The 114,856-nt window shown below is 73.7% G+C and carries 93 protein-coding genes and 2 pseudogenes (2 of these 95 cut by a window edge); 43 read left to right on the plus strand and 52 right to left on the minus strand.

Going from position 1 to position 114,856, the window contains the following annotated elements; all coding sequences use genetic code 11:
* The 5 genes from HCN08_RS07725 to HCN08_RS07745 all read right to left on the minus strand — a co-directional run.
* Positions 1-216, minus strand: partial view of a GTP-binding protein gene (locus HCN08_RS07725; RefSeq protein ID WP_167982159.1) — the 5' portion only. The gene continues 372 nt to the left of window position 1, outside the view; 216 of the gene's 588 nt are visible here — the first part of the coding sequence; it begins with the start codon at positions 214-216; the stop codon falls past the left edge of the window.
* Positions 197-541: a DUF742 domain-containing protein gene (locus HCN08_RS07730; protein WP_322974297.1), complete on the minus strand. Its 345-nt coding sequence runs from the start codon at positions 539-541 to the stop codon at positions 197-199. The genes HCN08_RS07725 and HCN08_RS07730 overlap by 20 nt, the downstream gene beginning before the upstream one ends.
* A 40-nt stretch (positions 542-581) precedes the next feature.
* Complete coding sequence (locus HCN08_RS07735) at positions 582-1,019, minus strand: roadblock/LC7 domain-containing protein (RefSeq protein ID WP_167982161.1); 438 nt, start codon at positions 1,017-1,019, stop codon at positions 582-584.
* Positions 1,016-3,337 (minus strand): sensor histidine kinase, encoded by a 2,322-nt coding sequence (locus HCN08_RS07740; protein ID WP_167982162.1) that lies wholly within the window; start codon positions 3,335-3,337, stop codon positions 1,016-1,018. Before HCN08_RS07740 ends, HCN08_RS07735 begins: the two co-directional genes overlap by 4 nt.
* A 363-nt stretch (positions 3,338-3,700) precedes the next feature.
* Positions 3,701-4,702 carry an AraC-like ligand-binding domain-containing protein gene (locus HCN08_RS07745; RefSeq protein ID WP_167982163.1) on the minus strand — a complete coding sequence of 334 codons (1,002 nt, stop codon included), beginning with the start codon at positions 4,700-4,702 and terminating at the stop codon, positions 3,701-3,703.
* Positions 4,703-4,899: 197 nt separating this feature from the next.
* Here HCN08_RS07745 and HCN08_RS07750 point away from each other — a divergent pair, with 197 nt between their 5' ends.
* The gene (locus HCN08_RS07750) at positions 4,900-6,276 is read left to right on the plus strand and encodes an NAD(P)/FAD-dependent oxidoreductase (protein ID WP_167982164.1); all 1,377 of its coding nucleotides are present in this window, start codon (positions 4,900-4,902) and stop codon (positions 6,274-6,276) included.
* Between the two features lie 27 nt (positions 6,277-6,303).
* Here the strand turns inward: HCN08_RS07750 and HCN08_RS07755 are convergent, their stop codons facing one another.
* Complete coding sequence (locus HCN08_RS07755; protein WP_206318515.1) at positions 6,304-6,822, minus strand: winged helix-turn-helix transcriptional regulator; 519 nt, start codon at positions 6,820-6,822, stop codon at positions 6,304-6,306.
* Between the two features lie 105 nt (positions 6,823-6,927).
* On the opposite strand from HCN08_RS07755, the gene HCN08_RS07760 reads away from it, so the two are divergent.
* Complete coding sequence (locus HCN08_RS07760) at positions 6,928-7,710, plus strand: SDR family oxidoreductase (protein WP_167982165.1); 783 nt, start codon at positions 6,928-6,930, stop codon at positions 7,708-7,710.
* 45 nt (positions 7,711-7,755) lie between these two features.
* Positions 7,756-8,112, plus strand: coding sequence for a nuclear transport factor 2 family protein (locus HCN08_RS07765; RefSeq protein ID WP_167982166.1), 357 nt, complete (start codon positions 7,756-7,758; stop codon positions 8,110-8,112).
* Here the strand turns inward: HCN08_RS07765 and HCN08_RS07770 are convergent.
* Positions 8,099-8,770, minus strand: a complete 672-nt coding sequence (locus HCN08_RS07770; protein WP_167982167.1) for an alpha/beta fold hydrolase — start codon at positions 8,768-8,770, stop codon at positions 8,099-8,101. The two genes, HCN08_RS07765 and HCN08_RS07770, sit on opposite strands and share 14 nt — an antisense overlap.
* A gap of 191 nt (positions 8,771-8,961) precedes the next feature.
* Here HCN08_RS07770 and HCN08_RS07775 point away from each other — a divergent pair, with 191 nt between their 5' ends.
* Complete coding sequence (locus tag HCN08_RS07775; protein ID WP_322974299.1) at positions 8,962-9,711, plus strand: helix-turn-helix transcriptional regulator; 750 nt, start codon at positions 8,962-8,964, stop codon at positions 9,709-9,711.
* A gap of 168 nt (positions 9,712-9,879) precedes the next feature.
* Here the strand turns inward: HCN08_RS07775 and HCN08_RS07780 are convergent, their stop codons facing one another.
* Positions 9,880-10,428, minus strand: coding sequence for a hypothetical protein (locus HCN08_RS07780; protein ID WP_167982169.1), 549 nt, complete (start codon positions 10,426-10,428; stop codon positions 9,880-9,882).
* Between the two features lie 140 nt (positions 10,429-10,568).
* On the opposite strand from HCN08_RS07780, the gene HCN08_RS07785 reads away from it, so the two are divergent.
* Positions 10,569-11,198 (plus strand): HAD-IA family hydrolase, encoded by a 630-nt coding sequence (locus tag HCN08_RS07785; RefSeq protein WP_167982170.1) that lies wholly within the window; start codon positions 10,569-10,571, stop codon positions 11,196-11,198.
* A gap of 56 nt (positions 11,199-11,254) precedes the next feature.
* On the opposite strand, the gene HCN08_RS07790 is transcribed toward HCN08_RS07785, so the two are convergent.
* Positions 11,255-11,818, minus strand: coding sequence for a CGNR zinc finger domain-containing protein (locus tag HCN08_RS07790; protein WP_167982171.1), 564 nt, complete (start codon positions 11,816-11,818; stop codon positions 11,255-11,257).
* Positions 11,819-12,133: 315 nt separating this feature from the next.
* Here HCN08_RS07790 and HCN08_RS07795 point away from each other — a divergent pair, with 315 nt between their 5' ends.
* Complete coding sequence (locus tag HCN08_RS07795) at positions 12,134-13,765, plus strand: DUF6351 family protein (RefSeq protein ID WP_167982172.1); 1,632 nt, start codon at positions 12,134-12,136, stop codon at positions 13,763-13,765.
* 51 nt (positions 13,766-13,816) lie between these two features.
* Here HCN08_RS07795 and HCN08_RS07800 read toward each other — a convergent pair.
* From HCN08_RS07800 to HCN08_RS07815, 4 genes and pseudogenes are all read right to left on the minus strand, one after another.
* Positions 13,817-14,874 (minus strand): annotated as a pseudogene (locus HCN08_RS07800) (alpha/beta fold hydrolase).
* A gap of 256 nt (positions 14,875-15,130) precedes the next feature.
* On the minus strand, positions 15,131-17,146 hold the full coding sequence (locus HCN08_RS07805; protein ID WP_167982173.1) for a phosphocholine-specific phospholipase C: 2,016 nt from the start codon (positions 17,144-17,146) through the stop codon (positions 15,131-15,133).
* A 50-nt stretch (positions 17,147-17,196) separates the two neighbouring features.
* On the minus strand, positions 17,197-18,942 hold the full coding sequence (locus tag HCN08_RS07810; protein WP_167982174.1) for an endonuclease/exonuclease/phosphatase family protein: 1,746 nt from the start codon (positions 18,940-18,942) through the stop codon (positions 17,197-17,199).
* Between the two features lie 258 nt (positions 18,943-19,200).
* The gene (locus HCN08_RS07815) at positions 19,201-19,764 is read right to left on the minus strand and encodes a TetR/AcrR family transcriptional regulator (RefSeq protein ID WP_167982175.1); all 564 of its coding nucleotides are present in this window, start codon (positions 19,762-19,764) and stop codon (positions 19,201-19,203) included.
* A gap of 190 nt (positions 19,765-19,954) precedes the next feature.
* Here HCN08_RS07815 and HCN08_RS07820 point away from each other — a divergent pair, with 190 nt between their 5' ends.
* Positions 19,955-20,971 carry an NAD-dependent epimerase/dehydratase family protein gene (locus tag HCN08_RS07820; protein WP_167982176.1) on the plus strand — a complete coding sequence of 339 codons (1,017 nt, stop codon included), beginning with the start codon at positions 19,955-19,957 and terminating at the stop codon, positions 20,969-20,971.
* A gap of 18 nt (positions 20,972-20,989) precedes the next feature.
* Here HCN08_RS07820 and HCN08_RS07825 read toward each other — a convergent pair whose 3' ends face one another.
* The 6 genes from HCN08_RS07825 to HCN08_RS07850 form a co-directional block, all read right to left on the minus strand.
* The gene (locus HCN08_RS07825; protein WP_167982177.1) at positions 20,990-21,310 is read right to left on the minus strand and encodes a DMT family transporter; all 321 of its coding nucleotides are present in this window, start codon (positions 21,308-21,310) and stop codon (positions 20,990-20,992) included.
* A 38-nt stretch (positions 21,311-21,348) separates the two neighbouring features.
* Complete coding sequence (locus tag HCN08_RS07830; RefSeq protein WP_322974301.1) at positions 21,349-22,032, minus strand: HAD family hydrolase; 684 nt, start codon at positions 22,030-22,032, stop codon at positions 21,349-21,351.
* 144 nt (positions 22,033-22,176) lie between these two features.
* Positions 22,177-23,283 (minus strand): ABC transporter ATP-binding protein, encoded by a 1,107-nt coding sequence (locus tag HCN08_RS07835; RefSeq protein WP_167982178.1) that lies wholly within the window; start codon positions 23,281-23,283, stop codon positions 22,177-22,179.
* Positions 23,280-24,077 (minus strand): ABC transporter permease, encoded by a 798-nt coding sequence (locus HCN08_RS07840; RefSeq protein WP_240969900.1) that lies wholly within the window; start codon positions 24,075-24,077, stop codon positions 23,280-23,282. Before HCN08_RS07840 ends, HCN08_RS07835 begins: the two co-directional genes overlap by 4 nt.
* A 128-nt stretch (positions 24,078-24,205) precedes the next feature.
* Positions 24,206-25,183 (minus strand): ABC transporter permease, encoded by a 978-nt coding sequence (locus HCN08_RS07845; protein ID WP_167982180.1) that lies wholly within the window; start codon positions 25,181-25,183, stop codon positions 24,206-24,208.
* Positions 25,184-25,191: 8 nt separating this feature from the next.
* The gene (locus HCN08_RS07850; RefSeq protein ID WP_167982181.1) at positions 25,192-26,349 is read right to left on the minus strand and encodes an ABC transporter substrate-binding protein; all 1,158 of its coding nucleotides are present in this window, start codon (positions 26,347-26,349) and stop codon (positions 25,192-25,194) included.
* A 293-nt stretch (positions 26,350-26,642) separates the two neighbouring features.
* Between HCN08_RS07850 and HCN08_RS07855 the strand changes: the two genes are divergently transcribed.
* On the plus strand, positions 26,643-27,404 hold the full coding sequence (locus HCN08_RS07855) for a GntR family transcriptional regulator (protein ID WP_322974302.1): 762 nt from the start codon (positions 26,643-26,645) through the stop codon (positions 27,402-27,404).
* Positions 27,405-27,477: 73 nt separating this feature from the next.
* Here the strand turns inward: HCN08_RS07855 and tmpA are convergent, their stop codons facing one another.
* A complete protein-coding gene (gene tmpA, locus HCN08_RS07860) occupies positions 27,478-29,136 on the minus strand; it encodes a 2-trimethylaminoethylphosphonate dioxygenase (RefSeq protein ID WP_167982183.1) in 1,659 nt (552 codons plus the stop codon).
* A 159-nt stretch (positions 29,137-29,295) separates the two neighbouring features.
* Entirely contained in the window at positions 29,296-30,069 is a 774-nt protein-coding gene (locus HCN08_RS07865; RefSeq protein WP_167982184.1) for a DUF4232 domain-containing protein, read from the minus strand.
* Between the two features lie 175 nt (positions 30,070-30,244).
* Here HCN08_RS07865 and HCN08_RS07870 point away from each other — a divergent pair, with 175 nt between their 5' ends.
* Entirely contained in the window at positions 30,245-31,669 is a 1,425-nt protein-coding gene (locus HCN08_RS07870; RefSeq protein ID WP_167982185.1) for a helix-turn-helix domain-containing protein, read from the plus strand.
* A 59-nt stretch (positions 31,670-31,728) separates the two neighbouring features.
* Here HCN08_RS07870 and HCN08_RS07875 read toward each other — a convergent pair whose 3' ends face one another.
* Positions 31,729-32,088, minus strand: a complete 360-nt coding sequence (locus tag HCN08_RS07875) for an STAS domain-containing protein (RefSeq protein ID WP_322974303.1) — start codon at positions 32,086-32,088, stop codon at positions 31,729-31,731.
* A 163-nt stretch (positions 32,089-32,251) separates the two neighbouring features.
* Between HCN08_RS07875 and HCN08_RS07880 the strand changes: the two genes are divergently transcribed.
* Together HCN08_RS07880 and HCN08_RS07885 are read left to right on the plus strand one after the other, a co-directional pair.
* A complete protein-coding gene (locus HCN08_RS07880; protein WP_167982187.1) occupies positions 32,252-32,494 on the plus strand; it encodes a hypothetical protein in 243 nt (80 codons plus the stop codon).
* A gap of 141 nt (positions 32,495-32,635) precedes the next feature.
* Positions 32,636-33,355, plus strand: coding sequence for an alpha/beta fold hydrolase (locus HCN08_RS07885; RefSeq protein ID WP_167982188.1), 720 nt, complete (start codon positions 32,636-32,638; stop codon positions 33,353-33,355).
* Between the two features lie 80 nt (positions 33,356-33,435).
* On the opposite strand, the gene HCN08_RS07890 is transcribed toward HCN08_RS07885, so the two are convergent.
* The gene (locus HCN08_RS07890; RefSeq protein ID WP_167982189.1) at positions 33,436-34,359 is read right to left on the minus strand and encodes an AraC family transcriptional regulator; all 924 of its coding nucleotides are present in this window, start codon (positions 34,357-34,359) and stop codon (positions 33,436-33,438) included.
* A 106-nt stretch (positions 34,360-34,465) separates the two neighbouring features.
* Here HCN08_RS07890 and HCN08_RS07895 point away from each other — a divergent pair, with 106 nt between their 5' ends.
* The 4 genes from HCN08_RS07895 (at position 34,466) to HCN08_RS36460 (ending at position 38,631) form a co-directional block, all read left to right on the plus strand.
* Complete coding sequence (locus tag HCN08_RS07895; protein ID WP_167982190.1) at positions 34,466-35,380, plus strand: MBL fold metallo-hydrolase; 915 nt, start codon at positions 34,466-34,468, stop codon at positions 35,378-35,380.
* A gap of 195 nt (positions 35,381-35,575) precedes the next feature.
* The gene (locus tag HCN08_RS07900; protein ID WP_167982191.1) at positions 35,576-35,947 is read left to right on the plus strand and encodes a DoxX family protein; all 372 of its coding nucleotides are present in this window, start codon (positions 35,576-35,578) and stop codon (positions 35,945-35,947) included.
* A gap of 141 nt (positions 35,948-36,088) precedes the next feature.
* Positions 36,089-37,342 carry a PP2C family protein-serine/threonine phosphatase gene (locus HCN08_RS07905; protein ID WP_167982192.1) on the plus strand — a complete coding sequence of 418 codons (1,254 nt, stop codon included), beginning with the start codon at positions 36,089-36,091 and terminating at the stop codon, positions 37,340-37,342.
* Between the two features lie 170 nt (positions 37,343-37,512).
* Entirely contained in the window at positions 37,513-38,631 is a 1,119-nt protein-coding gene (locus tag HCN08_RS36460; RefSeq protein WP_322974304.1) for a glycoside hydrolase domain-containing protein, read from the plus strand.
* Between the two features lie 12 nt (positions 38,632-38,643).
* Here the strand turns inward: HCN08_RS36460 and HCN08_RS07915 are convergent, their stop codons facing one another.
* A complete protein-coding gene (locus HCN08_RS07915) occupies positions 38,644-40,029 on the minus strand; it encodes an SMI1/KNR4 family protein (RefSeq protein WP_167982193.1) in 1,386 nt (461 codons plus the stop codon).
* A gap of 194 nt (positions 40,030-40,223) precedes the next feature.
* Between HCN08_RS07915 and HCN08_RS07920 the strand changes: the two genes are divergently transcribed.
* The 3 genes from HCN08_RS07920 (at position 40,224) to HCN08_RS07930 (ending at position 42,973) form a co-directional block, all read left to right on the plus strand.
* Complete coding sequence (locus HCN08_RS07920; protein ID WP_322974305.1) at positions 40,224-41,219, plus strand: helix-turn-helix domain-containing protein; 996 nt, start codon at positions 40,224-40,226, stop codon at positions 41,217-41,219.
* Positions 41,220-41,337: 118 nt separating this feature from the next.
* Positions 41,338-42,336, plus strand: coding sequence for a methyltransferase (locus HCN08_RS07925; RefSeq protein ID WP_167982194.1), 999 nt, complete (start codon positions 41,338-41,340; stop codon positions 42,334-42,336).
* 103 nt (positions 42,337-42,439) lie between these two features.
* The gene (locus HCN08_RS07930) at positions 42,440-42,973 is read left to right on the plus strand and encodes a YceI family protein (RefSeq protein ID WP_167982195.1); all 534 of its coding nucleotides are present in this window, start codon (positions 42,440-42,442) and stop codon (positions 42,971-42,973) included.
* 57 nt (positions 42,974-43,030) lie between these two features.
* Here the strand turns inward: HCN08_RS07930 and pcaB are convergent, their stop codons facing one another.
* From pcaB to HCN08_RS07965, 7 genes are read right to left on the minus strand one after another with little or no spacing between them, the layout of a single operon-like run.
* The gene (gene pcaB / locus HCN08_RS07935) at positions 43,031-44,488 is read right to left on the minus strand and encodes a nitrosuccinate lyase (RefSeq protein ID WP_240969879.1); all 1,458 of its coding nucleotides are present in this window, start codon (positions 44,486-44,488) and stop codon (positions 43,031-43,033) included.
* Positions 44,485-46,473 (minus strand): FAD/NAD(P)-binding protein, encoded by a 1,989-nt coding sequence (locus tag HCN08_RS07940; RefSeq protein ID WP_167982196.1) that lies wholly within the window; start codon positions 46,471-46,473, stop codon positions 44,485-44,487. Before HCN08_RS07940 ends, pcaB begins: the two co-directional genes overlap by 4 nt.
* Before the next feature lie 16 nt (positions 46,474-46,489).
* Positions 46,490-47,638 carry a DegT/DnrJ/EryC1/StrS family aminotransferase gene (locus tag HCN08_RS07945; RefSeq protein ID WP_167982197.1) on the minus strand — a complete coding sequence of 383 codons (1,149 nt, stop codon included), beginning with the start codon at positions 47,636-47,638 and terminating at the stop codon, positions 46,490-46,492.
* Positions 47,639-48,205, minus strand: a complete 567-nt coding sequence (locus tag HCN08_RS07950) for a cupin domain-containing protein (RefSeq protein WP_167982198.1) — start codon at positions 48,203-48,205, stop codon at positions 47,639-47,641.
* Positions 48,202-49,314 carry a type III polyketide synthase gene (locus tag HCN08_RS07955; protein ID WP_167982199.1) on the minus strand — a complete coding sequence of 371 codons (1,113 nt, stop codon included), beginning with the start codon at positions 49,312-49,314 and terminating at the stop codon, positions 48,202-48,204. Before HCN08_RS07955 ends, HCN08_RS07950 begins: the two co-directional genes overlap by 4 nt.
* The gene (locus HCN08_RS07960) at positions 49,314-50,387 is read right to left on the minus strand and encodes a methyltransferase (protein ID WP_240969880.1); all 1,074 of its coding nucleotides are present in this window, start codon (positions 50,385-50,387) and stop codon (positions 49,314-49,316) included. Before HCN08_RS07960 ends, HCN08_RS07955 begins: the two co-directional genes overlap by 1 nt.
* Positions 50,384-52,000, minus strand: a complete 1,617-nt coding sequence (locus tag HCN08_RS07965) for a class I adenylate-forming enzyme family protein (protein ID WP_167982200.1) — start codon at positions 51,998-52,000, stop codon at positions 50,384-50,386. Before HCN08_RS07965 ends, HCN08_RS07960 begins: the two co-directional genes overlap by 4 nt.
* Before the next feature lie 445 nt (positions 52,001-52,445).
* Here HCN08_RS07965 and HCN08_RS07970 point away from each other — a divergent pair, with 445 nt between their 5' ends.
* Together HCN08_RS07970 and HCN08_RS07975 are read left to right on the plus strand one after the other, a co-directional pair.
* Positions 52,446-52,643 (plus strand): hypothetical protein, encoded by a 198-nt coding sequence (locus HCN08_RS07970; protein WP_167982201.1) that lies wholly within the window; start codon positions 52,446-52,448, stop codon positions 52,641-52,643.
* Between the two features lie 151 nt (positions 52,644-52,794).
* On the plus strand, positions 52,795-54,969 hold the full coding sequence (locus HCN08_RS07975; RefSeq protein ID WP_167982202.1) for a BTAD domain-containing putative transcriptional regulator: 2,175 nt from the start codon (positions 52,795-52,797) through the stop codon (positions 54,967-54,969).
* Between the two features lie 102 nt (positions 54,970-55,071).
* Here HCN08_RS07975 and HCN08_RS07980 read toward each other — a convergent pair whose 3' ends face one another.
* Complete coding sequence (locus HCN08_RS07980; RefSeq protein ID WP_167982203.1) at positions 55,072-56,412, minus strand: LamG-like jellyroll fold domain-containing protein; 1,341 nt, start codon at positions 56,410-56,412, stop codon at positions 55,072-55,074.
* A 9-nt stretch (positions 56,413-56,421) separates the two neighbouring features.
* On the opposite strand from HCN08_RS07980, the gene HCN08_RS07985 reads away from it, so the two are divergent.
* Both HCN08_RS07985 and HCN08_RS07990 read left to right on the plus strand, forming a co-directional pair.
* Positions 56,422-57,522 carry a polymorphic toxin-type HINT domain-containing protein gene (locus tag HCN08_RS07985; RefSeq protein WP_167982204.1) on the plus strand — a complete coding sequence of 367 codons (1,101 nt, stop codon included), beginning with the start codon at positions 56,422-56,424 and terminating at the stop codon, positions 57,520-57,522.
* A gap of 3 nt (positions 57,523-57,525) precedes the next feature.
* Complete coding sequence (locus HCN08_RS07990; RefSeq protein WP_167982205.1) at positions 57,526-58,098, plus strand: suppressor of fused domain protein; 573 nt, start codon at positions 57,526-57,528, stop codon at positions 58,096-58,098.
* Positions 58,099-58,477: 379 nt separating this feature from the next.
* On the opposite strand, the gene HCN08_RS07995 is transcribed toward HCN08_RS07990, so the two are convergent.
* Positions 58,478-59,473 (minus strand): acetylxylan esterase, encoded by a 996-nt coding sequence (locus HCN08_RS07995; protein ID WP_167982206.1) that lies wholly within the window; start codon positions 59,471-59,473, stop codon positions 58,478-58,480.
* A 43-nt stretch (positions 59,474-59,516) separates the two neighbouring features.
* A complete protein-coding gene (locus tag HCN08_RS08000) occupies positions 59,517-60,692 on the minus strand; it encodes a LacI family DNA-binding transcriptional regulator (RefSeq protein ID WP_167982207.1) in 1,176 nt (391 codons plus the stop codon).
* Between the two features lie 315 nt (positions 60,693-61,007).
* On the opposite strand from HCN08_RS08000, the gene HCN08_RS08005 reads away from it, so the two are divergent.
* From HCN08_RS08005 to HCN08_RS08030, 6 genes are all read left to right on the plus strand, one after another.
* On the plus strand, positions 61,008-62,015 hold the full coding sequence (locus HCN08_RS08005) for an ABC transporter permease (protein WP_167982208.1): 1,008 nt from the start codon (positions 61,008-61,010) through the stop codon (positions 62,013-62,015).
* Positions 62,016-62,017: 2 nt separating this feature from the next.
* Complete coding sequence (locus HCN08_RS08010; protein WP_206318539.1) at positions 62,018-62,938, plus strand: carbohydrate ABC transporter permease; 921 nt, start codon at positions 62,018-62,020, stop codon at positions 62,936-62,938.
* Positions 62,939-63,019: 81 nt separating this feature from the next.
* A complete protein-coding gene (locus HCN08_RS08015) occupies positions 63,020-64,693 on the plus strand; it encodes an ABC transporter substrate-binding protein (RefSeq protein WP_167982209.1) in 1,674 nt (557 codons plus the stop codon).
* 85 nt (positions 64,694-64,778) lie between these two features.
* Positions 64,779-66,446 carry a GH39 family glycosyl hydrolase gene (locus HCN08_RS08020; RefSeq protein WP_167982210.1) on the plus strand — a complete coding sequence of 556 codons (1,668 nt, stop codon included), beginning with the start codon at positions 64,779-64,781 and terminating at the stop codon, positions 66,444-66,446.
* Positions 66,443-67,132 (plus strand): hypothetical protein, encoded by a 690-nt coding sequence (locus HCN08_RS08025; RefSeq protein WP_167982211.1) that lies wholly within the window; start codon positions 66,443-66,445, stop codon positions 67,130-67,132. The genes HCN08_RS08020 and HCN08_RS08025 overlap by 4 nt, the downstream gene beginning before the upstream one ends.
* A complete protein-coding gene (locus HCN08_RS08030; RefSeq protein WP_167982212.1) occupies positions 67,129-69,153 on the plus strand; it encodes a beta-galactosidase in 2,025 nt (674 codons plus the stop codon). The genes HCN08_RS08025 and HCN08_RS08030 overlap by 4 nt, the downstream gene beginning before the upstream one ends.
* A gap of 68 nt (positions 69,154-69,221) precedes the next feature.
* Here HCN08_RS08030 and HCN08_RS08035 read toward each other — a convergent pair whose 3' ends face one another.
* The 3 genes and pseudogenes from HCN08_RS08035 to HCN08_RS08040 form a co-directional block, all read right to left on the minus strand.
* Positions 69,222-71,270: an alpha-glucuronidase gene (locus tag HCN08_RS08035; RefSeq protein ID WP_167982330.1), complete on the minus strand. Its 2,049-nt coding sequence runs from the start codon at positions 71,268-71,270 to the stop codon at positions 69,222-69,224.
* 1,084 nt (positions 71,271-72,354) lie between these two features.
* A pseudogene (locus tag HCN08_RS35140) lies at positions 72,355-73,239 on the minus strand (hypothetical protein); the annotation flags it as partial.
* Between the two features lie 155 nt (positions 73,240-73,394).
* Positions 73,395-74,159 carry a class I SAM-dependent methyltransferase gene (locus tag HCN08_RS08040; protein WP_167982213.1) on the minus strand — a complete coding sequence of 255 codons (765 nt, stop codon included), beginning with the start codon at positions 74,157-74,159 and terminating at the stop codon, positions 73,395-73,397.
* 204 nt (positions 74,160-74,363) lie between these two features.
* Between HCN08_RS08040 and HCN08_RS08045 the strand changes: the two genes are divergently transcribed.
* On the plus strand, positions 74,364-74,750 hold the full coding sequence (locus HCN08_RS08045; protein ID WP_167982214.1) for a hypothetical protein: 387 nt from the start codon (positions 74,364-74,366) through the stop codon (positions 74,748-74,750).
* A gap of 45 nt (positions 74,751-74,795) precedes the next feature.
* Here the strand turns inward: HCN08_RS08045 and HCN08_RS08050 are convergent, their stop codons facing one another.
* A complete protein-coding gene (locus HCN08_RS08050; protein ID WP_206318555.1) occupies positions 74,796-75,050 on the minus strand; it encodes a hypothetical protein in 255 nt (84 codons plus the stop codon).
* A 72-nt stretch (positions 75,051-75,122) separates the two neighbouring features.
* The gene (locus HCN08_RS08055) at positions 75,123-75,749 is read right to left on the minus strand and encodes a TetR/AcrR family transcriptional regulator (protein WP_167982215.1); all 627 of its coding nucleotides are present in this window, start codon (positions 75,747-75,749) and stop codon (positions 75,123-75,125) included.
* 175 nt (positions 75,750-75,924) lie between these two features.
* Here HCN08_RS08055 and HCN08_RS08060 point away from each other — a divergent pair, with 175 nt between their 5' ends.
* Positions 75,925-76,725, plus strand: a complete 801-nt coding sequence (locus tag HCN08_RS08060; RefSeq protein ID WP_167982216.1) for an SDR family oxidoreductase — start codon at positions 75,925-75,927, stop codon at positions 76,723-76,725.
* A gap of 14 nt (positions 76,726-76,739) precedes the next feature.
* Here HCN08_RS08060 and HCN08_RS08065 read toward each other — a convergent pair whose 3' ends face one another.
* The 3 genes from HCN08_RS08065 to HCN08_RS36875 all read right to left on the minus strand — a co-directional run bounded on the left by HCN08_RS08065 (position 76,740) and on the right by HCN08_RS36875 (position 78,746).
* The gene (locus tag HCN08_RS08065) at positions 76,740-77,252 is read right to left on the minus strand and encodes a winged helix-turn-helix transcriptional regulator (RefSeq protein WP_167982217.1); all 513 of its coding nucleotides are present in this window, start codon (positions 77,250-77,252) and stop codon (positions 76,740-76,742) included.
* Positions 77,253-77,303: 51 nt separating this feature from the next.
* On the minus strand, positions 77,304-78,389 hold the full coding sequence (locus tag HCN08_RS08070) for an LLM class flavin-dependent oxidoreductase (protein WP_167982218.1): 1,086 nt from the start codon (positions 78,387-78,389) through the stop codon (positions 77,304-77,306).
* Positions 78,390-78,680: 291 nt separating this feature from the next.
* Positions 78,681-78,746, minus strand: a complete 66-nt coding sequence (locus HCN08_RS36875) for a putative leader peptide (RefSeq protein WP_407648710.1) — start codon at positions 78,744-78,746, stop codon at positions 78,681-78,683.
* A 286-nt stretch (positions 78,747-79,032) separates the two neighbouring features.
* On the opposite strand from HCN08_RS36875, the gene HCN08_RS08075 reads away from it, so the two are divergent.
* Positions 79,033-79,737 (plus strand): TNT domain-containing protein, encoded by a 705-nt coding sequence (locus HCN08_RS08075; protein WP_167982219.1) that lies wholly within the window; start codon positions 79,033-79,035, stop codon positions 79,735-79,737.
* A gap of 64 nt (positions 79,738-79,801) precedes the next feature.
* Here the strand turns inward: HCN08_RS08075 and HCN08_RS08080 are convergent, their stop codons facing one another.
* The 5 genes from HCN08_RS08080 to HCN08_RS08100 all read right to left on the minus strand — a co-directional run bounded on the left by HCN08_RS08080 (position 79,802) and on the right by HCN08_RS08100 (position 88,983).
* Positions 79,802-81,475: a DUF4139 domain-containing protein gene (locus HCN08_RS08080; protein WP_322974307.1), complete on the minus strand. Its 1,674-nt coding sequence runs from the start codon at positions 81,473-81,475 to the stop codon at positions 79,802-79,804.
* 2 nt (positions 81,476-81,477) lie between these two features.
* Positions 81,478-83,676: a DUF4139 domain-containing protein gene (locus HCN08_RS08085; protein ID WP_322974308.1), complete on the minus strand. Its 2,199-nt coding sequence runs from the start codon at positions 83,674-83,676 to the stop codon at positions 81,478-81,480.
* A gap of 122 nt (positions 83,677-83,798) precedes the next feature.
* Entirely contained in the window at positions 83,799-85,376 is a 1,578-nt protein-coding gene (locus HCN08_RS08090; protein ID WP_322974309.1) for a type 1 periplasmic-binding domain-containing protein, read from the minus strand.
* 94 nt (positions 85,377-85,470) lie between these two features.
* Positions 85,471-87,546: an ATP-binding protein gene (locus tag HCN08_RS08095; protein WP_167982220.1), complete on the minus strand. Its 2,076-nt coding sequence runs from the start codon at positions 87,544-87,546 to the stop codon at positions 85,471-85,473.
* Between the two features lie 132 nt (positions 87,547-87,678).
* Entirely contained in the window at positions 87,679-88,983 is a 1,305-nt protein-coding gene (locus HCN08_RS08100; protein ID WP_167982221.1) for an extracellular solute-binding protein, read from the minus strand.
* A gap of 163 nt (positions 88,984-89,146) precedes the next feature.
* Here HCN08_RS08100 and HCN08_RS08105 point away from each other — a divergent pair, with 163 nt between their 5' ends.
* From HCN08_RS08105 to HCN08_RS08115, 3 genes are all read left to right on the plus strand, one after another.
* Positions 89,147-90,373 carry a LacI family DNA-binding transcriptional regulator gene (locus tag HCN08_RS08105; protein WP_167982222.1) on the plus strand — a complete coding sequence of 409 codons (1,227 nt, stop codon included), beginning with the start codon at positions 89,147-89,149 and terminating at the stop codon, positions 90,371-90,373.
* A 109-nt stretch (positions 90,374-90,482) separates the two neighbouring features.
* Positions 90,483-91,118, plus strand: a complete 636-nt coding sequence (locus tag HCN08_RS08110; RefSeq protein ID WP_167982223.1) for an RNA polymerase sigma factor — start codon at positions 90,483-90,485, stop codon at positions 91,116-91,118.
* Positions 91,115-91,885, plus strand: coding sequence for a hypothetical protein (locus tag HCN08_RS08115; RefSeq protein ID WP_167982224.1), 771 nt, complete (start codon positions 91,115-91,117; stop codon positions 91,883-91,885). The genes HCN08_RS08110 and HCN08_RS08115 overlap by 4 nt, the downstream gene beginning before the upstream one ends.
* 209 nt (positions 91,886-92,094) lie before the next feature.
* Here HCN08_RS08115 and HCN08_RS08120 read toward each other — a convergent pair whose 3' ends face one another.
* Together HCN08_RS08120 and HCN08_RS08125 are read right to left on the minus strand one after the other, a co-directional pair.
* On the minus strand, positions 92,095-93,630 hold the full coding sequence (locus HCN08_RS08120; RefSeq protein ID WP_322974310.1) for a sensor histidine kinase: 1,536 nt from the start codon (positions 93,628-93,630) through the stop codon (positions 92,095-92,097).
* Entirely contained in the window at positions 93,627-94,373 is a 747-nt protein-coding gene (locus HCN08_RS08125) for a response regulator transcription factor (RefSeq protein WP_167982225.1), read from the minus strand. Before HCN08_RS08125 ends, HCN08_RS08120 begins: the two co-directional genes overlap by 4 nt.
* A 201-nt stretch (positions 94,374-94,574) precedes the next feature.
* Between HCN08_RS08125 and HCN08_RS08130 the strand changes: the two genes are divergently transcribed.
* The 7 genes from HCN08_RS08130 to HCN08_RS08160 all read left to right on the plus strand — a co-directional run bounded on the left by HCN08_RS08130 (position 94,575) and on the right by HCN08_RS08160 (position 109,294).
* A complete protein-coding gene (locus HCN08_RS08130; RefSeq protein WP_167982226.1) occupies positions 94,575-94,850 on the plus strand; it encodes a hypothetical protein in 276 nt (91 codons plus the stop codon).
* Between the two features lie 124 nt (positions 94,851-94,974).
* The gene (locus tag HCN08_RS08135) at positions 94,975-95,715 is read left to right on the plus strand and encodes an FAD:protein FMN transferase (protein ID WP_167982227.1); all 741 of its coding nucleotides are present in this window, start codon (positions 94,975-94,977) and stop codon (positions 95,713-95,715) included.
* Between the two features lie 725 nt (positions 95,716-96,440).
* Positions 96,441-99,134, plus strand: a complete 2,694-nt coding sequence (locus HCN08_RS08140) for a tetratricopeptide repeat protein (protein WP_167982228.1) — start codon at positions 96,441-96,443, stop codon at positions 99,132-99,134.
* Positions 99,135-99,224: 90 nt separating this feature from the next.
* The gene (locus HCN08_RS08145; protein ID WP_167982229.1) at positions 99,225-99,761 is read left to right on the plus strand and encodes a hypothetical protein; all 537 of its coding nucleotides are present in this window, start codon (positions 99,225-99,227) and stop codon (positions 99,759-99,761) included.
* Between the two features lie 191 nt (positions 99,762-99,952).
* Complete coding sequence (locus HCN08_RS08150; protein ID WP_167982230.1) at positions 99,953-102,523, plus strand: hypothetical protein; 2,571 nt, start codon at positions 99,953-99,955, stop codon at positions 102,521-102,523.
* Positions 102,524-102,846: 323 nt separating this feature from the next.
* Positions 102,847-106,149, plus strand: coding sequence for a tetratricopeptide repeat protein (locus HCN08_RS08155; protein ID WP_167982231.1), 3,303 nt, complete (start codon positions 102,847-102,849; stop codon positions 106,147-106,149).
* A 37-nt stretch (positions 106,150-106,186) separates the two neighbouring features.
* A complete protein-coding gene (locus tag HCN08_RS08160) occupies positions 106,187-109,294 on the plus strand; it encodes a hypothetical protein (RefSeq protein ID WP_167982232.1) in 3,108 nt (1,035 codons plus the stop codon).
* Between the two features lie 167 nt (positions 109,295-109,461).
* Here the strand turns inward: HCN08_RS08160 and HCN08_RS08165 are convergent, their stop codons facing one another.
* Entirely contained in the window at positions 109,462-109,995 is a 534-nt protein-coding gene (locus HCN08_RS08165; protein ID WP_167982233.1) for a hypothetical protein, read from the minus strand.
* Between the two features lie 471 nt (positions 109,996-110,466).
* Here HCN08_RS08165 and HCN08_RS08170 point away from each other — a divergent pair, with 471 nt between their 5' ends.
* A complete protein-coding gene (locus HCN08_RS08170) occupies positions 110,467-113,631 on the plus strand; it encodes a tetratricopeptide repeat protein (RefSeq protein WP_167982234.1) in 3,165 nt (1,054 codons plus the stop codon).
* A gap of 3 nt (positions 113,632-113,634) precedes the next feature.
* Here HCN08_RS08170 and HCN08_RS08175 read toward each other — a convergent pair whose 3' ends face one another.
* Positions 113,635-113,856, minus strand: a complete 222-nt coding sequence (locus HCN08_RS08175; protein WP_167982235.1) for a DUF397 domain-containing protein — start codon at positions 113,854-113,856, stop codon at positions 113,635-113,637.
* Positions 113,853-114,647 (minus strand): helix-turn-helix domain-containing protein, encoded by a 795-nt coding sequence (locus HCN08_RS08180; protein ID WP_167982236.1) that lies wholly within the window; start codon positions 114,645-114,647, stop codon positions 113,853-113,855. The genes HCN08_RS08175 and HCN08_RS08180 overlap by 4 nt, the downstream gene beginning before the upstream one ends.
* A 112-nt stretch (positions 114,648-114,759) precedes the next feature.
* On the opposite strand from HCN08_RS08180, the gene HCN08_RS08185 reads away from it, so the two are divergent.
* Positions 114,760-114,856 carry the beginning of a hypothetical protein gene (locus HCN08_RS08185; protein ID WP_167982080.1) on the plus strand. It continues 179 nt past the right edge of the window, so the window shows 97 of its 276 coding nt (coding positions 1-97); its start codon is at positions 114,760-114,762; its stop codon lies beyond the right edge, outside the window.

Genomic DNA, 114,856 nt, shown 5'->3' on the forward strand with positions numbered 1-114,856 from the left:
GAAGTCCATGGCGACGGTCGTGGTGGTCTTGGCCGCGACGCCGGTGAGGTCGTCCACGCCCTCGCTGGTCGCCGTGATCACCTCCTCCGTCTGGAGCGGGGCGATCTCGCTGACGGTGCCGACCATCGTGGTCTTGCCGACGCCGAAGCCGCCGGCGATGAGGATCTTGACCCCCGTCGGCAGGGCGCCGGGACCGTCAGAGCTTGCGAATTCCATCGAGTACCGCCTGAAGGAGGTGGATTTCCGGGGCCTCCGCGAGCGCGATCGGTGCGCGCGTGTGGACGGCCCCCATGTCGAGTAGGTCACCGAGGAGGACCTTGGTCACGGTCACGGGCAGGTCCAGCCGGGCCGAGATCTCGGCGACGGACAGCGGGGCGCCCGTGCACATCCGCAGGATCACCAGGTGCTCGGGTTCGAGCCCGCGGGGCACGCCGTCGGTGGGCACGGCGATGATCAGCGTGATCAGGTTGAACTCGTCGCGGCTGGGCCGGGTCCGCCCGCCCGTCCTCGCGAACGGGCGCACGATGGGCCCCGCGTCCACGTCCCACCACGACTCCTCCGGTCCGGGCACGGCCCCCGCCTCAGAACGGCGGCGGCGGGACCGCCGCCGGGACCGCTGCCGCCTGGCGGGGCGCCGCGGCGAGGAAGTCACCGACCCGCCTGACGATGAGGTTCATCTCGTACGCCACCAGGCCCACGTCGATGTCGGCCTCGCCGAGCAGCGCCAGGCACGCGCCCTGTCCCGCGCCGGTCACGAACAGGAAGCAGCTCTCCAGCTCGACGATGGTCTGCCGCACCGGCCCGCCGCCGAAGCGCCGGCCGACACCGCCGGCCAGGCTCTGGAATCCCGAGGCGACCGCCGACAGGTGCTCGGCGTCCTCCCGGCCGAGATCGCGCGAGTGGGCGATCACCAGCCCGTCGGCCGACAGCACCAGGACGTGCCTGGTCCTGGGGACGCGTCGGACGAGGTCGTCCAGCATCCAGTCGAGGTCGGTCACCGGCTTCGGCGTCTGCGTCATCGTGGGTCCCACTGTCCCTCTCCGGTCGGCCTGGTGCCGGCCGTGTCCTGGTGTCCGCCGTCGTGCTCGTGCTTGTGTTCGTGTTCGTGGCTGTGCTGGTGGCCGTGCACGTGCTCGCGTTCGGCGTCGGTACGGCCGCGGTACGACTGGCGCTGGTACGCCGACATCAGCCGGCGGGCCTCCTCGGGCGACCGCTCCGCGGGTGCCGCCTCGGGTGCCGGGGCCGCGGGGTGCAGCAACTGCGGCTGCATGCTGGCCTGTCGGACCCGCCGCGGCAGCTGCCTGGGCCCGCGCTGTGCGCCCTCGCGTACGGGCGGCTCCTGGCGGGGAGTTGCCGCCCGGGGGCGCAGCGGCGTGGGCTCCGGGCCTACCGGGGGCGGCACTTGGCGTACGGGCTCGCGGCGTACTGGCTCGTGGCGTACGGGCTCCTGGAACGTGGGCTCCTGGCCTGGCGGCTGCTCGCGCATGTGCTCCCCGGCCACCTCGATGACATGCGGCGGTGCCAGCACGATCGCCGACGTGCCCCCGTACGGCGACGGCCGCAGGGTCACCGTGATCTTGTGGCGGGCCGCCAGCCGCGCCACGACGAAGACGCCGAGCCGGGTGTCCTGCGTGAAGCCCATGACGTTGAACTCCGGTGCCGCGGCGAGCAGCCGGTTGGCCTCGTCGCGGGCCTCCGGCGTCATGCCGATGCCGCGGTCCTCGATCTCGATGCCGAGGCCCTTGGCCACCACCTCCGCCCGTACCTCCACGCTGGTGTGCGGCGGGGCGAAATGCGTCGCGTTCTCCAGCAGTTCGGACAGCAGGTGCATGATGTCGCCCGCCACCGGGCCGGCGATCCGCACATCGGGGATGCCGGCGAGCTTGACCCGCGAGTAGTCCTCGGTCTGCGAGGCCGCGCCGCGCAGGATCTCGCTCAGCTGCACCGACTGGCGCCAGCGCCGGGCCGGCATCGCGCCGCCGAGGATGGACAGGTTCTCCGAGTTGCGCCGCATCCGGGTGGCCAGGTGGTCCACCCGGAAGAGGTCGGCGAGCAGGTCCGGGTTCTCGCTCTCGCGCTCCAGCGAGTCCAGCAGCACGAGTTGCCGGTGCACGAGGCCCTGGCTGCGCCCGGCGAGGTTGAGGAACACCCGGCTGATGCCCTCGCGCGTCTCGGCCTGCTCGATCGCCGCCCGCACCGCGATGCGCTGGGCCGTGGCGAACGCCCCCGCCACCTGGCCGATCTCGTCCGGGCCCTGGCCGACGTCGGGCACGGCCTCGTCCGGGTCGACCTTGTCGCCCCGCTCCAACCGGGCCATGAGCTGCGGGAGTTGCTCCTCCGCCAGCCGCAGCGTCGCTCCGCGCAGATGCTGGAGCCGGCGGATCAGGGCGCGGGAGATCAGCACCGAGATCACCACGGCCGCCGCGATGGCCAGCAGGGCGCCCACGCTGGTCGCGATCACCGAGGTCATCAGCGAGTCCACCCGGCCGTTGGCGTAGCCGACGGCGAACGACACCTGGTCCAGGGTGAGTTGCTGGAGCTCACCGCTCACGGTGAGCATCGAGGTCTGCCAGCTCGGGAAATCCGTCGGGATGCGGCCGGACTTCACGGCCGACTGCTCCGCGGCCACCATCGCCGCCCACTGCGGGCTCGCGGTGATCGCCTTGTAGCGCGCGGCCTGCGCCCCGCGCAGGGCCGGCGTCACGACCCTCCACTGCTCCTGCTGCGCACCGACGAGCTGGTCGAACTGCCGCTGCTGCGCGGCCGACAACATCCCCTTGGGCGAGGTCAGTCCCGCGGAGAGCACCGCGTCCTCCCGGGACAGGCCCTCCAGCGCGCGGAAGAGGTCCGCGGCCAGGGTGCCCTCGACGAGCGCGCTGGAGTCGTTGGTCAGCCGGGCCTCGGCGGCGAAGTACGTCATGCCGGTGCTCAGGGCGCCGGTGTAGAAGTCGTACGCGGCGCCGTAGTCGACCTTGCGCGCGTCGATCTGCTGCCGGAAGCCCGGCAGTGCCGACAGGCCCGTGCTGATCTGCGCGAAGATCTGCTGCAGGGCGGGCGGGTTGCTCGTGACGACCGGGCCGGCGGCCTCCCGCATCGCTGCCAACTTGAGGTCGGTGTCGGCTCGTTGCCGCATCAGCGGACCGGGGTCCGTACCGGGGTGGGCCAGTTGGACCATCGACAGCCGGCGCTCCTCCTGGAGCGCCACCATCGCCGTCTCGCTCTTGACCCCGACCCGCTGCACGTCCCGCACGGTCTGCCGCAGGTCCAGGGCCTGGCGGAACCCCTTGGCGGTGTAGACGCCCCACAGCGCGGTCAGCGACAGGCTCGGGATCAGCACGAGCACGAGGATCCGGGTCCTGATGGACCGCGGGCCCCAAAGACCCCGCGAGGAGCGGGAGTCGCGCCGCGGGGCGGTGGCCCGCCGGCGGCCCCGTCCGCCGCGCCTGCCGGTGGTGGGGCGGCGGGTCTCGGCCCCCGGCGACGGGGGTTGCGGGGGCGGACCCGAGGCACGGTCTGCCTCGGCGGCCTGGGGCGATCGGGACGGCACGTCGTGGAATCCCCTGCTCGGCGGAACCGGAACACCCGTCCCCTGACGCATCGTGAGGACGGCGACGCCAAGCGTGCCGGTGGCCGGGGCGGGGATATCGACGATTCGCGCACACGAAATCGTCGATTGCCGTAGCGAACCCCGGAGTTCGTGTTAAGGGAGTACGCCCCGCCCCTTTGGGCCGCCGGTCTGCGACTGCCGGTATTCGCGTGGGGTGATGTCGTGGAATTGGCGGAACATACGGGTGAAGACGGTGGGGCTCTCAATTCCGACAGACCGGGCGATCGCGGCGACCGGGCGCTGCCGCTGCCGCGGGTCCGCCAGGATTCTGCGGGCCTTCTCCATTCGGGCCTCGCGAATGTGCCGGGCCGGCGAGGTGCCGCTTTCCCGGAAGACGATCTCGACGTAGCGCGCCGAGACGCCGAAGGCCGCGGCCACCGTCCGGGCGGACAGGTCCGGCTCCGCGAGGTGGCGCTGCACGAAGTCCCGCATGCGCAGCAGCTGCGCCCGATGGCCGAGCAGGGCGTTCGTGCCGGCCTGGTCGGCGGGCTCGTGGGAGCGCAGCACGGAGAAGACCAACTCACGCAAGGTGTGGCCGAGTTCGGGCAGCAGTTGCGGGTCGAACCGGTCCTCACCGGCGTATATCTCGGCGATCGCGGCCCGGAGGACCGCCAGCACCGGGTTGTCCGCGCCGATCCGGCGCCCCACCCGCTCCCGGGCCTCGGGCATGACGCGGGTCAGGTCCGCGCGCGGCAGCGTGAGCACGAGGTGGTGGGCGAAGCCGTCGGCCCGCAACTGGAAGGGGACGGTGCTGTCGAGCAGGATCGCGTCCCGGCGGTGCAGCCGGAAGCGCCGGTTTTCCTGGCTCGCATAACTGACTTCCTGCGCGATCGACAGCATGAAGAAGTCGTCCTGGTTTCCGGCCAGCATCCGCGGGGTGCGCACGACCCGCACCGGGTGCGAACCGACGTCCGTCAAGGTGAGGTATCCCAGGTCGAGTTGGTGGGCCCAGCCGGTGTAATCCGCACGGCCCCCGGTGTCGCCTATCGGGATCGCGTCGAGTTCGACTAATGCCTCGCGCAAAGCGCCACGCCAGGCGTCGACATCGCCCACCCCGCCCCGGAGGGGACGCGGGGACTCGGGGGACACGCTCATTGCATGGTCCTTCCGTCATGGACGGCGTACGAATCGCGTGAGGCGCAAATGTACAGAGCGGGTGCGCGGATCGTCGGTTCGGGACCGGACCGGAGGCCCACGATGTTCTGCGCCGCTCCCGTCCGGGGGCGGCGGCAGCGGAAGCGGCGGCAGCGGCGCGAGCGGCGGACCGCGGGCAGCCGCAGACGGGAGGTCATATGCGCAGGGCCGTCGTACTCGGAGGCAGCATCGCGGGGTTGCTGGCCGCCCGGGTGCTCAGTGGCCACGCCGAGGAGGTGCTGGTCGTCGAGCGGGACGACATCGCGGCCTCGGGCGCGTTCGGGGGTGCGCGGGACCCGCGGCCCGGGGTTCCGCAAGGCACGCAGATGCACGCCCTGTTGGAGGCGGGGCGGCGGCTGCTCGACAACTGGTTCCCCGGCTTCACCGCCGAACTCGTCGCGGGCGGCGCCACGTCGGCCGACACCGGCCGGGGGGTGCACAGTTACCTGGAGGGCCGGCGCAGAGTGCTGGTCGGCGGGGTGGAGATGGTCAGCGCGACCCGCCCCTTCCTGGAGGCGCACCTGCGCCGCAGGGTGCTGGCGCTGGACAACGTCCGGCTCGTCAACGGCCGGGTGTGCGGGCTCCGTTACGCCGGCGGCCGGGTCGACGGCGTACGGTACGCGCGCCCTGACGCGGACGCGGACGCGGACCCGGGTTCGGGCTCGGCCCCCGGCTCCGGCGCGGAGGACGTCCTGGACAGCGACCTGACGGTCGACGCGACCGGCCGCGCGAGCCGGCTCGGCACCTGGCTGCGGGAGGGCGGCTGGCCCGAGCCCGCGCTGCGCCGCATGCACGTCGACCTCGGCTACGCCACCGCGCTGTTCCGCCGCCCCGAGGGCGGGCACGACGCGATGCTGGCGCAGTCCCTGACCACCCTCCCGGACGGCAGGCTGCGCCTGAGCACCCTGGGCCGAGTCGAGGGCGACCGGTGGATCGCCCTGACGGCCGGCTACGCCGACGACCGCCCGGGCCGCGGCACGGAGGAGTTCCTGCTGCGCTGCAAGCAGGACCCGGCGGCGGCGTTCCGCCGGCTGGCCGAGGACGCCGAGCCGATCGGGGAGCCGGTCGGCTACCGCCACCCCGACAACCGAAGACGCGACTTCCACCTGCTGGACCGCTTCCCCGCCGGGCTCGTCGCGGCCGGCGACTCGCTCGCCTCCTTCAACCCCGTCTACGGCCAGGGCATGTCGTCGGCCGCGATGCACGCCGCGTGCCTGGCGGCCTACCTCGACACCAGGCCGTCACCGCGGGACCCGGCGTGGCCGTACTTCAAGCGCACCCGGCGCGTCGTGGACGACGCGTGGCAGACGTCCGCCCTCAACGACCTGAAGCTCCCGCACGTCACCGGCCCGCGCCCGCCCGGCTTCACCCTCGCCTCCCGGCTCGGCGACCTCGTGGTCCGCGCCTCCGTGACCGACCCGGTGGTCCACCGGCGCTTCCTCGACGTGATGCACATGCTCGCCCCGGCCCGCACCCTGATGCGCCCCGGGACGCTGCTGCGCGCCGCAGCGGCGGTCCGCAGGCAAGGCGCCTGACACGCGCCGGCGCCGAAAGGGGAGCCGCTACCCGGCCGGCGGCTCCTCGCGGGCGGTCCGCCCCAGCGCGGTGTAGCGGGCGCGCATGGCCGGGCCGGCCGCGGGCCCCGCGGTGAAGGTGAAGGCGGCGCTGTCGTGGAGGCTGCGGCCGGTGCGGGCGTCCACCACGACCGGCTCGACCTCCTCGCCGCTGGCGGCGTCGACCAGGATCATCGACCGCTGCCCGGGCGGCAGGTGCTGGTTCCCCCAGGCGGCCAGCGCGACGATCACCGGCCGCAGGGACCGGCCGCGCTCGGTGAGGACGTACTCATGGCGCGGCGGGTGGGCCTGGTAGAGCCGGCGCTCCAGCAGGCCGTCGGCCACCAGCGTCTTCAGCCGGGCGGTGAGCATGCTCGTGGAGATGCCGAGGCTCTGCTGGAACTGGTCGAAGCGCGTGTAGCCGTCGAAGGCGTCGTGGAGCAGCAGCAGTGTCCACCACTCGCCCACGTGCTGCACGGTGGTCGACAGCGGGCACTCCCGGTCTTCCAGCCTGATCCGGCTCGCCATGACGACACACCCTCCTGGGTTACTGCTAAAGTGAAAGTCACTAGGTGCTATTTTAGCAGTTACTGGGGCGTGCCCTCAGGCGCGCCCGGAAACGGATCCTCCGCCATGCCCCACACCATCAGCCCCGCCCTCGAAGGACGCCGCGCCCTGGTCACCGGCGGCAGCCGGGGCACCGGGGCGGCCATCGCCGCCCGCCTGCGCGAGGACGGTGCGAAAGTGCTGGTCACCGCCCGCTCCCGCGGCCCGCGGACAACGGACGAGGAGTTCGTCGCCGCCGACCTGGCCACGCCCGAAGGCGCCGGGCACGTCGCGGGCGAGACGCTGCGGCGGCTGGGCGGCCTGGACATCCTCGTCCACACCCTCGGCGGCTCCGGCGCACCCGCCGGCGGCTTCGAGACGCTCACCGAGGACGCCTGGCAGCGCGAGCTCGACCAGAACCTGCTCGCCGCGGTCCGGCTGGACCGGGCGCTCGTCCCCGGCATGCTCGCGCAGGGCCGCGGGGCCGTGGTCCACGTCTCGTCCATCCAGCGCCGTATGCCCCTGTGGGACGGGACGCTCGGTTACGCGGCGGCGAAGGCGGCGCTGACCACGTACAGCAAGGGCCTGGCCAACCAGGTCGCCCCGCACGGCGTACGCGTCAACACCGTCTCGCCCGGCTTCATCCGGACCGAGGCGGCCGACGCGCTCATCGACCGCATCGCCGAGCGGACCGGCGACCGCGAGTCCGCGCTGACCTCCCTCATGGACGCCCTCGGCGGCATCCCGCTCGGCCGGCCCAACCGGCCCGAGGAGGTCGCCGAACTCGTCGCGTTCCTGGTCTCCGACCGCGCCTCGGCCATCGTCGGCGCCGACCACGTCATCGACGGCGGCACCGTACCCACCGTCTGAACCCGTACGGGAACCCTCCCGGCCCGGCACGAAAGCGAGCCCCCCATGACCGACCTCCCCACCCCCGTCGAGCGCGGCGACCTGCCCCGCCCGGTCCTGCGCTACCTGGACGCGCACAACGCCGGGGACGCCGCCGCCTGCGCTGCGCTCATGGCGCCCGACGTGCAGGTCACCGACGACGGGCGCACGTACGACGGCCCCGCCGCCGTCGAGGCGTGGCTCGGGCGCGCCACCTCGGAGTACACCTACACGACCCGCTACCTCGGGGCCGTCCGGGACGGGCCGGACCGGTGGACCGTCACCCAGCGGCTCGACGGCGACTTCCCCGGCAACACCGTGGACCTGCGGTACGCCTTCACGCTCGCCGGGGACCTGGTCCGCCGGCTGGTCATCGCTCCGTGAGGAGCAGGGCCGCGACCGCCTCCGGTGCCTCCAGCATCGCGTTGTGGCCGGTAGGCAGGTCGTGGACCTGCCACGCCGGGTCGGCGAGGAGGCGGGCACGCTGGGCGGCGAAGGGGGTCTCGGACTCCCAGCCGGCGCAGTAGACGAACTCGCGGCGGGGGATCTTCGCGGCGGCGCCGGTCAGCCGGGCCGGCTGGAAGAAGGCGGCCAGCGGGTGGGGGCGGCGGCGGGGGTCGCCGGGGCCCGGGGGCCGGACGGAGTAGCCGGTGGCGGCGGCGCCGGCGGTGAAGAGGGCGCGGAAGTGGTCGTTGGTCGCCGACCAGCACGACTCGCCGTCGCGCGGCACGAACGCGTCGAGGTGCACCAGCCGGGCGATCCGGCCCGCCGCGCGGTCGGCCGCCGCGGCGATCACCATGCCGCCGTAGCTGTGGCCGACCAGCGTCACATCGCGCAGGTCGTGGCCGTCCAGCAGCCGCAGCACGTCGCCGGCGTGCGTGTCGAGGTTGGCGGTCGCGACCGTCGCCGCGTCGTCGCCCGGGCGCAGCCCGGTCGGCGTCAGGGCGTGCACGGTGTGGCCGGCGCGCTCCAGCAGCGGGGTCACGGTCTCGTACGCCCAGCCGCCCTTCCAGCCGCCGGGCACGAGCACGTACGTCGTCATGGGGTGCCTCTCCTTGTCCGCGGGCTCCGTGGGAATCCACACCGGCAAGTCTCGGCGCGCCGGCCCATGGCTCACCACCGCTAAAATGCCAACCGATGCCCGTTCCCCGCCAACCCGTTCCCCGCCAACCCGCTCGCCACCAACCCGCTTCCCGCCAGGCCCGGAAGGCGCCCCCCGGCGTCACCTCCCACGTGTGGCCGTCCGGTGGCCGCCACCTGTGGCCGTCGGGCGAGATCAGCCCGCCGCAGGTGCACGACCGCGGGCACCTCGTGTACGCGGCCGGCGGCGTCCTGGCCGTCCACACCGCGCGCGGCACCTCGATCGTGCCCGCCAACCGGGTCGCCTGGACGCCGGCCGGCTTCACCCACCGGCACCGCGCCCACGGCGACACCGACATGCGGATCGTCTTCCTCGCGCCTTCCCTCGCCCGGCTCGTCCCCGACCGCCCCGCGGTCTTCCTCGCCTCCGGCCTCGCCCGCGAGGTGCTGCTCACCCTCACCGGCCCGCGCAACTACGACGGCACGGCCCCCGGCCACACCCGCGCCGCGCGCTCCCGCCTGCTGCGCGTCCTGGTCGACGAGCTCCGCGAGGCCGACGAGCAGCCGCTGCACCTGCCCGAGCCGCACGACGACCGGCTGCGCGCCCTCGCCCGGATGCTGTACGAGAACCCGGCCGACACCGCCACCCTCGCCGAACTCGGCCGGCGCACCGGCGCCAGCACCCGCACCCTCAGCCGGCTCTTCCGCGCCGAGCTCGGCATGACCTTCTACGAGTGGCGCACCCAGCTGCGCATCCACCACGCCCTCGTCCTGCTCGCCGAGGGCCATGACACGACCCGCACCGCGTACGCCTGCGGATGGGCCAACCCCAGCGGCTTCATCGCGGCCTTCACCGACGTGATCGGCACGACCCCGGGCCGCTACCGCGCCGGCCACCGCTGACCCGTCGTCCGACCCGCCGCACCCGTGCGGCCACTTACGCGTGGCCGCCGACACGGTCGTCGACACGCTCCTGCACGGCATCGGAGGCGGTACGGCGGCCTGCGCGGGCCGGTTCGTGTGCGCGTACGTGTGCCTGTGCGCGTACGTGTGCGGGCGGTGACACATGTGTCAGGCGTCGCCCTCGCCCTCGCCGGGCAGCTCGTACATCACCGACCGCTGCTGCTTGTGCCGCCGGACCCGGCCCTTGGCCACCAGCGCCTCCAGCGTGTTGCGCACCACCTGCGGTGTCGGCGTCCGCTCCGGGTGGCGCTCCAGCAGCTCGTCGCGCAGCTCCTTCGCCAGCCGGGGCTCGCGGTGCTCGCGCAGCAGGTCGACGAAGAGGTCCCCGAGCAGCGGCTGCCGCCCCTCCGCCCTCGCCCCCGCCTTCGCCCCGCCTCTCGCCACGCCCTCGGGCCCGGCCTTCCGTCCCGCCCCGGTCGAGGACCCGGCCGTACGGGGCTGCGGTTCGGCGGCCCCCGGGGTTGCGTGCGCGGTGCCGGGCGGGCCGGGGAAGCGCTCGGCGAGGGCCAGGATGTCGACCAGCAGCGCCTCCTCCTGCTGCAGCACCGCGAGCTGCTCGGTCAGCTCCTGCTGCCTGCGGCGGTTGTCCTGGAGGTCGGCGGCGGCCTGCTCGGCGTACCGCGAGCGGACCGTGGCGGCGGCCGGCTGGTCGGGCACGGGCGTTCACCCCTTCGTAGGCCGGTGTGTGTGCGCATGCTATCCACGCCGCCGGTGTGCCCCTAACGCGCGAGCCCGCGCAGCCCCCCCCGGCCGACCCGGCACATGTGTCCGCGCCGGCCACGGCTAGGGTGTGCGCCATGAACGACTTCCGGGGCCTGCTGCTCGACTTCGGCGGGGTGCTCACGACACCGCTGCTGCCCGCCGTGCTCGCCTTCGAGCAACGCGAGGGGCTGGCCGAGGGCGCCGCGATCACCGCGCTCTACCTCGACGAGGAGGCCACCCGCCGCACCCACGCCCTGGAGCGCGGCGCCCTGACGCAGACCGAGTGGAACACCGCGGCGGCCCGCAGCCTCGGGGTCGCGCCCGGCAACCTCATGGGCCGTATCTTCGCCGACCTGCGCCCCGAGCCCGCGCTGATCGGCGCGGCGCAGGCGGCCCGCCGGGCGGGGGTGAAGGTCGGCATCCTGTCGAACTCCGTCGGCGCCGACCCGTGGGATCTCTACGCCGGGTACGAACTCGACCTGCGCTACGACGCCGTGGTGATCTCCGAGCGGCACGGCCTGCGCAAGCCGCAGCTGGAGATCTTCCAGCTCGCCCTCGACCGGCTCGAACTGGCCGCCGAGGAGTGCGTGTTCGTCGACGACACCGAGCAGTACCTGGTGGCCGCCGCGGAGCTGGGCTTCACGACCGTGCACGCGCGCGAGCCGCGGGCGACCGTCGCCCGGATCGAGGAGCTGCTGGGACTCCCGCTGTCCGAGCCGGCCTGACGGCGGTCAACGCAGCCGGCCCCGCAAACCGCCGCAGACCGCCGCCGTCAACCCTGTCAGTGCGCCGGAGCGGCCGGCGCGGTCTTCTTGCGGGCGCGGTAGGCCGCGGCCTTGATCCGGTTGCCGCAGGACTCCATGCCGCACCACTGCCGCCGCATGCCGCGTGAGCGGTCGATGTAGACCCGGGTGCACTCCGGGTTGCCGCACTCCTTGAGCAGCGGCACGTCCGGCCCGCTCAGCAGCTCGACGGCCAGCCGCGCCACCCCCGCGAGCGCCTCCTCGGGGCTCGCCGACGTCCAGCGCCCGGACGGCGTGAGCTGCGGCGCGGCCGGCGCGATCCTGGCCGCGGCGTTCAGTACGTCCAGGGCGCCGCCCGGGTACTGCTCGCCGAGCCGGCGCGCGGTGACCAGCGCGTACACGGCCTCCCGGACGGTCGTCGCGCGGGCGACGTCGGCGGGGCCGCTCGGCGCGACGGCGTCGACGATGCCGGACTCCAGATACCAGGCGTCCAGCCGGTCCGGGCTCGCGAACATCTCGAACCGCGCGGAGCGGCGCGCCCGCAGCGTCGCCGCGAAGTCGAGCGCGGGGTTGCCGCAGACGAAGACGTGGTTCAGGTCCATGTCACCATCCTGACAGGTGACGAACCCGGCGGCAAGGCCGGCGTCATCCTCCGCCGGCAATGCTCCGACCCCGTCACCCGTCACCTCCTTGACGGGTGACGAACGCGTATGACACGCTCATCACCGCTTCGACCGGTGACGCAACCGATGGTCACATGTGTCTCGCCGCCCGACCGCCAGGTGACCGATGTGCCGGACGCCGGCGCCGGGTCACAGTGAGGTGTGCCGGACGACGGCCGCCCGGTCGTCGCGAAGTGTTCCGGCCACATGTGTCCGCCGCCACCGGCGGGCACCCACCCCTTCGACGGGAATGCCATGAGACGACTCCTGACCGTCCTCGCCGCCGCCGTGCCCCTGGCCGCGGCGGTCTGCCTGCCGGCCGGCGCCGCCGCGCACACCGGCCCCGGCACGCCCGGCGCCGCCGCCTTCCGGTGTGCCACCACGTCCGTGCACGCCCCACCCGGCGCCCGGATCGAGTCCGGGACGGCGCGCAGCCGGCCCGGCGGCACCGTGCACGTGGACATCACCCCGACCGGTCCGGTGGACGTCCCCGACGTCCCCGCCTACTGCGAGGTCACCTACACGCTCACCCACCCGGGTGCCGGCGACCACGAGAAGGTCACCGTCTGGCTGCCCCGTACCGGCTGGACCGGCCGGCTCCAGACCGTGGGCGGCAGCGCGTACGCCGCCGGCGACTACGGACAGGGCCTGGCCGCCGCGATCAAGGCCGGCTACGCCGCCGTGACGACCGACGCGGGCGTCGGCGGCTACGTCGACACCGACTGGGCACTGGACGCCCAGGGCCACGTCGACCAGCCTCTGCTGGAGGACTTCGCCTCGCGCGCCGAGCACGACACCGCCGTGGTGGGCAAGGAGGTCGTCGGCGCGGTCTACGGCAGGCCCGCCGCCTACGCGTACTTCAACGGCTGCTCGACCGGCGGCCGGCAGGGCTACATGGAGGCGCAGCGTCACCCCGGCGACTACGACGGCATCCTCGCCGACGCGCCCGCGATCAACTGGGACGAGTTCGAGGTCGCCACGCTGTGGCCGCAGGTGGTCATGAACAACGAGCACACCTATCCCAGCCAGTGCGAGTTCAACGCCTTCACCGCCGCCGCGGTCGCGGCCTGCGACAAGCTCGACGGCAACCCCGACGGCCTGATCGGCGACCCGGGGGACTGCCACTGGGACCCGCGCCGGCTCGTCGGCACGACGATCGACTGCGAGGGCAGGCCGGTCACCATCACCGCCGCCGACGCCGTCGTCGTCCGCAGGATCTGGGACGGCCCGCGCACCGCGTCCGGCACGCGGCTGTGGCCCGGCCTGCCGGTCGGCGCGAGCTTTGACCTGGCCGACACGCAGACCGCCGACGACGGCACGGTCAGCGGCAAGCCCTTCCCCGTACCGGCGCAGTGGGTCGCCGACTTCGTGGCCAAGCAGCCCGCACTCGACCTCACCACCCTCACCTACGACCGGTTCACCCGGCTCTTCCGGCAGTCCGAGGCCGAGTACGACCAGGTCATCGGCACCGACGACCCGGACCTCGGCGCCTTCCGCGACAGCGGCGGCAAGCTGCTGACCTGGCAGGGCCAGGCCGACCAGTACATCCCCGCGCAGGGCACGGTGGCCTACCGGCAGCAGGTCGACCGGCTGCTGGGCGGCACGCAGCGGGTGGACGACTTCTACCGCCTCTTCCTGGCCCCGGGCGTCAGCCACTGCGCCGGCACCCCGGCCCCCGGCCCCGTACCCACCGACGCGCTCGGCGCCCTGACCGACTGGGTCGAGCACGGCAAGGCCCCCCGCACCCTGCCCGCCGCGACCACCCTCCCCTCCGGCCAGGCCGTCACCCGCGACCTGTGCCGCTACCCCGAGGTCTCCCGCTACGCCGGCCACGGCGACCCGGCCGCCTCGACCAGCTACCGCTGCACCACCCCGCCCCGCCACTGACCCCCGCCCCGCCCCCGTGGAAAGACACTCGCGGGGGCGGGATGGGTGGGGTCAGAAGTGGTCGGCGTCCACGACGGCCTGGGCGAAGGCGGTCGGGGCCTCCTGGGGGAGGTTGTGGCCGATGCCCTTGAGCAGGCGGTACGCGTACGGGCCGGTGAAGCGGTCGCGGTAGGAGATGTCGCTGCCCGCGGTGAAGGGTCCAGCTCGGCGTCCAGGACGACGGTCGGGGCCGCGATCGGCGGGCGGGCGGTCAGCCGCTGCTCCAGGTGGTCGTAGCGGCGCTCGCCCGCGGCCAGGCTCAGCCGCCAGCGGTAGTTGTGCAGGACGATCGCGGCGTAGTCGGGGTTGCCGAAGGCCGCGGCGGTGCGCTCGAAGGTGGCGTCGTCGAAGTCCCAGCCCGGCGAGACGGTGTCCCACACCAGGCGGCACAGGTCGTGCCGCTTGACGGCGTCGTCCATGGCCTTCGCGCCGCGCTCGGTGGCGAAGTAGTACTGATACCACCAGGCGTGCTCGGCCTTCGGGTCGGTCGGCTGCAGCTGGGCGGCCAGGTCGGTGACGAGGTAACCGCTCACCGCCACCAGCGCCTTGACCCGCTGCGGCCACAGGGCGGCGACGATGTCGGCGGTCCTGGTGCCCCAGTCGAAGCCGGCCAGCACGGCCCGGTCGATCCGCAGCGCGTCCATCAGCGCGATGACGTCGAGCGCGATCGCCGACTGCTGCGCGTTGCGGAAGGTCCGCGCGGACAGGAAGCGCGTGGTGCCGTGCCCGCGCAGGTAGGGCACGACGACCCGGTAGCCCTGCGCGGCCAGCAGCGGGGCGACGTCCACGTAGCTGTGGATGTCGTACGGCCATCCGTGCAAGCAGATCACGGCCGGGCCGTGGGCGGGGCCGGCCTCGGCGTAGCCGATCTCCAGCTCGCCGGCCGTGACCTTCCTCAGCCGGGCGAACGTGGTGTGGGTGCCGGGCGCGACGACCGGCACGACCGGTACCGCCCCGGCCGCGGTGCCGTGCGGCGCGGTCGCCGACGCGGTCCGCAGGCCCGCCAGCGAGGCGGCTGCCGTACCCGTGCCCAGCCCCACCGCGCGGCCGAAGGTGCGCCTGTCGATCATGGGAAAGCCTCCTGTGCTCTCGTCGGGGTGCCGCGCCCGGGGGCCCGGCGGTCACCACTGTCGTCCCGTGAGGACACAGGCGCATCAGTCAGTTGACGGTCGGACCACCGGGGCCTTGCCGAGGGCGTCGCGCAGGGCGGCGCGCGGGCCGGCAGCCCCGAGGCGCGCAGCTCCGCGTCCCCCGCGGCGGGGTGGGCCGCGCGGGCGGCGGCCCACCCCCGGCGTACAGGCGGCCCACCCCGGGCCGCAACAGCGGTCAGAGCTGGTGCACGATGCCGGCGTAGCGGCGGACGAAGCGGGTGCCGGTGGCGGCCGTGACGGTGACGTCGTAGCGGCCGTCCGTCGTCTGCCACGTCAGCTTCCTGCGCGAGCGCGGCCCCACCTGCACGGTGTGCGACGCGTCCGAGTAGTCGTTCGCGACGACGGCGAAGGTCACCTCGGTGTCGCCGTCGTTGACCAGTCGCAGGTCCAGGGCGGCGTGCTCGGGACGGCCGCCCGGGCGCAGCTCGGCGTCGGCGGAGGGCAGCGCCACGTCCGTCTGCCCCTCGGGCACGACCGTGCCGGAAAAGCGGCTGACGAACCCGTCCGCGCCGTGGACGGAGAAGTCGTAGCGCCCGTCGGTCCCTGCGGTGTCCCACACGTAGGTGCGGTGCGCGCGGGGCTGGACCAGGAACGGCGTGCCGGTGAAGGGGTGCGCGATGTTCGGCAGCACCGTGAAGACGTACGCCGCCGTGCCCTCGTTGGACAGCGTGCAGGTGACCTTGCCGGTGCGCCGGTCGACGGTGACGTCCGCGAACGGCCGGTAGGGCAGGTTGCGGCGGGGCCGCTCGCCCGGCTCCTGCGCCGGCATGCGCTGCGTGCCGTCCGCCGGGGCCTGCACCGACGGCAGGCTGTGCTGCGCGGTCGCCCGGGCCTTGAGCTCGTCGGTGTCCGGCAGCTTCGGGATGCTGAAGTCGGGGCGGCTGAAGTCGAAGCAGGTGGTGAGGTCGCCGCACACGGCCCGCCGCCACGCGGAGATGTTGGGCTCGTGCACCCCGGTCACCCGCTCCAGGAAGCGCAGCACCGACGTGTGGTCGAACACCTGGGAGTTGACCCACCCGCCGCGCGACCACGGCGAGCACACCCACATCGGCACCCTGCTGCCCAGCCCGATCGGCTGGCCGTCCACGAACTCGTCCTTCGTGCCCGGCTCGGGGTACGGCGGCACGACGTGGTCGAAGAAGCCGTCGTTCTCGTCGTACATCACCAGGAAGACGGTGCTCTTCCACACCTCCGGGTTCGCCATCAGCGACTGGAGCGCCTCGTTGACCCACCACGCGCCCCAGTCCGGGCCGGCGCTCGGGTGCTCGCAGTAGTTGAAGGGCGCGACCAGCCAGGAGACGGTGGGCAGCGTGCCGTTGCGGCAGTCGGCGTCGAAGGCCGTGAGGTCGTGCTTCGTCATGGCGTTGACGAACAGCGGCGAGTCCTTCGGGGCCTTCGCGAACTGCTGGAAGTAGGACAGGGCGTTGTCGTCGTAGTCGCCGTGCTCGTTGTCCGAGCCGTCCGGGTTGTGGTAGACACGCCAGCTCACACCGGCCTGCTGGAGGCGTTCGGCGTACGTCGTCCAGTCGCCGATCGGGTTCTCGGTGACGATCGAGTTGTCGGTGAAGGGGCCCGTCGTGCCGTCGGTGCCGGGGCCGGGCGTACCGGTCCACAGGTAGAGGCGGTTGGGGTCGGTCGGGCCGTTGAGCGAGGTGAAGTACCCGTCGCAGACGGTGAAGGCGTCCGCCATCGCGTACTGGAACGGGATGTCCTCGCGGGTGAAGTAGCCCATGGTGTAGCGGCCCTTGGCGGCGACCCAGCCGTTCTCCGCGCCGTTGTTGACGGCCTGGTGGCCGGAGGACCAGCCGTGGTCCAGGCCGCCGAAGTCCTGCGCCTTGAAGGCGGTGGTGTCGAAGCGGAAGGGCAGCGAGTAGCCCTCGGCCCGGCCGGGATCGGGCTGCTGGAAGACGGAGTTGCCGTTGGGGAAGACCACGCCCTGCTTGTCGTCGAAGCCGCGGACGCCGCCGAGGGCGCCGAGGTAGTGGTCGAAGCTGCGGTTCTCCTGCATCAGGACGACGACGTGCTTGACGTCGCCGATGCTGCCGTGGCCGCTGCCATGGCCGCTGCCGTGGTGGGGCGCGGACGCCTCGGCGGCCGGGGTCACGCCGGGCAGGCCGGCCGCGGCGGTCGCGCCGGCCGCGGCGGCGGCACCGGCGGCGCCCACGAAGGTACGGCGGCTTATCGGGGTCATCGTGAGTCCTTCGGTGAAGGGGGGAAGGTGGGCGGGGGGCGCGGGCGCGGTCAGTGGGCCGGGCGCAGCGCGAAGGTCACGACGGCGGCGGCGTGGTCCGAGGGCCAGCCGTTGCCGGCGGTGCCGGGCACCGGCCGCGGCCGGCCCGTGACGAGGGAGTGCGCCTCGACGACCTTCAGGCCGCCCGCGTACTGCACCTGGTCGATACGGTCCTGCGGCTCCGCGCCGCCGCCGTCGTGCGCCGGCCGCACCGGCGACCAGGTGGTGCCCGGGTCCTTGGCCGGGTTGGGGCGGGCCTTGCGGAAGGCGTCGGTCAGGCCGGCCTTCTCCAGCGCCTCGGTGACCGGCCAGGCCACCGCGCCTACCCCGCCGTGCGCGGCGGAGGTCTGCCGCGTCCAGTCCAGGTGCGAGGGGGAGGCCAGGCCCGCGGCGAGGACCACCGGGGTGTGCGCGGCGAGGTCGTGCCGCATCGCGGCGACCAGGGCGCGGGCCTGCTGGTAGCGCACGGTCCGCTGCTCGGCGGCGACCAGCTGCGCCGCGGTGGTGTGCGGGCCGGCCGCGTAGGGCCCGTAGTCCGCCTCGTCGAGCTGCGCGACCCACAGCCGTACGGTCGTCCGGCCGGGCAGCTGGAGGGTGGCCGACAGGGCGGGCAGCGCGGCGGTGGGCTCGGTGGCGCCGGTGAGCGGGAAGCGGCTCACCACGCCGAGACCGGCGGCGCTCTGGTGGGCGTACCAGCCGAGCGCGTCACCGAGCGCCTTGGCCCCGCCGGCGCCGGTCTCCTGGAGCGCCACGACGTCGAGGCCCTGGGTGAGGACCACCCGGGCCTGCTTCTCCAGCGGGCCCTCGACATGCGCGCCGGCGTCCCACAGGTTGAGCGAGGCGACCTTGAGGCGGAGGTCGTCGCGGGCGGCGCGCACCGGGACCTGCACCGTCACGGTGTCCTTGCCGCCCGCGCTGTCCTGCACGCCGACGACGATCCGGCCCGGGTCGCGCGGCGCCCGCGCGGGCACCTTGGCGGTGACGGTGCCGTCGCCGGCGACGACCAGCCAGGAGTCGCCGGAGATCCGGCGGTAGGCCGGGGCGCCGGGCTTGTTGCCCTCGGGGCGGATCCACAGGTTGCCGAGCGGGACCCGTACGGTGTCGCCCTCGGTCGCCGGGAAGGTGACCGCGTCCACCGCCTCGTGCGGCGGCTGGACGGGCGTGAAGGAGAACGGGGCGGTGCGCGCCAGCACCGGGTAGAGGTCGTCGTAGAGCAGGTAGGCGGTGTAGGGGCCGCCGGTGAGGCCGGAGGTGTCCAGCGTCAGGGTGCCGGCGGCGGCGCCCGCGTAGGCCCACACGAGGGAGGCGCCGGTGCCGGGCTGCCGGTCGCCGTCGTAGATCCCGATCCAGTTCTTGGCGTTCGGCGTGGCGGTGGTCCAGCTGAAGGTGAGCTTCTCGCCCTCGTGCGGGGCGGGGCTGCTCGCCGCCAGGGTGTCGCCGGGGCTCGCGAAGGTCACCGGCGCGGCCTGGGCGAGGATCTGGTTGCCGTCGTCGTGGAGCAGATACGCCTGGTACGGGCCGCCGGCCAGGGCGTGGGTGTCCACGGTGGTGGTGCCGGACGCCGCGTCGGCGACATAGCTCCACACCCAGGAGTTGCCGTTGCCGGGCGAGCTGGCGGGCCCGTACAGCCCGATCCAGTTCTTGCCGCTGGGCTTGTCGGTGGTCCAGGCGAAGGTCAGCTTGTCGCCCACGTGCGGTGCGGCGGGCGAGGCCAGGACGAGGCTGCTGGTGGCAGCGTCGGCGGGCTGGGGTGGCATGGGTGGCGAAGTCCTCTCGGTACGTCGCACGTCCCGGCCGGGACCCCCGTACGGCCGGCGTGCGCGCCAGTTGGCTATACAACTTCGCCCCAGTAAGCGGCCCGCCGGGAAATGCCCCGTGAACCCGGCATGGCGGATGGCCGGTCGCCGGCCGAAAAGTCACCCCGCGGACGCCCCCGGCCACCCAGTGCGCCGCCCCCGCCGCAGGCGTCCCGCCGGCGGCCGTGCGGTCGGCCGGCGGGCCGTGCGCCGTGCGGCTCAGGGGCGCGTGCGCAGGCCGTCGAGGATGAGGGTGAGGACGCGGGCGGTGCGGGCCGGGGCGTCGGGGGCCGGCGGGATCCGCCACAGGACGCTGAGCTGCAGCAGGACGTCCTGCGGGTCGATGCCGGGCTTGAGGTCACCGGACGCGGCGCCGGCGTCGAGGAGGGCGGCGATGGCGCCGAGGAAGGGCTCGTAGTTCCGGTCGTCGAGCCCGCCGTTGGTCGCGGCGTGGATGACCTCGGAGACGCCGTATTTGAGCTTCCCGTAGCGCGCGACCTCCTCGAACCACCGGCGCAGCGCCTCCAGCGGCGGCAGTTGCGCGGCGAGCGTGTGGGCGAGGTCGATGACCTTGGCGATCTCCTGGTGGTAGAGCTCCACGATCAGCGCCTCGCGGGTGGGGAAGTGCCGGTAGAGCGTGCCCACGCCGACCCCCGCCTGCTTGGCGATCGCCGTCATCGAGGCGCCCGAGGACGCGGCGAACGCCTCGCCGGCGACGGCGAGGATGCGGGCCCGGTTGGTCTGCGCGTCGGTGCGGGTGGCGCGGCGGGGCGGCGGGGTCATGGCGGGTCCCATCGGTGCTCGGTGCTCGGTGCTCGGTGCTCGGTGCTCGGGGCTGGGGTGTGCTCGGGGTGCTCGGTGGTCTCGGTCGCGGCCTCAGGCCGTTTGCAAAGCGGAAGGGCTTCCGTTACGTTCGGCGGAGGCATACCGGAAGGGCTTCCGGTTCATTGTGGCACACCCTGGGAGGACAGCCATGCCCGAAACGGTCCTGGTCACCGGAGGCACCGGCTACGTCGCCGGCTGGTGCGTCGTCGAGCTGCTGCGGCGCGGCCACCGCGTCCGTACGACCGTGCGCGGCCACGGGCGGGAGCAGGCGGTGCGCGACGCCGTGGCGGGCGAGGTGGAGCCGGGCGGCCGGCTGGAGTTCGCGGTCGCCGACCTCACCGCTGACGACGGCTGGGCCGCGGCCGTCGAGGGCGTGGACCGCGTCCTGCACGTCGCCTCCCCGCTGGGCGGCAGCGGCGGGCCCGAGGCGCTGATCGCGCCCGCGCGGGACGGGGCGCTGCGGGTGCTGCGGGCCGCGGCGGCGGCGGGCGTCAGGCGGGTGGTCATGACGTCCGCGGCGAACACCGCGAGCCCGTCGTCGTACGCCGAGGAGGGCGTCACCGACGAGACGCTGTGGACCGACCCCGACGACCCGACGCTCATCCCCTACCGCCGCTCCAAGACCCTCGCCGAGCGCGCCGCCTGGGACTTCATGGCCGGCTACGACGGCCCCACCGAGCTGACCACGATCCTCCCCGGCGCCGTCTTCGGGCCGATCCTCGCGACGGACACGATCGGCTCGGTCGGCATCGTGCAGCGCATGCTCACCGGCGCGATGAGCGGGGTGCCGCGGATCGGCCTGGAGGTCGTGGACGTCCGAGACGTCGCCGACATCCACCTGCGGGCCATGACCGCGCCCGAGGCCGCCGGCGAACGCTTCCTCGCCACCGGCGAGTTCCTGTGGATGCGGGACATGGCGCGGGTGCTGCGCGCGGAGCTGGGGGAGCAGGCGAGCCGGGTCGCGACCCGGCAGGTGCCCGATGTGGCGGTACGGCTCGCGGCCCGCTTCCGCGACCCGTCGCTGCGGGACATCACCCCGGCGCTGGGGCGGCGCAACCGGCACAGCACGGCGAAGGCCCGGCGGCTGCTGGGCTGGCAGCCGCGGCCGGCGCGCGAGGCCGTCGTGGACTGCGCCCGCAGCCTGCTGGCGCACGGCGCGGTCTGAGGACCGGCGGCCGTAGGGTCAGTGCGCGCCGCGCAGGTTGAGGACCACGACACCCGCGACGATCAGGGCGATGCCCGCCCACTGGAGCCGGCCCAGGTGCTCGCCGAAGGCCGTCGCGCCGATCGCGGCGACCGCGGCGGTGCCCACACCGGACCAGACCGCGTAGGCCAGCGAGACCGGGATGCGGGTGAGGGCGCGGCCGAGGAAGACGAAGGAGAGGACGTAGCCGACCGCGACCGCGACGGTGGGCCACAGCCGGGTGTAGCCGTCGGTGAGCTTCAGGCAGCTGGTGGCGCACACCTCGCAGCCGATGGCGAGGGCGAGCAGCACGAAGGGCACGGGGGCGACTCCTTTACGGGCCCGGGTGGTTGCGGGGCTCAGATCCGGGCGGCGGCGAGGGCGGACAGCAGGACCAGGTCGACGTCCTCCAGGCTGCCGAGCACCGTGACGCCCGGCTCGTCGGGGATCGGCACGGTGGAGGGCACGGCGACCGCGCGGCAGCCGGCCGCGAGCGCGGCGGCCAGGCCCACGGGGCTGTCCTCCACGACCACGCAGTCCGCCGGCGCCACGCCGAGCCGGCCTGCCGCGCGCAGATACGGGTCGGGCGCGGGCTTGGTCCGTACGGTGTCCTCGGCGGCCACGGTGAGCGCGAACCAGTCCGCCCCGAGGGTACGCAGCACGACGTCCACGACCCGGCGCGGGGAGGCGGTCACGAGCGCCACGGGCACGCCGGCGGCCCGCAGTTCGGCGAGCAGCCGCAGCGCGCCGGGCCGGGGCCGTACCTCCTGGGCGACCAACGCGGCGAAGGCGGCGTCGAGTTCGCCCGCGAGCCGCTGCTGGGCGACCTCCGTCGCCGTCCCCGTCATGTGCAGCAGGTGCCGGGCGGTGTGCCCGGCCGGCCGGCCCAGCACCTCCGGCAGGTCGGCGTCGGTCGGCCGGTACCCCATCCGCCGGGCGGCGCCCTCGACGGCCCGCCACCACAGGTGCTCGGTGTCGACGAGGGTGCCGTCCATGTCGAACAGGACGGCGGCGGGCAGGGCGGGAGCGGTGGGCGAAGGCACGGGGTGGTGTTCCTAGGGGATCGGAGGGAGCGTCGCCGCCCGGGCGCGCACACCCGGGCGGCGACGGTACGCGCGCGGCCCCGGCGGCAGGGCACGCACCGCGCGCGGTGCGCGCCCGGACGCCGGGCGGGGCGGGCCGGGGTGTCAGGACGGGCGGCGGTGGTCGAGGAGGACCGGGCGGTCGGGGAGGGTCAGGGTGGCCGGGGAGCCGACCGGGAGGGCGGCGGCGGCCTCGGTGGGGAGGTCGGCCTTGGCCTCGGCGCCGTCCGGGAGGCGTACGGTCAGCCGGGTGATCGCGCCGAGGAAGGACGCGGCCACCACCGTGGCGGCGCCTTGCGGGTCCGCGGCCACCTGCACCGCCTCCGGCCGTACCAGCGCGTCGAGTTCGCCCTGCGCGGGCACCTCGCCGGCCGCCGGCAGCCGCCGGCCCAGCACCTCGACGAGGCCGTCCGCCGCCCGCACCGCCGGTATCCGGCTCATCGTGCCGACGAACTCCGCGACGAACGCCGTCGCCGGCCGGGCGTACAACTCCGCGGGCTCGGCGACCTGTTCGAGCCGCCCGGCGCGCAGCACCGCGACCCGGTCGGCCATGGACAGCGCCTCCTCCTGGTCGTGCGTGACGAACAGCGTGGTGATCCCGAGATCCTGCTGGAGCCGGCGGATCTCCTCGCGCAGCGTCAGCCGCACCTTCGCGTCCAGCGCCGACAGCGGCTCGTCCAGCAGCAGGACCCGCGGCTGGAGGGCCAACGCCCGGGCGAGCGCGACGCGTTGCTGCTGCCCGCCGGACATCTCGTGCGGGAAGCGCCCTGCCAGCTGCCCGAGCCCCACCAGCTCCAGCAACTCCGCGGCCCTGCGCTGCCGTTCACCGCGCCCGGTGCCGCGCATCCGCAGCCCGAAGGCGACGTTCTCCGCGGCCGTCAGATGCGGGAAGAGGCTGTAGGACTGGAACACCATGCCGGTGCCGCGCCGGTGGGCCGGCACCTTCGTGATGTCCGCCCCGTCCACCAGGACTTCACCGGCGTCGGGGTGCTCGAACCCGGCGAGCATCCGCAGCGCCGTGGTCTTGCCGCAGCCCGACGGGCCCAGCAGCGCGAGCAGTTCGCCGGGCCGGGCGGCCAGGTCCAGGCCCTCCAGCGCGACCGTCGCGCCGAACCGGCGGTGCAGGCCGCGGAATTCGACGGTCGCGCCGGCGTCCGCGGCGAGCGGGGGCGGCGGCGGGGTCGGGGTGCGGTCGGTGGTCGTCGCGGTCACGGCTTCTCCAGGGCGGCGTCGGTCGGTGCCGCGGCGGCGCGGCGGTTCGGGCGGGCGGTGCGCTGCGAGCGCCCGCGTCCTGCGGCGGCGAGCAGCAGCAACAGCACCCAGGTGAGCACCAGGCTGAGCACCGAGACGGACACCGAGACCTGGGCGTTGCTGCCGCCGAGCGAGACGATCCAGACGGCGAACGGCTGGTAGCCGAGGATCGAGGCGACGGTGTACTCGCCGAGCACCAGCGCCAGCGTCAGGAAAGCGGTGTTGAGCAGCGCGCCGCGCAGGTTCGGCAGCACCACGTGCACGACCGTGCGCGGCCAGCCCGCCCCGCAGTTGCGGGACGCCTCCACCAGCGTCTCCAGGTCCAGCGCCCGCAGCCCCGCGTCCAGCGTCCGGTAGGCCAGCGGCAGCGCCATCAGCACGTACGCGAGCAGCAGCACCACCGGGAAGCCCGGGTTCTGGATGGCGTTGAAGGTCTGGAACAGCGGGGTGCCGGCGAAGTCGTCCGGGCCCCAGCGCAGCACCGAGCTGATGCCGGCCGTGAGCGCGACGGCCGGCACCACCAGCGGCAGCGAGCACAGCACCTCCACCAGCACCCGCAGCCGCGGCGCGGTCAGCCGTACCGCGATCAGCGCGGGCACGAGCAGCAGCATGGTCGCCGCGATGGTCGCCGCGGCCAGCTCCAGCGTCAGCCGCAGGCTGCTCCAGAAGCCCTCGGCGCCGAAGATGCCGCTGTACGAGCTGAGGGTGAAGCCCTCGTTCGGCACGTCCACGGTGAAGAGCACCGAGGCGGCCATCGGCCCGAGGAAGTACACCACGGCGACCAGGCCGACCAGCCCGCGCCACAGCCGGGGCCGGCCCCGGCGCCGCACCGGAGCCGCGGTCGGGCTCGGCGTCGGGGTCGAAGGTCCGGTCGCGGGCGGGGTCAGCGCAGCCATCGGGCGCTCCTTCGCTGCAACGGGAGGTAGACGGCCATCACCAGGCCGGCGATCACGATCATGTCCAGGCTCAGCGCGAGCGCCACATTGCCCTGCCCCGCGAGCACGTTGCCGGACAGCGCGTTGGCGATCTGCAGCGTGATCAGCGGCACGGAGCTGCCGACGATCGCGGCGGCGGTCGCGTACGCGGCGAACGCGCTGCCGAACAGCAGCACGAACCCGCCGGCCAGGGACGGCGCGAGGATCGGCAGCGCCACATGCGTCCAGTACTGCCGGGTGGTCGCGCCGCTGTTCTGCGCCGCCTCGCGCCACTGGACCCGCAGGCCCTCCAGCGCGGGCGTGATGGTGAGCACCATCAGCGGCACCAGGAAGTAGAGGTAGACCACCGTCAGGCCGGAGAAGGAGTACAGGCTCCAGCCGTGCCTGGTCAGGTCCAGGCCGCGGGTCAGCTCGCCGGAGTTGCCGAGGGTGGCGACGAAGGCGAAGGCCAGCGGCACCCCGCCGAAGTTGGCGAGCACCCCGGAAGCGGCCAGCACCGCCTCGCGCAGCGCCCGGAAGCGCGAGGTGACGACCGCGTGGGCCAGCGGCAGCCCGAGCAGCACGCCGAGCGCGGCGGTCAGCGCGGACAGCTTGACGCTGCCCCACAGCGCGGTGAGGTAGGCGCCCTGCACGGACTGGCTGACGTTGCCGGTCGTCCAGTGCACGCCCTCGGGCGCGCCGGGCGCGGTCTTGAACGCCCCCGTGACGATCGCGAAGGCCGGCAGCCCGAAGACGACCGCCACGAACACGATCAGCGGCGCGACGGCGAGCCAGCCGGCGGCACGCGGCCGGCGGCGTACGGCCCCGGCACGTACGGGGGAAGCGGGAGCGGGAGCGGGAGCGGATGCGGCAGCCGGGCCGCCGCCGGCCCCCTCGGGGGAGGGGCCGGCGGCGGGCGGCGGCGTCGCGGCGCGAGCCGTGGTCATCTGCGGTGTCAGCTCACGGCCTTGGACCAGCCGGCGAGCACGGCCTTCTGGGCCGCGTCGACCTGGGCCGAGGTCGGGAAGGTCGGGCTGCCGGTCACCGCGGGGAGCAGGGCGGCGGCGGCCTGGTCGATCGTGCCCTTCTGCGCCATCGCCGGCATCTCGGCGGGGCGTGAGAAGCCCTGGAGCCACAGGTTCTGGCCCTCGGCGCTGTAGAGGAACTCCTCCCACAGCCGGGCGGCGGCCGGGTGCGGCGCGTACTTGTTGATGGCCTGGCTGTAGTACTGCGCGTACTGGCCGTCGGCGGGCACCGCGACCTTCCAGTCCAGGCCCTTGGCCGCGAACTCCTTGGCGTAGCCGGCGTTCAGGTAGTCCCAGTCGATGCTGATCGGCGTCTCACCCTTCTCGACGGTCGCCGGGGTGGACTCGACCGGGTTGAAGTTGCCGTTCGCCTTGAGCTTGTGGAAGAAGTCCAGGCCGGGCTGGATGTCGTCCAGGGAGCCGCCGCCCGCGAGCGCCGCGGCGAACACGCCGCCGAAGGCCGAGCCGGACTTGGTCGGGTCGCCGTTGAGCGCGACCTGGCCCTTGTAGTCCGGCTTGAGCAGGTCGGCGAAGGTGGTCGGGCACACCTTGACGTGCTTGGCGTCGCAGCCGATGGAGACGTAGCCGCCGTAGTCGTCGTAGCGCAGCCCGGTCGCGTCCTTCTGGGCGGCCGGGATGTCGTCCCAGGTGGCGACCTTGTAGGGGGCGAGGATGCCCTGGGCGGCGGCGCTGAGGGCGAAGGAGTTGCCGAGGTCCACCACGTCGGGGGCGCGGCCCTGGCCCTTGCGGGAGGTGATGGCGTTGATCTCGTCCTGGCTGGCGCCGTCGGGGTTCTCGTCCTGGACCTTGATGCCGTACTTCTTCTCGAAGGCGGCGATGACGGCACCGTAGTTCGCCCAGTCCGGCGGCAGGGCGATCGCGTTGAGGGTGCCTTCCTTCTTCGCGGCGGCGACGAGCGCGTCCATGCCGCCGAAGTCCGCGGCGGACGTGGCGCTCGCCGCGCTCTTGCCTGCGCCGGCACCGGAATCCGCGGTGCCGGAGGAGGAGGATCCGCAGGCGGCCAGGGCGAGGGCCGCGGCGGCGGAGAGTCCGGCGGCCACGGCGGCGCGGACACGGGGGGCAGTCACGGGAGGTTCCTCCTGGGGAAACGGCGGTCGGGCAGCGGGGACGCACCCGGCCGCCGGCTTGTGCCGAGGTTGGCTGTACAACTTCGGTCAGTACGTCGGACGCCGGTGGCCGGAAGGTGAACGGCGGCACTCGCGCCGGTGCATGCGGCGGGAATGTCGCCGTCCGGTTGTCACCGGTCCGCCACCGGATGACATCTGATGTCCGTGGGCGGGTAGGGTCCAGCGGGGCGTCCGTGCGTCACCGCGTCGTGTCGGCCGAGGAGGGACCTTTGCAGGGTGGGAGTACGGAGCCGGTGAAGGGCACCCTGTACCGCAAGGTCGCCGCCGACCTGCGCGAGGCCATCGCGGCCGGCGCGTACGGCTCGGGCGGCCGGCTGCCCGCCGAGGCCGAACTCGCCGAGCGCTACGGCGTCTCGCGCGGCACGATCCGGCAGGCGCTGGGTGCGCTGCGGGCCGACGGCCTGGTCACCTCCCGGCGCGGCACCCGGCGCGTCGTGCTCGGCACCACCCCTGTGCAGAGCTTCGCCGAACTGGTCAGCTTCACCAGCTGGGCCCGCTCGCTGGGCGAGGAGCCCGGCGGGCGGGTGGAGCGGGTGGAGCGGCGGCCGGCCGACCCGCGCGAGTGCGAGAAGCTGCGGCTCGACCCGGGCGCCGAGGTCGTGCTCGTGCTGCGGGTGCGCACGCTGTCCGGCCGGGCGGTCATGGTCGAGCGGTCGGTCTACCCGCTGTGGATCGGCGAGCTCGTCGCCCGTATCCCGGCCGACGCCGTCTCGCACACCGAACTGCTCCAGGAGCAGGGCGTGGTCTTCGCCGACGCCGACCACACCATCGACCTCACCGCCGCCGACGCCGACGACGCGCGGCTGCTGGGCTGCGAGCCCGGTGACGCGCTGCTGCGCGAGCGCCGCCGCAGTACGGACCCGGGCGGGACGCCGGTGGAATGGTCGGAGGACCGCTATCTGCCCGGCACGGTCGCCTTCACCGTGCACAACTCGCTGGCCACGTCGGCGCTCGCCCGCCGGCACCGCCGGCCGCCCCGGGCGGAGGGCGCCTGAGCGCTCCTGGCGCCCTCCGCCGGGGGGCTCTTGGGGGCTTTCGGGGTTCCGAGGCCGCGCAGGTGCGGCGGGCTCAGCCCCGCAGCAGGGCCGTGAGCAGCGGCAGGAAGTGCGCGAAGGTCCGGCCGTCCGCCGACGGCTGCTTCGCCGCCTCGTCCCAGCGGCGTACGGCCACCGCGTCCCGCGCGTACGGCAGGCGCGCGAAGGCCGCCGCCTCCTGCTCACCCATCGGACCTCCCTGCACCTGGAGGGTGTACTCCGAGGCCGCCGACAGCCGCTCGCGGTAGCCGGGCTCGACCGCGCACAGATACCGCTTGGCCGCCACGTGCAGCCGTACCGGCTCGGTGACCTCGGGCCCGAACCAGCGCGCCAGCAGGTCCGCGCCGGTGTGGCTGTGCCGGTTGTCGCTGCCCGCCATCAGCTCCTTGCCCGTCACGTGCGCGCCGTCGAAGTGGCCCACGTCGTGCAGCAGCGCGGCGGCCACCAGGTGCGGTGCCGCGCCCTCGGCCTCGGCGAGCGCGCCGGCCTGGAGCATGTGCTCGGCCACCGTCACCTCCTCGCCCAGGTACTCCGCGGCGCCCGGGCCCGCGAAGAGCTCCGCCAGCGGGTCGAGGGTGTCGGCGCGGCGCAGTACGGCGAGCGCGCTCGCCACCGCGTCCAGGTCGGCGTAACAGCCCTGCAGGTGCCGGGCGGCGCTGTGCTCGAAGGCGGTGCGGGCGTGCAGCAGGCGGGTGTTGTCGAAGAGCAGGCAGTCGCCGGGGGCGAGCCGGAAGTCCAGCTGCAGGCCGGGTCGCAGCAGCAGCTCGCCGAAGGCGCGGTAGGCGGCGTAGAAGGCGTCCAGCTCGGCGGCGGGCAGCCGCAGGGTGCCGATGGAGCGGTTGTTGAACCGCACCTCGCGGATCCGCCCGAGGCCGTCCGCGGTGATCAGCGGGCGGTCGGCGCGCAGCTCGGCCCGGTCGTCGCGGAAGACGAACGGCACGGGCGTGCGGGTGAGGACGTCGAAGGCGGCCGGGTCCTCGGCGCGCAGCAGCGCGGCGGCGGCGAAGCCGTCCACCAGGCCGGAGTCGCCGCCCTCGCCGGCGTTCTCCAGGCAGTGCAGCAGCTGCACGGTGGGGACGGGGTCGCGGTACGGGTTGTCGGTGTGCGGGCTGATCCGGGCGGAGGTGAAGGCCAGGTTGTTCGGGTCGGGCTCGACGCGGACGTCGAAGAGCCGGCCGTAGTTGGTCTCCCGGACGAAGCCGAAGGTCTCCGCGACCGCCAGCACCTGGCCGTCGCGCCGCGGCACATTGTGCAGCAGCGCGAAGCCGAGCCGCTGCACGGCGGCGAGCAGCCGGGCCCGCTCGGCGGGTACGGCGAGGTAGGTGTCCCAGTCCGCGGCCGGGACGCGGCCGGTGAGGTCGGCCGCGCGCCACAGCTCCTTGCCCGCCTCGGTGCGGTGGTCCGAGGTGCCGGCGGGCGGCGCCGGGCGGTGGGCGTGCAGCCAGGCCGCGGGGTAGCGGGAGCGGTGGCCGTCCGGGGCCCACTCGACCTCGACGGTGCCGCTGGCGTCGGGGCCGTGGGCGGTGCGCAGGGCGAGGTGGGCGGGGAGGTCGGTGATCTGGAGCAGCTTCTGGCCCGAGAGCGGGTCGCGGCAGTCCGCGCAGGGGCAGTTGTCCCGCAGCCAGGCCGCGGGGAGGGCGGTGACCGCGGGGAGGGGAGTGGCGGGGGGCTGGGGCCCCGGGTGTGCCGTCATCGTGCTCTTCCTTGTGTGCGCAAAGTTGTCTAGCCAACTTTGCGGGGTCGGGTGAGCGCGTGGTGGTCCGGGAGCCATCCGCCGGTGACGGGCGGGTGAAGAGGGGGGTGAAGAGGGGGGGAGAGGGGGGCCCGGCGGGCGGGCGGCCCCCTCCCGGCGTCAGGACTGGTAGTCGGCGGTGCGCATCGAGCTGACGGCGTCGCCGACGTTGCTGCGGTAGAGGCCGAGCTTGGGCTTGAGGACGAGGGCGCCGTCGCCGAGCGGGAAGTTCAGCGTCGCGGCGTCGGGCATGTGGTCGCCGTCGGCCAGGACGTTCAGCTCGTCGACGCCGGGGACGGTGCCGGTGGTCGCGCCGCTCGGGTCAAGGTCGATGACCGCGTAGGCGGTGTGGCCGGAGTAGACCGGGTACGCCGGGGCGCCGCCGAGGCCGCTCGGGATGATCGGGCGCACGGTGTGGCCGCCGCCGGCCTTCGCGCTGTCGAGGGAGACCAGCGGGTAGTAGCTCAGGCCGCAGGAGCGGGAGCCGTTGTTGCGTACGGAGATCACGCGCTGCGAGGGCGCGCCGGAGATGCGGGTGACGCGCACGGTGAGCTGCTGCGCCGCGCAGGGGTGCGTGAAGGCGTAGCTGTCGCTGGTGGCCTCGCTCTTGGGGGCGGGGGCCTTGGACGCCGGGGCCTTGGGCTTGGCGGCGGCTGCGGCCGGCTTGCCGCTCGTCCGGGGGGCGCCGGCCGCGGTCGTAGCGGCGGAGGACGCGGTGGCGGAGGGCGCGATGTCGGTGGCGGAGGGCGCGGTCGAAGCCGCCGGGTCCGAGGCGGCGGTGGACGAGGCGGGGCCGGCGCCGGCCGCCCCCGTGCCGTCCGACTGGCAGGCGGTGAGGGCGAGAGCGCCGAGGGCGAGGGCGAGGGCGGAGGTGAGGGCGGACTTCGTCGACATGGTGGCTGACCTTCGGTGTGATCATCGGGCTGGGCTTGCCTCACCACCGTCGGGCGCGGGGCGTCCCGCACGCCACAGTTTCGCGACAGTACGGGACGCCGGGACGTTCCATCCCCTCTGAGCAGGGATGATGGTCCTTCCTGGGACGCCGGTCCGGGACGGGGAGGGGCAGGGCATGACCACGCACGTCGAGGATTTCGCAGCGAGGCTGCGCGAGCTGAAGGAACGCTCGGGCCGCAGCTACGGCCAACTCGCCCCCCGGCTCCACGTCAGCACCTCCACCCTGCACCGCTACTGCACGGGCGCGGCCGTCCCCCCGGAGTACGCCCCGGTCGAACGCCTCGCCCGCCTGTGCGGCGCCACCCCCGAGGACCTCCTCACCCTCCACCGCACCTGGCTCCTCGCCACCACCACCCGCCGCCCGACGCCTGTGGCCCCGGCTGCCGCCGAGCCGCAGCCCGCGCCGGGCCAGGCGCCGCAGGCCGCGGCCGGAGGTGCGGCGGAGCCGGCTGCGGCTGACGCCACCGGGTCGCCGGCGGCCCCGGCAGACGATGCCGACCATGCGGGTGCCGCCGAGGGGTTCGCGGAGCCGGTGCCGGAGGCGGCTCTTGCCGCCGCGGAGCTGCCGGCGGCGCCTGCGCCGGGTGCGGACCGGGCCGGGGCGGGGGCCCAAGGCGCTGGGCGGCGAGGGGCGTGGTGGGGGCGGCGGGGGGCGTTGGTGGCCGGGGCCGTGGTGGCGGTCGGGGTTGCCGGGGTGCTGCCCGTGGCGTTGCAGGGCGGCGGCGGGTCGCACGGCGGCAGCCCCGCGGCGGGGGCGGCGCGGGCCGGGGGCGGCGCCGCCGTGCCGAGCGGGCCGGCCGGCCGGGTCGCGGCGCCGGCGACCACCGCGGGCCCGACGCGCGGCGTCGGCGCGCCGCCGGCCACCTCGGCCCCGGCGCGCAGCGCCGACCCGTCCCCCGAGCCCAGCGGCAGCGACCTCGCTCCGTTCCGGCTCAACGTCCTGGACGACAACTGGGACACCCAGTGCGGCCAGTGGTTCCTGATGCCGCAGCGGCCCGGGAAAGTGCCGCCCCCGCCGTCGCTGGAGCAGACCGGCGCGTGGGCGGAGGCGCTCGGCGGGGTCGCGGCCGGGCATCTGCGGCTCCAGGTCACCGCGCAGACCGCGCAGGCGCAGCCGGTCGTGCTGCACAACCTGTACGTCCACGTCGTGAGCAGCAAGCCCGCGCCGAAGGGCAACGTGTACACCCCCGGCGCCGGGTGCGGCGGCGGCCTTGACCCCGCGTCCTTCGCCGTGGACCTCGACGCGACGACGCCCCGCACCAAACCGGTCGCCGGCTTCGCGGACGACGGCCGGACGCGTACCCGCACCGACTTCCCGTACAAGATCTCCACCAGCGACCCCCAGGTGCTGGACGTCGACGCGAGCACCGCGGACCGGGACGTCAGCTGGTACCTGGAGCTGACCTGGAGCTGCGGCGACCGCTCCGGCAGGGTCACCGTCGACGACCACGGCCGCCCGTTCCGTACCGTCGGCCTGCACGGCGACACCGCGTACTTCTACAACGGCACCGCCTGGGCCCCCACCACCGCCGAGGACTGAGCGCGCGGGCGCCGCGGCCGTGAGAAGCCCGCAGCCGCCCGCAGCCGCCCCAGCCGCCCTCAGCTGCCGGTGTCGGTGAGCGACGCCACCGCCGTGCCGACGTCGGCGTAGACGGCGAAGACCGCGTCCGCGCCGGTGAGCGCGAGCAGGCGGGCTATCTGGACCGGCGGGGCGACCAGCGCGAGCCGCCCGCCGGCCTCCACGACCCGGCGGCGCAGCCGCAGCAGGACGTTGAAGCCGGAGGAGTCGCAGAAGGTCACGCCGGACAGGTCCAGCACGAGCCGGGGCCGCTCGCCGAGCAGCTCGGCGGCCCGTACGTACGCCTCCGGGCCGGTGGACAGGTCGAGTTCGCCGGTCATGGTCGCCACCGTGGGCCGCCCCTGCTGCTCCGCCACGGCTACCTCGAGTTCGCTGCGCACGGCTGACCGCTCCCTCCCCGCCCCCAGCCGGACCCGCCGCCGTGGGCGGCCCGGCGGCATCGACCGCCTACCCGCCCCCCGGCGCTCCAGTCCCCCGCCCGGCGCCCTGTTTCGCCCCCGGGATGCGGGGCACAGGGGCAGATGATCCGCCGGGGAGGCCGCGATGGAGATGTTCGAGGACGGGACGGGCAGCCCGCCGACCGGAAAGCTGCCCATCGTCGACTACAACCACCTGGCCGGGAGGACCGCCGAGTCCTATTTCCCCCGCCTGGGCGAGGACGAGCTGAAGGACCTGCTGCGCTACGAGCGCGCCCACCGCAACCGGCTGCCCGTCATCCGCTCCCTGACCGCCCATCTGCGCCGGCTGCGGCACGGCACCGGGAAGGGCACCTCGGCGAAGCCCTGACGGCGGCCGGCGGCATGTGCCGGTCCGGCTTGCGTGCGGGCGGCCGGGGCGCTCTCATCGAAGCAGGACCCGCGCCCGCCCACCGGGGGCCGCGGTGTCCGCGGCGACCCGCCACCGGCACCCTCTCAAGGAGACAGTCCCATGCCCGCACCGTCCGCACCCACCGTCGTCCTCGTGCACGGCGCCTTCGCCGACGCGTCCGGCTACGCCGGCGTCCTCAGGGAACTGGCCGCCTCCGGCGTACGGGCGGTGGCGGCGCCGAACCCGCTGCGCGGCCTGGCGCACGACGCGGACGCCGTCCGCGCGGTGGTGTCCGCGGTCGAGGGGCCCGTCGTCCTGGTCGGGCACTCCTACGGCGGGGCCGTCATCGGCCAGGCGTCCGCCGGGCTCGGCAATGTCGCCGCCCTGGTCCACCTCGCGGCGTTCAGCCTCGACGTGGGGGAGAGCTGCGCCTCGGTCCAGGCGCCCTTCCCGGCCTCGCTGCTGGCCGAGACCGCACGGCCGACGCCGTACGACGCCCCGGGCGCGGCGGGCGGCCCGGACCTCTACATCGCCGGCGACCGCTTCCGGGAGACCTTCTGCGCGGACGTGCCGGCGGATGTCGCGGAGGTCATGCGCGTCTCCCAACGGCCGCTGGCCGCCGCGGCGTTCACCGAGAACGCGACGGCCGCCGGGTGGAAGGACATCCCCTGCTGGTACCAGGTGGCGCGGCAGGACAACGCGATCAACCCCGAGGTGCAGCGCGCGGTCGCCGAGCGGATGGGCGCGACGGTCGAGGAAGTGGACGGCTCGCACACGGCGTTCATCGCCCAGCCGGTCCGCGCCGCCGGCCTCGTCCGGCAGGCGCTCGCAAAGCTCTGACGGCCCCGCGGCCCCAACAGCCCCGCAACCCCCGGGCCTTACACCACCGCGGCCTCAACAGCCCGTGCCGCCCCGTGCGTTCAGGCGTCGCCCGGCGCGGGCTCCTCGCGGTAGCGGCCCGGCGTCGTGCCGAACTCGCGCTTGAACGCGTGCGAGAGGGCGTACGGCGTGCCGTAGCCGACGTCGTGCGCGATCGCGGTGAGCGGGTCGGCGGTGGCGCGCAGCCGGGTCGCCGCCAGCGTCAGCCGCCACCAGGTCAGATACGCCATCGGTGAGCGGCCGACGAGGGCGCCGAAGCGGCGGGCGAGGGTGGGGCGCGAGACGCCGGCCGCGGCGGCCAGCCGGTCCAGCGTCCAGGGGGCGGCCGGGGCGGCGTGCAGGGCGCGCAGCGCGGCGGCGGTCACCGGGTCGTCCAGCACGGCCGGCCACGCGCCGCCGCCCTCCTCGGTCACCCACGAGCGCACCATGTACACCAGCAGCAGATCCAGCAGGCTCGGCACGGCGACGCCCGAGCCGGGCCGGCGGGCGGTCAGCTCGCGGCCCAACAGGTCGATGGCGGCGCGCAGTTCGGGGTACGCGCCGACCCGGTTGCGCAGATGCACGACCGGCGGCAGCTCCGTCAGCAGCGGGTGCAGCCGGCTGCGGTCGAGCCGGTATTTGCCGCACAGCAGCTCCACCGCGCCGGCCGCCGGCGGCTCCGCGGCGGGGCGCCCGGCGGCCTGCCACCGCTCGAACGGGACCGCCCGCGCCACAGTCGCCGGGCCGGCGGGGGAGTCGGCGATGACGTGCCCGGTGCCGTGCGGCAGCAGTACCGCGTCGCCGGAGCCGAGCGCGACCGGCTCGCCGCCGTCGGGCAGCAGCCAGCAGCCGCCCTCGATGACGACATGGAAGCCCGCGCCGCCGTACGGGGCGAGCCGCGCGCACCACCGGCCGCCGACCCGGACCCGGTCGGAGGAGGGCCGCCCGGCGCGCACCGCCGCGATCGCGTCGCTCACCACGTCCATGCGGCCCAGCCTATCCGCACGGCGGACCATGCGTGAGCCGGCCGCGTATCGGATCGAGCGATCGGCGCATTGAGCGGCTCATCGCGGCGAACCTAGCCTCGTCCGTATGATCACCGAGAACGTACAGAGCATCGTGCTGGGCGACGTCGAGGTCGTCCGGGTCGTCGAGTGGAGCGGGCCCTTCGCGCCCGCCGCGTACCTCGTCCCGCAGGCCGGCGAGCAGACCTGGGCGGACAACGAGGAGTGGCTGGCGCCGCACCACTTCGCGCCGGACACCGGCATGGCGAACGCCGCCCTGCAGACCTGGGTCCTGCGCAGCGGCGGCCGGACGGTGCTGGTGGACACCGGTGTCGGCGCCGGGCGGGAGCGGCCGGACACCCCGCACTTCCACATGCGGAAGGGCGACCTGCCGGCCCGGCTCGCGGCGGTCGGGGTGCGCCCGCAGGACGTGGACGTCGTGGTCGTCACGCATGTGCACGCCGACCACGTCGGCTGGAACACCACCGGCGTGGACGGCGGATGGGTGCCGACCTTCCCGAACGCCCGCTATCTGCTGCCGGCCGCGGACGACGCCTACTTCGGCCCGGGCAACGCGTACGGCGGCGGCGCGCGGCGCGACGACCAACTGGTGTACGAGGACAGCGTCGCGCCGGTGCACCGGGCCGGGCAGGTGGACCTGTGGGAGGGCACGCGCCGCATCGACGCGAACCTGACGCTGGAGGCGGCGCCCGGCCACACGCCCGGCTCGGCGGTGCTGCGGCTCGACTCGGGCGGTGAGCGGGCGGTGTTCGTCGGCGATCTGCTGCACAGCCCCGTGCAGTTGCTGCGGCCCGCGCGCAGCAGCTGCTTCTGCCTCGACCCGCGGCAGGCGGCGGCGACCCGGCACCGCATCCTCGAACGGGCCGCGGACGCGCGGGAGTTGCTGGTGCCGGCGCACTTCGCCGGAGCCGGGGCGCTGGAAGTGCGCCGGGAGGGTACGGGGTTCGGTGTGGAGCGGTGGGCGCCCTTCGCCGCGGTGTAGCCGCAGCGGGCGTGGCGTGGCGTGGCGAGGGCGTGCGCGGGGGCGTGGTCGGGCGAGGGGAGGAGCCGGGGGCGGCGCCGCTGTGATATTACCGACGGGTAGCCGCTCGCCCCCTGCCCCGCGCCCTGCCCGGTCCCGCCGCTCCCCGCCCCTGCCCCGTCGCCCTTTTCCGTCCCGTCCCTCCCGGAGGCCACGGTGTCCGCTCGCCCCGCCCAGCTGCTCGCCGGACTGCTCGCCACCGCCGGCGTCACGCACTTCGCCGCGCCGAAGCCGTACGACGCGCTCATCCCCGAGGCGCTGCCCGGCCGCCCCCGCACCTGGACGCAGGCCAGCGGCGCCGTCGAGCTCGCGCTCGCCGCCACCCTGCTCGTCCCCGCCACCCGCCGCACCGGCGCGCTGCTGACCGCCGGGCTCTTCGTGGCCGTCTTCCCGGCGAACGTGAAGATGGCCTACGACTGGCGGCACCGCCGCCCCGCGCTGCGCGCCATCGCGTACGGCCGGCTGCCCGTGCAGGTGCCGCTGGTCGGCTGGGCGCTGAAGGTCGCCCGGGAGGCGCCCGGCCGCTGAGGTGTGCCGCGGGCCGAGGGGCGCACAATGGGTGGAAGGAGGAGGACGGTGCTCGCGCTCGGCGGCCCCGGATCCGGTGCCGCGGTGTCGCTGCCCGTCTGCCGTGCGTGTGCGCCAGCGGAGTGGGTGTGATCGGGGACGATGAAGTGGCAATGGTCCCGGCCCCGTGCCGACCGTGACGAGACCGACTGGTCCTGGCAGACGAACCGGGGCCTGGTCGCGGTACCCATCGCCCTCATCGTGGTCATCACCGTCGCCGACGTGCTCGCGCCGCAGGAGGTCCACCTCGGTCCGCTGCTGGTCGTGGCGCCGGCGCTCACCGCGTCCTTCGGCAGCTCACGGCTGACCGCGCTCGTCGGGCTGCTCGCGACCGGCGCGCTCTTCACGATCTCCGCGGTGCGCAACAGCATCTTCACCTCCAACCACGAGAGCCAGCTCGTCGCGCTCATCGTGATCTCCGCCTTCACCGTCTTCTTCTGCCGGCTGCGCGAGAAGCACGGCGCCGAGCTCAGACAGGTGCGCTCCGTCGCGGAGGCCGCACAGCAGGTGGTGCTCCAGCCGCTCCCGGAGCGGATCGGCCCGCTGTCGGTCGCCTTCCGCTACGAGGCCGCGGCCGACCAGGCGCGGATCGGCGGCGACCTCTACGCGGCGGTCCGCACCGCGCACGGCACCCGGCTGCTCATCGGGGACGTCCGCGGCAAGGGGCTGACGGCGGTCGACGACGCCGACCTGCTCCTGGGCGCCTTCCGCAGCGCCGCCCACCGCGAGCTGCCGCTGCCCGCGCTGCACACCGAGCTGGAGGCCATCGTCGCCTGGGGGCTGACCCAGCCCAACCGGCACGGGCCCGAGGCGGCGGAGTCCTTCATCACCGCCGCGCTCATCGACATCCCCGACGACGAGCCGCGCATCAGCATCCTCAACAGCGGCCACCCGGCGCCGCTGCGGCTGCACAGGGGCGGCGTGACGACGCTCTCGCCGCGCCAGTTCGCGCCCCCGATCGGCGTCCTCCAGGACTCCGGCGCGGCCCCCGACGTCTTCCCCTTCGAGCCCGGCGACACGCTGCTGCTCTACACCGACGGCGTCACCGAGGCCCGCGACGACACCGGCCGCTTCTACCCGCTCGCCGACCGCCTCGGCGGCATCGTCCACACCGAGGTCCACCCCGTCGACCTGCTCGCGCTGCTCCGCGAGGACCTTCTGGACCACACCTCGGGCACCCTCGACGACGACGCGGCCGTGGTCGCCGTGCGCCGCGACTACCTCGGCGACCGCCCCACCGCCGAGCGCCCCGCCCCCTCCCCGCGCCGGCCGCACGGCCAGCCCCCGGCCCACACGCCGCCGGGCACCCGCACCCGCCGCCCCACCCTCGCCGACCACCGGCCCCCGCCGGTGTAGTCGCCGCCGGGCAGGTCCCTGCGGGACAGCGGGCGGGGCATCCGGGGGAGGGGCGTACGGGGACCGGCGGGCGCATGGCATCATTCGGAGGCCGGGGCCGGGGGAGGCCCCTGGGGGCGGGGGGTTCGCCGTTCCCTCATGCCGGAACGTCGAGCTCCAGAGGACTTCACGTGTCGAAGCGCCGTGCGCCCAAGCCTGCCTGGCACCGCTACGCCTGGATCGCCGCGGCGGTCGTCCTGGTCGGCGGCGGAGGTGCCGTCGCCGCGGGCGCCGTGGGCGGCGGCGGGAAGAACGCCGGGGCGGACGCGCGGGACGTGGCCGCGGGCGGGGCGTCGCCCTCGGCCGGGGCAGCCGGGAGCGCGGCACCCGGCGCGTCGGCGACGCCCTCGGCGAAGGCGTCCGCGTCCGCCTCGGGGACGGCGACGGCCTCCGCGACCGCCACGCCCACCGCGTCCGGCACGGCCACGGCCACCCCGAAAACCGGCGCCTCCGGCGGGGGCGCGGCCGGGGACGGCGGCGGCGACGCGACCGGCGGAGCCGAGCCCGCCACCGTCGCGGGCCCCGCGCACCCCGCCTCGGCCGAGGTCTTCACGGGCCTGGCCTTCGACACCTGCACCGCGCCCGGCGCGAGCAAGATGAGCGCCTGGAAGGCGAGCAGCCCGTACGGCGCCGCCGCCGTCTACATCGGCGGCCGGAACCGCGGCTGCGCCCAGCCCAACCTCACCTCCTCCTGGGTCGGCACGGTCGGCGCCGCCGGCTGGAAGCTCATACCGATCTACGTCGGCGCCCAGCCGCCCTGCCAGACCAGCGGCAGCAAGGAGCGGATCAGCGCCGCCGACGCCGCCTCCCTCGGCGCCTCGGACGGCGCGGACGCCGTCGCCAGGGCCAAGGCCCTCGGCATGCGCGCGAGCAGCGCCCTCTACCTCGACATGGAGGCGTTCGACGACAGCGACGCCGCGTGCGTCGGCTCCGTCCTGACCTACGTCCAGGCGTGGGACAAGGCGCTGCACGCCCGCGGCTACTGGGCCGGCTTCTACGGCTTCACCTCCTCCAGCGCCGCCGTCGTCGCGCAGGCCAAGCCCACGACCCCGGACATGCCGGACGTGCTCTGGTACGCGAAATACGACGGCAACGACAGCACCACCACCGGCTTCCCTTTCTCCTCCGGCCTGTGGACCGGGCACCGGCGCGGGCATCAGTACCAGGTGAACTCCAAGGAGAGCTACGGCGGCGCCTCGATCACCGTCGACCGGGACGCCTGGGACGCCCCGGTCGCGATCACCGGCTGACGGCCCGCGCCCTCAGCCGCGCGGGGTCGCCAGCAGCGCGCGGGCCCGCTCCGGGGTGAGCAGCCGCGCCAGCACCGGATCGGCCAGCAGGGATATCGGGGCGATATGGTCCGCGCAGACCGGCCGCCACAGCGGCACCGCCGCGAGCAGCGCCGGCCACGCCTGCGCCAGCAGCGCGGCCCTGGCCTCCGCGGGGGAGGGGGCCGCGGCGGCGGCAGCCACCGGACCGCCCGACGTCATGACGGCGGTCAGGTGCCGGACCACCACCGGCTCGTCGCGGGCCGGCCGCACCGGGTCCGCCGCGTCCGCGAAGGCGGGGTGCGCGGCGAGCGGATCGACCACCGCGTGCACGGCCGCGTCGAACTCGGCGTTGCCGAAGGAGAGCCGGAAGCCGGGCGCGGCGGCCCGCGCCTCGTACTCCTCGATCAGCTCCTTGACGGCCGCCGGTCCGTGCTCCTTCAGCCGGGGCAGCGGGCGCAGGTCGTGCCGGGCGGCGAGCCGGTCGTGCCGCACCAGCAGCGGCAGCAGCTCGGCGGCGAACAGCGGCCCGTCGAGCAGGTCCTCGACCCGGTCGGCGTTCCAGAGCAGGTTCGCGACATGGCGCTGCCACTCGCCGAGCAGCGCCCGCAGCTGCGTCGCCAGCACCTCCGCCCGGGACCGGCCGAACGCCTGCGCCTCGTCGAGAAGCGCCAGCGGTGCCTCGATCCCGCCGGCCAGCGCCTCGCCGCGGGCCCGCTCGACCACGCCGTCCCAGTGGTCGCGGGTCGCGCCCGGCGGGCGGCGCAGCGCGTGGAAGGAGCGCCACTGCTTGCGCATGAGGTCGGCGAACGAGTCGAACCGCTCGGGGCCCTCGCCGGACCAGGAGGCGAGCCAGTACGCCGCCCACTCGCCGTCCTCGCCCACGTCGTCCGGGTCGAGCAGCATCACCGCGGCGTCGCCCTCCAGCGACAGCCGCAGCGACCGCGCCAGGACCCGGGCCTCCTGGACCTCGAACGGCACGTCGTCGTCCTCGTCAGCGTCCCCGGCGTCCCCGGCGCCGTCCGCCTCGGAGGAGTCCAGTGCCTCCTCGGCCAGCTCCTCGTACACCTCGATCCACGTCCGGTCCTCGGTGTCCCGCAGCCACGCCAGCTCCGCCGTGCCGGCCATGCGGTAGACGAAGCAGCCCGCGTCCCGCCAGCCGTCCGTCACGAGCAGGAACTCCCGCAGCGAGGGCGGCAGTCGGCGGCCCAGCCGCTGTTCGGCCGCCGCGACCGCGGCCTCGCTCGCCGGCGCGAAGCCGAGCCACCCGTCCCGTACGACCTCCGGGTCGAGCGGCGGGGCCTCGGCCGGGTCGTGCCCGACGATCCACTCCGCGCTCCACTGCTCCAGGAACGGCCGCCACGCCGTACGCTCCCCCATCGTGCTGCCCTCCGCCGGCGAGTGATCTCCATGTCCGGTTCCACTTCAGCACAGGGGTACGACATCGCCCTCGGCCGGCCGGGAACCGTCCCACCGCATCCGCGTCTCACATGTGGCGTGGGGGCGCGTGGCGCCCGCCGCGGCCGTGCGGTTCACTCGGGCCGGACGGGACGGGACGAGGGGGTGATCCGGGCGTGCTGAACGAGACGGAGTTCCGTACCGAGGACCTACCGGCCGGCGAGCGCTTCGAGGCGTGGGAGGAACTGCTCAGCCACGCGCACGCGCCGATGCACCAGACCACCGAGTTCGCGGCGGACTTCCGGGCGCACGTCCGGCTGATCGAACTGGGCGAGGTCGTCGTGTGGCCCGCGCAGTGGCCGCATCTGACCTTCCACCGCACCCCGCGGCTGATCCGCCAATCGGACCCGGAGCACTGCCACCTGTCGCTGTGCATGAGCGGCAACGCGGTGGCGCAGTGGCAGCGCAGCGAGGCGGCCTACCACGCGTACGACTTCCACGTCACCGACACCTCGATCCCGTACGACATCATGACCGACCCGCGCACGCCCATCACCATGATCGGCGTCGAGGTGCCCAAGACGCTGCTGGGCCTGCCGTGGGGGCGGGCGCAGCAGATCGTCGGGCGGGGGCTTTCGGGGCGGGAGGGCGTGGGCGCGCTGCTCGCGCAGTTCCTGACCGGCGTGACCGGTGACACGTCCGTCTACAGGCCCGCCGACGGGCAGCGGCTCGCGTGGGTGCTCAGCGACCTGGTCACCGCGCTGTTCGCGCAGGCGCTGGAGGCCGAGGGGGAGCTCGCCCCGGAGGCCCGCACCCGCACCCTGGCGCTGGAGGTCAAGTCCTTCATCCGGCGGAATCTGCGGGACGCCGACCTGACCCCGAGCAGCGTGGCCGCCGCCCGGAACATCTCCCGCGGACATCTGCACCGGCTCTTCCAGGCCGAGGGCACCACGGTGGCGGCCTTCATCCGCGACCAGCGGCTGGAGGCCGCCCGGCGCGACCTCACCGACCCCGGCCAGTCGGGCACGCCCATCCACGCCATCGCGGCCCGCTGGGGCTTCCGCGACCACGCGACCTTCACCCGCACCTTCCGCTCCGCCTACGGCGTCACGCCGCGCGACTACCGGCACGCGCCCGTGCTCGCGGGGCCGGCCGCCGCCCCGGCCGAGTAGCGGACGCCAAGCCGGCGCCAACCCGTCGCCAAGGGCGCGCACAGTGGCAGCCAAGTCCGGTGGCCGATGCTCAAGTGCACCGTGCGGTCGACACTGCCAGCACTCGGGGAGACGCAGTATGACGAGCAATCAGCCGACGCCGGAGCGGATCATGCAGCTCGCCAACGGCTATTGGGCGACCGGCATCCTCGGCGCGGCGGCCAGCCACGCGCTCTTCACCCACCTCGACGCCGGCGCGGACACGCCCGAACGGCTCGCGGAGAAGGCGGGGATCTCGCAGCGCGGTGTGCAGGCGCTGCTGGACGGCCTGGTGAGCCTCGGCCTGGTGGAGCTGCACGACGGTTCGTACCGCAACTCCGACGAGGCGTCGCTGTTCCTGGTGGAGGGCCGGCCCACCTGCCTGAGCAGCTTCGCCAAGCTCAAGCTCGCGCACATGGCGTCCACGGTCGTGCTGCCCGAGGTCGTCGCGGCCGGCGGCCCGATCGCCGACGTGACGACCGAGGTCGCGGACAACCCGCACTGGGAGGAGCTCGTCCCGGCGATCGCGGCGCAGTCCGTGCCGGTCGCGCTGATCGCGGCGGAGAAGCTGCGGATCGCGCAGGCCGGGCCGATCTCGATCCTCGACATCGGCGGCGGCTCCGGCATCTACTCGGCGATCTGGCTGGAGGCCAACCCGCAAGCCCGCTCGACCCAGTTGGACTGGGCGCCGATCAACGCGATCGCCCGCCGGCTGGTCGGCGAGCGCGGCGCCGCGGACCGTTTCGGCACCGTCGACGGCGACTTCCACACCGCGGACTTCGGGACGGCCGCGCACGACATCGCGATCTACTCGCACATCGCCCACCAGGAGGGCGAGGAGGACAACGTCGCGGTCTTCGCCAAGATCCGCGGTGCGCTCAAGCCCGGTGGCACGCTGGTGATCTGCGATTTCGTGGTGGACGACGACCGCAGCGGGCCGCCTTTCCCGCTGATGTTCGCCTCGGAAATGCTGCTGAAGAGCAAACAGGGCGGCACATGGCGCCGCGCGGACTACCGCGCCTGGCTGAACAAGGCGGGATTCGAGGACATTTCGTTCCAGCCGACGATGTCGCCGGCCACTTTGGTCTTCGCCCGCTGAAAACCTTTCGGCGCCGATATCCTGCACGCGACTGTTCGACCACGGCAGCAAGTCCGGGGGCCTGCTGTTCACGTTCTATCCATTGCGAGGAGCGCTCAGCATCATGTCCACGCAGGTCACTGTTCCGGGTTACGCCGCCGGCACTTGGCTGATCGACCCGGCCCGTTCCGTCGTCTCCTTCCAGACGAAGATGCTCGGCTTCCTCACCGCCCGGGGGACGTTCGACGATTTCGAGGGCAAGATCGTGCTCGCCGAGAGCCCGCTGGAATCGACCGTGAAAGCGGTCGTGCGGACCGCTTCGGTGAACACCAAGAACGCGCGCCGGGACACCGACCTGCGCAAAGAGGGCTACTTGAGCGTCGACACGCACCCGACGATGACGTTCGCCTCGACCGCGGTGCGCGCCGAGGGGGATTCCTTCGTCGTCGAGGGCGACCTGTCGGTGCTCGCGGTGACCAAGCACCTCACGCTGAACCTGGTCCCGCAGGGCTTCGACGGCACCGGCGGCCGGGACACCGTGCACTTCACGGCGACGACGGTGCTCAGCAACAAGGAGGTCGGCGTGACCAAGGGCGCGGCCTTCATCAGTGACCGCACCCAGGTCACCTTGGACATCGTCGCGACGAAGCAGAGCTGAGCGCCTTCCGCTCGCCCGGGCGCCCGGTCCTCCTCGGGGGGCCGGGCGCCCGTGTGCTCAGCGTTCCAGCGCCCGGTCCACCAGCGGGCCCGCGGCCCCGGTGTAGGCGGCCGGGTCCAGCAGCTCGGCCAGCTCCTCGCGGCTGAACAGCCCCTTGAGCCGCGGCAGTTCGGCCAGCACATCGGCGAGCGCCCGCCCGGACCCGGCGGCGAGCAGCGACGCCTCGCCCAGCAGCTCCTTCGCCGCGACCTTCCCCAACCGCGGTGCCAGCACCGCCGATATGCGCTCGGAGGCGATCTGCCCGCCGGTCGCGTCGAGGTTGGCGCGCATACGTTCCGGGTGCACGGTCAGCCCGCGCACCAGCTCCACCGCGGTGTGCGCGGCCCCGCCGGTCAGCCGCAGGGCCTCCCGCAGCGGCTGCCACTCGGTGTGCCACACGCCCGCCGAGCGCTCGTCCTCGGTGACCAGGCACTGCGTCACCACCATGGACAGCGCCGGGACTTGCAGGGCGGCCGACCGGATGAGGGTGGCCAGCACCGGGTTGCGCTTGTGCGGCATCGCCGAGGACGCCCCGCGCCCCGCCCCGCCGGGCTCGGCGGCCTCGCCGACCTCGGTCCTGGCCAGCACGAGCACGTCCGCGGCGATCTTGCCGAGCGCGCCCGCGGTGTGCGCGAGGACCGCGGCGAGGTCGGCGAGCGGGGTGCGCAGCGCGTGCCAGGGCAGCACGGGCACCGCGAGCCCGGTCTCGGCGGCGAACGCCTCGACCAGGTCCAGCACGGCGGCCGGCGGCGCGCCCTCGCCGGCGTACTGGTGGTAGCCGGCGAGCGTGCCCGCGGCGCCGCCGAGGGAGACCGGCAGCCCGTGCTCGGCGACCGCGTCGACGCGTTCGGCGGCCTCCAGCACCAACTGCCGCCAGCCCGCGGCCTTCAGGCCGAAGGTGGTGGGCACGGCGTGCAGCGCGAGGGTGCGGCCGGCCATGACGGTGTCCCGGTGGCCGGCGGCGAGTTCGGCCAGGGCGTCGGCGACGGCCCGCAGGTCCGCGCGGACGATCCGCAGCGCCCGGGCGGCCACCAGCATCTCGCCGGTGTCGAGGATGTCCTGGCTGGTGGAGCCGCGGTGCACGAACTCCGCGGCCTCCGGCGCCTGTTGCGCGACCACCGCGGTGAGCGCCTTGACCAGCCCCACCACCGGGTTCGCGGTCTCCCGGGCGGCGAGCGCGAGCGCCCGTACGTCCAGGTGCTCCGCGCGCGCGGCTGCGGTGATCGCCTCGGCGGCCGAGGCCGGCACCGTCCCGCAGCGGACCTGGGCCCGTACGAGAGCGGCCTCGGCGTCCAGCATGGCCTGGAGCCACGCGAGGTCGCCGACCGCCGCCTCGACCGGGGTGCCCACCCGCACCGGCGACAGCAGCCCGGTGTCGGCGTAGGCCGACGCCCCCGGGCCGGCCGTGTGCGTGCCGTCCGCGCTGTCCGCGCCGCTCGTGCCGCTCGTGCCCTCGGCGTACCCCATCGTCGTCATCCCTTCACTCCCGCGCTCCTGGCCCTGCCGGTGGGCCGCCCCTGCGGCAGCGGCGGTGCGGGCAGCGCCAGCACCGCCGCCGCGATGTCGTCGGAGTCCTCCAGCGTCACCGAGCCGACCCCCGGGCGGATGCCGGCCGCCGTCACCCAGTGCACGGACTCGGTGGGCACACCGTAGGCGAAGCGCCGCGGGTGCGGCGTGCCGTGGGCGTCCAGCAGGTGGTAGGGGCGGCGGGAGACGGCGAGGCCGCCGGTCTCGTAGTCCGCGCCGTCCGAGCCGGGCACCCGGTAGGGGCGGCACTGCCCGGTGCGCAGCAGGTGGCCCATCAGCGGGTCGGCGGTGCGGCGCAGGTCGATGTCCGGCAGCCGGGCCTCGATCAGCGTGGTCGCCGCCACCCGCACGTCCGGGATCTCGGTGGACGTCGCGACGAAGCACGGCTGCTCGCCGCCGGTGCCGATCCGCATGCCCGGGCCGGTCACGTCCAGCACGCCCGCGTCGATGAGCGCGGCCATCTCCTCGATGCGGGAGGCGGGCGGCCCGATCGACAGGTAGGCGTTGAGCGGGGTGTACCAGCCGTCCAGCTCGTCGCGGTGCGAGGCGGCGTCCAGGCCGCCGTGGTCGACCGCGAGCCGCACCTCGTTGCGCAGGTCGCGCAGGATGTCCAGGGCGGCCTTGAACGGCCCGTCCACGTTGCCCTCGTGGGCCTTGCGGACGTCCTCGTCGAGGTAGCCGCGCAGCCACTGCCGGAAGGCGGCCAGATCGTGCAGCGCGTGCGTGTCGTACGGGCGGGCCACCCGCTCCCAGTCCCAGCGCTCGGCCGGGTCGATACCGGCCTCGTCCAGCAGCTTCTGCTCGTCCGGCCCGGGCGCGGCGCGCAGGTAGCGGGCGGCGAAGTCCGCGGCGGCGGCGGGGGTTTCCCGGCGGGCCAGCAGCGTCTCGTAGTAGACGCACTGCACTTCCATCGCGATCAGCGCCCACAGCCCGGTCCCGAAGCGGATCGGCTCGCGCGCGGTCGAGGGCGTGCGCAGCGCCGCGACGTATTCGGCGGTCAGCAGCCGGGGCGCGTAACGGCCGTGCGGGCCCTTCTGGTTCTCGCCGCGCGCCTGGTAGGGCACCCCGCGCCGGGAGCCGGCGAAGAGGTGCGGCTCGCGGCCCGAGCGGTGGTAGACCAGCCGCCCGCCGGTGCGTTCGAAGACGCCGCCGCGGCCGTGCGTGAACAGCGCCATGTAGTCGAAGAAGTTGAGGCCGAGCCCGCGCAACAGCACGTTCTCGCCCGGCCGTACGCCGCTCAGGTCCACGTCGGCGGGGTTGGCCGGGGCGATGTACGTCAGCCCGTGCGCGGCGGCGTAACCGGCCAACTCCCGCTCCTGCGCGCTCGGCAGGACCGGTACGTGCCCCTGCGCGAGCAGCACCGCGCCCAGGCCGGTCAGCCGGGTGCCGTCGGCCAGCAGCACCGCCTGCGGCCCGTGCGGGCCCAGCCGCGTGTCGGCGTCGTCCAGCGCGACCGCCCGGGAGGCGTGCACCCGTACCCGTACGTGCAGCGGCGCGTCGGCGGCGACGTGCCGGAAGGCCCATGTCAGGTACTGGCCGTACAGCGCGCGGGTCGGGTAGGTGTCGGGGCCGAGCGCGCGGGCCTCGCACAGCGCCGGGTCGTCGGGGGCGCTGCTGCCGGACGCCTCGGCGATGTCGACCAGCGCCTTCGCCCACGCGTACAGGCTCGGGCCTGCCGCCAGCGGCCCGGCGATCCGCACGCTCGGGTCGGTGAACACCGTCACCTGGGAGGCGACGGTGTTCATCAGCAGGTGCCGGGACTGCGACAGGCGCCACACCCGGCCCGCGCCCGGCGGGTCGGGGTCGACGACGTGCACGGTCAGCCGGTTCCAGCGCGGGGCGACCCGCTCGCGCGCCACCAGCCGCTCCAGCAGCGACAGGCCGCGCGGCCCCGCGCCGACCAGGCACACCTCCAGGGCGCTCTTGCCGCTCACGCCGCCGCCCCCGTCCTCACGCGGCGGGGCGCGCGTGCCGGCGCAGCGCGGCCCGTACCGCCTCGGCGACCCTCTCGACCTGCGGCCCGGTCAGCTCGGCGTGCATGGGGATGGCGAGCTGGCGGGAGAACAGGTCGGCCGACACCGGGCAGGTCTGCTTGCTGTCGTAGACCGGCTGGACGTGGCAGGCCCAGGTGCCGTGCCCGCAGCCGATGCCCTGCCCGCGCAGCTCCGCGGCGACCGCCGAGCGGTCCACCCGCGGGTCCAGCGTGAGCAGGTAGGACTGCCAGGCGTGCGTGCGGTCCGCCGGCACGTACGGCACCGCGGCCAGCTCCTCGTCCGCGAACAGCTCGCCGTAGCGGGCGGCCACGGTGTTGCGGCGCGCCAGGAGCTCACCGACCCGGCCGAGCTGCACCTGGAGGATCGCGGCGGCGATGTCGGAGAGCTTGTAGTTGTAGCCGGCCTCGGTGAACACCGGGATCGGCAGCCCGACGACCTTCGCCTGGTCGAAGATCGGCTCGATGCCGAAGGACGACATCAGCCGGGCGCTCGCGGCCAGCGCCGGGTCGGCGGTCAGCAGCGCGCCGCCCTCGCCGCTGGTGGCGCCCTTGCGGCCGTGGAAGGACAGGCAGCCCACCGGCGCCAGCGCGCCGGCCTCCTTGCCCTGGTAGGTCGCGCCGACCGCGCAGGCGGCGTCCTCGACCAGGAACAGCCCGTGCCGGCCGGTGATCTGGAGCAGTTCGGTGTAGTCGGCGGGCATCCCGAGGGTGTCCACCGCGATCACGCCGACCGTGCGCGGCCCGATGAGGTCCAGCACGGCCTGCGGGTCGACGGTGCCGGTGTCGGCGCGCACGTCGGCGAAGACCGGGACGGCGCCGACGTACTTCACGGCGTGTGCGGGCGCGGGGAAGGTGTAGTCGGCGACGATGACCTCGTCGCCGGGCTGCACGCCGAGCGCGAGCAGCGCCAGGTGCAGCGCGGCACCGCAGTTGGTGACGGCGACCGCGCCGCCGACGCCGTACCGCCCGGCGAGCTGCTGCTCCAGCGCCTTGCCGCGCGGGCCCTGCCCGGCGGGCCAGCCGGAGGCGAACACCTCGGCGACAGCGGCCAGTTCCGCCTCGCCGAGGCTGGGGTACACCAGCGGGATGGGTTCCTGGGTGGTCATCTACGCCTCACCGTCGGCGGCTTGGGGGGAGGTGGCCCCGGCGGGCGGGGCCGGGGGAGTGAAGGTGAGCGGGGTGATCTGCCGGACGTCGTAGCGGTCGCGCAGCTTCTGCACGGCCCCGGAGTCGACGGTGGTGCCGGCGCCGAAGATCTCGCAGATCTCCTCGAAGTAGCGCTCGTGGTCCGGCGGCGGGGACGCCTGGAAGAGCATCCTGGCCGGGGTGTCGGTGGGGTTGGTGAAGGCGTGCGGGGTGTTGCTCGGCACGAACATGCAGCTGCCCGCGCCCGCCCGCAGCGGCCGGTCGCCCTCCGGTGACTTCCACTGCCGCCAGTCGTCGCCCTCGCGCTCGACCGGCTCGAAGGCGAACAGCTCCAGCTCGCCCTCCAGGACGTAGAAGAACTCCGTGGAGTGCTCATGCAGATGGGCCCCGACGTTGAAGCCCGGCGGCACGATCACCTCGAAGGTCGAGGCGAAACCGCCGTCCGCGCCGGTGACCTTGAAGGTGACGTCCTGCGCCTTGGTCAGCAGCCGCTTGCCCGCGCCCGGCGGCACGATGAGGCCCCTCATGCCACCGCCCTCTCGGCCGCGCGCTCGGCGGACCGTACGAAGTCCCGCTCGAAGGCGGTGCCTTCGTGGGTCCAGGTGCCGACCGCCATCTCCGCGGTGATGCCCGGGCCGAAGCCGGCGATCAGGCCGGTCGCGCCGGGCAGCGGCACGCCCTCCTCGATGAGCCGGCGCAGCGCGTCGAAGACGACGGCGCTGGCGATGTTGCCGTACTCGGTGAGGGTGGCCCAGCTGTGCCGGAACATCTTGCTGTCCACGCCGAGGAACTTGCTGAGGTCGGCCAGGATGCGCGGGCCGCCGGCGTGCACGATGTAGTAGTCGAGATCGGCCACGTCCCAGCCGTGCTCGGTGACCAGTTCGCGCAGGACCGGCGCCAGCGGCTCCATGGTGCCCGGCACCCGGCGGTCGAGCTGGAAGTGGAAGCCGCTCGCGCGCACCGCGTAGGAGATCCAGTCCTCGGTGTGCGGGATGAGGTAGGAGGCGTTGCGCTCCAGCCGGATGCCGCTGCCGCCGCTGCCGCGCACCACCGCGGCGGCGACCGCGTCGCCGAACAGGCCGTCCGACAGCAGCGATCCGACGTTGTCGTCGACCGGCTGGTAGCACAGCGAGCACAGCTCGCACGAGACGATCAGCACGTTGGAGTCGGGGTAGGCCCGGCAGAAGTCGTGGGCCCGGTTGATGGCCGCCGCCCCTGCCGCGCAGCCCAGTTGGGCGATCGGGATCTGCCGGGTGCTGGCGCGGAAGCCCAGTTCGTTGATCAGCCACGCGGTCAGCGACGGCATCAGGAAGCCGGTGCAGGAGACGTAGATGATCGCGTCGACGTCGGCCGCGGTGAGCCCGGCGTTGCCGAGCGCGTCCTGGATGACGGCCGGGGTGCGCTTCTTGGACTCCGCCTCGTAGATGCGGTTGCGCTCCTCCAGGCCCGGGTGGCCCAGGGTGTCCTCGATGGGCTGCACGATGTGTCGCTTGCGCACCCCGGTGTTCTGGATCAGCCGTAGCGCGAGCGGAAGTTGGGGCTTGCCGGCGTGGACGCGGGCGGCGAAGTCCAGCGTCTGCTCCATGGTGATGACATGCTCGGGCACGCTCACCGACGGCTTGCACAGCGTGGCCATCAGCCGGCCTTCCTCGCGGACAGCACGGCCTGGACGGGGATGGCGTCCGGCGGCAGCTCCGAGGGGTCCTTGGTGACCGCCTGGGTGACCTTGAAGCCCGCCTCCTCCAGCCAGCTGACGTACACCGACTGCTTCTGCGGGCCGCCCTGGCCCATGGTGCAGCCGATGAAGAAGCTCGGGAAGAAGTCGACGTTGTAGTTGTCGCGGTCCTTGATGTTCTCCGGGTAGACCGGCACCAGGATGTGCAGCTGCCCGCCGGGCCGGAGGGCCGCGTGCGCACCGCGCAGGATCGTCAGCACCTCGGCCTTGTCCCACATGTCGAGGAAGTGCTTGATGAGGACGACGTCGTAGCCCTGCGGGATGCCGTCGAAGACGTCGCCGCCGATGAAGGAGCAGTGCTCGGCGACGCCGTGGGCGCGGAAGTTCTCCAGCGCCTCCTCCTCCTTCTCCGGCAGGTCGAAGGTCGTCACGTGCAGGCCGGGCGACTTCTTCAGCTCGTAGGTGTGGATCGCGCCGAGCCCGGTGTTGCCGGCGACGTCCAGCACCTGCGCGCCGGCGGGCACGTCGATGGTGCCGAAGAACCACGGGTCGATACGGGCGGTGACGTTGTCCATCAGCGTCGCCCACGACTCGCGCAGGTCCTTGTGCTCGGCGACGGCGCCGTAGAGCGTGCCGTCGTAGCCGTAGAGGGTGGACAGGCCCGCGAGCTTGCCGGTGCGGGCGCTCTCGGTGAGGTAGAAGACCTGCCGCAGCGCCACCACCTTGATCATGTTCATGTAGGTCAGCGCACGCTTGAGGTCGGACTCGGGCACGTCGGCGAGCGCGTCCAGCGTGTAGCGGCCGGTGCTCTCGTCGAGCGCGACGAAGTCCTCCTTGACCAGCAGGTGCAGCAACTGCTCCACGGTGTCCGGCTTGGTGCCGGCGGCGGCGCCCAGGTCGGCGGCGGTCAGGCCGGGGGTGGCGCGCAGCTGGTCGATCAGGCCGAGTTCGAAGCAGGACAGCAGGTTCATGAAGCGCGCGGGGCCCACCATGTACTCGCGGAAGCGGGCGAGGGTGGCATCTGGCGTGGTCATTGCTCTGATCCCTTCGAGTGGGCGTGCGGCGGGAGTTGCGTCGATGCGGACTCCTGGAGGCGGCGCGACAGCTCGACCCGGCGGACCTTCATGGTTGCCGTGCGCGGCAGTTCGGCGGCCGGGATCTGCACCGGGTCGGCGAGGTGCGGGAAGCGGGCGGCGGCGGCCCGCCAGCGGTCCAGGTCGATCGGTCGGTCGTCCTCGGTGCAGATCACCGGAACGGGCTCGGAGTTGGGACCGATCACGACCACCAGCTCGGTCAGCTCGTCGAGTCGGGCGAGCATCACGTCCTCGATCTCCAGCGTGCTGCTGGTCTCGGGCACGATGTCCACCTCGCGGTCCAGCATGTGCAGGCAGCCGCGCCGGGTGCGGTAGCCCACGTCGCCGGTGCGCCACCAGCCCTCGTTCTTGTTGGCGTCGTAGCGCTCCTGCTCGCCGTGGTAGCTGTGCGCGATGCCGTCCCAACGGACCTCGATGAAGCCGGGGTTGTCCTTCGAGGGGTGCTTGCCGTCGCGGCTGACGACCCGCACCTTCGCGCAGCCCGGCATCGGGAAGCCGACGCAGCGGCCGTCCACCCGGTGCGCGGACCTGCTGAAGTAGGGGCGGCCGACGGCCGGTCCGACCTCGCTCTGCCCGTAGATCTGGAAGAACAGCGGCACACGGCGGCCGGAGGCGCGGATCAGCCGGGTGATGGTGCGCGGGTGGATCGCGTCGAAGGTGCTGGAGAAGTACTTCACGGACGCGAACGGCCGGCGCGGGTCGTCGGCGAGCGGCTCCCAGTCCATGAACGCGTTGGGCAGCGCCTCGATGAAGGTCGGCTTGTGGGCGGCGAACAGCTCGGCGACCTCGTCGGACTTGGGGTTGTTCATCAGCAGCGTCGGCAGCGACTTCATCAGCACCAGCGACATCGCCGCGTACATCCGCGAGTGCACGAAGGGCAGGTTGATCGCGATGGTGTCGCGCCGCCACATCAGCGACAGCAGCCACCACTGCGGGCGCAGCCGCACCCCCATGGTGCGCGGGGTGTGCACGACGAGCTTGGGCACCCCGGTGGTGCCCGAGGTGTGGGTGATCATCGCCGGCTCGTCCAGGCCCCGGTGCACCGGCTGCACGCGCGGTGAGCCGGCCAGCTCCGGCAGGCTCGTGGCGCCCTCCCACCGGCCGCCGGTGATCAGCACGCCCGCGGTCAGGTCGCGTACCGGCTCGTCGGCCAGCAGGTCCAGCTTGGGCAGGTCGGTCAGCAGGAACGGCTGGTCGAGCCGGCCGAGCAGGATCGCGACGGTCCGCGCGTCCAGCGCCGGGGACAGCATCACCGGCACCGCGCCGATCCGCGAGGAGGCCGAAGCGAGCATCCACACATCGAAGTTGGGCAGCTTGTAGATGGCGATGTGGTCGCCGGCCCCGACCCCGGCCGCGGCCAGCCGGCGCGCCAGGTCGTCGATGTGCGCGGCGAGTTGAGTGACCGTCAACTTCCTCCCGGCAGAGGGGAGTACGTCCAGATCGTGGTCGAGTACGAGTCGGGTCGTGGCGTGCCGCGCCGCCGCCATCTCCGGCATACTGCCGAGTTGGAGGCCCTGCCGGGCTATCCGCCGGTCGACCATGAAGCCCATCATCCGGACCAGCTCCTTATCCGCTTGCGGGGGAATGCGGGGCCGGACGGCGATGGATGCGCGCGGGGACCGGCGCTATCGTCGCTCCCGCCGCCGGGGAACGGACCGCACGGACCTCCCGGGTGACCCCCTGCCGCCCTCAGCCACAGCGGTGTCCCCTTCCGGCTGCCGCGTGCTTCAGCATCGGCCACGGGACTTGCGCGGGACTAACGAACCCCTTGGCGCCGGCTTGGCGGGTGCCGTCTTACCGGCGGTGCCCGGGAGTCTTACCGGCCGCGTCCGGCAGTCTTACGGGCGGCGTCCGGGAGTCTTACCGGCGGTGCCCGGGAGTCTTACCGGCGGGCGTCCGACGGCTGAACGGCACAGCGAAAAACCGCCCGTCAAACAGCCGATTAGGCCCGAATCCAGGATGGACCCGACCAATCCACAGGTCTTGACAATTACCGCCGTGCTGGCCATTCTCGTATCTGGTGTTTTTTCGGGGAGCCGCCTGCGGCGTGTGGGTGTGATTTACGGGGGTGCGGCCATGTTCGTGGTCGGCGATGATGACGGCGCGGACGGCGGTGCCGACGCCGCGCACGCCGCACGCCGGCACATTCCGCGACTGGCGGATGTTACGCAGTCGCCGCCGCCCGCACAGTCCTAGCGGTACCGCTGTTCCCATGCTTCCCCGCCGTCACGCGGCGTGCCCGTCGAGCGTGCGGCAGTTCCCGCCGATCTTCGTTCTTGCCGATCTTCGCCGACGTCATGGCGTTGTCCACCGCCATTGTCGGTAATGACGCCAAAGGACCAACGATATGACGAACGCGGAAGTCATCACGGCCCCTTATCGCACGCCGCCCGGATATATCCGGTGGACCGAGGCGTTACCACAGGAAACACAGAACACCCCGCACGGCGTGGTGGAATTCCGCGTTTTGGGTCCGGTCGAGGCGGTCGTCGGCGGGCGCATGGTGGACCTGGGAACTCCCAAGCAACGGGCGTTACTCGCGCTGCTGATAAGCAGGGTGGGACAGCCCGTCACCGCCGACGTCATGCTGGAGGAGCTGTGGGCGGGGCACCCGCCGCCGTCCGCGCGGACCTCGCTGCACGCGTACGTCGCCAACCTGCGGCGGGTGCTGGAGCCCGACCGGCCGCGCCGCACCCCGGCGACCGTGCTGTGCACCCACGGGCAGGGCTACCGGATCGACAGCAGGCGGGTACGGGTCGACGTCCACCGCTTCTGCGAGCGGGCCACCGCCGGCTGGCACGCGTGGGGCCGCGGCGACCGGCGGCAGGCGCTCGGCGAGTTCGAGGCGGGCCTGGCGCTGTGGCGCGGCCAGGCGTACGCGGAGGTCGGGCATGCCACGCATGTCATCCCCGAGGTGGAGCGGCTGGAGGAGCTGCGGCTCTCGCTCGTCGAAGGGCGGTGCGCGGCGCTGCTGGCCGCCGGGGCGCACGAGGTCGCGGTCGCCGAGCTGGAGGCGTTCATGCAGGCGCACCCCTTACGGGAGTACGGCTGCGAACTGCTCAGCCTCGCCCTCTACCGCGCCGGGCGGCAGGCCGACGCGCTCGCGGTGCTGCGCACCAACCAGAAGCGGCTCGCCGAGGAGCTGGGCATCGACCCCAGGCCCGCGCTCCAGCACCTGGAGAGCGAGATCCTCAACCAGGCGCCCGCGCTCGACTGGCAGCCGCCGGCGGTGTCCGCGCCCGCGGTGAGCCTCGTGCCGCCGCCGGGAGCGCTCCCGGAACTCGCCCCCGCGGTTCCGCCGCAGGCGGGGCCGCAGGTGGTGGGGCCGCAGGCGGTGCCCGACGGGGCGGCGGACGCGGCCGGGACCGCCGCGCCGGCCGGCGGGGCGGAGGCGTTCGTCGGGCGCGAGGCCGCGTTACGGCAACTGGACCAGGCGCTGGCCGCGGCGGCGGAGGGCCGCGGGCAGGTCGTGGCGGTGTCCGGCGAGCCCGGCAGCGGGAAGACCGGGCTGCTGCGGCGGTTCGGCCGCACCGCCGGGGTGCCCGTGCTGTGGGGCGCGTGCCCCGAGCACGTCAGGGCGCCGCGGCTGTGGCCGTGGCTCCAGGTGCTGCGCGCGGTCGCCGACCACTTCCCCCGGCACCCGGTGCCGGCGCCGGTGGTCGAGTTCCTGGAAGGCGACGGGGCGCTGCCCGCCGCGGAGGCCGCCGACCCGGAGTCCGTACCGTTGCGGCTGTGCGAGGCGATCGTCGGCTACCTCACCGGGGCCGCCGAACTCGGCCCGCTCGCCGTGGCGTTCGACCATGCGCAGCGCGCCGACCGGGACTCGCTGCGGCTGCTGGCGCACATCGCCGGATACGTGCACGCCAGCCGGCTGCTCGTGGTCGTCGCCCACCGCTCCGGTGAGCCGGCGATGGACGAGACGGCCGCGGCACTCGCCCGCGAGGGCATGACCACGATCGCGCTGGGCGGCCTGACCGTCGCCGAGACCAGGACCCTGGCCCGGGCGATGCTGCGCCGCGAGGTCGGCCAGCGCACCGCGCAGGAGCTGTGGGAACGCACCGAGGGCAACCCCTTCTTCCTGCGCGAGCTGATCAAGCTCCTCACCAGCGAGCAGCGCTTGGCCGAGCCCGGCACCGCCCCCGTACCCGCCCCCGTCCGCGAGGTCCTGCTCCGCCGGGTGGCCCAACTCCCGTACCCCGCGGCCGAGATGCTGTCGGTCGCCTCCATCGCCGGACGCCACTTCGACATCGACGTCGTCGCCGAGGCCGCGTCCGTGGAGATCGAGGCCGCCCTCGAAGCGCTGGACGCGGCGGTCGAGGCGGGGCTGGTCGCCGAGGACCAGCAGCGCCTGGGCTGGTTCCGCTTCACCCACGGCCTGACGGCCGAGGTCCTCTACGAGAAGACCGGCCGCCTGCGCCGCGCCTACCTCCACGAACGCCTCGGCCGCGCCGCGGCCCGCTCCTGGACCGGCAACATAGCCCGCGCCATGGGCGTCACCCGCCCCCGCTCCCTCTACGGCTGACACCCCCGCACGGCGGGCGAACCCATGTGCCTCACACGGCGGTGCCGGTTCCCGGAACACCACCGGTGCCCCGGGAACCGACCACATCTGCGCCCGACGGTTTCAGCTCAGCCGAATCGGGACCGGCGGCTGATTGTCGAGAGCAGCTACACCCTCCGGCGTGAGGGAACTCGGGTAGAGCTCGACATCGCTGATGGCGGCGTTCGCGTATTCGCCGTAGGCGCCCTGGTAGAGGCGGCGGCCGATTTGGAGATTGCCGCCGGCGTTCCAGTCGGAACCGGTGTAGGCGCCGGTTGCGGCCAGGTGCCCGTTTACGTAGAGGGAAAGGGTTTTGCCGGCGCCGTCGTAGACGCCGGTGAGGTGTGTCCAGGTTGTCGTCTGAGCGCTGTTGGACCCGGTGCTCGGGCCGTAGACGGCGGAGAAGCTGCCGGTCGTGCCGTCATCGTTTGCGCGGTTGAACGCCCATGCGTGTGCCGTGGCGGAGTAATAGAGCTGGAATCCGTTGGCCTGCCCGGCCGTGTCCGACTGCGAGACGAAAGTCGAATTGGCCGTGAGGTTCCGGAGTTTCACCCAGGCGGAGACGGTCATACTCGCTGTCTCTCCAGTGAGGGCTGCGGGCGCACCGGTGTCGGCGTATCCGGTGGTTCCGTCGAGGCCGAGCACGGTGCCGCGGGCGGTGTCGGTGACGAAGGCGGCCGGTGCGTGCAGGGAGAGCGCCGCGCTGCCGTTGAACTCGTCCGCAGTATCGGTGAGGTTCCACCGGTCGGCCGGCCTGTCGAGGTTGCCCAGCACGGTGGATCCGGTGAACTGGGCAATGCCGTTCACCGCGGCCTTGCCCGGATACTCGCGGTACTGGCCGGTCGGCGACACCGCGTAGAGGTCGGGGTTCGCGTCAGGGCTGCCGTCAGGACTGTTGACGTCTCCGGGGGAGGCCACCGTCGGCAGGGTGCCCCGGTCGAGAGCGAGAGGGAGAACAGCGGTCGCGACGGGAAGTGTTCCTGCCGATGCGCCGGCCCAGTTCTGCGAGGTGTCGTCCTGGCAAGTCCAGATGATCAACTGGGTCCCGGCACTGGTACTCCCCGCCGGATCGGCCAGGCACAGTCCGGATGCGAGGTTGGCCAACGAGCCGGGGGCACTGCCCGGCTGCCACTTCTGGGCGCCGCTGCCGTTGCAGGCTTCGAGCGTGACCGAGGCGGCGTTGGCGGTGCCCCCCTCGGTCAGGCAGCCGCCCATGGCGTGAACGGTGCCGTCGTTGCCGAGCGACCACTGCTGGGACGTTCCGCCGTTGCAGACCCCGATCTGGACCGCGGTCCCGGCTGCAGCGGACGCACCTCGTACTTCTGCGCAGAGCTGGGGGCCGCCCGTCTGCACGAGTGAGGTGAGCGGGCGGGGCTCGGGCGCCGCGAGCACGCTGGTGGGCAGGCCGTCCGCGTCGAAGCTCAAGGAGTAGGTGTGGATCGCACCGGTGCTGTCGCGGGCCCAGAGCGTCGGCTGCCCACCGACCGTGCCGGCGGATCGCCTCACGGTACACCGGAAACGCCGCAGGATCTTGTCACTGCGCACGCCCCTCCGGAGACGAAGGCCGCACCGGATCCGGCCCCGGCCGCGCCCAAGGATGAAGCCCAGCCGAGCCACCCCACTTCTGGTACTCCCAAGGAACCCGATCCTGAAGTCGGAAAGAAATGCAGCTTCGATCCGGCGACTCCCGTTCTCCTCAAGAACGGCAAGAGCAAGCCCATCGCCGAGGTGCAAGTAGGCGATCAGGTCGAATCAGCCGATCCCGAGACAGGTAAGAACGCCGGACCGCACACCGTCACAGCCACCTGGGTCAACTACGACACCGACCTGCTCGATGTCACCGTCCAGTACTCAGACGGCGCACCCGCCACCCTTCACACCACGGCCAACCACCCGTTCTGGGACGACACCACCCACACGTGGACCCCTGCCGGCAACCTTCGCCCCGGCGAATCCCTCAACACTTCCGCCGACCACCACGCGACCGTCCTGGCCGTCCGCGTCACCCCTGGCGCCGCCGATCGCTACAACCTCACCGTCGACCAGGTCCACACGTACTATGTCGTGGCGGGCGACGTCCCGGTCTTGGTCCACAACACGAGCGATCGTTGCCGGATACCTGCAGGGCAGCCAGGAGCAGGGCAATACGCACCGGCTCCGAATCGCCTGCAGGCCGGGCAGCCGGATAGCGATGGAATGTTGCGCGGCACGAATGCGACCGGGCAAACTACTAGCCGCGGGGGCTTCCGTGTTGCAACAGAGGATAGCGCCTGGGACAATGCGGAGCTTGGACCAAACGGTGGACGCTTGTGCCCGACGCAAGGACCAAACTGTGCCGGGGAGGTAATGGTCGCGCCGCGAACGCCAGACGCAACACGGGACTGGGATGTCAGTCATAATCCCTCATGGACCAATCGGCAGTTCGATCCCGGCGTTTCTCGCGAGGAAGTGCTCGACAATTACCAGGAGGGCACGGGTCTTGAATGCATACCCTGCAACCGTGGGGGCGGCAACGACGATTCTAGGTTTGGTTAGCACGTGAACCTCATTGAGCACATGGAGAGTCGGCTCGGGCGGCTGGTCGAAGGCTGGTCAGTCGACCCAGATTCCAACCCCATGCCATTCCAGCTCGGACGTTTCCAGGACGGCATGCTTCCGGGCGTCGTGACCTATGCCACGATCGGCCTCAGTAAGCACGGGCTGGCATCCCGCACCTCGGGCCGTGGAATTCACCAGGAGTTGCTGCTGTCGGTCCGCACCGGAAGCGCCTCCGGATTTTTCCCTGCTCTTCTTCACCAGCTCGCGATGGGCTTGCTTGAACGCGGTGAGCCCATTCTTCGGGGAGATGTCATCGGCCCCCGGGGCGCGATAATTCCCGGAAGCTCGCTGGAGGCGTTCTATGCGGCCATTCCGGTCTACTACGACCCTGGATTCGCGGCCGTTGACCTGGAGTCTGGAAACCGGGCGGTGATGGTCTGGATGATTCCGATCGGAAAGGCTGAGGCCGCCTTTGTGGCAGAGGCTGGATGGGCGGCGTTCGAGTCGAGGATTGCCGAGCAAGACCCTGACCTGCTGGATTTGAAGCGGAGCGAGATTCGCCTCGACAAGTAATTGCTCACCACATAGACCTGGCCTCACCGGGCCTGTCGTTGATGGCAACGTCAGCGGACGGGTGCTGCACAACGCGGTGGGTGGTCGCCGTCGTCGGGCTCGGGGGCGGTCCCGGTGCGGTTGCGAAGGCCGTGGAACCGGACCGCCGGGTCCGCCTGCCGCTCTTCGCATGGCCGTCGTTGCCGGTGCGCGCGGAGCGAGGTGTCGGCGGACTTGGTGGCGTACTCGGCCACACAGGCGGCTTCGGTGCCGACAGCGGTGACCTCGCGCACGTCGAACTGCTCACCCCGTGCGGATCTTGGGGGCCGGGCTGCGGGGGTGGGCCGCGTGTCGGCGCGGCCCGCGGCCTGGAAGGCTTACCCCGCAGGCGGGGCGGGGGTTAGCCCAAGCGGGGTTGGAGCCAGGTGAGTTGGCGGGAGGTGTGGAGGGATTCGCCGCCCTCGTGGTGGTTGAAGGGGTAGACGCACACCGTGCGGTCGGCGGTGGGGGAGCCGCCGGGGGCGAGGGCGGCGTAGTGGTTGTACGCGGCGAAGACCGTGCTCGGGGGGCACACCGTGTCGCGCAGGCCGACGCCCAGGTGGAGGGGGGCGGTCGCGCGGCGGGCGAAGGTCACGCCGTCGACGTAGGAGAGCGTCGTGCGGACGGCCTCCTCGTCCGCGCGGTGGACCGCGAGGTAGCGGACGATCTCGCCGTACGGGTCCGCGTCCGTGATGTCGATCGCCCGCTGCACATGGCAGAGGAACGGCGCGGAGATCATCAGCGCCGCGAGGTCGGGCACCAGCCCGGCGACCGCGAGCGCGAGCCCGCCGCCCTGGCTGTTGCCGAGCGCGGCGACCCGCGCCGGGTCCACGCCGGGCAGCTCCCGTACCGCCGCGACCGCCCGTACCGCGTCGGTGATCAGCCGGCGGTAGTAGTAGTCGTACGGGGACAGGATGCCGCGCGCCGCGGGTCCTGGGCCGCCGAGGGCGGTGGCCCCGGGGTCGGGGGTGTCGCCCCCGCTGCCGTACTGGTCGCCCTGGCCGCGGCTGTCCATGAGCAGGTGCGCGTAGCCCGCCGCGGCGAACGTCAGCCGCTCGTGCGGGAGTCCACGGCCGCGCCCGTACCCGAGGTACTCCACGACCGCTGGCAGCGGCGCCGCCACCCCGCGCGGCCGGGTGAACCAGCCGCGTACCGGGTCGCCGCCGAAGCCGGCGAACGTGACGTCCCAGGTGTCGAGCAGGCTCAGGCCCGTCTCGACGGGCCGTACGTCGCGCAGGACGGGCCCGGCGCCCGCCTGCTTCAGCGTCGCGTCCCAGAACGCGTCGAAGTCGCCGGGCTCGCGCACCGCGGGTGCGTATCGCTCCAGCTCGCCGATCGGCAGGTCGAACAGGGCCACGGGTCCTCCATGCGGGTGGGTTCTGCGGTTGCGGGCCAGGGCCTCACGGCCCGGTCCTGGGGGGTACGGCCTGCGGCGGTGCGGCCCCGGGCGGTCCGGCTCCCGGCGGTGCGGCCCCAGGTGGCGCGGCTCCCGGCGCTGTACCCCCCGGCGGTGCGGCTCCCGGCGGAGATGTGCTCCCCGGCGCCGCCGCCCGCGGCGGGGCGGTGCTCTCCCGGACGACCAGCTCCGTGCCGAGGTCGATCCGCCGGGTCGGCACCTCCACCCCTGCCGCGAGGTCCAGCAGCATGCGGGTCGCGGTGCCGGCCATGTCGTGCAGCGGCTGGTGGACGGTGGTGAGCGCGGGCTCCATCCACGCGGCGACCGGCAGGTTGTCGTAGCCGACGACGGACAGGTCGCCGGGCAGCCGCAGGCCCAGCTGCCGGGCGGCCCGCAGCACCCCCATGGCCTGCGCGTCGGACCCGGCGAAGACCGCGGTCGGCGGCTCGGGCAGTTGCAGCAGCTCCATGCCGTGCTCGTATCCGGCGTCGAGGTAGAAGTTGCCGTGCCGCACCAGGCCGGGGTCCATCGCGAGCCCCGCCTCGTCGTGCGCGGAGCTGAATCCGGCCACCCGGGCGCGGCTGCACAGCAGGTCCTCGGGCCCGGCGATCACCGCGATCCGGCGGTGCCCGAGCTCCAGCAGGTGCCGCGCGGCGATGAGCCCGCCGTTCCAGTTGTTGGAGCCGACGGTGGGCGTGGAGGCGGGCGTCGCGCTGTCGGTGTCGACGGCGACGAACGGCACCCGCTGGCGCAGCAGTTTCTCCTGCTGGGCGTCGGTGAGCCCGCACTGCACGAGCAGTACGCCGAGCGGCCGGCGGCCGACGATCAGGTCGAGCCAGGTGTCCTGCGGCCGGTGCCGGCCGCCGAGTTGGGTGAGCACCAGTTCGACTCCGGCGGCGGCGACCGCCGCTTCGACCCCGCGGATGATCTCCATCGCCCACGCCGAGTCGAACTCATGGAAGACCAGGTGCACTTGGCTGGTCGGCTCGATCGAGCGCCGGGCCCTGCGGCGGTAGCGGTGCCGTTCGAGGCTGGCCTCGACCCGCGCCCGGGTCTCGTGGGCGACGTCGGCCCGCCCGTTGAGGACCTTGGAGACCGTCGCGACCGAGACCCCCACCTCACGGGCGATGGTGGCGATCGTCGCGGCCCGCGGCCCGCCTTCTGGATCGGTACTGGTCACGGAGGTGCCCTACGCTGCGAGGATCGAAACTTTCGACATATCCACTGAAACAAGCTGCACCCACAGGGTGGGCAGAGGGCGAATATACGGCACGAGATGGGGTCAGGCCAGGCTCAAAACCTGTTGTCACGCCTATTGACACCCGTTCTGCCACGTCCTTAGGCTGCCCGACACATTAAGCAAGAATTTCGAAAGTTTCGACTCCGCCCGCTCTTTTCCTGCCGCCTCCTGGAGGTCGGTCCGGTTCCGGGACCAGCCGCACCAGCGCCAGCAACGTGGGCGTGCGTCGCCCATCCACCGCACGGAGGCCCGACGATGAGCACGATCAGGACGGTGGATCCACCGCCCGGCGCGTCCGGCGCGGGCGGGCGGAAGTCCGCCCGGACCCGCCCGAGGAAACCCCGGGGCGCCACGGGCACGAAACGGACCTGGCGCCAGGCGCTGCGCCGCGACTGGCAGCTGTACTCCCTCGCGGTGCTGCCGCTGGTGTTCTTCGCGGTCTTCCGCTACCTGCCGATGATCGGCAACATCATCGCCTTCCGCCGCTACCACCCCGGCGGCAGCATGTTCGGCGACGAATGGGTCGGCTGGCGCTACTTCAAGCTCTTCTGGCACGACCCGTCGTTCTGGCACGTCTTCACCAACACCCTGGTGATGGGCGTGCTGACGCTGATCGTCTGCTTCCCGATGCCGATCGTGCTCGCGCTGCTGCTCAACGAGGTCCGCAGCCGCAAGTTCAAGCGGCTCGTGCAGTCCGTCTCGTACCTGCCGCACTTCCTGTCGACCGTCATCGTCGCCGGCGTCGTCATGCAGTTCCTCGCCGCCGACGGCCCGGTCAACCAGGCGCTGCACCACCTGGGCCACAAGGACATCCTGTTCATCCAGCAGCCCGGCTGGTTCCGCTCGATCTACGTCTCCTCGGAGCTGTGGCAGACGGTCGGCTGGGGCACCATCCTGTACCTCGCCGCGCTGACCACGATCGACGACAACCTCTACGAGGCCGCCCGGATCGACGGCGCCAACCGCTGGCGGCAGACCTGGCACGTCACGCTGCCCGGCATCCGCCCCACCATGGTCACCCTGCTGATCCTCAACATCGGCACGTTCATGGCCGTCGGCTTCGAGAAGATCCTGCTGCTGTACAACCCGCTGACGTACCCGACGGCGGACGTCGTCTCCACGTACCTGTACCGGATGGGCGTGGTCTCCAACAACTTCAGCTACGCCGCAGCGATCGGGCTGTTCGAGTCGCTCATCGGGCTGGTGCTGATCGTGTCGGCCAACCGGATTTCCCGTCGCACAGTGGGGACGAGCCTGTGGTGACCCTGGACACCTCCGCCATCATCGACAAGACGCCGCCGCCGGCCGCGACCGGCATCCGCACCAGCCGCGGCTACCGGGTCTTCCAGGTCGTCAACACGGTGATCCTGCTGGGCGTCGTCGTCGTGACGCTCTACCCGATCGTCAACATCGTCGCCCGCTCCTTCAGCGGCGACGGCTACATCCGCTCCGGCAAGGTCAACCTCTGGCCGCGCGGCTTCAACCTCACGACCTACAAGGCCGTGATGACCAACGCGATGTTCTGGACGGACTACCGCAACACGGTCGTCTACACCGTCGTCGCCACGGTCGTCGCCATGGTGCTGACCACCTGCTACGCGTACGTGCTGTCCAAGAAGGACCTGCGCGGGCGCGGGGTGCTGGTCGGTGTCGCGGTCTTCACGATGTTCTTCTCCGGCGGCCTGATCCCCAACTACGTGCTGGTCACCACGCTCGGCCTGAAGAACAGCGTGTGGGCCATCGCGCTGCCCAACGCCATCAGCGTGTTCAACCTGCTGGTGATGAAGGCGTTCTTCGAGGGACTGCCGCAGGAGCTGGAGGAGGCCGCCGCGATCGACGGCCTGAGCACGTACGGCACCCTGTGGCGCGTGGTGCTGCCGCTGTCCAAGGCGGTGCTGGCCACCATGGTCCTCTTCTACGCGGTCTCCTTCTGGAACTCGTGGTTCACCGCGTTCCTCTACATGGACCACTCCGACCTCATGCCGGTCACGGTCTACCTGCGCAACCTGATCGCCGGGGCCACCAACGCCACCTCCGTCGGCTTCAGCGAGGCGGACGCGACCGCGGTCGGCGCGAACATCCAGGCCGTGACGATCGTGCTGACCACCCTTCCGATCCTGGTCGTCTACCCCTTCGTCCAGCGCTACTTCGTCTCCGGAGTCACGCTCGGCGCCGTCAAGGGCTGACGGCCGGCCCTGCCCTGCCCACCTCGCGCGCACATCCCTCCCACACCCGAACTCCCGCACCTGGCGGGAATGGAGTCCTCAATGAACAACATCTCCCGGCGGTCGATGCTCCTCTCGCTGGGCGCCACGCTCGGCGCGGCCACCCTGGGCCTGACCGGCTGCAGCAGCGACGGCGGCGACGACAAGAAGGGCTCGGACCTGTCGAAGAACAGAGCCGACGCCATGGACAAGTTCGGCGTCGGCGACCAGTTCAAGGCGACCAGCCCGGTCACCTTCACCACACTGCTCAACGACAACCCCGGCTACCCGGAGAAGAGCAACTGGCTGTTCTGGACGGAACTCGCCAAGCGCACCAACGTCACCCTCAAGCCGACCGTGGTGCCGCTGAGCGACTACGAGAACAAGCGCAGCGTCATCATCGGCGCCGGCGACGCCCCGTTCCTGATCCCCAAGACCTACCCGGGCCAGGAGGCGCCGTTCGTCGCGTCCGGCGCGATCCTCGCGGTCAGCGACTACGTGGACCTGCTGCCCAACTACCGGGACAAGGTCGCCAAGTGGAACCTCCAGGGCGACGTCGACACCGTCCTGCAGGACGACGGCAAGTACTACGTCCTGCCGGGCCTGCACCAGGACGTGTGGATCGACTACACCTTCGCGATCCGCAGCGACATCCTCGACCAGCTCGGCCTGCAGATGCCCAAGACGCTGGACGACCTGCACAACGCCCTCAAGGCGATGAAGGCCGCGCACCCCGACCGGTACCCGATGACCGACCGGTGGAGCCAGCCCACCCCGGGCGGCGCGATGCTGCAGACCTTCGGGCAGGCCTTCGGCGCCGGTTACGGCGGCGGCTGGGGCTACGCCAACGCCACGTACGACGGCGGGTCCGACAAGTTCGTGCTGACCGGCGCGATGGACCAGTACAAGGCGATGATCGACTACACCCGCACCCTGGTCGCCGAGAAGCTGCTCGACCCCGAGAGCTTCACCCAGAGCGACGACCAGGCCAACGCGAAGTTCACCTCCGGCAAGTCCTTCGTCATCAGCACCAACGCCCAGGAGCTCGTCAACACCTACCGCCCCGGCCTGGCCAAGACCGACCCCAACGCCAAGGTCGTCAAGATGCCGGTGCCGGTCGGCCCGGCCGGCGAGGTCAAGGTGGGCCTGCGGCTGGAGAACGGCCTGATGATCTCCAAGAAGGCCCGCGACTCCAAGGACTTCGTCGCCCTGATGCAGTTCGTGGACTGGCTGTTCTACTCCGACGAGGGCCAGATCTTCGCCAAGTGGGGCGTGGAGAACGTCACGTACACCCGCGACGCGGCCGGCAACTTCAAGCTCACCAAGGACGTCGACTACGTCGGCCTGAACCCGACGGCGAGCAAGAAGCTCAACGCCGACTTCGGCTTCAGCAACGGCAACTTCGCCTACGGCGGCAGCACGCAGCTGCTGGAGTCCACCTTCTCCGAGGAGGAGAAGCAGTTCCAGGCGATCATGACCGCCCGCAAGACGCTGCCCGTGCCGCCGCCGCACCCGCTCAACGCCGACGAGCAGGAGCAGTTCGCGCTGTGGGAGGCGCCGCTGAAGGACTACGTCCAGCAGCAGACCCTCAAGTTCATCCTCGGCGAGCGGCCGATGAGCCAGTGGGACTCCTTCAAGAGCGAGCTCAAGGGCAAGAACGGCGACCAGTACCTGAGCCTGATCAACGGCGCGTACGACCGCTACAAGAGCAAGAAGAACGGCTCCGACAAGAGCTGACGCGCACAACTCCCGGTATTCCCCTGGTATTCCCCCTCGAACCGGCCGGCACCGGCGCACGCACCACCCACGAAGGACCACCACTGTGCGGATCTCAGTACCCGACCGGGCCACAGGCCGACTGACGGACGCGTGGCGCTTCTGCGTCGGGACCGGCCGGTTCGACCTCGCGCTGCGGCGCGACTACCAGGACTCCCTCGCCCTGGTCCAGCAGGACATCGGCTTCCGGCACATCAGGGGCCACGGCCTGCTGAGCGACCAGACCGCCGTCCACCGCCCGTACGAGCACGGCGGCGAGCGGCACGTACGGCACTCGTTCACGTACGTCGACCAGGTCGTCGACGCCTATCTCGACCTCGGCATCCGGCCGTTCGTCGAACTCGGCTTCATGCCCTCCGGTCTCGCCTCCGGCGAGCGGACCGTCTTCTGGTGGCAGGGCAACGTCACCCCGCCGCGCGACAGCCGCGAATGGGCCGACCTCGTCCGCGGCACCGTGCGGCACCTGGTCGACCGCTACGGCCTCGACGAGGTGTCCGGCTGGCCCATCGAGGTGTGGAACGAGCCCAACCTGCCCGACTTCTGGGCCGGCGACCAGGACGCCTACCACCGGCTCTACGAGGTCACCGCCGCGGCCGTCAAGGACGTGGACGCCGGCCTCAAGGTCGGCGGGCCCGCCCTCGCACCCGGCTACCAGCCGCACTGGATGACCGGCTTCGCCGACTTCGCCGAGACCAGCGGCGCCCCCGTCGACTTCGTCAGCCGGCACGCCTACACCACCGGGCCCGCCCAGCACGTCCCCTTCGGCGTCCACCAGACGCTCGGCCCCGCCTCGATGCTGCTGGCGCAGTTCGCCGCGCCCCGCGAGCAGCTGGCCGGCAGCAAGCTCGCCGGACTGCCGGTCCACATCACGGAGTTCAACTCCTCCTACCGGCCCGACAACCCGATCCACGACACCGCGCTGCACGCCGCCTACCTCGCGCCCGTGCTCGCCGCCGGCGGCGACCTCGTCGACTCCTTCTCCTACTGGACGTTCAGCGACATGTTCGAGGAAGCCGGCCCGCCCACCGCCCTCTTCCACGGCGGCTTCGGCCTGCTCACCCACCGGCAGATCAAGAAGCCCACCTACCACCTCTACGCATTCATGGCCCGCATGGGCGACGCCGTCCTGGCCCGCGGCACCGACCACCTCGTCACCCGCCACCCCGACGGCCGCGTCACCGTACTGGCCTGGGCGCCCGTCGACCACACCGGCACCGGCGAGGTCGTCGCCGGCCACACCGTACGGCTGTCGGTCCCGGTCGGCGGCCCCGGCACCGCCACCGCCTACGCGCACCGGTCCTCCGTCTCGGAGGAGGCCGGCAACGCGTGGGCCGCGTGGGCGCAGATGGGCCGGCCCCACTCGCCCGACCGCCGGCAACTGGCCGCGTTGCGGGAGGCCGCAGAGCCTTCCCGCTTCCACCGCGCGCTGCCCGTTGCCGGCGGGAGGGTCGCCTGCGACCTCGTGCTGGACCGCCACGAGGTGACGCTGCTCGAACTCACCCCCGTCACCGACCACACGCCCGCGTGGTGGGACGACCGCCGGCTGCTCGGCCTGGAACCCGAGGAGCCCAGCGCGCCGGGCGCCGGCCTGGAACCCGCCGCGCCGGGCGCATCCACCGCACCCACGGCGCCGGTCGCACCCTCAGCGCCCACGGCACCCACTGTATCCCCAGCACCCACCGCACCCGACGCTCCGGCAGGAGGCCCGGCATGAGCGCAGCGTCCGCAGCCCGCAGGGAGTTCGGCGAGGGGCCGCTGGCCCGCGCCGCCGCCCTCGTCTACAGCCTGCTCGTCATCGAGGTGCTGCTGCTGGTGGCGTGCGCCCCCGGCCTGCTGCTGCTCGGCCTGCTCGACCGGGACGCGAGCAACGTCCCGCTCGCCGCGCTGTGCGCCCTGCCCGCCGGGCCCGCCTGGTCCGCCGCCCTCTACGCCTGGCACCACCGCGGCCGTGACCTCGCCGAACTCCACCCGGCCCGCGGCTATGTGCGCGGCTACCGCACCGGTGCCGCCGACTCCCTCAAGGTGTGGGCGCCCTGGCTGGTCGGCATGGCGCTGATCGGCACCGTCCTCACCCACCGCGCCGCCGCCGGCATCCCCGCCTGGTGGGCCGGCCTGCTCGCCGTGCTCGCCGTCGTCTCCGCGCTGTGGGTGTCCAACGCCCTGGTCATCTCGGCGCTGTTCACCTTCCGCGGCGCCGACACCGCGCGCCTGGCCGGGTACTTCCTCGTCCGCGGCGTCAAGGCGACCGCCGGCAACCTGTGCCTGTTCGCCGCCGCGGTCGCCGTGACCGCGGCCGGCGCACAGGTGCTGCCGTTCCTGCTCGGCTCGGTGTGCGCCGCCGCCGTGCTGCTCAACAGCCGCCGGATGATCGCCGACATCCGCGAGGACTTCACCGCATGACGCTGCCCGCCACCCCGCGCACGCCCTTCGGCGGCGACTACAACCCCGAGCAGTGGCCCGAGCAGGTGTGGAAGGACGACCACCGGCTCTTCGACGCCGCCCGCATCGACACCCTCACCGTCGGCGTCTTCACCTGGGCGCTCACCCAACCGGCCGAGGACACCTACGACTTCGGCATCCTGGACCGGATCGTCACCGAGGCGGAGGCCCACGGCCGCCGTATCGTGCTGGCCACCGGCACGGGCGCCCACCCCGCCTGGCTCGCCCGCGCCCACCCCGAGGTCACCCGCACCGACTTCGAGGGCCGCAAGCACCGCTACGGCCAGCGCCACAACTCCTGCCCCAACTCCCCGGTCTTCCGCCGCCTTTCGGCCGCGCTCGCCGGCCGCGTCGCCGAACGCTACGCGCACCGCCCGGCCGTCATCGCCTGGCACATCGGCAACGAATACGGCGGCGCCTGCTACTGCGACCTGTGCGCGGCCGGCTTCCGCACCTGGCTGCGGGAGAAGTACGGCACCCTGGCCGCCCTCAACTCCGCCTGGTACACGACCTTCTGGTCGCACACCTTCCACGACTGGGACGAGATCGAACCGCCGTCCGCGCTCACCGAGCACTGGCGCGGCCCCGACCACACCGCCTTCCAGGGCATCACCCTGGACTACCTGCGCTTCATGTCCGACGCGATGCTCCGCAACTTCCGCGACGAGAAGGCCGCGATCCGCCGGCACAGCCCCGACACCCCCGTCACCACCAACTTCATGGGCATGTACCGCCCGATCGACTACCACCGCTGGGCCCCGCACCTGGACTTCGCCTCCTGGGACGCCTACCCGCCCGAGGACGCCCACCCCTCCTGGGCCGCCCTCAGCCACGACCTGATGCGTGGCCTCAAGGCCGGCCGGCCGTTCTGGCTCATGGAGCAGGCCCCCACCACCACCGCGTGCCGCGACGTCAACCCGGTCAAGCGCCCCGGCGTCATGCGGCTGCACAGCTGGCAGGCCGTCGCGCACGGCGCCGACGCCGTCCTCTACTTCCAGATGCGCGCCTCCCGCGGCGCCAGCGAGAAGCTCTTCGGCGCCGTCATCAACCACGCCGGCCGCGACGACACCCGGGTCTTCCGCGAAGTCGCCGCGCTCGGCGCGGAGTTGGAGCGCTTCGGCCCGGTGGCGCTGGGCGCACGTACCCCCGCGCGGGTCGCGCTGCTCTTCGACTGGGACAGTTGGTGGGCCCTGGAGATCTCCGACGGCCCCTCCCGCCTGGTGCGCTACCAGCATGTCGTGCTCGGCTACTACCGCGCCCTGTGGGAGGCGGGCGTCGACATCGACGTCGTCCCCGTCACCGCCGACCTCACCGGTTACGACGTCGTCGTGGCCCCGGCGTTGCACATGGTCAAGGGCGACCTCGCGCAGCGCCTCGAAGCGGTCGCCCGGCGCGGCGGATCGGTGCTCGCCACGTACCTCTCGGCCCGGGTCGACGAGGACGACAACGCGTTCCTCGCCGACGTGCCCGGCCCGCTGGGGCGCCTGATGGGCATCCGGATCGACGAATGGGACGCCCGGGAGGCCGACTTCGGCAACCCCGTTCACCTGGCCGGCGGTCAACTCGAAACGGCCGCCCGCCTTGTCTTCGAGATCATCACCCCGCAAGGAGCCGACGTCCTCGGCACCTACCAGGCCGACTTCTACGCGGGCACCCCCGCCGTCACCCGCAACGCCTTCGGCGCGGGCCACGGCTGGTACGTCGGCACCGACCTGGACCAGGACGGCATCGACTGGACCGTCCGCCAGGTCCTCGACACCCACGGCCTGGCCGGCCGGCACCGCGACCAGCCGCTGCTGGAGTCCGCCGCCCGGGTCGCCCCCGACGGCACCCGGCTGCTCTTCCTGCTCAACCACGCCGCCGACCCGCTCACCGTCCCGGCCACGACCGGCGGCACCGACCTACTCACCGGCGAGACCTTCACCACCGGGGAGCCGATCACCCTCGACGGCCGCGGGGTGCGGGTGCTGCGCGAGAACTGACCGCCGCACCCCCGGCCTTGGACGCCGCCGCCCCGCAACGGGACGGCGGCGTCGCCGACTTCACGGCGTCACGGGATCAACCGCCCGTGCGCGTCCGGCACTCCCGACTTCCGCCAGAAGTACGCGTTGACCTGGTCGCGCCACTCCCCGGCGCACCGCACCTGCTCGTCCAGCCGCTCCAGCACCCGCGCGTACAGGCTCGCGTCCACCAGCCCCGTCCCCGCCAACTCCGCCCAGCGCGCCCGCATCTCCGCCGCCTCCTCCGCGCCGGCGAAGTGCGTGTCGTAGATGTGCTGGATCACCGTCACGCCCGACCCCAGCACATGCCCGTACGGCACATGGTGGAAGAACAGCAGCAGCTCGTCCGGGCACGTCTCCCGCGCCTCGTACACCTCGGCCCACGCCGCCGGATACTGCCCGGTGTACCCCGTACCGGTCGCCCGGGTACGGTCCACCCCCACGCCGTCCCGGTCGGCGTAGTGGTACGTCCCCCACGGCGTGTACTCGTACCCGTCGACATCCGGCCCGTAGTGATGCCCCGGCCGCACCATGAACCCGACGCCCAGCGGCGCGGTGTAGCGCTCGTACGTCCGCCACGAGCCGTCCATCACCGCGTGCAGCGTGCTCCGCAGCGGCGCCGCGTCCCGCGACAGCAGCGGCACGAACGTCAGGTCGATCCACTCGTCCAGCAGCGCCACCGGATCGGCCGCCGGATCCCACGCGAGCCGCCCGAACGCGTAGAGGTTGGCCTGCGCGAGCGGATGCCCCGTCCAATAGGCGTCGTCCCCCACATTGGACACGGCGACCAGCCCGCCGCCCGCCGTCGGATCCGCGACGAGGTCCGCGACGCTCTTCCCGCCCTCCCCCCACGGCCCAAACCCCAGCACCTCGCGCCACATCGGCCCGAGGTAGCACACATGCCGCTGCTGCCCGGTGTACTCCTGCGTCACCTGCAACTCCACCGCGAGCCGGGTCCTCGGCATCGCCGCGATCACCGGCGAGACCGGCTCCCGGGTCTGGAAGTCCATCGGCCCGTGCTTGACCTGGAGCACCACATTCGCCGCGAACTCCCCGTCCTGCGGGGCGAAATGGTCGTACGCCGCCCGGGCCCGGTCCGTCGTGCGGTCCCGCCAGTCCTGCCGGTGGTCGTAGACGAACGCCCGCCAGTGCACCTGCCCGCCGTACGGCCGGAGGGCCGCGGCGAGCATGTTCGCCCCGTCCGCATGCGTCCGCCCGTACGCGAACGGCCCCGGCTGCCCCTCGGAGTCCGCCTTCACGACGAACCCCCCGAAGTCCGGAATCGCCGCGTACACCCGGCCGGCCGCCGCCGCCCACCACGCCCTGACGCCCTCGTCCAGCGGGTCGGCGGTCTCCAGGTCGCCCAGCACCACGGGCGAGGCGAAGTTCACCGAGAGGTGCAGACGTATCCCGTACGGGCGGAAGGCGTCCGCCAACTCCGCGACGTCCGCCAGCCGTTCGGTGAGCAGGCGGGTCTCGGCGGCCTGCACGTTGACGTTGTTGACGCTCACGGCGTTGATCCCCACCGCCGCCAGCAGCCGGGCGTACGCCCGCACCCGCGGCAGATCCCGGCGGGCCTCACCGTCCCGCCAGAAGATCGACCCGCCCGCATAGCCGCGCTCCACATGCCCCATCACCGGATGCGCGGTGAGGTTGTCCCAATGGTCGAGCATCCGGCTCCGCAACGCCGGCACATGCGCCCGCGCCGCGAGCTCCCCCCGGAACGCGGACTCCCCGAGCCGTACGAGGTGGAACAGCCCGTACAGCAACCCGGCGCCCCCCTCCGCGACAACCACGGTCACGCCCTCCACCCGCCCGACCAGAAACCCCTCCCCCCCGAGCGCACCCCCCTCATACCCCGCGAGCACCCCCGCCGCCTCCCCCACGAGCGGCTGCGCCCCGGCCAGCGCGAACACGACGTCATACCCCGTGCCCGTCCCCACAAGCCCCCCGCCGTACACCCCGGTCGCCCCCTCGACCTCCCGCCGCACGGTCTCGACCAGCTCCCCCTCGCCCTGCACGACAACCCGCCGCGTCCCGATGGGCCGAAACGCCTCGGAGGGGAGCCAGGCGGCGTGTACGTCGGTCGCTATGTCCATGCTCACGGAATTCCGTCTCCCTCACTCGACGCCTGCGGCGCCACGCTTTGACGTCGAATCTACCCAGGCGGAATAGGCGGGTAAATGGCCTGGTGGGGGGAGGTGCAAATGTTATTGCCCGGCGAAAACTTTCGAAGCGCAGCGTAATTTTTTACCCGGCGCATGACCCGAGCCCCGCGGAATTCTCGCCCCCGTGGGGGGCTTGCCCGCCGTCGCGTGCTTTCCGCCCGTGCGTGGCGCCCGCGCCTGCGGCGCGGGGTCTACCCACCCCCAGCCACCCGTGCGAGTGAGTGGGCGGGTGCGGGTCTCCTTGTGGGGCTTGCGCGCCGTCGGGGGCTCTCCGTCCGTGGGTGGTGCCCGCGCCTGCGGCGCGGGGTGTCCCCACCCCCGGCCACCCGTGCGGGTGGGTGGGCGGGTGCGGGTCCTCCTGTGGCCCTTCCCCGCCGTCGGGGGCTCTCCGCCCGTGCAGACGAGCCAGCACCGGCACCACAAGGCCAGCGCACACCCACCCCCAACCGGCAGAGAGCACCGGCGGCGTACCCACCCCACCGGCGGAAAGCCGCCAGCGTAAGTCGGAAGGGGCCGCGTACCCACACCGGCGGGGAGCCGCCGACGGGGGCGGGAGGGACGGCGCACCCCCACCGGCGGAGAGCAGCCGACCGGCGGCGGGAGGGACGGCTTACCCCACCCACCCCCGCCCCCACCAGCGGAAAGCCGCCGACGGACGGGCGGGAGGGGGTGATCCGGGGGGTGCCCCCGCAGGACTGCGCACGACGAGAGGGTGCCGGACTCGGACGCAGGTCATGGTGTGCAGTCCGAGGAGGTACCCCCCGGAGCGCCCCCGACCAACCCACGCACCAGGCACGGCGCCCTCAGCCGAGGGTGACCGTGCGGGCCCACTCAGGAGGGGGCCAAGGTTCCCATTCCGGGTCGTCCTCCGGGGCCGCGCCCGCACCGCGGGGGAAGTGGCCGATGACCGCGCCGCAGGCGCGGGCGCCACGCACGGGCGGAGAGCACGCGACGGCGCGCAAGCCCCACGAGGGGACCCGGACCCGCCCACACGCTCGCACGGGTGGCTGGGGGTGGGTCCCCCCACCGGCGGGGCCCAGCGGGGCGAGCGAGGGGGAGGGGGCGGGGCGGGGCGGGGGAGGTTGGCGCGGTAGAGGGCGTGGTGCGTGCGGGCTGCGGCGGCAGCCGTGAGCTCGTCGCGGAGGAGGGCCGCGGGGCCCAGGAGGGATTCGACCGCGGCGAGGGCGCCCCGGGCGTCGCCGTGGTCGAGGGCGGTGCGGCGCCCGGGCCCGAGGCGTACGGCGACGGGGCCCGTGGTGCCCTCGGCCCGGCGGAGCAGTTGCGCTTCGGCGGCCCAGCGGTGGACCGCGGGTCCGAGGGAGCCGGGGGCGCCGGCCCCTCCGGTGCGCCCGCGCAGCTCATGCGCGCGTGCGGCGTCCCAGAGGTGGCGGTGCAGGTCGAGCCGGAAGCGGCGGCTGGGCAGGGGGTGCGGGTGGGCGCGCGTGGCGGCCTCGGCCTGCGCGCGGGTACGGGTGAGCTCGCGCCGGCCATCCCACAGGGCGAGCCCGATGCGCTGGCCCGCAGCCGCGCGCAGGGGCGGGGTCTTGGCCACAAGGTGCAGCGGTGGGCCGTCGCCGGTGTCGTAGCGGGCCAGCGGCACGGTCACGCCGGGCCGCAGCAGCCCGTCCGGCGCGATCCGCGGCATGTGCCAGCGCAGCAGGTCGGGCGCCAACTGCCGCAGGTCCGCGCGGACTTGGTGGGCCAGGGCCCACCCGTGCGTACGGGCGACGGAGCGCGGGGTGAAGTCGATGTCGAAGCCGGCGACGGCACACGCGCCGGCCCAGTCGCCGACGCGTCGGCGGGCGGTGGCGGCCTCGATCATCAGGGGCGGCACGGCGTAACGCCGCACGTGCAGCCAGAGGTTGAGCCGGGAATCCTCATGCGCGGTGAACGTGCCCATCAGCACTCACCGTTCGCGAAGAGGTCCCCCAATCCTGCAAGAGGAGAAGTAGTCATCCCGCTCACCGTAGGCGACCGCCGCCCCGCTTGTCAGTCCCCTTCCGGCCCGTCACGTCACACGCCCGGGCCCACCCGGCTCGCGCGCCCGCGGTGGGGCTACTCGCCGGCGATGAGGAGGCGGTAGCCGTAGTCCATGGTGTCGCGGGTGAGAAGGTCGGCGTGCCGGGTGTGCCAGGCGCCGGTGGTGAGGTCGGCCTCCAGACGGGCCATGGCGGGGAGGACGACCTCCGGGGGGAGCGTGGCGAAGGTGGAGGAGGCCAGGCGGAGGGCGGGGTCGAGGAAGAGGTGGGGGCGGCGCCAGAAGGCGATCTGGAAGGCGTCGGTGAAGTCGTGCGGGATGGGGAAGGGCAGCACCGTGTGGGCGCCGAGGGCGGTGGCGATGTCGGCGATCCGGGGGAAGCGGGCGAGTTCCATGGTGCGGATCTCGGGGAGGTAGTCCTCCAACAGCCAGAGCAAAGGCCGGTGTTCGGGGTCCCAGGTGAAGACGACCTGGCGGCGGGCGACCCGGCGCATCTCGGCGAAGCCGGCCGCAGGGTCCGGCCAGTGGTGGAGGGTCATGACGGCCATCGCCGCGTCGAACGAGGCGTCGGGGAAGGGGAGATGATCCGCGGTCGCCTTCACCTTCGTTGCGGTGTCGGGGTGTTGGTCGAGCATGACCTGGGAGGGGTCGACCGCCGTCACCTCCGCGTCGGCGGGCTCGTACGAGCCGGTGCCCGCGCCGACGTTGACGACCGTACGGGCGCCGGCGAGCGCCTCGCCGATCAGGGCGTGCAGCCGCGGGTCGGGGCGGCGGACGGCGCGGTAGCCGACGCCGATGCTGTCGTACGCGGCGGGGCGCGGGGACTTCGTCGTGTGGTCCATGACGGGAGTCCAGCAGTCGGCGGCGGGCGGCGGCCAGAGATTCCGGGTGGGCCGAATGTTGCTCCCCCGAACCGGCGTACCGGCTCCTCGCACGGGCGTCCGAGGGGCTGCCGCGGTCACGGCGGGCTCACGGATCGGACTCCGGACGGGATCTGAGTACGGGTACGGATACCGGGCCGCCCGGCCACCGCACACAATGCGCATATGGCCACGTCCGCGGACACCACCCGTACGCAGCCGGCGCCCGGCGGCGCGCGGCGCAAGGTCGTCACGCTCCTGGTGCTGGCGGCGCTGCTCCTGCTGCCGCTGGTCATCGGGCTGTGGACGATGGCGGAGAACGCCGAGCACCACAAGAGCGCCACCGACTGGCAGAGCAACCACAGCGCGCGGGTCGCCCTGGAGAACGCCGCCTCGCTGCTGTTCTTCGTGCCGCTGGGCACGACCCTGCTCGGCTGGGGCACCGCCGCGCTGTTCCGGCGGCGGCAGGGCGTCGGGGCGGCCTGGGGGGCGTTCCTCGGCGCGCTGGGGCTGTGGGGCGCGCTCGTCGTCGGCTTCTACATCGCCCTCAGCCACGCCACGTTCGTCTTCTGAGCAGCCACGCCACGTTCGTCTTCTGAGCCGTGTGCCGCGGCCGGCTCACAGGCCCAGGTCGAGGGCCAGGCACGAGTAGGAGATCAGCGAGCCCGCCGCCGCGTAGGCGTCCCGCGCCGGGTCCTTGGGCACGACCTGCTCCTCGACCATGTCCTCGAACCGCACCCGGCCCGGCAGGCTGCCGAACCGGGCCCGCCGCGCCGCCGCCGAGGGGTCCGCGCCCGCCTCCACCGTGCCTACCGCGCCCGCCGCGCCCCGCGCGTCCTGCCGTACGACCTTCACGCTCGCCGCTGCTCCCATGACGGGCCTCCGCTCGGTGCCGGTGCTCTGGCCTGGTTGCCGGTATCACCGTCCCATCCGTCGCGTCACCTGTCAAGCCGGTGACGCGTCCGGGTCCGGCGTGGCGATGCCGGTGAGCAGGTTGCGGACGAGGGTGCCCGCGAAGTCAGCGTCCAGCGGGCGGGCCGGCAGCAGCAGGCGGTGGTAGCACGCGCCCCACAGCTGGTCGACGACGCTCTCCAGGTCGGTGCCGGCCCGGATCTGCCCGGCTTCCTGCGCCGACCGCAGCCGCCGTACGGCAAGCGCCCGGCGCGGCAGCGTGTAGCGCTCATTGAGCGCGGCGGCCAGGTCCGGGTCGGACTGGGCGGCGCCGATCAGCTCGGCGATGACCTGGCCGTTGCCCGGCGAGGTGAGGAAGCCGGTGAAGGCGCGCAGTTGGCGGGTGAGGTCGGCGGCGAGGTCGCCGGTGTCGTCGAAGCGGAGGGTCTGCTCGGTCGCCGCGAAGTACGCGTCGAAGGCGAGCGCGCCGGGGGAGGGCCACCACTTGTAGAGGGTCATCTTGCTGGCGCCGGCCCGCGCGGCGACCTTCTCGAAGGTGATGTCGCGCAGCCCGTTCTCCAGCAGCATCGCGCCGGCCGCCGCGAGGACGGCACCGCGTACTTCTGCGGCCGGGCGGCGGCCCCGGCCGGGGCGGGCGGCGGGTGGTGGCGGTGCGGGCATCGGGATCCTCCCGGGTGCGGTTGCATTATATGGACGGTCAGTCTACATTCGGAGATGTGGACGACCCGTCCATAAGATAAGCACACCAGAAAGCCGGCTGGGCCTGGCCGGACCCGACCGAGCGCTACCGGGTCCTCGGACCCGGCCGGCGCGCCACCGCAGCGAGGAGACCGCCATGACCACCACCCCGCAGCCTGCGACCGGCGGCCGGGTCGCCCTTGTCACCGGCGGCTCCGGCGGCATCGGCCGCGCCGTCGCGGAACGGCTCGCCGCCGACGGCCAGTCCGTCGCCCTGCTCTACAGCGGCGGCGCCCGCCGCGCCGAGGAAGCGCTCGCCGCGGTCGAGGCGGCGGCCTCCGGCGCGGCCCTGCGCGCCGGCGCTGCGGCCGGCGCCCCGGTCCCGCGCGCCCTCGCGCTCCAGGCGGACATCGCCGACGAGACGCAGATGGCCGACGTCTTCGACCGCGTGGAGCGGGAGTTCGGCGGTATCGACGTCGTCGTCAACACCGCGGGCCTGATGCTGCTCGCGCCCGTCGCCGAGTTGGACCTCGCCGACCTCGACCGTATGCACCGGGTCAACATCCGCGGCACCTTCGTCGTCTCCCAACTCGCCGCCCGGCGGCTGCGACCGGGCGGCGCGCTGGTCAACTTCTCGACCTCCGTCACCCGGCTCCAGCAGCCCGGATACGCCGGCTACGCCGCGTCCAAGGGCGCCGTCGAGGCCATGACGCTGATCCTGGCCCGCGAACTGCGCGGCCGGGACATCACCGTCAACACCGTCGCGCCCGGCCCGACCGCGACCCCGCTCTTCCTCGACGGCAAGCCGCAGGAGCTCATCGACCACATCGCCGGCCTCAACCCGATGGAGCGCCTGGGCACCCCCGAGGACATCGCGGAGTCCGTCTCCTTCCTCGCCGGCCCGCACGGCCGCTGGACCAACGGCCAGACGCTGTACGTCAACGGCGGCGCGGCATAGCGCAGTTGCCGGCCTCAGCGGATGTCGTGCCCCGGGTGCGCCCGGTCGTAGCGCTGCCGGGCACCGGCGATGCCGTCGCGGTGGGCCAGCGACCAGTCGGCGAGCGCCTTGAGCAGATGCGTGAGGTCGGCGCCGGTGCCGGTCAGCCGGTAGTCGACCTGGGCCGGGACGGTCGGGTAGACGGTGCGCAGCAGCAGCCCGTCGCGCTCCAGGCGGCGCACGGTGAGGGTGAGCATGCGCTGCGAGATGCCGTCGATCGCGCGCTGCAGCTCATGGAACCGCCGCGGGCCGCCCGCGAGTTCGACGACCACGAGCACGGACCACTTGTCGCCGATCCGGTCCAGGACGTCGCGGATCCCGCAGTCCGGGTGGCCCTCGTAGCCGCATGGCTCCAACTCGGCGGGCAGCACGGCCGATTCACCGTCCACGGCGGCGACCCCGCCGACCGGGGCGGCGGTCTGCGCAGGGGTCTGCGCCGGGGCCGGCCCCGAGGTCTGTTCGACGAGAGCGGTGTGCGCGGCGGACATCGGACTGCCTCCTTGCGGCCGGGGCACGGCCCGGTCCGCGTACCAGCGTAGTTACCGGGGAGCCGCCGGTTCGCGCAGCCGGCTCAGCAGCTGGTCGCCGACCCGGGCGATCTCCGTGCGGTACGGGGTGTCGGACAGCACGAAGTGCGTGATGCCGAGGTCGCCGTACGCCCGCAGCGCCGCCGCGACCTCGTCGGGCGAGCCGACCAGCCACGTGGTTGCAGCGCCGCCGCCGCCGAAGCGGCCGGGCGCGGTGTAGAGGCAGGTGTCGAGCACCTCGCCGCGCTCGGCGAGGTCGTGCAGGCGCTGCTGGCCGACCGCGCGGCGGCGCTGCGGGGTGTTCGTGGAGTCGGCCTTCCCGGCGCGGGCGGCCATCGCGGCGACCTTCGCCTCCGCGTCCCGCCATGCCTCCTCCGAGGTGTCCCGTACCACCGTGGTGATCCGCAGCCCGAACTCCAGCGGCGCCAACTCCCGCCCCAGCGAGGCCGTCAGGCCGCGCAGCCGGTCGATGCGCTCGGCGACGCCGTCCAGCGGCTCACCCCAGAAGAGCTGTACGTCCGCCTCGGTCGCCGACACCTTCTCCGCGGCCGGCGACGCCCCGCCGAAGTACAGCCGCGGGGTGCGGCCCTCCCCGGCCCCGTAAGGGCGCGGGCTCACCGTGGAGTTCTCCACCCGGAAGAACTCGCCGTGGAAGGTGACGTCCTCCTGCGTCCACAACCGCCGTACCAGTTGCAGGAATTCGCGGGTGCGGTCGTAGCGCCGCGCCTGGTCGGTCTGCCCGTCGCCGTACGCGGCGGCGTTGTCGAGGCCGCTGACGATGTTGACCAGCAACCGGCCCTGGCTGAGCCGGTCGAGGGTCGCGGCGGCGCTCGCGAAGTGCGCGGGCTGCCAGTAGCCGGGGCGGATCGCCACCAGCGGCTTGAAGGTGGTGGTACGGGCGGCGAGCGCGGTGGCGACCGTGAAGGTGTCGGGGCGGCCCCATCCGGTGCCGACGAGGGCGCCGCCCCAGCCGTGGTCCTCGGCGGCGCGGGCCAGTTCGGTGGAGAAGTCCAGGGTGCCCCAGCCGGTCGTGGTGTCGTCGCCGCGGTGGCCCGGCTCCACGGTGTTGGGGATATACCAGAGAAATTCGTGGCTCATGCCGGAACTCCGATGCGTGTGGGCAGGGCAGGGCGGTGCCCGGGCGCATGGGCGGCCGGGGCGTACGGACGGGGCGGCGCGGGCGGCGGCGACGCTGCGGGCACCGGGAAAGCGCCGGCCGGGGCCCTGACGCGGGGGCGCAGGACCGGTCGGCGGGAAGGACGGCAGAAGCGGCCTGGGAGCGGCGGGAGGCGGCGCAGAGGGTGCGCAAGCTCCCGCACGGGCGCCGAGGTTACGGGTGGGCGCGCATCACCGCGGGACAGCCGGGACGAGCGCGGGTGCCGGCGTCAGTCAGCCACGACACAGCGCGCTCGCCGACCGCAGAAGGTCGACGTGGCGGCGCGAGACCAGCCTCATACCCGTATGCACCCTGAAAAGATAATCGAACGCCCGGAGTCCTGGCAACGCCCGTCCGCGCCGGCTCCCCGCCCGGCGCACCCCGCCACCGGGGCGTTCGCGTGCGGGTGAACGCGCGCGGCCGTTCGGGTGGATCGCCGCTCGTGGCACCCGCGGCCCCCGGACCGCCCCCGCTTGACTGTCCGCCGACGGGCGGCGACCGCCCCCGTCATCCGGACGGAATCCGCCCGCGCGTGGCCCGGTGTGCACCGGCGGACGCCGCCCGGGCGGGGAAAGGGACACTCGCGTGCGGGCAGGTCTGCGTCACTACGTCTGGAGCGCGATCGCATCGCTCCTGCTGGTCGGGTTCGGCCCGGCCACCGCCCACGCGGCGGACAGCCCCACCACCACCTCCCAGGCCGCGGCGCGCCCCGGGGCGAGCTGCCCCGTCGAGGGCCGCGACCGGTCGACGAGCACCGCGCCCAACCCGCCCCTGGAGCCGTACTTCCTGGCCGACTGGCGGCTCGGGCCGCGCGACCTGCCGCAGCAGGGCGGGATCGGCGCGATGCTGCGCGGCTACCACCGGGCCGGGCGGACCTCGCCGTACTGGTTCCTCGGCTGCTACTGGCAGACCGACCCGCAGACCGGCACCTCCGGCTGGTGGTACCCGGAGAAGAACGGCTTCGTCCTGGACCGGGACGGCAACCCGGTGGAGAAGCCGCTGACGCTCCAAGTCGGCCGGCTCGTCGACCTGTTCGGCAGCGGGCGCGGCAACTTCCTCGCGCCCGCGGGCACTCCGTACGCCAAGCGGGCCATCCCGCCGAGCAACCTCGACGAGTACACCACCGCCTACCCCAGCAGCTACCACCTCTACCGGGTGACGGCGCCGATCACCGTCGAAGCCGGCCCGATCCGGCCGTGGTTCGGGCAGCCGGGCCTCGGCGAGCAGTACATGACGAGCGAGCCGATCCCGCAGCTGGTCAGCGAGCACAGCCTCGCCGCGCTCAACTGACAGGCCCTGTACGGGGGTTGCCGGCCGAGATGCGCCGGCCGGCAACTCTCACCGGCCGGCAACCTCACAGGCCCGTGACGGAGCTGGCCGCGGTGATGTCGTAGACCAGCTCGATCTCCCGCCGCTCCCCGGGGCCGAGGCCCAGGGTGTAGCGGGCGACCCCCTCGGAGTCCACGCCGTCCGGCGCCGGCCGGCACTCGCTGCCGCGCAGCGCGACCTCGACCGCCGACACCTCCGAGACCGGCACTCGCTCCCGTACGGTGATGGTCCGCTCCGGGGCGCCGGCGGTCGCGTCCAGCCGGGAGACGAACAGCCGCACCCGGCGGGTGACCACCGTGCGCTGGTTGATCGCGGCCAGGCCCGTGGTGTCGCGGGACTCCTCGGTGTGGCGGACCACCCGGAAGGTGTCCTCGCTGCCGAACGGCACCGTGAACTCCTCGCCGGCGCCCGCGAATTCGAGCCTGCCGCGGCCCACGAAGCCGCTGCCGCGCACCAGGTCGACAGGGCCGGCGAGCAGCACGTGCCCGGAGGTGTTGGCCAGCCGCGCCACCGTCACGACCAGCGGCGACAGTTCGGGCGCGCAGGTGTTCTCCACCTCGCAGGGCGCGGTGAAGGCCGTCAGGTGCACGCGGTGCGGGCGGTTGCCGGACGGCACGGTCACCGGGTGCGGGGCGCGCAGCACGCGTACGTCGCCGCCGTCGCCGATGCCCGGCAGCGCGGCGGGCCCGCCGGCCGCGGCGGCGCCCACGTCCCGGATCTCCTCCTCGCGCAGGTCCACCTCGACCGTGCGCCGCTCCTCGGCCGAGCGGTCCCGCAACGTCAGGACGTCGTCGGCGAGTTCCGGCGGGGTCGCGGCGAGCGTGGGTCGGGCGGTGGACAGCGTCAGCCGCACCCCGGTCCAGTCCTCGCCGGTCTGCTGCCACACGAAGGCGTCCGTCTCCAGATGGACGGCGGCCCGGTCGTCGGCGAGCGTGGCCCGGTAGGCGGGCCGCCACAGCGCGCACGGCACGAGCGCGCTCACATGCAGCTCCGCCGCGCCGTCGCGCTCGGCCTCGACCACCAGGTCGAGATACGCGGTCAGTTGCTGCGGCTCGCTCTCGGCCGCCTTCAGCGCCTCGCGGGTCTCCCGCAGTTCCTCGCCGATGTCGTGCAACCGGCGGCGCAGCTTGAGCAGTTCGGCGATGCGCGGCTCGGCCTCGCTCTCCACCCGGTCCAGCCGGTCGGCCCACCGCTCCGGGTCGGCGTCGCCGCCGCCCGCGCCCTGCCGGATGTCGCGGTAGAGGTCGTCGCGGGCCTGCCCGACGACCTCCAGCGCCGCCTCCAGCCGCTGCCGCAGCAGCTTGGCCTCGGCCGACTCCCGCTCCAGCGCGTGCACTTCGCGGCGCAGCTCGGACGCGTCACGGCCGGGTTCGCCGGGCGGCACCGGGGTGTAGCGGCGCACCACCCGGGCGTCCACGACCCGGGCGCCGGCGTCCGCGCCTTCGGGAGCGGCGAAGTCGGCGCGCAGCGAGCGGTCGACGGTGAGCGGGGTGACCGGGCCGATCCGCAACCGGCCGACACCGGCGGTGAGTTCGACCTCGCCGGTCCGCTCGACCTGGGCGCGGTCCTCCATGCACGTCACGGCGGTGACCGGCAGCGCGGTCAGGCCGGCGAGGTCCGGCGCCACGGCGCCGGCGCTGCCCGCCGCTTCGCCGGCGTCGGCGTCGGCGCCGGTGTCCCCGAACAGGGCGTCGTCCACGGTCAGTTCCTCCGGTTTCCGCCGACGACGGCCTTGCCCGCGGGCAGCCGTACCGCATAGCCCCCGGTGAGGGTCGCGGTGCCGCCCGGCTCCAGCGCGACCCGCCAACTGCGCAGGCCCCGCACGTACTCGTCCTCCTGCCCCGCCACCGGGCGCTCGGCGGGCGTCCACGGCGGGGACGCCTTGTGCTCGTCGATCCGTACGTCCTTGTCCGCGGTCACCGGTACGCGCTCGCGCACCTGCACCGTGACCGGGTACGGCAGCCGGTTCGCCACGTCGACCTCGACGGTGTGCTCCAGCACGGTCGTGCCGCCGCGCAGGCCCGCCGTCGACTCGTGCATGTGCGCCCGGCGCGCGACCTTCACGCTCTCCGCGACGCCGAGGCCCACCGACTCGCGCCGGCCCGGCGCGAGCGTCGGCAGCGGGGCGGTCAGCACGAAGTCGCCGTCCACCATGACGTCCACGGGCCCGGCCAGCAGCGCGTGCGGCGAGGTGTTGGTGAGCAGGACGGTGCCGAAGACCGCCGGGTCCACGGCGGGGACGGTCACGTACTCGAACTCGGTGCTGACCGGCACCTCGCTGACCGGCACGGTGTGCCAGCGGCCGTCCGCCGCGACGTCCACGGGTGCGGCGGTGTCGAAGCGGTAGTCGAAGGAGCCCGCGGAGCTGCGCACGTCCACCGCGTGCGCGGGCCGCGGCAGGCGGGCGACGGAGGCCGCGCGCAGCCGGTACTCCGCGGCGACGGGGTGCGCCACCGTCGAGGGCCGCAGGGTGCCCCGGCGGTCCTCGCCCGCGTCGGGCCCGGCGAGGGTGAGCCGGGCGTAGTCCAGCAGGTCCGCGCCGGGCGCGGCGGTGCCCGGCGGCTCGGGGCTCACGTCGGCGAAGCCTTCGGCGGCCGGAGCGAAGGCCGCGGCCCGGGTCCTGGCGGCCTTGCGGGACACCGGGGCGCTCGCCGCCGGGGCCCCGGGCTGCGCCATGGGCGCGGGCGGCGGCGGGGGCGCCCCGAAGGAGGGCGGCGGCGGGGGCGCGCCGATCGGCCCTCCGCCGCCGACCGCCCCCAGGAGCAGCCCGCCGGGCCCCTCGTCGGCGCTCGCCGCCGCGTAGGCGGTGCCGTAGCGGGTGCCCGGCGCAGGCTCCTCGGCGTGGAAGACGACCCGCTCGCCACCGCGGAGCCTGAGGGGGACGGCGGCGGCGTCGTAGCCGGCGAAGAGGTCCGCGAGCCCGGCCGGCGGCTCCCGCCAGCTCAGCGCCGCCGGCTCCGCCTGCCGCCGCCCGATCCGCAGCGACCGCAACTCCGGGAGGTCCGCCCGGCGCAGCAGGTCCGCGGTCGACAGGCCGAGCCGCACCCCGCTCCAGTCCTCCCCGGTCCGCTGTGCGACGGTCGCCCGCAGCACGAGCGTGCCCTGCCCGCTGCGCCCGTCGAGCCGCAGCTGGTACACGGGCAGCCAACAGGCCCCGGGCACGTGGTATTCGAGGTCCAGCTCCACGGCCCGAGCCGCGCCGGCAGCCTCCCCGTCCGCGGCCGAGCCCTCTGCTTCCGCTGCTTCCTGTGCCCCGATCAGCGTCACCAGGGCCGTCACCGAGGGCGAGGTGCGGCCGGTGTCGAGGGCGGAGGACGCCTCGTCCATGCGGTGCTGGAGGACGTCCGACGCGTGCGTGGCCCGCTCCAGTTCGTCCTCGGCCTCGCGCAGCCGGCGGTGCAGTGCGGCCAGCCGGGAGTCGACGAAGCTCGCGAGGGCGAGGATGGACTCGACGGGCGCCCAGCGCGGCGGGTCGCCGCGACGGGGGGCCGGGGGCTCGGCGCGCAGGGCGGCGACCTCGGCGATCTCCTTCCGCAGCCGGTCGGTACGGTCCCGCAGCCGCGCCTGGCGGTCTTCGGCGTCCTCGAAGTCCAGCCGCAGCCCCGGCAGTTCGTCGCCGCGCCGGAGCGTCGCACCGTACTCGACGCGGATGTCGGCGATCCGCAGCCCCGCCGGCCCGGCGGATATCCGGCCCCGCAGCGAATCCTCGTGGAGCGAGACGGGCAGCCCCGTGACGCGCACCACGACCGGGCCGCCGGCGTCCGGACTCCCCGCCCCCGGCGGGACGTCGAAGCGGGCGCGCCGCGTGCAGACCGCGCCCGCGGCATGCACCACGACCGTGGTGATCTCGGACGGCGCCACCGGCCCGTCCACCGGTGTCTCGCGCGTGCCGGCGCCCACCGTGCCTCCCCTTCCGGCCGGTGTGCCGCCCCGGTGCGCCACCGGTCGGGCCCGGGCCGTGATCCCGTCCGTACCCTAGCCGACCCCCGCCGGGCCCGAAGCGCGAATGCCCCGGGGCGCGTTCAGCCCACCGGCGGGGCCTGCGCGGGCCATTTGACGGCCAGCACCGCCGGGTTGCCGCGGGCCGTCAGCCGGATGATCGGTATCGGCTTGCCCACCGGGTTCGAACCGGTCTTGCTGGTCTGGTAGTTGGCGGTGAAGCCGATCGGCCCGCTCGACCCGTAGACGGCGCCGCCGCCCTGGATCGCGCCGAGTTCGTTGAGGACGGCGTCCGGCTCCGGCTGGTCCTGGTTGGTGAGCCGGATCGCGGTCACCGCGGTGAGCGTCGCGTCGTACGCCATCATCGCGTTGCCGTCACCGAGGTAGCCGTGCGGGAAGAGCGGCGTGAAGGCCCCCGAGAAGGTCGCGAAACCCTCGGCGCCGTCCCGCTGCTGCTCGCTGTGCCCGGCGTCGTGCGCGACGCCCGCGCTCCACTCGCCGGGGTGCGCGACGCCGGCGTAGTCGACGGTGACGTGCCCGCTCGCGAGGTCGGCGCGCAGCTGCGGGCTGTCGGGCAGGTTGGTGACGTCGTCGCCGCTGACGATCCTGATCTTCTTGTCCAGGCACGTGTTGGAGAAGGCGTGCACGAGCACGCCGATGTCCTGCCCGCGCCCGGCGAAGAGCACCACCGCGGGCTGCGCGGAGCAGATGTTGGTGGTCATCTGGGCGATACGCGTGGCCACTTCGGTCTGGTGCCGCTGCCGCTCGTCCGCGCTCTGCCCGTCCCGGTCCCGCTCGGAGGTGTCGTACGGCTCCACGCCGACGATCTGGTGGCCCGGGATCGCGGAGAACTTCTTGAAGCCGCTGACGAGCGTGACGTCGTAGCTGTCGCCGGTGTTGCCGTCCTCGACGAGCACCGCCCGCTTGTAGTCGGACTGCACGTACGCCAGCGCCGCCGCCGCGTTGTCGGCGTTGCTGGGCGAGGCGCGCACAAAGCCCTTGATGTTGTCGTAGTTGTCGGAGGTGAGCGTGGCGCCGAACGCCGGGATGTCGTGCGTGGTGAGGTCCCGGATGGCGCTCTCCGTGCCGCTCAGGCTCAGCCCGAAGCCGGCGACGGCGGCGATGTGCTGCTTGCCGCCGTCCTCGATCGCGGAGACCGCGGTCTGCCAGCCGTTGGCCTGGTAGCCGTCGCTGCCGATGAGCAGCTGGATGTACGGGGTCAGGCCCTTGACGTTGTTGCGGTTGGCGTAGTGCTGGGCGGTGTAGGCGCCCTGCAACTGCTCCAGGGCGTTGGGCATCGACATGATGCTGCCCTTGTCCGGCGATATCGGCAGCAGCAGCACGACGCTGACGTAGTTGGTCGGGTGCTCCTTGACGACGCTGCGGTTCTCCTGGCGGATCGTGTCCTCGACGTCCCGCAGCGAGGAGTGGAAGACGTACGCGCCGTCGGTGATGCCGACGCACTCGCCGTTGGAGCCGTGGTGCGTGACGCTCGTCGCGCCCTTGTGCATGCAGGACTTGCCGAGCAGGTGGTTCACGGGGACGTAGATCCCGTACGCGACCGCGCCGAGCGCGAGTACGCACGCCCCGGCGAGCAACCGCCGTGCGGCGACGGGCAGATGGGCGACGTACGAGCGGGCGTAGGCGAGGGGACGTGCCACGATTGGACCTGCTTTCTCTTTTGGGCGGACATTCCTCCTCGCGCCCTGCGCGAACGGCTTCGTGCCTCAGCCGCCCACTCCGGCCGCTCGCTCGTCAGTCCTTCCAAGCGCTCTCGACCCGGCGGTACTTCCCCGCCTGCTGGTAAAGAACCTCGTTGTCGTCGGTGATCTCGGCCAGGTGGTCGTACTCGGTGGCGATCGTGTGGGCGAGCTGGTGGGCCGGGTCGAAGCAGCGGTCGGCGTGCAGCCAGCGGGCCACCGTCAGGCGGGTGATGGCGCGGCGGCGGTTGCGGGCCTCGGCGGGGCCGGCCAGCGAGGTGACGTAGGAGCGCGGGTCCAGCCGGGTGGTGAGGCGGTTGGGCGCGGCGGTGACCTGCTCCAGGACGCGCAGCCACTGCGTGGTGGGCCCGCGGCCGAACTCCTCGTCCAGGTAGGCCGTGACGGTCGTGAGCGGTTCGCGGCGGCCGGGTTCGGCCTGCGCGAGGGTGTGCAGGTGGCGCAGCGGTGTCTGCGCGGGTCGGCTGTAGTGGGCGACGTACCCCATGTGCACGTCCTGCCAGGTGCCGGCCGAGCGGCCGAGCCAGCGGCGCAGCAGCAGTGCGGCCAGCGGGTGCAGGCGTACCGCCTCGCCGTCCTCGGTCTCCTCCAGCCACATCGCGTCGCGCAGGGCGAGTTGGGCGGCGTCGGCGTCGTAGCCGGTCCATCCCAGGTACTGGAGCGTGGAGTTGCACGCCCCGCGGCGCAGTCCGGGTGTCGCGGCGAGCACCGCCATGACGTTGAGCTCCCGGTTGTCGTCGGGCCGCAGGACCCCACCGGGTGTGCTGGTGAGCCGGTCGGTGAAGGCGCGGCGCAGCAGGTAGTCCTCGACGGTGGTGTCCGCGCGGGGCGGTGGCGGCCAGTCGTCGGGCAGCGGGTGGGCGTCGTCGACGAGCCGGGCGTCGAGCAGCCGGCGCGGGTCGAAGGGGGCGGGCGGGTCCGCGGCCGGGCGCTGCCCTGCCGTACCCGGGTGGTGCGCGCTCGGGGGCGGGAGTTGCGGCTCGGCCGGCGGGGTGCGGCCGAAGCCGGCCAGCAGGTGGGCGAGCCGGTCGGTGGACTCCGGGTGGCCGCCGGTGAGTTCGTGCAGGAAGGTCGCGTCGTGCTTGTGCCGGCCGAGCACGCTGCTGGTGCACATCGCCAGCGCGTGCTCCTCATTGAGGTCGGACAGCGCCACCGGGTACCACCACACGGGGTGGTCCTCGCCGCCGGGCGCCAGCGGATGCCGGGTGCCGAAGGCCAGCCGCTCGTCGGTCGGGTCCAGCAGCCGGGCCGCCTCGGGCCGTACCCTGCCGCGCTGCACGGCCACCACCACGGCGGGGTCGGGGCGTTCGCCGGCCGCCGCGGCCTCCCGGCGGCCTTCCACGAGCATGTCCAGGAAGAGGTCCGCGGTGCTGCCGCCGGCGTCGTCGAGTAACAGCAGGCAGTTGCGGGGGCGTTGCATACGCGGCCAGGAGTCGTTGAAGTCGTGCCGCAGGTCGGCGAGCAGCGCCGCGCACAGGGTGCGGGCCACCAGGTGCCGCGGGAAGGCCGGCGAGTCCGGGGCCTGGTGCGCGCGGTAGAGCTGCCACGGCAGGTCCCACTCGCGGCGGCCCTCGCCGCGTGCGGCCAGCCAGCGCATCGCCACCGCGTCCTTGTGCCGCCCGACCGCGGTGTGCAGCGCGCCCAGCAGGCCGGTCAGGGCGTCCAGCAGCCCGCGCTGCTCGGGGCTGAGCAGCGGGGCGGCGCGGGTGCTCCAGTTGTCGAGCGCCGACTGCGTCTCGGCGTCCTGCGGGCGGGCCCGCATATAGGCGTCAAAGGCGGTCCGGCCGCCACCGGGGTCGACGAAGCTGAGCGCCTTGAGCACCATGACGGTGCGCGCGAAGTCGATCGGCCGGATGCCGGGGATGCGCCGGCCGAGCCCGCGCACCGCGGCCAGCGCGATGTCCTCGACGCCCTGCGCGGCGGCCAGGTCCAGCCGTACGCTCAGGCAGTCCTGGGCGAACTTCCCCCACAGCGCGTCCAGCAGCACCGTCCCGCCGGACCCGCGCGGCCCGGCGAGCAGCACGACCGGCGGTACGGCCGCCGGCACCCCGTGGCGTACGAGCGCGTCGCCGACGTAACTCACCACCCGCTCGCGCCCATGCAGCCTCGGCACTTGGCCTCGCCCCCCGTCGTCGCGCGCAGTCGCCCGGATGGGGATCGTAGACCGCTTCGCGGCGACCGGTCCGGAAAACGCCGAATACGACTGACGGACCGTCGAATTGGAGCCGCGGTGAGGGGCCGGGGGCTACGACGCCGCCGCGAGCGACTGGACGAACTCCTTCGGTGTCATCTGCTTGTTGAAGACCTTCTGCAGGTCGTTGAGCATCAGCGTGGCGATGTCCGGGTCGAGTGCCTGGTCCCAGGACTGCGTGAAGGTGGGCGCGTCGGCGACCAGGTCGTAGACGAAGCCGGTGTACTGCGGGTTGATCGCGCCCATCAGCTGGCCCTTGATGCCGGCGATGGCGGGGACGTGGCCTATGGACAGCAGGTCGGCGATGTAGGAGGGCTGGTCGACGGTCTTGGTGATGAAGTCGACCGCCCCCGACTTGTTCGACGAGCTCTGCGTCACCGAGAAGTAGTTGCACGGGTTGCCGACGACGTTCTTCGGGTCGCCCTGGCCGCCGGCGACGGTCGGGAAGGGGGCCCAGCCGAGCTTGGCGTCCTTGATGAACTGCGGGGCGGCGGCCAGCATGTCGGCGTACTCCCACGAGCCCATGAGCAGCATGCCGGCCTTGCCCTGCGACAGCAGCGCGTTGGTCCCGCCCGCGTCCTGGTTGACCTTGGCGTACTTCTTGCCGAACGCGCCGCGGTCGACGAGGTCCTTGATCATGCCGAGGGCCGTCTCGACGGCCGGGTTCTCCCACGCGCCGGCCTTGCCCGCCTCGATGTCGGCGAAGGCCCGCGGCCCGCCGACCCGGTCCAGCAGGTATTCCAGCCACATCAGTTCGGTCCAGCTCTGCGAACCGGCCAGCGCGATGGGCGTGATGCCCTTCTTCTTGATCTTGTCGACGTCGGAGAGCAGGTCCTTCCACGTCGCCGGCGGGGCGTCGATGCCGGCGGTCTTGAAGACGTCCTTGTTGTAGAACAGCGCGACGGGCTGCACGCCCTCCATCGGCACGCCGTAGACCTTGCCGTCGACCTCGCCGCCGGCGAGCACGCTCGGCAGGAACTCCTTCTTGAAGTCCGCCGACAGCTTGCCGCTGAGGTCGGCGACGTTCCCGGCCTTGACGTACTGCGCCAGGTTGCCGCCGCCCCAGTTGAGGAACACGTCCGGGCCGCCGGACCCGCCGAGCGAGGACTGGAGCTTCTGCTTGTACGGGTCGTTGTCGAAGGTCTTCATCGTGACCTTGCCGCCGCGCTGCGTGTTGTACGACGTGATCGACTGCTTCTGCACCGGGTTGAGCGCGTCGTTCGACAGCGACCACACGGTCACCGGATCGCCCGATCCCGAGGCACTGCCACCGGCGCCGCCGCAGGCGGTCGCGGTCAGCGCGAGGACGGTCACGGTGGCCACCGCGGCCGTCGCCCGCAGGGACACGAGGCGGTTCATGGTACGCACAACACTCCTCCGGGCCGGCGAGCTGGATTCCGACCCGATCGTGGAAACTTGCGAAAGTTTAGGTGCCTGGGAACGTACGATTTCGGTGACGTTTCGTCAATGGCTTCCCTGGTAAAAGTGCGGCTACGTTGCCCCGTGAGAGGCTGCGCGCGTGATGAGGTCGTACGAGGACAGCAGGGGATCGAGCCCGGCCGCAGGCCGGGGCGGCAGCGAGGTGACCGTGGCCGGAACCGGGCACGACGACGGGCACGACGACGGGCGCGGCGGGCGTGATGGGCGCCACGGGCACGACGGCGGACCCGGCGGGCGGCGCCGGGCGCAGTTACCGGGCCCGCCCGCGCAGCCGCCGCACCAGCCGTTACGGGTCCCGGCGCAGACCCGGGTGACCATCGCCGACATCGCCCAGGAGGCGGGCGTGTCCGTGGCCACGGTGTCGAAAGTGCTCAACGGGCGGGCGCAAGTTGCCGAGGCCACCCGCGGGCGGGTCGAGGCGCTGCTGGAGAGCAGCAACTATTTGCGCCGCCGCAGCCGCCCCACCCACCTGGTCGGCCTGGTCGACCTGGTCGTCGGCGAACTCGACAGCCCCTGGTCGGTGGAGGTCGTCCGGGGCGCCGAGGAGGCCGCCGCCCGGCACCGCTCCTGCCTGGTCGTGACCGCCGTCCACCACCGCCCCGCCGACGTGCTGCGCTGGCTGGACAACCTGACCCGGCGCGGCAGCGACGGCGTCGTCCTCGCCGTCACCGGACTCGCCCCGGCCCAGCGGCGGAAGATCCACGACCTGGGCGTGCCGCTGGTCGCCGTCGACCCGGCCGGCAGCCCCGACCCGTGCATGCCGTCGGTCGGCGCCACCAACTGGCACGGCGGACTCGCCGCCACCCAGCACCTGCTCGACCTCGGCCACCGCCGGATCGGCGTCCTGGCCGGCCCCGAGGACGTCCTCGGCGCCCGGGCCCGCCTCGACGGCCACCGCGCCGCCCTCGAAGCCGCGGGCCTGCCCGTCGACCCCGCCCTCACCCGCGCCGGCGGCTTCCGGCACGCCGCCGGCCTGGCCGGCATGCGCGACCTGCTCGCCCTGCCCGCCCCGCCCACCGCCGTCTTCGCGTGCAGCGACCTGCAGGCCATGGGCGCGTACGAGGCCGTCCGGCACGCGGGGCTGCGCGTCGGGCCGGACATCAGCGTCGTCGGCTTCGACGACCTGCCCACCTCCGCGTGGGCCTCCCCGCCGCTCACCTCGGTGCGCCAACCGCTGGGCGACATGGCCTCGATGGCCGCGCGGATCGTCCTGGAGGGCGTCGAGTCGGTGCTGCCCGCGGGCACCCGGCGGCTGGAACTGGCCACCGAACTCGTCGTCCGGGACAGCACGGCACCGCCGCGGACGTGATCCGCGCGCCGGCCCGGCACCGAAACGGGCCGAAAGTTTCGGAGCCCGGCAGTGCCGTGTGACGGGCGTCACGGGAACCGCCGGGGCGCCGCCGGACAGCTCACAGGGCATGGAGAGGGATGACCGCGCACGCCTGCGCGCCGGCGACCCCGGCGCGTTCGGCCGGCTGTACGACGAGTACGCCCGGTCCGTCTACAACCACGCCTTCCGCCTGACCGGCAACTGGTCGACCGCCGAGGACGTCACCGCCCTCACCTACCTCGAAGCCTGGCGGCTGCGGGCCAGGATCGACCCGGACGGCGGCTCGCTGCGCCCCTGGCTGCTCGGCATAGCGACCAACGCGGCCCGCAACACCACCCGCACCGCCCGCCGTTACGAGGCCGCGACCGCCCGGCTGCCGCGCGACGACGTCCTGCCCGACTTCGCCGACGAGCTGGTCTGCCGTATCGACGACGCCGAGCGACTGGCCGCCGTCCAGGCCGCGTTGGGCCGGCTGCGGCGCGCCGAGCGCGAGGTCTTCGCGCTGTGCGTCTGGTCGGGACTCGACTACGCCGAGGCCGCGCGGGCGCTCGGCGTCCCGATCGGCACGGTGCGGTCGCGGCTGGCGCGGGCCCGCAAGAAGCTGCGCAAGCTCGCGGACGGGCAGATATCCGGAGAAAACGGGGAACTCCGCGGCGGACGCGGACAGATACCGGGCAGCCGCGCCCACCGCGCGACCCGGCCCACCCAGGAGGGAGCCCGATGAGCACAACGTCCCGCGGGGGTACGCCCGTCGGGCCCACCCCCGCCGAACGCCAGGAACTGGCGCGGCTGTTGGCGATCCCGGCGGAACGGGATCTGCCGGAGGGCCGGCGCGAGCACCTCAAGGAGTTCCTGATGCACGAGATCGAGCAGACTTCCGGCACCCCGCAGTTGGCGACCGAGCCCGGCGCACCCCTCCCGGACGCCCGGCGCCCGCGCCGGTGGAAGCCGGCCGCGGCAGGCGTCCTCGTCGCGGCGGTCGCCGCGGTGGCCGCCGTCGCCCTGTCGGCGGGCGGCGGCGACACCGGGCATGCGCAGGCCCCGGCGGCCTCGGCGCCGCACCGGATCACGACGGACGACTACGTCCTGGCGCAGCAGCCGGGCGGCCGGGTCAGGATCAGCTTCACCAAGGGCCCGCGTCTCTTCGACGCGGAGAAGTTCCAGGCGGACCTGCGGCGCATGGGCGTTCCCGCCCTCGTCCTGAGCCGCGCCCAGGTCTGCGCCGTCACCCGTACCGGCGAGCCGGCCCCGCCGCCGGTCGAGGTGCCGGTCCACGACGCGCCCGAGAGCGTCTTCCGCGTGGAGGAGAACGGGGCCGGCATCGCGTACGTCGTCCGGCCCGCCGGTATCCCGCACGGCAGCGAACTGGCCCTCACCACCCGGCTGGAGAGCGATCCGCCGCGCGTCGTCCTGCGGGCCGGGCTCATCCGCCCCGTCCACCAGCCGTGGTGCGCCGGCACCACGACCACGTCGCCGGGCGCGACCGGCTGACCCGCGGGTGCGGGCCGCCGCCGAGGGGGGCGGCGGGCCGCACCCGCGACCGGCCCCGCAGGGCCACCTCCGGAAGTGCCCGCAGGGCCACCGCGCCGGCAAGCTCACCTCCGGGCACATCCGCGGGGTCACCGCGCCCGCAGGGCCGCTTCCGGGCGCACCCGCGGGGTCACCGGGCCCGCGAGCCCACCCCGGAGGTGCCCGCAGCGTCACCCCGCCGGCAGGGTCACCGTGAAGGTGGTTGCGCCCGGGTGGGAGTCGAGGGTGAGTGCGCCGTCGTGGGCCGCGACCACCGCTGCGACGATCGCGAGGCCCAGCCCGGCGCCGCCGCCCGCGGCGTCGACGTCCGGGCGGGCCGGCGCCGCGCCCGTACCGCCCGGCGAGGGCTGCGGCGGCTGCGGGGGCGGGGCCGCGCGGGTGAAGCGCTCGAAGACCACGTCCCGTACCGACTCCGGAACCCCAGGCCCGTCGTCGGCCACGACGATGCGGGCGCCGCCCCCCGGCTCCCGGCGCAGCGACGCCGTGACGTGCGTGCCCGGCGGGGTGTGGGCGCGGGCGTTGGCCAGCAGGTTGGCCAGGACCTGGTGCAGCCGCGGCCCGTCCCCCGGCACCGTGACCGGCTCTTCCGGCAGGTCCAGGCGCCAGTGGTGGTCGGGCCCGGCCGCCCGCGCGTCCTCCACCGCGTCGAGGACCAGCAGCGTCAGGTCCACCGGCTCGCGCACCGGCGGCGCGCCCTCGTCGAGCCGGGCGAGCAGCAGCAGGTCGTCCACCATGGCGCCCATCCGCCCGGACTCCGCCCCGATCCGCTCCAGCGCCCGCCGCACCCCCGCCGGCACCGGTTCCGGCTGCCGCAGCGCCAGTTCGGCGTACCCGCGGACGGCGGCGACCGGCGTACGCAGCTCATGGCTGGCGTCGGCGGCGAACCGGCGCAGCCGCTCCTCGCTGCGCTGCCGCCGCCCCAGCGCGTCCTCCACGTGCCCGAGCATCACGTTGAGCGCGGCCCCGACCCGTCCGACCTCGGTACGCGGATCGGTGTCCGCGGCCGGCACCCGCGCGGGCAGCGCGACCGCCCCGCTGGCCAGCGGCGTCGCCGTGACGGAGGCGGCCGTCGCCGCGACCCGGCCCAGCGGGCGCAGCGACCACCGCACCCACACCGCCCCGGCCGTCCCCGCGCCCGCCAGCGCGACCCCGAACACCACCGCCTCGACGATCACCAGCCGCCGCGCCGCCGCCTCGACCCGCGCCAGCGGCAGCCCGGTGACCAGCACGTCCCCGCTGTCGCCCGGCACCGCGACGGCCCGGTAGTCGCCCAGCTCCGACAGGGAGAGCCGGCGCGCCTTCCCGTCGTCCGGCAGCGCCGCGAGCGCCGCCCGGTCGGCCGCCGAGAGCGCCACATGCGTGTCCGCCCCGGACCGTACGACGGCGGCGTCCGTCACCGCGCCGTGCAGCAGCCGCGCCCCGAACGTGCCGGGGGCCTGCCGCCGGGTGTCGGCGTAGCGGTCGCTGCCGCCCGGCCCACCGCGCCTGCGGTGCTCCAGGCTCGCCGGGAAGCGCCCGCCGGCCGCCGCGAGCTGCTCGTCGATCTGCCCGGTGAGGTACGAGCTCAGTGTCAGCACCGCCGCGATGCCGACCGCCGCGCAGCTCAGCGCGAGCAGCACCACCAGGCCGCAGATCAGCCGGGCCCGCAGCGTCCGCGGCAGCCATCCCCGCCGCCGCGCGTGACGCAGGACGGCCGGCACCCTCACGGCGGCGCGGCCTTCAGCACGTATCCCGCCCCCCGCACGGTGTGGATCATCGGCTCGCGCCCCGTGTCGATCTTGCGCCGCAGGTAGGAGATGTAGAGCTCCACCACATGCGCCTGGCCGCCGAAGTCGTACGACCACACGCGGTCCAGGATCTGCGCCTTGCTGAGCACCCGCCGGGGATTGCGCATCAGGTAGCGCAGCAGCTCGAACTCCGTCGGCGACAGCTCCACCGGCTCGCCGCCCCGGGTCACCTCGCGGGCGTCCTCGTCCATCGCCAGGTCGCCCACCGCCAGCAGCGGCGAGTCGCCGCGGGCCCGTGCCATGCCGGCGCGGCGCAGCAGGCCGCGCAGCCGGGCCAGCACCTCCTCCAGGCTGAAGGGCTTGGTGACGTAGTCGTCGCCTCCCGCGGTGATGCCGGCGATGCGGTCCTCGACGGTGTCGCGCGCGGTCAGGAAGAGCACGCACACCTCCGGCTGGGCCTCCCGCAGCCGGCGCAGCACGCCCAGGCCGTCGCCGTCGGGGAGGATCACGTCCAGCACGACCGCGTCCGGCCGCCACGCCGCCGCCTGCGCGACCGCGCCGGCCGCGTCGCCTGCGGTGCGCACCTGCCAGCCCTCGTAGCGCAGCGCGCCCGACAGCACCTCCGCGAGGTCGGGCTCGTCGTCGACGACCAGCACGCGTACGGGCGAGCCGTCGGGGTGGGCCAGCGGGTGGGCCGGGGCGGCGGGCGGAGTGGGTCGCATGGTGCTCCCAGCATCGCGCGCCGCGCCCGGGGCCGCGCGGCCCGCGCCGCGAACCTCTGCCTTCGCTCTGAATCCCGGCCGAGGGGCCCTTCCGGGGCCCTTTTCAGAGCCTGCGCAGAGGTCCGGGCCGGACAGTGGGGTGCGTAGGCGTGAGCAGGCGCCGGGCGGCGCCGGGAAGCGCCGGGGAAGGAGGTGCTGCTCATGGCCCGCGTCCCCGCGCCGGAGGGCCGCGCGGGCAGCGACCGCGTCCGCGGCGGCCCTGTCGCCGCCTGCCCGCACGCCATGCCCGGCCGCTACGTCGTGTGCCTGCTCCCGGTGCACCTCAGCTTCATCCTGTGGGGTTACGCCGTCCGGGAGCACACGGGCGTCGGCGTCGTCGGCCGGCCGGCCACCGTCGCGTCCACGCACCCCGACATGCTCACGAGCGAGGGCTGTGCGCAGCCCCTCCCCAGCGCCTTGGACCAAGCCCATGCCTGACCCACCCGAATTTACGACCCCGGCGGAACCCCCGCCCTCGTGCCCGTCCCCGGCCTCGGCCCCGTCTTGGTCCGCGTCCGCGTCCCCGGCCTCGGAGAACCGCCTGCACCGCACCGCCCGCGCCATGGGCACGGTCTTCTCCTTCGACGTACGCGGCGGCGACCCGCGGCGCACCGCGACCGCCCTCGACGCGGCGGCGGCGTGGCTGGCGCATACGGACGAGGTCTTCTCGACCGACCGCCCGGAGAGCCAGGTCAGCCGGCTCGCCGCCGGCACACTGGCGCTGTCGCAGTGCTCCCCGGAGATGCGGGAGGTGATGCGGCTGTGCGAGGCCGCCGCCCGCGCCACGGACGGCTACTTCAGTGCGTACTACGCAGGCCCCGCCTTTGACCCGACCGGCCTGGTGAAGGGCTGGGCCGTCGAGCGCGCCGCCGCGATGCTCACCTCGGCCGGCGCGGAAGCGGTGTGCGTCAACGGCGGCGGCGACATCCAGGTGCACGGCGGCCCCTGGCGCATCGGCGTCGCCCACCCCCTCCTCCCGCGCTCCCTCGCCTGCATCGTCCTCACCGGACCCGGCCCCGGCACCGACCTCGCCGTCGCCACTTCGGGCCCCACCGAACGCGACCCCCACATCCTCGACCCCCACACCGGCCACCCCCCGGCCGACGCCCTCGCCTCCCTCACCGTCCTCACCCCCGCCCTGACCTCCGCGGACACCTACGCCACCGCCGCGTACGCCCGGGGCGGCGCCACCGCCCGTCCCTGGCTCGAATCCCTCCCGGCCACGGAGGCCCACGCCGTCACGGTCGACGGCACGACCTGGCAGACCACCGGCTTCACCCGGTACGCGACACCGGTGGCGTGACGCGACGGTACGCGGGGCCGCGCCAAGCCGGTCCCGCCCTCCGCGCGTACGGGCTACCGTCATGCCAAGGGGTCCGGGGCGCAGGGGGGTTCATGGCGAAGCGGACGTATGCCACGCTTGCGGATGCGGCGGGCAAGGCCGTCGTCGACTCGTTCAGCAACGGGTCGTGGCCCGTGGTGCGGGACGGATTCCCCGCGTGGATCGGTGCCGACGACAAGAGCCGCAGACAATTGGTGCGGGACAAGCTCTTCTCGGACTACTCGACGTGGACGCGGGCGTCGTGGGACAGCAAGACGCTACGCACTGCTCTGAGCGAGCGCTGGGCCAGTTCCATCCACAGCCGCCTGGAAGAGTTCGAGGGTGAGCAACGCGCCGTCGCGGCGGCGGAGCTGCGTGCCCTGCTGGCCTCGGCCGCCGAGCGCGCCCGCCGGGTGGCCGCTCGCGGCAAACCGGCCGCCGCGTCCGCTCCCTCGGAGCCGGGACCAGAATCGCAGCCGGAGCCGGAGCCGTCGCCAGAGTCGGGACCGCAGCCGCAGCCGCAGCCGGAAGGGTCGGCAGAGCCGCGGCCGTTGCCGGAATCGGAACCGCAGCCGGCGCCGTCACCGGAGCGGTCGCCGGGACCGCAGCCGGCGCGGTCGGCTGAACCCGGGCCATCACCGGCACCGGCACCGGCATCGGCACCGCGGCCCGCCGCGCGCGCTGAGCCTGCGGCGCAAAGCGTCTCCGTGCGGGCCAGCCACAACAGCGTCGCCTTCCACCAGGCCCAGACCGTGAACTACTACCAGGCCCTGGCCCCCTCCGCCCCGGTGTCCCTGCCCCACCGCATGGGCAGTGTCCCGGAGTTGACCCCGCACGCCCTGAAGCGCGAGGTGCGCCACCTCGCCGCCACCGCCCTCGGCAGCCCGCCGCTCGTGCTCACCGGCACCAGCGGCGTCGGCAAGTCCCAGCTCGCCGCCACGTTCGCCGAATCCGCCTGGAAGCGCGGCGACTTGCGGCTGCTGCTCTGGGTCGACGCGCGCTCCAGCGAGGCGATCCGCATCGCGTACGCCCGCGCCGCGCACGAGCTGTACGGCCATGTGTACCCCGACCCCGCGGACGGCGCCCGCGCCTTCTTCAACTGGCTGCTCCCCGCGGGCGGTACGGAGCCGCGCCACTGGCTCGTCGTGCTGGACGGCGTCACCGACCCCGCCGACCTCGACGGCCTGTGGCCGCCCGGCAGCCCCGACGGCCGCGTGCTGATCACCAGCCACCGCCGGGACTTCACCGGTACGAGCAACCCCGTCGTCGTCCCGGTGCGCGGCTTCACCCGCGAGGAGATCCGCGGCTACCTCCAACGCGCCCTCAGGCACCGCCCGTTGGGCGCCCCGGACGAGGACGAGATCGCCCGGCGCATCCAACGGGCGGGCAGCGCCGCCCGGTTCGTCGAGTCGGCCGCCGACGAGATCGCACGGACCGGCATCCCTCTCGACACCTACCTCGACGCCCTCGCCGGCGGCACGCCGTACGACCCTTCCTCCGCCGCGAAGCCGGTGTGGCAGTCCGTCGAGGCCGCCGACCGCACCGCTCCCGAGGGCCTGGCGCTCTCCGTGCTCCAACTGGTCGCGGAGTTCGGCGCCACGGCCGTACCGGAGCAGGTGCTGCTGAGCGATACGGGGCGGCAAGTCCTCGCCGAACTCCGGCTCTTCGCGTGCCCCGAGACGGACGGGCAGGCGGTGACCGCCGACGAGGTCCGGGCCACGCTCCGGGTCCTGGAAGGACGCAACCTGCTCGACTCCGACCGGGTCGGCACTTTCCGTACGGTGCAGGCCGAGGCCCGCGTCCTCCAGGCGATCCGCGCGGTCCGCGGCGACGGCTCCGACCCGGACCTGGCGCGCGGCGCCGCCGACGCCCTGGTCGCCGCATGGCCCGAAGTCGAGCCGGGCCGGGCGGAGATGCGGCTGCTGCAGGACTGCGCGGACGCGTTGCTGTTCTCGGCGTCCAGTGCGCTGCGGCGGCACGACGGCATCCACCCGCTCCTCTTCCGGACCGGCAACAGCGCCGGCAGCTGGGGCGAACTCGTCGACGCCGAAGGGTATTTCCGCCACGCGGTGCACGGGCTCGGCGACGGGCTCGGTGACGACCACCCCGACGTCCCCAAGGCCCGTGCGCAGGCGGCCCGCTGGCGCGGCGCCCGCGGCGACGACTTCGGCGCGGCGGCGGAGCTGGCCGAGCTGCTGCCGGCCCAGGAGGCGGCCCTCGGCGCGCAGCACCCCGACGTCCTCACCACCCGCCACCACCTCGCCTGGTGCCGGCTCAACGCGACGAGCTGGGACGCGCGGGAACCGCTCGCCGCGCTTGCCGAGGTTCTGGGGGACCGCGTCGGGGTGCTGGGCCCGGACCACCCCGACACCCTCGCCACCGTGTCCACGCTGGTCGCCGCCATGATCAACAGCCGGAACGGTGTGAGCGCGGGGCCGGAAGTCATGGAGGTGGCGACACGGCTGTTCGGCTTCGAGAACGCCCTGCGGGACCGGGACTTCGACGGGGTGCGCTTCGCCGAGGCCCTGCACAAGGAGATGCGGCGGGTCCTCGGTCCCGGCCACCCGGACACCCTCCTCGCGCAACGCGCTCTCGCGAGCGCCCACATACTCGCCGACGACCTCGCCACCGCGGCGACCGTGCTGACGGCGGCCGTCGACGAGGCGGAACGGTCGATCGGCCCGGACCACCCCGTCACATTGCGCTGCAGGGTGCTGGCCGTGCTCGTCGAGGACGCCCTCGGTGCGGAAGCGTCGCAGACCTACGAGGAGCTGGACGACCTCGCCACCACGCAGTGCAGAATTCTCGGCGCGGACCACCCCCACTCCCTCGAAACCGGCGAAGCCCTCCTCCCGTACATCAGCGATGACGAGCTACGGCTCGAAGTACCCGAGCTGTTGGGGGACCTGGCCGGTGTTCAGGCCCAGACAGAGGAGGTCTTCGGAACCGACCACCGACGCACCCGCGGACTGCTGCGGCATATCGCCGACGCCCAGGCCCGCGTGGGGGCGACCGTCGCCGCGATGATGACGCTCTCCGACCTGGTGGCCCGCGGCACCCGCGTGGTCGGCGCCGCCCACCGCGACACCTTGCGCGACCGGTCCACCCTCGCCCGGCTCCGGGGCGAGGCGGGCGACGTGGTCGGCGCCCTCATCGACCTCGCCGCCGTCCTCAGCGACCAGCAGCGCGCGCTCGGCGGCGACCACGAGGACGTCCTCACCACCCGCCACCACCTCGCCGTATTCCGCGGCCTGGCCGGCGATCCGGACGGCGCCCATGCCGACCTCACGCGGTTGCTCGCCGACCGGGAACGTGTCTCGGGCCCCGACGACCCGGCGACGGAGCAGGCCCGCGAGGTGGCGGAGCACTGGCGTACGGAGGCGGAGGAGGCCGCAGGCTGACTCCGGGCGGGTGCCCGTACGCAACCGCGCCCCGCCCTCCCGCGCGAGGCGTTACCGTCGAGCCAAGCGCCGAGCCGCACAGGGGGGTTCATGACCGACGTCGCAGTCGCCGCGCTCGCGGCGCGGACGGGGACGGCCGTCGTGTCACTGATGCGGGCGGAGAACTGGCCGGAGTTCCAGACCGACCTCGCCCGCTGGTTCGGGGGCGCCGACCAGCGCCAGGCCGAGCGGATCGCCGAGCGGCTGGGCAAGGAGCGTGACGAGTGGCTGGTGGCCATGCCGTCCAGGAAGTACGCCCTGCGGGCCAGGTTCCGGGAGGCGTGGGCCACCCGCGTGAGCGACCGCCTCGACGACCTCGACGGTGCCGCGCGGGCGACCGCCGTACGTGAGCTCCAGGCGCTGCTGGACGGCCTGCTGCCCCCCGAGCCAGAAGCGGCGCCCGAAGCCCCCGCCCCCGAAGCGGCGCCCGTGCACGCCCAGGACGACGCCCTCGCGGTCGGCGGCGACCTCTCCGTCACGGCGAGCGGTGAACGCTCCATCGCCGCCGCCGTCATCCGCGGCGACGTCCACGCCGGCGCGCCGCCGAGCCCCGTCCCCCCTCCGGTGCCGGACGCGTCCCAGGGCTGAGCGATCCGGCGAACGAGCCCACCCCGCACGCCGCTTCACCGGGCGAGCAGCCGCCGCCGCACGACACCGGCCGCACCGTCCGTATCGAGGCCCGCGGCAACGGCGTGGCCTTCGGTGCGGCGCACACCGTCAACTATCACCAGTCCGCGGCTCCTTCGGCGCCCGTGCCGCTCCCGCACCGGATGGGTCGGGTGCCCGCGCTCGCCGCGCACTTCCTCGACCGCGAGATCCCGGAGCTGGAAAGCCCGGACCTCGGCGACCCGCCGCACGTGCTGACCGGCACCGCCGGCGTGGGCAAGACCCAACTGGCCGTGCGGTTCGCCGAACAGGCGTGGGACGACGACGACATCCACCTCCTGCTGTGGGTCGACGCCTCCGCCCGTGAGTCCGTCGTCGCCGCTTACGCGCACGCCGCCGAGGACCTCTACGGCCGGGCCTACCCCGACCCGGCGGCCGGCGCCCTCGCGTTCCTCAACTGGCTGCGCCCGGCGGGCGGCAAGCACGACCACCCGTGGCTGATCGTGCTGGACGGCGTCACCGACCCGGCCGACCTCACGGACCTGTGGCCGCCGTCGACGACGGGCGGGTACGTGCTCGTCACCAGCCGCCGCCGGGACTTCACGAGGGCGGGCGCGGCGGCCAAGCCGGTCGTGGTCGCCGTGCCCGACTTCACGCGTCCCGAGATCCGCACGTACCTCCAAAACGCCCTGGACCACCGGGAGCTCGGCTCTCCCGACACCGACCCGGTCGCCCAACGCATCGCCGAACTGGGCGGCGTGGGCACTTTCATCTGGTCGGCGGCCCGGGAGATCGCCCGCTTCGGCCTGCCCCTCGACACCTACCTCGACCGTCTCGGCGGCGGCGCACCCGCCGAGACCGCCCTGTACGCCGCCCAGTGGCAGTCCATCGAGGCCGCGCAGCGGCTGGCCCCGGCCGGCCTGGCGCTGCCCGTACTGCAACTGCTCGTGACGGTGGGCAGAATGCCCGAGCAGGTCCTCTTCGCCCCGCCGGTGCTGGAGCTGCTGAACCACACGCCGGACAAAGCGCCGGAAGCGGCCCCCGACGTCTCCGCCGCCGACGTCCGGGCGACCCTGCGGCTGCTGCACAGCATGAGCCTGCTCGACGAGAGCCGGGCCGGGGCCTACCGGGTGGCAGCCGCCGCCCGGGGCACCCAGCGCGCGGTGGCCGCGGCGACGGACGCCGGCACCGTCCGGACGGTGGTCGGCGCGCTGGCCGACGCGCTCGCCCTGGTCTGGCCGGAGGCCGAACCGGACGAGGCAGCCGCCCAGTTGCTGTGGTACGCCGTCTGCGACCTGCTCAAAGCGCAGTCCGGTGTCCCGCTGGTGAGCTCGGACGGCATCCATCCCGTCGTGTTCCGCGCGGGGAACAGCCGCGGCGAGTGGGGCTGGGAGGACGAGGCGGAGGAGTTCTTCGACGGGCTGGACGAGTACGCCGAGGGCGTGCTCGACGACCAGCACCCCGACCGGCTCAAGGCCGCCGCGTGCGCGGGCCGTTGGCGCGCGGCCCGCGGCGCCGACGGCGCGGCCGTCGCCCTCCTGGCCGAAGTGCTCGCCGACCAGCGGGAAGCGCTCGCCGCCGACCATCCCGACGTCCTCACCACCCGCCACCACCTCGCCTGGTCCCGCCTCGCGACGGAAGGCTGGGACGCGGTGCAGCCGCGGGCGGAACTGACCGCGGTGCTCCGCGACCGCGGCACGGTCCTGGGCCCCCAGCACCCCGACACCCTGCGGACGCTCTCCGCGCTGGTGGAGGCGATGGTGCTGCGGCCCGCGGAGGTCGCGGGCGAGGACGTCGTCGCCGTGGCGATCGGGCTGTTCGGCCTGCCGGCCGCCGCGGGCACCCTGGAGACGGAGCCGGACGTCGTCGCGTTCGCCGCTCAGTCGGTCACCCTCCTCAGGCGGCACCTGGGCCCGGCGCACCTCGCCACCCTCGACGCCCGCCGCCTGCTCGCCCTCGCGCGCCTGCGCGCGGGCGACGCCGAGGCCGCGCTGGAGGAGGCGACCGAGGCCGGAGTAGCGGTCCGGCAGGCGTTCGGCCCCGAGCACCCGCTGACGCTGCGCTGCCGCGCCCTGGTCGGGCTCGCCCAGTACCGGACCGGCGCCGAGGCCGACGCCTACAGCACCCTCGACGCCGTGTGCAACGACCAGCTCACGATGCTGGGCCCGGACCACCCGGACGCGCTCCAGACGTCTGCGTATCTGCTCCCGGTGGACGGCGATTCCCGGCCGCCACGCGACGACCGCGGCCGGCTCCTGACCGAGTGCGCGACGCTGCTCGCCGACGTGGAAAGGGTGTTTGGACCCGACCACACCCGCACCCTCGCCGTCCTCGACGACATCGGCCACGCACAGGGCACGTTCGGCCTGCACATCGCCGCCGTCGCGACCTTCGCGGACCTCGCCGGCCGCTGCGCCCGCCTGCGCGGCCCCGACCATCCGGAAACGCTCCGGGCCCGCCACCGGCTGGCCTGGCACCGGGCGGCGGCCGGCGACTGGCTCGGCGGCGTCGCCGGACTCGCCCCGGTCATCGGCGACTTCACCCGCATCCTCGGCCGCGATCACGAGACGACCCGCACCGCCCGCCTCCACCTCGCGTGGTTCCGCGGCGAGGCCGGCGACGTGCTCGGCGCGACGACCGACCTCACCCTCCTGCTCGCCGACTGCGAACGGACCCCGGGCGCCGACAGCCCGGCCGCGGCGGCGGCCCGCGACGCCCTCGCCCACTGGCAGTCCCGCGGCTAGGACTTTCCCAGCGGGCCCTGGGGCCTGTTTTAGAAGTCCTGTCTGCCCGGCGGGGCTGGGCACGCACTCTCCCACGGCTGCGCGTGGGGGTGCCCCCAGCTGCGTTGTCGGTCGTCGGCGCAGCCCTCCCCCTGCCTTCGGCGGGAGGTACCCCCAGCGCTCTCCTCCCTCCGCCTTGCAATCGCACGCACCCAGCCCCTCCGGCCCCCGCCCTGGCGGGCGGGACGACGCTACTTTGAAAACAGGCCCTGGGCGCAACTCCGCGCGTCCCCGCGCACAACGGGTTAACGTCGTGCCAACGGCCTTTGCGTACAGGGGTGTACATGCTGGACGAGGAATTCGCCGAAATCGCGGCGATGGGAGCGGAGGCCGTGGTCACGGCGGCCGGCACGCCGCACTGGCCCGTGGTGAGCGACATGCTGGCGTCCTGGTTCGGCGACGGTGACCAGGGCCGCGCCGAGGCCACGCACAGACGCCTCCACGAGACCGCCGCGCAACTGGCCGCCCCCGCACCCCGGAAGCTGGCCGCGACCTGGCGCGAGCAGGCCCGCGCGACATGGCGGATCCGCATCCGCGACCACCTCGACGACCTGCCCGTGGCCGCCGCGGCGGAGGCGGCGCTCCTGCTGCACGAGCAGCTGCGGGACATCCCTTTTACCGAGGGTGAGTTGCTGGGCTGGGCCCTGGGCCAGGAGCCGTTGCCGGACCTGGCGGAGCCGCACGTGGCAGCGCCGCAGAAGCCCCTGACGCGGCTGCGTACCACGTGGCGGGAGAGTCTGACGGAGATGTTGTGGGCGGCCCAGGAAGCCGCGGAGCCCGTACCGGCGGTGGCGGCCGAGGCGTCCGCCGAGGCCCGCCCCCCGCACGCCGAAGCCGCCGCCCCGCTCGCCCCCGCCCTCGCACACCCCGCCGAGCCGAACGTCCACGGCGACATCCGGATCGAGGCCCGCGACGGCAGCTTGGCCTTCGGCCAGGCGCAGACGGTGAACTACTACCAGGCGTCCGCCCCCGCCGCCCGCGTGCCGCTGCCGCACCGCATCGGCCGGGTGCCGGCCCCCGCCGCGTACTTCCAGGAGCGCCACGTCCCCGACCTCGGCCTCGGCGGCCCGCCGCTCGTGCTCACCGGCACCCCGGGGACCGGCAAGACGCAGCTCGCCGCACGGCTGGCCCAAACGGCGTGGGAGCAGGGGGACGTACGGCTGCTGCTCTGGGTCGACGCCTCCTCCCGCGCGGGGATCGCCGCCGCCTACGCACGCGCCGCCCAGGACATCTACGGCCAGTCGTACGCCGACCCGGCGGACGGCGCCCTCGCGTTCCTCAACTGGCTGCAACCGGCGGGCGGTACGACCCCCGACCCGTGGCTGATCGTGCTGGACGGCGTCACCGACCCCGCCGACCTCGACGGCGACGACCCGCTGTGGCCGCCCGCGAGCCCGGTCGGCCGGGTCGTCCTCACCAGCCACCGCCGCGACTTCCCGAAGGCCCACGAGCCCTACGTCCTCCCCATCCGCGGCTTCACCCGCGACGAGGTCCGCGCGTACATGGACCGCGGCCTGGAGGCACGCGGCCTCGGACCGGTCGGGGACGCCGAACTCGACCGGCTGATCGACGTCGTGGGCGAGGCGCCGCGCTTCCTCGCGGTGGCCGTCGAGCGCATCGCGGCCGACGACATCACCCTCGGCGTCTACCTCGACCGCGTCGAGAGCGCGGAGTACGAGCCCTTCAGGCACACCTCCCGCTGGCAGTCCGTGCTCGCCGCGCACAACGTGTCCTCGCCCGGCATGGGCATCTCCGTGCTCCAACTCGTCGCCGTCCTGGGCGGCGAGCACGTCCCGGAGCACGTCCTCCACCACGCCCTCGCCCTGGACCTGATCGAGAACCTCGCACCGGCGAACTCCGGCGACACCAGCGCGCAGGTCACCGAGCGGACCGTGCTCACCGCGCTCAAGGACCTGCACGGCATGAGCCTGCTCGAACGCGAGCGGCGCGGAGCGTACAAGACCGTGCGCATGGACCCGCCGCTGCGCCGGGCGGTGCTCGCGGCCGTACCGACCGCGCTGGAGGAGTCGCTGGTCACCGGGGCCGCCGCCGCGCTCCTCGCCGCCTGGCCCCAGCACGAGCCGGGGGCCGAGGAGGCGCAGCTGCTGCGCCAGGCCGCCACCGCGGTGCTCACCGCGGCGACCGACTTCGACCAGCCGGACGACGACATCCCGCCGCTCGTCTTCCGCGCGGGCGCCGGCGCGGGCGCCTGGGGCCGTTTCGCCGAGGCGGAGCGCATTTTCCGCGAGGCGCTGCGCCGCATCGCGCCACCGTCCGAAGCCGGCTTCCGCAACTACCTCAGCGCGCTTGCCTGCGCGGCCCGTTGGCGCGGCGCCCGCGGTGACGACTCCGGTGCGATGGCGGAGCTGACGGAAGTGCTGACCGTGCAGCGCAGGGCACTCGCCGACGACCACCCCGACGTCCTCGCCACTCGCCACTATTTGGCCTGGTGCGAACTGTGCTGGTACGGCTGGGACATGCAGGCACCGCGGGACGAACTCGCCTTCGTGCTGCGGGAGCAGACGAGGCTCCGACCCGAGCACACCGCGACCCTGGAGACGTTGTTCAGCCTGGTCCACGCGCTGGTCGAGCGGGAGGAGCCGGTGGTTTCCGGGGCCGACTCCGCAGCCGTGGCACAGCGGCTGCTCGGCCACGACGACGTGTCGCCGGCAGAGCAGTTCGCAACGGCGGACCTCGTCGCGGCCCTCGCGGCCGAATGCGAGCGCGTCGCCGGGCCGGCCGCTCCCCTCACCCTCGCCGCGCGCGGCCTGCTCGCCGTGATGCATCTACGCGGCGGAGACGTGGCGGCGGCTCGGCAGACGGCGCAGTCGGCGCTGGCCGACGCCCAGCGGGCGCTCGGGCCCGCACACCCCGCCACCCTCGACCTCAGGACGGTCACGGCATTCGTCGACCACGGCGCCGACGACTCCGACAGCGCGTCGGCCACCCTCGTCAACGCGCTGGCCCAGGTGCTGGCCGAGGAGCAGCGCACTTTCGGGGCGGAGCACCCCTACACCCTCGAAACGCGCTGGTACATGCTCAAGGAGATCGGTGAGACCGAAGGACTGCTGGACGCGGCACAGTTGACGGTGGAGTGCGCCGATCTGCTCGCCGACATGCAGCGGGTCTTCGGCGCGGACCACGCCCGTACCCGCCAACTGCTGCTCCGCGTCTCGGATGTCCAGGCGAACACCGGTCACCATGTGGCCTCGGTCATCACGCTGGCCGACCTGCTCGTCCGGTCGACACGGGTCCTGGGCGCCGACCACCCCACGACCCTGCTCGTCCAGCACGACCTCGGCCTCGAACGCGGCCACGCCGGGGACGCCGTGGGCGCGGTCGTCGAGCTGTCCGCGAACCTGAGCGAGCGCACCCGCGTCCTCGGTGCCGACCATCCCGACACGCGCGACACCCGCCTCACGCTCGCGTGGTTCCGGGGTCGCGCCGGTGACGTGGCGGGGGCGATCGTCGAATACGAGCGGCTCATCGAGGAGTTGGAGCGCGTGGGCGCAGAGACCGATGCCGTCCGCAGGGGGCTGGAGCACTGGAAGGGCAAGGCCACGCCGGACGCGGCGGCGACGAGCTGACGTGGTCGTGGAGGGCCGAGGCGCACAGGGGGGACCGATGCTGGACGAGGATTACGCCGGGCTCGCGGCGGCCGGGGGAGCGGTCGTCGCGCAGGCGGCGGGCACGGAGGGCTGGCCCGCGCTGCGGACGGCTCTCGGGCAGTGGTTCGGCCGCGGCAACGCCCGCCGCGAGGAGGCGACGCTCACCCGACTCGGCGCCACGGCGGAGAAGTTGGCGGCGGCACCACGCAAGGAGCAGGAAGCGCTACGGGAGGGCGCCCGCCAGGCGTGGGCCACCCGCATCCGGGACCTCCTCGAAGACCTCGACCCCGAGGATGTCGCCGACGCGGCGGAGGCCCTGCGCGAGCTGCTGGTCACGACGGCCGAACCCGAATCCGAACCCGAACCGGCGCAGGAGCCCGCCCTCGTCCCCGCCCCGGTTCTCCCCACCCCGACCGCCAAGACCCCCAGCGGGAATGTCCACATCACCGCCACCGACCACAGCCTCGCCGTCCAGCAGGCCGGCACCGTCAACTACCACCAGTACCAGCACGTCACCCCCATCACCCGCCTCCACCTCCCCAACCGCATCGGCCATGTCCCGCCGCCGGCACCGCACTTCCGCCCCCGCGAGGTCCCCGAGCTGGCGGCGACCGGACTGGGCGGCCCGCCCCTGCTGCTCGCCGGCACCGCCGGGACGGGCAAGACGCAGCTTGCCGCCGGGTTCGCCCAACAGGCGTGGGACAGCGGGGACATCGACCTCCTGCTGTGGATCGACGCGTCCTCCAGGACAGCGGTCCTGGACGCGTACGCCGACGCCGCCCGCAAGCTCCACGGACACCCCTACCCCGACCGGGCGGAGGGTGTGGACGCCTTCCTCGGCGTGTGGCTGCGCCCGGCGGGCGGCAAGCACGAGCACCGCTGGCTGATCGTGCTGGACGGCGTCACCGACCCCGCCGACCTCGACGGGCTGTGGCCGCCCGCGAGCCCGGCCGGCCGCGTCGTGCTCACCAGCCACCGCCGCGACCTCGCAGGCCCGGACGGCACCGCGCCCACCCTCGTGCCGGTACGCGGCTTCCTCCGCGAGGAGGTCCGCAGGTATCTGGACGTCGGGCTCGGGCCGCTGGACCGGGGCCCGGTCGACGACGCCCAACTCGTCCGGCTCCTCGACGTGATCGGTGACGCGCCCCGTTTCCTCGCGGTGGCCGTCGAGCGCATCGCGGCCGACGACATCACCCTCGACGTCTACCTCGACCGCGTCGAGAGCGCGCAGTACGAGCCCTTCACGCACACCTCCCGCTGGCAGTCCGTGCTCGCCGCGCAGACCGTGTCCTCGCCCGGCATGGGCATCTCCGTGCTCCAACTCGTCGCGGTGCTCGGCACCGGGGCCGTGCCCGAGGAGGTGCTGTGCACGAAGGAGGCGCTGTCGCTGCTGGTGCGCCTGGCCCCGGTCAACGGCGGGACCGACCAGGCCGAAGCCAGCCGCAAGTCCGTGCTGGACGCCGTACGGGACCTGCACGGCATGAGCCTGCTCGAACGCGAGCGGCACGGCACGTACCCGACCGTGCGGATCGACGCGGCGATGCGCCGGGCGGTGCTTGCGGCCGTACCGACCGCGCTGGAGGAGTCGCTGGTCACCGGGGCCGCCGACGCGCTGCTCGCCGCCTGGCCCGAACAGGAGCCGGGGGCCGTCGAAGCGCGGCTGCTGCGGTCCGCGGCCTATGCGCTGACCACCGGCGGCTCCGACTTCGCACTGTTCGCGGACGGCATCCATCCCGTCGTCTTCCGCGCCGGCCTCAGCGCGGGCACCTGGGGCCAACCCGTTGCCGCCGAGCGCCACCTCCGCGAGGCCGTCGAGATCGCCTCCCTCGCCGACCCGAACCCCGACATCCTCAAGGCCCGTGCGCAGGCCGCCCGTTGGCGCGGTGCCCGCGGCGACGACTTCGGGGCCGCCGCCGAACTGACCGCGGTCCTCGCCGAGCAGCGCGCGACGCTCGCCGCCGACCACCCCGACATCCTCGCCACCCGCCTGCACCTCGCCTGGTGCGAACTGTCCGCCCGCGGCTGGGACGTTGCCGGTCCGCGTAACCAACTCACCGCCGTGGTACGGGAGTACATCAGCAAGCTCGGCCCGGAGCACCCCGGCACCATCGAAGCGGTCACCGTCGCCGTCGACGCGCTCGTCCAGCGGCTGGAGGACGGCACGACGGTCGACGGCGCGGATGCCCGGACCGTGGCGGGACGGCTGCGGGTCGCCGAAACCGCCTCCCGCACCGGGGAGTTCGCACTCACCGACCTCGTCAGCGCCTGGCACGCGGAGCTGGCCCGTACGCTCGGGCCGCGCCACCCCGACACCCTGCACTTCCGCCAGATGCTCTGCGCGATCCATCTCGCCGCCGGCGACAAGGCGGCGGCACGCGAACTGGTCACCGGCGCCACCGCCGACGCCCTCCAGGCGCTGGGACCCGAGCACCCCGTCACCTTCGACGGACGCCAACTGGCGCTGTTGCTCGACCACTACGGCGGCGCGGCCTCGCACGACGCGGTCGCCGCGCTGCTCGCCGACCGGGAGCGGACGCTGGGCCCGGACCACCCGGACTGCCTGGAGACCCGCGAACTCCAACTGACCATGCTCACCACGGGTGAGTCCGCCGCGGACCTCGCCGACCACCGCGGCGCGTACGCCGACCTGCTCGCCGACGCCGAACGGGTCTTCGGCGCGGACCACCGCCGGGTGCGCAGGCTGCTGCGTGACATCGCGAAGGCCGAGGCGGCGGCGGAGAACCATGTCGCCGCGGTGGTGACCTTCGCGGACCTGGTCTCCCGCTCCGTCCGGGTGCTGGGCGCCGACCACCCCACGACCCTCGACTACCGCCACAGCCTGGCCCGCCAGCGCGGCGAGGCCGGCGACCTCACCGGAGCGCTCGTCGAATTCGCCGCCCTCCGCACCGACGACACGCGCGTCCTCGGCCCGTACCACCCCGAGACCGTCGTCACCCGCCACAACCTCGCCTGGTTCCGCGCCGAGGCCGGCGACATCGCCGGCGCGTTGACCGACCTCGAACGCCTCGTCCGCGACCTGGAGTCCATCCCCGACCCCCCGGACGGCTCCCTCCCGGCAGCCCGCGAGGCGCTGGCCGCGTGGCGCAAGAAGGCGGCGAATTAGGCAGCTTGGTTTGGTTCGGCTCCACTCCGCCGAGTGGGAATTACCTATGCGGGTACCCGGAATTGCCACTCGGCGGGTTCTGGGTCCGAGTTACGTATTCCGCCGTAACGCCTATGGCCGGGTGCCCCCAACGGCCAAGCCGCTGAGGGCACCCGGCCCGGGCGCAGTTACGGTACGGTGATTTCGATGGCTTCCATCGGGCGGCTTTCACCGGTGGTCCCGACGGTGATGTCAGACCCCGTCTTCCAGCCTTGCCAGCCGGTGCCGTGCAGATGCGCGTTCGCGCTGATCCCGTCCGCCCGCCAGAGGTAAACCGCCTGGATGGCAAGACTCTGGCCGGTGGTGCCGATGACGATGTCGCTGCCGCCGGAGGTGCACTCCACGTCCTGCCACCCCAGCTTCTGGACGTGCGCCTGCGCGCAGACCGTTCCCGTGCCGGACACGCCGATCTCCAAGGCTTCCAGACGCAGCGACTGTCCCGTGGTTCCGGCAACGTCGCCGTCGCACACAATGCTCTGCCATCCGTACTTCTGGACGTGAGCCTGGTAGCAGATACTGCCACCCGACAGAGCCGCGGCGCTGCTGGCGGCGCTCGTGGCGGTGTTGTGCACCGGCGCGGCGTCGGCCGACACGGCACCGGTTGCCACGCCGCCCCCCGTAAGTGCAGCGACAGCCATGACTGTCGCCAGACGTTTGAACATGAAAATTCCCCCTGGTCGTGCTGATCACTTGGTGAAATCCGGCTGCAACTTTGTTCCCCCAAATCCCTTTCCGTTCAGCCGGATACTTCATGTTCACCCGAGCTTCGCGCCGACGCAAGACGCTATATCGGCCACGAACGTGGCCAGATCGAACGCGCAAGAAAAGCGGAATCCGACGCATCACTGCTTCAGGAGTTCAGGAGATCTTTTTGCAGGACAAGGGGCGCAGGTACCGCCGTTAACCGCTGAGGAGAACGGCCGAGCGCCGCTGTGCCGCCACCGGGACCGGAGGCCCCCCGCGCACTGCGCGAACCGCGCGCAAGGCGGGGCACTTCTCGGCCCGGGCCGCGTCGGGCCTGGGCGAGGTCGCGCGCCGGGCTGTGGACAGGGCCCGCAGCCCGGCCAACGCCCTGCCGCCGCACCGGTGAGGGGCTACGGTCGTGGCAACGGCTTTTCTGTGCAGGGGGGTACATGCTGGACGAGGGGCACGCCGAGCTGGCGGCGCGGGGCGCCGAGGCGGTGGTGGCGGGAGCTGTGCCGGGTGAGTGGACGCGTTTCGGCGACGCGTTGGCCGGCTGGTTCAGCCGGTTCAGCACCAGTGGCAAGTCGGACGTCCTGCTCCAGTTGGCCGTGACCGTCACGGAGCTTTCGGTGGCGCGGGAGCAGGAGGCGACCCGCGCGCACGCCCGTGAGGTGTGGACCGATCGCCTCGGCCGGGTACTTGAAGCCCTCCCGGCGCACAAGCGGGCCATGGCGGCGCTGGCTCTGCGCAATCTCCTGGAGTTCATGCCCGTGCCGGCCTCCAGCGCCGTTGCGGTGGCCGTGGGCGCTGACGTGGCCGTTACGGCACCGGGGGAGCGCGCGGTAACCGCCGCGGCCCACGGCGACGTGCGTACGGCTGCTCCGGCGCCCCAACCCGTCCGACCGGCGGAGCCCCTGGCCGCGCAGCACGCCGGCCGCGACATCCACGTCCAGAGCAGCGGCAGCGGCATGGCCGTGGGCCACGCGCAGACCGTGCACTTCTACCAGGCCGCCGCCCCGTCCACGCCCGTACGGCTCCCGTACCGCATCGGCCGAGTGCCGGACCCGGCGCCGTACTTCATCGAGCGCGAACTGCTGAAGCTTCTGGCGCCCTTGAAGCCCGACAACCCGCGGGTGGTCCTGGCCGGCACCGCCGGCACCGGGAAGACGCAGGAGGCCGTCCGTATCGCCGAGCAGGCGTGGGACAGCGGCGACGTACGGCTGCTGCTCTGGGTGGACGCGTCGTCCCGGGCGTCGATCCTGGCCGCGTACGCGCGGGCCGCGCAGGACCTTTACGGCCGGGGCTACGCCGACCCGGCGGAGGGTGCGACGGACTTCCTCAACTGGCTCCGCCCGGCGGGCGGCAAGCACCTGCACCCGTGGCTCATCGTGCTCGACGGCGTGACCGACCCGGCCCACCTCGACGGGCTGTGGCCGCCCGCCAACCCCGTCGGCCGGGTGGTGGCCACCAGCCGCCGCCGGGATTTCACCGGCCCGGGGCGCCCGGTGGTCCTGCCCATGGTGGGCTTCGCCACGGGCGACATCCAAGGGTATCTGGAACGCGCGCTGGAGCACCGCACGTTGGGCCCGCCCGAGGAGGACCTGCTCGCCGAGCGGATCGCCGAGTTCGACAGCGTGAGCAGCTTCGCCTGGTCGGCGGCCCGGGACATCCTCCGCCTCGGGCTGCCCTTCGACACCTACCTCGACCGCATCGCCGCCGGCGTCCTGCCTGAGGACGAGACTCGGTCACCGCTGCACCAGTCCATCGACGCGGTGCAGGCCATGGCGCCGGTCGGGCTGTCGCTGCCGGTGCTCCAACTGCTCGCCCTCGTCGAAGCGTTGCCCGAGCATTCCCTGTGGGCGCCGTCCACGCTGGCACTTCTCACGCGCCTCAGGTCCGACCACCTCGGAACCCGGGCCGCCGAGGTGACACCGCACGATGTACGTGCCGTGCTCCGGTTGCTGCACGGCATGAGCATGCTTGACGAGGCGAGGGAGGGCGCGTACCGCGCGATCTGGATCGAGCAGCGGACACGCAGCGCCGTCCGGTCCTTGCTCGACCCCGACCGGGAGCGACTGCTGGTCCACGGTGTGGCCGACGCGCTGGTCGCCGTATGGCCGGACGCCGAACCCGACTGGGAAGCCGCCGAGTTGTTGCTGGATGCCGTTGAGGGTCTGCTGGACGAGACGGTCGTCGATGCGCTGCTCGACGGCGGCGTCCACCCTGTGTCCCTGCGCGCCGGGCACTGCCTGGGCGCGTGGGGCCACCCCGGTGTGGCCGAGGATCTTCTTGAGAGCGTGAGGCCGCACGCGTACGAGAAACTGGGCTCCGAGCACCCCGACAGCCTCAAGCTCCGTGCGTTGCAGGCCCGCTACCGTGGCGCGCGCGGCGACGACTTCGGGGCGGTGGCCGAGCTGACCGAGGTGCTGGCCGCACAGCGCGCGACCCTCGCCGCCGATCACCCGGACGTCCTCACCACCCGGCACGATCTGGCCTGGTGCCGCCTGTCGGCGACGAGTTGGGACGCGGAGGAGCCGCGAGCCGAGTTGGCGGCCGTCTACCGGGACAGGGCGCGCGTGCTGGGTCCCGACCACGCCGACACCCTCCGTACGCTGACCGCTCTGGTCGGCTCGATGGTCAGCAGCGACGACAGCCGCATCGGTGGCGACATCGTCAGCATTGTCTTCGAGGGGCTGTTCGGCCAGGAGCCGGACACGGAGGAGCGGGTGTTCGACGCCGTGAAGTTCACGGAGGCGTTGCTCGCGCAGCATGAGCGGATCCTCGGCCCGAGCCACCCCCGGACGTTCAGCGTGCGGGGCACCCTCGGCTGGGCCCAGTTCTCCTCGGGGAGCCACACCATTGGGCGGTTCGTTCTGCGGGGCGCCGTCGCCGCGGCAGAGCACTCACTTGCGCCCGAGCACGGCGTCGCGCTCGGGCTCCGGTTCCTGGACGCGCTCACCGAGCATGAGGTCAGACGCACCCCGCAGGCCGTCGAAGCGCTCGCCGCGGTGTACGCCGAGACGGAGAACCGGTTGGGCAAGGAGCATCCCGACGCCCTGGAGATGCGCGGGCACCTGCTCGAACGCCGCGGCGTGACCCACCCGCAGCCGGAGCCGGACGTGATCCTGGCCGAGGGCGTGGCCCTGCTCGCCGATGCGGAACGGGTCTTCACGGCCGCACACCTGCGTACGCGCGAGGCGCTGGCCAGGATCGCCCACGCGCAGACAGCGGTCGGCGAGAAGATCGCGGCCATCGCGACCCTCGCCGACCTGGCCACCCGGTGCACCCGCGCGCTCGGCCCCGACCACTCGGAAACGCTTCGGGCCCGCCATGATCTGGCCGTCCTGCGTGGCCAGACAGGCGACGTGATCGGCGCGGTCGCCGAACTGGCCTCGGTCCTCAGCGACCGCAACCGCGTCCTCGGCCCCACGCACACGGCCACCCTCGCCGCCCGCCGCGACCTCGCGTGGTTCCGCGGCGAGGCGGGCGACGTGAAGGGGGCGATCGCCGAACTCAAACGACTGGCCAAGGACCGCGCCCGCGCGGCCGAGGACGGCGGCGCCGAGTCCGACCTCGACAGCGCATCGCTCCGCCACTGGGAAGAGCGAGCCTGACCGTCAGCTCCCGAACTCGCCCTGCTTGACGGCCGTGACGAACGCCGCCCAGGCGGTGTCCGGGAAGACCAGTGCAGGCCCGTGCGGGTCCTTGGAGTCCCGCACGGGGACCCCGGCGGGGTGAGTGTCCACCACTTCGACGCAGCTGCCGGCGTGCTCATCGCTGTACGACGACTTGCGCCAGCCGCTCAGCACGGCCGCATCAGTGATGACGTGGTCAGTCATGAATGCCCGAACTCCTTCGCTGCCGCCCTCAACATGGCGAGCGATTCCTTCGCGGGGAGCGCGTCACTGAGGGCGAGTTCGTAGATGTGCTGCAGGCGCTGGACCAGGGTCGGGGAGTCGTGCAGCCGACCGAAGCCCATCGCTTCACTGTACGCGGCCGGGGGCTGATCCTCGAACCACATAAGCGTCATCATCGCGGTGAGCAACGGGTGATGGCCGACGCTGAGCGGCAGGATGTGCAAGCGGATGCGACCGGCCTCAACCAGCCGTACCAAGTGCATCATCTGGGCCGCCATAACCTCGGGTCCTCCGATGGGACGTCGTAGGACCGCCTCGTCCAGCAGGGCCCAGACTACGGGCGTCACCGGGTCGGCGAGGATCTTCGCCCGCTCCAACCGTGTGACGACTTGCCTGTCACGCTCCTCGTCATGCTTCGGTGGGAAGGTGTTGCCCAGCACCGCACGCGCGTACGCCTCGGTCTGCAGGATGCCGGGCACGTACGACAGTGCGAACTCATGGATGATCGTGGCCTGCTGCTCCAGCAGCCGGGCCGCGTCGAAGTAGTCCGCGATCGAGATGTCCTGCTCCGGCAGGAAACTGACCAGCACGTCACCCGTACCGAGCGCCCGGTCCAGCCGTTGCGCGTCCAAGAGCGACGGCAACCGCCTCCCCGCCTCGATATGAGCAATATGCGTGCGCGACATGAGCGCCGCGTCCGCCAGCTCCTGCTGGGTCATGCCCAGCTCCTCGCGCCGCGCCTTGAGCCACTTCCCGTACTTGTTGCCGACCATTTCGCTCCTCCTCTGTGACTGACGACCCGTCACACTCCGCGTACTAGCGAGCGTAGGTCGCATCGCTGCACTGTGTGATGCGTTCGCTACATTCGAGGAACGGAATTCACCCATGCCGAACCTGACCGCCCTCCTGAGCAGGGCCCTCACCCGTCTGCGGCGGCAGCCGCCCGCACCGCCCGCCGCGGAGACGACGCCCGTCGTCGTAC

Origin of the sequence: Actinacidiphila epipremni (assembly GCF_012034175.1) — a bacterium.
Taxonomy (GTDB): domain Bacteria; phylum Actinomycetota; class Actinomycetes; order Streptomycetales; family Streptomycetaceae; genus Actinacidiphila; species Actinacidiphila epipremni.

Excerpts from the sequence above, each read along its gene's own strand:
- HCN08_RS07735 (WP_167982161.1), bottom strand. The coding sequence starts at position 1,019 with ATGACGCAGACGCCGAAGCCGGTGACCGACCTCGACTGGATGCTGGAC.
- HCN08_RS07745 (WP_167982163.1), bottom strand. The coding sequence starts at position 4,702 with ATGAGCGTGTCCCCCGAGTCCCCGCGTCCCCTCCGGGGCGGGGTGGGC.
- HCN08_RS07750 (WP_167982164.1), top strand. The coding sequence starts at position 4,900 with ATGCGCAGGGCCGTCGTACTCGGAGGCAGCATCGCGGGGTTGCTGGCC.
- HCN08_RS07755 (WP_206318515.1), bottom strand. The coding sequence starts at position 6,822 with ATGGCGAGCCGGATCAGGCTGGAAGACCGGGAGTGCCCGCTGTCGACC.
- HCN08_RS07760 (WP_167982165.1), top strand. The coding sequence starts at position 6,928 with ATGCCCCACACCATCAGCCCCGCCCTCGAAGGACGCCGCGCCCTGGTC.
- HCN08_RS07765 (WP_167982166.1), top strand. The coding sequence starts at position 7,756 with ATGACCGACCTCCCCACCCCCGTCGAGCGCGGCGACCTGCCCCGCCCG.
- HCN08_RS07770 (WP_167982167.1), bottom strand. The coding sequence starts at position 8,770 with ATGACGACGTACGTGCTCGTGCCCGGCGGCTGGAAGGGCGGCTGGGCG.
- HCN08_RS07785 (WP_167982170.1), top strand. The coding sequence starts at position 10,569 with ATGAACGACTTCCGGGGCCTGCTGCTCGACTTCGGCGGGGTGCTCACG.
- HCN08_RS07790 (WP_167982171.1), bottom strand. The coding sequence starts at position 11,818 with ATGGACCTGAACCACGTCTTCGTCTGCGGCAACCCCGCGCTCGACTTC.
- HCN08_RS07795 (WP_167982172.1), top strand. The coding sequence starts at position 12,134 with ATGAGACGACTCCTGACCGTCCTCGCCGCCGCCGTGCCCCTGGCCGCG.
- HCN08_RS07805 (WP_167982173.1), bottom strand. The coding sequence starts at position 17,146 with ATGACCCCGATAAGCCGCCGTACCTTCGTGGGCGCCGCCGGTGCCGCC.
- HCN08_RS07810 (WP_167982174.1), bottom strand. The coding sequence starts at position 18,942 with ATGCCACCCCAGCCCGCCGACGCTGCCACCAGCAGCCTCGTCCTGGCC.
- HCN08_RS07815 (WP_167982175.1), bottom strand. The coding sequence starts at position 19,764 with ATGACCCCGCCGCCCCGCCGCGCCACCCGCACCGACGCGCAGACCAAC.
- HCN08_RS07820 (WP_167982176.1), top strand. The coding sequence starts at position 19,955 with ATGCCCGAAACGGTCCTGGTCACCGGAGGCACCGGCTACGTCGCCGGC.
- HCN08_RS07840 (WP_240969900.1), bottom strand. The coding sequence starts at position 24,077 with ATGGCCGCCTCGGTGCTCTTCACCGTGGACGTGCCGAACGAGGGCTTC.
- HCN08_RS07845 (WP_167982180.1), bottom strand. The coding sequence starts at position 25,183 with ATGACCACGGCTCGCGCCGCGACGCCGCCGCCCGCCGCCGGCCCCTCC.
- tmpA (WP_167982183.1), bottom strand. The coding sequence starts at position 29,136 with ATGACGGCACACCCGGGGCCCCAGCCCCCCGCCACTCCCCTCCCCGCG.
- HCN08_RS07865 (WP_167982184.1), bottom strand. The coding sequence starts at position 30,069 with ATGTCGACGAAGTCCGCCCTCACCTCCGCCCTCGCCCTCGCCCTCGGC.
- HCN08_RS07870 (WP_167982185.1), top strand. The coding sequence starts at position 30,245 with ATGACCACGCACGTCGAGGATTTCGCAGCGAGGCTGCGCGAGCTGAAG.
- HCN08_RS07880 (WP_167982187.1), top strand. The coding sequence starts at position 32,252 with ATGGAGATGTTCGAGGACGGGACGGGCAGCCCGCCGACCGGAAAGCTG.
- HCN08_RS07885 (WP_167982188.1), top strand. The coding sequence starts at position 32,636 with ATGCCCGCACCGTCCGCACCCACCGTCGTCCTCGTGCACGGCGCCTTC.
- HCN08_RS07890 (WP_167982189.1), bottom strand. The coding sequence starts at position 34,359 with ATGGACGTGGTGAGCGACGCGATCGCGGCGGTGCGCGCCGGGCGGCCC.
- HCN08_RS07895 (WP_167982190.1), top strand. The coding sequence starts at position 34,466 with ATGATCACCGAGAACGTACAGAGCATCGTGCTGGGCGACGTCGAGGTC.
- HCN08_RS07905 (WP_167982192.1), top strand. The coding sequence starts at position 36,089 with ATGAAGTGGCAATGGTCCCGGCCCCGTGCCGACCGTGACGAGACCGAC.
- HCN08_RS07915 (WP_167982193.1), bottom strand. The coding sequence starts at position 40,029 with ATGGGGGAGCGTACGGCGTGGCGGCCGTTCCTGGAGCAGTGGAGCGCG.
- HCN08_RS07925 (WP_167982194.1), top strand. The coding sequence starts at position 41,338 with ATGACGAGCAATCAGCCGACGCCGGAGCGGATCATGCAGCTCGCCAAC.
- HCN08_RS07930 (WP_167982195.1), top strand. The coding sequence starts at position 42,440 with ATGTCCACGCAGGTCACTGTTCCGGGTTACGCCGCCGGCACTTGGCTG.
- pcaB (WP_240969879.1), bottom strand. The coding sequence starts at position 44,488 with ATGACGACGATGGGGTACGCCGAGGGCACGAGCGGCACGAGCGGCGCG.
- HCN08_RS07945 (WP_167982197.1), bottom strand. The coding sequence starts at position 47,638 with ATGACCACCCAGGAACCCATCCCGCTGGTGTACCCCAGCCTCGGCGAG.
- HCN08_RS07950 (WP_167982198.1), bottom strand. The coding sequence starts at position 48,205 with ATGAGGGGCCTCATCGTGCCGCCGGGCGCGGGCAAGCGGCTGCTGACC.
- HCN08_RS07955 (WP_167982199.1), bottom strand. The coding sequence starts at position 49,314 with ATGGCCACGCTGTGCAAGCCGTCGGTGAGCGTGCCCGAGCATGTCATC.
- HCN08_RS07960 (WP_240969880.1), bottom strand. The coding sequence starts at position 50,387 with ATGACCACGCCAGATGCCACCCTCGCCCGCTTCCGCGAGTACATGGTG.
- HCN08_RS07965 (WP_167982200.1), bottom strand. The coding sequence starts at position 52,000 with ATGATGGGCTTCATGGTCGACCGGCGGATAGCCCGGCAGGGCCTCCAA.
- HCN08_RS07975 (WP_167982202.1), top strand. The coding sequence starts at position 52,795 with ATGACGAACGCGGAAGTCATCACGGCCCCTTATCGCACGCCGCCCGGA.
- HCN08_RS08005 (WP_167982208.1), top strand. The coding sequence starts at position 61,008 with ATGAGCACGATCAGGACGGTGGATCCACCGCCCGGCGCGTCCGGCGCG.
- HCN08_RS08015 (WP_167982209.1), top strand. The coding sequence starts at position 63,020 with ATGAACAACATCTCCCGGCGGTCGATGCTCCTCTCGCTGGGCGCCACG.
- HCN08_RS08025 (WP_167982211.1), top strand. The coding sequence starts at position 66,443 with ATGAGCGCAGCGTCCGCAGCCCGCAGGGAGTTCGGCGAGGGGCCGCTG.
- HCN08_RS08030 (WP_167982212.1), top strand. The coding sequence starts at position 67,129 with ATGACGCTGCCCGCCACCCCGCGCACGCCCTTCGGCGGCGACTACAAC.
- HCN08_RS08035 (WP_167982330.1), bottom strand. The coding sequence starts at position 71,270 with ATGGACATAGCGACCGACGTACACGCCGCCTGGCTCCCCTCCGAGGCG.
- HCN08_RS08040 (WP_167982213.1), bottom strand. The coding sequence starts at position 74,159 with ATGGACCACACGACGAAGTCCCCGCGCCCCGCCGCGTACGACAGCATC.
- HCN08_RS08045 (WP_167982214.1), top strand. The coding sequence starts at position 74,364 with ATGGCCACGTCCGCGGACACCACCCGTACGCAGCCGGCGCCCGGCGGC.
- HCN08_RS08050 (WP_206318555.1), bottom strand. The coding sequence starts at position 75,050 with ATGGGAGCAGCGGCGAGCGTGAAGGTCGTACGGCAGGACGCGCGGGGC.
- HCN08_RS08055 (WP_167982215.1), bottom strand. The coding sequence starts at position 75,749 with ATGCCCGCACCGCCACCACCCGCCGCCCGCCCCGGCCGGGGCCGCCGC.
- HCN08_RS08060 (WP_167982216.1), top strand. The coding sequence starts at position 75,925 with ATGACCACCACCCCGCAGCCTGCGACCGGCGGCCGGGTCGCCCTTGTC.
- HCN08_RS08065 (WP_167982217.1), bottom strand. The coding sequence starts at position 77,252 with ATGTCCGCCGCGCACACCGCTCTCGTCGAACAGACCTCGGGGCCGGCC.
- HCN08_RS08070 (WP_167982218.1), bottom strand. The coding sequence starts at position 78,389 with ATGAGCCACGAATTTCTCTGGTATATCCCCAACACCGTGGAGCCGGGC.
- HCN08_RS08100 (WP_167982221.1), bottom strand. The coding sequence starts at position 88,983 with ATGAACCGCCTCGTGTCCCTGCGGGCGACGGCCGCGGTGGCCACCGTG.
- HCN08_RS08105 (WP_167982222.1), top strand. The coding sequence starts at position 89,147 with ATGAGGTCGTACGAGGACAGCAGGGGATCGAGCCCGGCCGCAGGCCGG.
- HCN08_RS08110 (WP_167982223.1), top strand. The coding sequence starts at position 90,483 with ATGGAGAGGGATGACCGCGCACGCCTGCGCGCCGGCGACCCCGGCGCG.
- HCN08_RS08115 (WP_167982224.1), top strand. The coding sequence starts at position 91,115 with ATGAGCACAACGTCCCGCGGGGGTACGCCCGTCGGGCCCACCCCCGCC.
- HCN08_RS08125 (WP_167982225.1), bottom strand. The coding sequence starts at position 94,373 with ATGCGACCCACTCCGCCCGCCGCCCCGGCCCACCCGCTGGCCCACCCC.
- HCN08_RS08130 (WP_167982226.1), top strand. The coding sequence starts at position 94,575 with ATGGCCCGCGTCCCCGCGCCGGAGGGCCGCGCGGGCAGCGACCGCGTC.
- HCN08_RS08135 (WP_167982227.1), top strand. The coding sequence starts at position 94,975 with ATGGGCACGGTCTTCTCCTTCGACGTACGCGGCGGCGACCCGCGGCGC.
- HCN08_RS08145 (WP_167982229.1), top strand. The coding sequence starts at position 99,225 with ATGACCGACGTCGCAGTCGCCGCGCTCGCGGCGCGGACGGGGACGGCC.
- HCN08_RS08155 (WP_167982231.1), top strand. The coding sequence starts at position 102,847 with ATGCTGGACGAGGAATTCGCCGAAATCGCGGCGATGGGAGCGGAGGCC.
- HCN08_RS08160 (WP_167982232.1), top strand. The coding sequence starts at position 106,187 with ATGCTGGACGAGGATTACGCCGGGCTCGCGGCGGCCGGGGGAGCGGTC.
- HCN08_RS08165 (WP_167982233.1), bottom strand. The coding sequence starts at position 109,995 with ATGTTCAAACGTCTGGCGACAGTCATGGCTGTCGCTGCACTTACGGGG.
- HCN08_RS08170 (WP_167982234.1), top strand. The coding sequence starts at position 110,467 with ATGCTGGACGAGGGGCACGCCGAGCTGGCGGCGCGGGGCGCCGAGGCG.
- HCN08_RS08175 (WP_167982235.1), bottom strand. The coding sequence starts at position 113,856 with ATGACTGACCACGTCATCACTGATGCGGCCGTGCTGAGCGGCTGGCGC.
- HCN08_RS08180 (WP_167982236.1), bottom strand. The coding sequence starts at position 114,647 with ATGGTCGGCAACAAGTACGGGAAGTGGCTCAAGGCGCGGCGCGAGGAG.